General features: G+C 71.3%; 91 protein-coding genes, 1 tRNA gene and 2 pseudogenes (2 of these 94 only partly in view). 46 read left to right on the top strand and 48 right to left on the bottom strand.

The annotated features are described in order from the left end of the window. Both N4G63_RS08135 and N4G63_RS08130 read right to left on the bottom strand, forming a co-directional pair. On the bottom strand, window positions 1-442 hold the 5' portion of the coding sequence (locus N4G63_RS08135; protein WP_260787827.1) for a response regulator transcription factor. 194 nt of this gene lie to the left of the window's left edge; only the first 442 of its 636 coding nucleotides appear in the window; its start codon is at window positions 440-442; the stop codon falls past the left edge of the window. Then, on the bottom strand, window positions 439-3027 hold the full coding sequence (locus tag N4G63_RS08130; RefSeq protein ID WP_314599569.1) for a PAS domain-containing sensor histidine kinase: 2589 nt from the start codon (window positions 3025-3027) through the stop codon (window positions 439-441). Before N4G63_RS08130 ends, N4G63_RS08135 begins: the two co-directional genes overlap by 4 nt. A 199-nt stretch (window positions 3028-3226) precedes the next feature. Here N4G63_RS08130 and aceE point away from each other — a divergent pair, with 199 nt between their 5' ends. From aceE to N4G63_RS08105, 5 genes are all read left to right on the top strand, one after another. Continuing rightward, on the top strand, window positions 3227-5935 hold the full coding sequence (gene aceE, locus N4G63_RS08125; RefSeq protein ID WP_260787826.1) for a pyruvate dehydrogenase (acetyl-transferring), homodimeric type: 2709 nt from the start codon (window positions 3227-3229) through the stop codon (window positions 5933-5935). A gap of 31 nt (window positions 5936-5966) precedes the next feature. Next, window positions 5967-7682 carry a dihydrolipoyllysine-residue acetyltransferase gene (gene aceF, locus N4G63_RS08120; RefSeq protein ID WP_314599568.1) on the top strand — a complete coding sequence of 572 codons (1716 nt, stop codon included), beginning with the start codon at window positions 5967-5969 and terminating at the stop codon, window positions 7680-7682. Between the two features lie 12 nt (window positions 7683-7694). Then, window positions 7695-8267 (top strand): Ntn hydrolase family protein, encoded by a 573-nt coding sequence (locus tag N4G63_RS08115; protein WP_260787824.1) that lies wholly within the window; start codon window positions 7695-7697, stop codon window positions 8265-8267. A gap of 7 nt (window positions 8268-8274) precedes the next feature. Continuing rightward, window positions 8275-10083: a dihydrolipoyl dehydrogenase gene (gene lpdA, locus N4G63_RS08110; RefSeq protein WP_260787823.1), complete on the top strand. Its 1809-nt coding sequence runs from the start codon at window positions 8275-8277 to the stop codon at window positions 10081-10083. 160 nt (window positions 10084-10243) lie between these two features. Further along, window positions 10244-12271, top strand: a complete 2028-nt coding sequence (locus tag N4G63_RS08105) for an EAL domain-containing protein (RefSeq protein WP_314599567.1) — start codon at window positions 10244-10246, stop codon at window positions 12269-12271. Window positions 12272-12338: 67 nt separating this feature from the next. Here N4G63_RS08105 and N4G63_RS08100 read toward each other — a convergent pair whose 3' ends face one another. Next, entirely contained in the window at window positions 12339-12884 is a 546-nt protein-coding gene (locus N4G63_RS08100; protein WP_314599566.1) for an NUDIX hydrolase, read from the bottom strand. A 68-nt stretch (window positions 12885-12952) separates the two neighbouring features. Between N4G63_RS08100 and N4G63_RS08095 the strand changes: the two genes are divergently transcribed. The 3 genes from N4G63_RS08095 (at window position 12953) to pgeF (ending at window position 15200) form a co-directional block, all read left to right on the top strand. Beyond that, window positions 12953-13651, top strand: coding sequence for a fumarylacetoacetate hydrolase family protein (locus N4G63_RS08095; protein WP_314599565.1), 699 nt, complete (start codon window positions 12953-12955; stop codon window positions 13649-13651). Window positions 13652-13683: 32 nt separating this feature from the next. Next, complete coding sequence (gene maiA, locus N4G63_RS08090) at window positions 13684-14316, top strand: maleylacetoacetate isomerase (RefSeq protein WP_260788672.1); 633 nt, start codon at window positions 13684-13686, stop codon at window positions 14314-14316. A gap of 128 nt (window positions 14317-14444) precedes the next feature. Continuing rightward, complete coding sequence (pgeF, locus tag N4G63_RS08085) at window positions 14445-15200, top strand: peptidoglycan editing factor PgeF (protein WP_260788671.1); 756 nt, start codon at window positions 14445-14447, stop codon at window positions 15198-15200. Here pgeF and N4G63_RS08080 read toward each other — a convergent pair. Beyond that, on the bottom strand, window positions 15129-15455 hold the full coding sequence (locus N4G63_RS08080) for a hypothetical protein (protein ID WP_260787820.1): 327 nt from the start codon (window positions 15453-15455) through the stop codon (window positions 15129-15131). The two genes, pgeF and N4G63_RS08080, sit on opposite strands and share 72 nt — an antisense overlap. 223 nt (window positions 15456-15678) lie before the next feature. Here N4G63_RS08080 and phaC point away from each other — a divergent pair, with 223 nt between their 5' ends. From phaC to phbB, 3 genes are all read left to right on the top strand, one after another. Further along, window positions 15679-17379 (top strand): class I poly(R)-hydroxyalkanoic acid synthase, encoded by a 1701-nt coding sequence (gene phaC, locus N4G63_RS08075; RefSeq protein ID WP_260787819.1) that lies wholly within the window; start codon window positions 15679-15681, stop codon window positions 17377-17379. A 54-nt stretch (window positions 17380-17433) separates the two neighbouring features. After that, entirely contained in the window at window positions 17434-18615 is a 1182-nt protein-coding gene (locus tag N4G63_RS08070; RefSeq protein WP_314599564.1) for an acetyl-CoA C-acetyltransferase, read from the top strand. A gap of 221 nt (window positions 18616-18836) precedes the next feature. Next, a complete protein-coding gene (phbB, locus tag N4G63_RS08065) occupies window positions 18837-19574 on the top strand; it encodes an acetoacetyl-CoA reductase (RefSeq protein WP_260787817.1) in 738 nt (245 codons plus the stop codon). Between the two features lie 137 nt (window positions 19575-19711). On the opposite strand, the gene N4G63_RS08060 is transcribed toward phbB, so the two are convergent. From N4G63_RS08060 to map, 6 genes are all read right to left on the bottom strand, one after another. After that, window positions 19712-20344: a YitT family protein gene (locus tag N4G63_RS08060; RefSeq protein ID WP_260787816.1), complete on the bottom strand. Its 633-nt coding sequence runs from the start codon at window positions 20342-20344 to the stop codon at window positions 19712-19714. Then, window positions 20341-20559 carry a DUF2788 domain-containing protein gene (locus tag N4G63_RS08055; RefSeq protein WP_260787815.1) on the bottom strand — a complete coding sequence of 73 codons (219 nt, stop codon included), beginning with the start codon at window positions 20557-20559 and terminating at the stop codon, window positions 20341-20343. Before N4G63_RS08055 ends, N4G63_RS08060 begins: the two co-directional genes overlap by 4 nt. Before the next feature lie 55 nt (window positions 20560-20614). Beyond that, window positions 20615-21403, bottom strand: a complete 789-nt coding sequence (locus N4G63_RS08050) for a DUF2189 domain-containing protein (protein WP_314599563.1) — start codon at window positions 21401-21403, stop codon at window positions 20615-20617. 133 nt (window positions 21404-21536) lie between these two features. Next, window positions 21537-22592, bottom strand: coding sequence for a tRNA 2-selenouridine(34) synthase MnmH (gene mnmH, locus N4G63_RS08045; protein ID WP_314599562.1), 1056 nt, complete (start codon window positions 22590-22592; stop codon window positions 21537-21539). Between the two features lie 21 nt (window positions 22593-22613). Further along, window positions 22614-25262 (bottom strand): [protein-PII] uridylyltransferase, encoded by a 2649-nt coding sequence (locus N4G63_RS08040; RefSeq protein ID WP_314599561.1) that lies wholly within the window; start codon window positions 25260-25262, stop codon window positions 22614-22616. 11 nt (window positions 25263-25273) lie between these two features. Further along, window positions 25274-26083, bottom strand: coding sequence for a type I methionyl aminopeptidase (gene map, locus N4G63_RS08035; RefSeq protein WP_314599560.1), 810 nt, complete (start codon window positions 26081-26083; stop codon window positions 25274-25276). 108 nt (window positions 26084-26191) lie between these two features. On the opposite strand from map, the gene purL reads away from it, so the two are divergent. Beyond that, window positions 26192-30211 carry a phosphoribosylformylglycinamidine synthase gene (purL, locus tag N4G63_RS08030; RefSeq protein WP_314599559.1) on the top strand — a complete coding sequence of 1340 codons (4020 nt, stop codon included), beginning with the start codon at window positions 26192-26194 and terminating at the stop codon, window positions 30209-30211. Window positions 30212-30230: 19 nt separating this feature from the next. After that, window positions 30231-30440 (top strand): oxidoreductase-like domain-containing protein, encoded by a 210-nt coding sequence (locus tag N4G63_RS08025; protein ID WP_260787811.1) that lies wholly within the window; start codon window positions 30231-30233, stop codon window positions 30438-30440. Window positions 30441-30531: 91 nt separating this feature from the next. On the opposite strand, the gene N4G63_RS08020 is transcribed toward N4G63_RS08025, so the two are convergent. Beyond that, window positions 30532-31539 (bottom strand): LLM class flavin-dependent oxidoreductase, encoded by a 1008-nt coding sequence (locus N4G63_RS08020; RefSeq protein ID WP_260788670.1) that lies wholly within the window; start codon window positions 31537-31539, stop codon window positions 30532-30534. A gap of 238 nt (window positions 31540-31777) precedes the next feature. On the opposite strand from N4G63_RS08020, the gene N4G63_RS08015 reads away from it, so the two are divergent. The 7 genes from N4G63_RS08015 to ntrC all read left to right on the top strand — a co-directional run bounded on the left by N4G63_RS08015 (window position 31778) and on the right by ntrC (window position 39349). After that, the gene (locus tag N4G63_RS08015) at window positions 31778-32251 is read left to right on the top strand and encodes a hypothetical protein (RefSeq protein ID WP_260787810.1); all 474 of its coding nucleotides are present in this window, start codon (window positions 31778-31780) and stop codon (window positions 32249-32251) included. A gap of 233 nt (window positions 32252-32484) precedes the next feature. Continuing rightward, entirely contained in the window at window positions 32485-33453 is a 969-nt protein-coding gene (locus N4G63_RS08010; protein ID WP_314599558.1) for an EI24 domain-containing protein, read from the top strand. Window positions 33454-33484: 31 nt separating this feature from the next. Further along, window positions 33485-34285 (top strand): competence/damage-inducible protein A, encoded by an 801-nt coding sequence (locus tag N4G63_RS08005; RefSeq protein ID WP_260788669.1) that lies wholly within the window; start codon window positions 33485-33487, stop codon window positions 34283-34285. Window positions 34286-34522: 237 nt separating this feature from the next. After that, on the top strand, window positions 34523-35938 hold the full coding sequence (gene glnA / locus N4G63_RS08000; RefSeq protein ID WP_260787809.1) for a type I glutamate--ammonia ligase: 1416 nt from the start codon (window positions 34523-34525) through the stop codon (window positions 35936-35938). Window positions 35939-36155: 217 nt separating this feature from the next. Continuing rightward, a complete protein-coding gene (locus tag N4G63_RS07995; RefSeq protein WP_260787808.1) occupies window positions 36156-36683 on the top strand; it encodes a hypothetical protein in 528 nt (175 codons plus the stop codon). After that, window positions 36680-37777 carry a nitrogen regulation protein NR(II) gene (gene glnL, locus N4G63_RS07990; RefSeq protein WP_260787807.1) on the top strand — a complete coding sequence of 366 codons (1098 nt, stop codon included), beginning with the start codon at window positions 36680-36682 and terminating at the stop codon, window positions 37775-37777. The genes N4G63_RS07995 and glnL overlap by 4 nt, the downstream gene beginning before the upstream one ends. 33 nt (window positions 37778-37810) lie before the next feature. Beyond that, complete coding sequence (ntrC, locus tag N4G63_RS07985) at window positions 37811-39349, top strand: nitrogen regulation protein NR(I) (protein WP_314599557.1); 1539 nt, start codon at window positions 37811-37813, stop codon at window positions 39347-39349. Window positions 39350-39416: 67 nt separating this feature from the next. On the opposite strand, the gene N4G63_RS07980 is transcribed toward ntrC, so the two are convergent. The 4 genes from N4G63_RS07980 to N4G63_RS07965 form a co-directional block, all read right to left on the bottom strand. Beyond that, entirely contained in the window at window positions 39417-40016 is a 600-nt protein-coding gene (locus N4G63_RS07980) for a hypothetical protein (RefSeq protein WP_260787806.1), read from the bottom strand. A gap of 194 nt (window positions 40017-40210) precedes the next feature. Beyond that, window positions 40211-40978: an exodeoxyribonuclease III gene (gene xth, locus N4G63_RS07975; RefSeq protein WP_260787805.1), complete on the bottom strand. Its 768-nt coding sequence runs from the start codon at window positions 40976-40978 to the stop codon at window positions 40211-40213. Between the two features lie 176 nt (window positions 40979-41154). Further along, window positions 41155-41640 (bottom strand): hypothetical protein, encoded by a 486-nt coding sequence (locus tag N4G63_RS07970; RefSeq protein ID WP_314599556.1) that lies wholly within the window; start codon window positions 41638-41640, stop codon window positions 41155-41157. After that, entirely contained in the window at window positions 41633-42229 is a 597-nt protein-coding gene (locus tag N4G63_RS07965; protein ID WP_314599555.1) for a DUF6088 family protein, read from the bottom strand. Before N4G63_RS07965 ends, N4G63_RS07970 begins: the two co-directional genes overlap by 8 nt. Before the next feature lie 186 nt (window positions 42230-42415). Here N4G63_RS07965 and N4G63_RS07960 point away from each other — a divergent pair, with 186 nt between their 5' ends. The 3 genes and pseudogenes from N4G63_RS07960 to N4G63_RS07950 form a co-directional block, all read left to right on the top strand. Beyond that, the gene (locus N4G63_RS07960; protein ID WP_260787803.1) at window positions 42416-43066 is read left to right on the top strand and encodes an alpha/beta hydrolase; all 651 of its coding nucleotides are present in this window, start codon (window positions 42416-42418) and stop codon (window positions 43064-43066) included. Further along, window positions 43063-44271, top strand: a complete 1209-nt coding sequence (locus N4G63_RS07955; protein WP_260787802.1) for an XRE family transcriptional regulator — start codon at window positions 43063-43065, stop codon at window positions 44269-44271. Before N4G63_RS07960 ends, N4G63_RS07955 begins: the two co-directional genes overlap by 4 nt. A 490-nt stretch (window positions 44272-44761) precedes the next feature. Beyond that, a pseudogene (locus N4G63_RS07950) lies at window positions 44762-45073 on the top strand (JAB domain-containing protein); the annotation flags it as partial. Here N4G63_RS07950 and N4G63_RS07945 read toward each other — a convergent pair. Then, window positions 45065-46099, bottom strand: a pseudogene (locus N4G63_RS07945) (tyrosine-type recombinase/integrase); the annotation flags it as partial. The pseudogenes N4G63_RS07950 and N4G63_RS07945 sit on opposite strands and share 9 nt — an antisense overlap. Before the next feature lie 411 nt (window positions 46100-46510). Between N4G63_RS07945 and N4G63_RS07940 the strand changes: the two are divergent. After that, on the top strand, window positions 46511-48601 hold the full coding sequence (locus N4G63_RS07940; protein ID WP_260787801.1) for a sensor domain-containing diguanylate cyclase: 2091 nt from the start codon (window positions 46511-46513) through the stop codon (window positions 48599-48601). Window position 48602: 1 nt separating this feature from the next. On the opposite strand, the gene N4G63_RS07935 is transcribed toward N4G63_RS07940, so the two are convergent. The 6 genes from N4G63_RS07935 to N4G63_RS07910 all read right to left on the bottom strand — a co-directional run bounded on the left by N4G63_RS07935 (window position 48603) and on the right by N4G63_RS07910 (window position 55670). Beyond that, the gene (locus N4G63_RS07935) at window positions 48603-49178 is read right to left on the bottom strand and encodes a DUF4337 domain-containing protein (protein ID WP_260787800.1); all 576 of its coding nucleotides are present in this window, start codon (window positions 49176-49178) and stop codon (window positions 48603-48605) included. A gap of 37 nt (window positions 49179-49215) precedes the next feature. Further along, window positions 49216-49749 (bottom strand): dihydrofolate reductase, encoded by a 534-nt coding sequence (locus N4G63_RS07930; RefSeq protein ID WP_260787799.1) that lies wholly within the window; start codon window positions 49747-49749, stop codon window positions 49216-49218. Continuing rightward, on the bottom strand, window positions 49746-50588 hold the full coding sequence (locus tag N4G63_RS07925) for a thymidylate synthase (RefSeq protein WP_260787798.1): 843 nt from the start codon (window positions 50586-50588) through the stop codon (window positions 49746-49748). Before N4G63_RS07925 ends, N4G63_RS07930 begins: the two co-directional genes overlap by 4 nt. A 68-nt stretch (window positions 50589-50656) precedes the next feature. Further along, window positions 50657-52528 carry an ABC transporter transmembrane domain-containing protein gene (locus N4G63_RS07920; protein ID WP_314599554.1) on the bottom strand — a complete coding sequence of 624 codons (1872 nt, stop codon included), beginning with the start codon at window positions 52526-52528 and terminating at the stop codon, window positions 50657-50659. 176 nt (window positions 52529-52704) lie between these two features. Then, the gene (locus N4G63_RS07915) at window positions 52705-53346 is read right to left on the bottom strand and encodes a hypothetical protein (RefSeq protein ID WP_314599553.1); all 642 of its coding nucleotides are present in this window, start codon (window positions 53344-53346) and stop codon (window positions 52705-52707) included. 119 nt (window positions 53347-53465) lie between these two features. Then, on the bottom strand, window positions 53466-55670 hold the full coding sequence (locus tag N4G63_RS07910; RefSeq protein WP_314599552.1) for an acetyl-CoA hydrolase/transferase C-terminal domain-containing protein: 2205 nt from the start codon (window positions 55668-55670) through the stop codon (window positions 53466-53468). A 204-nt stretch (window positions 55671-55874) separates the two neighbouring features. Here N4G63_RS07910 and N4G63_RS07905 point away from each other — a divergent pair, with 204 nt between their 5' ends. Next, complete coding sequence (locus N4G63_RS07905) at window positions 55875-56792, top strand: GGDEF domain-containing protein (protein ID WP_260787794.1); 918 nt, start codon at window positions 55875-55877, stop codon at window positions 56790-56792. Between the two features lie 25 nt (window positions 56793-56817). Here N4G63_RS07905 and N4G63_RS07900 read toward each other — a convergent pair whose 3' ends face one another. The 5 genes from N4G63_RS07900 to N4G63_RS07880 form a co-directional block, all read right to left on the bottom strand. Beyond that, complete coding sequence (locus N4G63_RS07900) at window positions 56818-57978, bottom strand: lipocalin-like domain-containing protein (RefSeq protein WP_314599551.1); 1161 nt, start codon at window positions 57976-57978, stop codon at window positions 56818-56820. Then, window positions 57978-60581, bottom strand: coding sequence for an ABC transporter permease (locus N4G63_RS07895; protein WP_314599550.1), 2604 nt, complete (start codon window positions 60579-60581; stop codon window positions 57978-57980). The genes N4G63_RS07900 and N4G63_RS07895 overlap by 1 nt, the downstream gene beginning before the upstream one ends. A 101-nt stretch (window positions 60582-60682) precedes the next feature. Continuing rightward, entirely contained in the window at window positions 60683-61450 is a 768-nt protein-coding gene (locus tag N4G63_RS07890; RefSeq protein WP_314599549.1) for an oxygen-binding di-iron domain-containing protein, read from the bottom strand. 137 nt (window positions 61451-61587) lie between these two features. Further along, complete coding sequence (locus tag N4G63_RS07885) at window positions 61588-62016, bottom strand: hypothetical protein (protein WP_314599548.1); 429 nt, start codon at window positions 62014-62016, stop codon at window positions 61588-61590. 240 nt (window positions 62017-62256) lie between these two features. Then, a complete protein-coding gene (locus N4G63_RS07880; RefSeq protein ID WP_260787790.1) occupies window positions 62257-63150 on the bottom strand; it encodes an EamA family transporter in 894 nt (297 codons plus the stop codon). Window positions 63151-63254: 104 nt separating this feature from the next. Here N4G63_RS07880 and N4G63_RS07875 point away from each other — a divergent pair, with 104 nt between their 5' ends. The 4 genes from N4G63_RS07875 to N4G63_RS07860 all read left to right on the top strand — a co-directional run bounded on the left by N4G63_RS07875 (window position 63255) and on the right by N4G63_RS07860 (window position 64882). Beyond that, on the top strand, window positions 63255-63743 hold the full coding sequence (locus N4G63_RS07875) for an Lrp/AsnC family transcriptional regulator (RefSeq protein ID WP_260787789.1): 489 nt from the start codon (window positions 63255-63257) through the stop codon (window positions 63741-63743). Continuing rightward, window positions 63721-64215, top strand: coding sequence for a ribonuclease E activity regulator RraA (gene rraA, locus N4G63_RS07870; RefSeq protein WP_260787788.1), 495 nt, complete (start codon window positions 63721-63723; stop codon window positions 64213-64215). The genes N4G63_RS07875 and rraA overlap by 23 nt, the downstream gene beginning before the upstream one ends. 31 nt (window positions 64216-64246) lie before the next feature. Next, a complete protein-coding gene (locus N4G63_RS07865) occupies window positions 64247-64750 on the top strand; it encodes a hypothetical protein (protein WP_260787787.1) in 504 nt (167 codons plus the stop codon). Between the two features lie 55 nt (window positions 64751-64805). Next, a tRNA-Pro gene (locus N4G63_RS07860) sits at window positions 64806-64882 on the top strand. A 112-nt stretch (window positions 64883-64994) separates the two neighbouring features. On the opposite strand, the gene N4G63_RS07855 is transcribed toward N4G63_RS07860, so the two are convergent. The 3 genes from N4G63_RS07855 to N4G63_RS07845 all read right to left on the bottom strand — a co-directional run bounded on the left by N4G63_RS07855 (window position 64995) and on the right by N4G63_RS07845 (window position 68803). Next, window positions 64995-65489, bottom strand: coding sequence for a bacteriohemerythrin (locus tag N4G63_RS07855; protein WP_260787786.1), 495 nt, complete (start codon window positions 65487-65489; stop codon window positions 64995-64997). A 306-nt stretch (window positions 65490-65795) separates the two neighbouring features. After that, the gene (locus N4G63_RS07850) at window positions 65796-68075 is read right to left on the bottom strand and encodes an ATP-binding protein (protein ID WP_314599547.1); all 2280 of its coding nucleotides are present in this window, start codon (window positions 68073-68075) and stop codon (window positions 65796-65798) included. Next, entirely contained in the window at window positions 68072-68803 is a 732-nt protein-coding gene (locus N4G63_RS07845) for a biliverdin-producing heme oxygenase (RefSeq protein WP_314599546.1), read from the bottom strand. Before N4G63_RS07845 ends, N4G63_RS07850 begins: the two co-directional genes overlap by 4 nt. A 368-nt stretch (window positions 68804-69171) precedes the next feature. Here N4G63_RS07845 and acuR point away from each other — a divergent pair, with 368 nt between their 5' ends. From acuR to N4G63_RS07825, 4 genes are all read left to right on the top strand, one after another. After that, complete coding sequence (gene acuR, locus N4G63_RS07840) at window positions 69172-69843, top strand: acrylate utilization transcriptional regulator AcuR (RefSeq protein ID WP_314599545.1); 672 nt, start codon at window positions 69172-69174, stop codon at window positions 69841-69843. 77 nt (window positions 69844-69920) lie between these two features. Next, complete coding sequence (gene acuI / locus N4G63_RS07835; RefSeq protein ID WP_260787782.1) at window positions 69921-70910, top strand: acrylyl-CoA reductase (NADPH); 990 nt, start codon at window positions 69921-69923, stop codon at window positions 70908-70910. 42 nt (window positions 70911-70952) lie between these two features. Further along, complete coding sequence (locus N4G63_RS07830) at window positions 70953-71555, top strand: peroxidase-related enzyme (protein WP_260787781.1); 603 nt, start codon at window positions 70953-70955, stop codon at window positions 71553-71555. Between the two features lie 151 nt (window positions 71556-71706). Beyond that, a complete protein-coding gene (locus N4G63_RS07825) occupies window positions 71707-73809 on the top strand; it encodes a catalase (RefSeq protein WP_314599544.1) in 2103 nt (700 codons plus the stop codon). A gap of 20 nt (window positions 73810-73829) precedes the next feature. Here N4G63_RS07825 and N4G63_RS07820 read toward each other — a convergent pair whose 3' ends face one another. Both N4G63_RS07820 and N4G63_RS07815 read right to left on the bottom strand, forming a co-directional pair. Beyond that, entirely contained in the window at window positions 73830-75410 is a 1581-nt protein-coding gene (locus N4G63_RS07820) for a methyl-accepting chemotaxis protein (RefSeq protein WP_314599543.1), read from the bottom strand. Further along, complete coding sequence (locus N4G63_RS07815; protein WP_260787780.1) at window positions 75398-75652, bottom strand: hypothetical protein; 255 nt, start codon at window positions 75650-75652, stop codon at window positions 75398-75400. The genes N4G63_RS07820 and N4G63_RS07815 overlap by 13 nt, the downstream gene beginning before the upstream one ends. 68 nt (window positions 75653-75720) lie before the next feature. Between N4G63_RS07815 and N4G63_RS07810 the strand changes: the two genes are divergently transcribed. The 7 genes from N4G63_RS07810 to N4G63_RS07780 all read left to right on the top strand — a co-directional run bounded on the left by N4G63_RS07810 (window position 75721) and on the right by N4G63_RS07780 (window position 83496). Continuing rightward, window positions 75721-76290, top strand: a complete 570-nt coding sequence (locus N4G63_RS07810; protein ID WP_260787779.1) for a hypothetical protein — start codon at window positions 75721-75723, stop codon at window positions 76288-76290. 63 nt (window positions 76291-76353) lie between these two features. After that, a complete protein-coding gene (locus N4G63_RS07805) occupies window positions 76354-76863 on the top strand; it encodes a hypothetical protein (RefSeq protein WP_260787777.1) in 510 nt (169 codons plus the stop codon). A gap of 246 nt (window positions 76864-77109) precedes the next feature. Then, window positions 77110-79944: a hybrid sensor histidine kinase/response regulator gene (locus N4G63_RS07800; protein WP_260787776.1), complete on the top strand. Its 2835-nt coding sequence runs from the start codon at window positions 77110-77112 to the stop codon at window positions 79942-79944. Between the two features lie 137 nt (window positions 79945-80081). Then, entirely contained in the window at window positions 80082-80888 is an 807-nt protein-coding gene (locus N4G63_RS07795; RefSeq protein ID WP_260788667.1) for a CheR family methyltransferase, read from the top strand. Window positions 80889-81000: 112 nt separating this feature from the next. After that, a complete protein-coding gene (locus N4G63_RS07790) occupies window positions 81001-82107 on the top strand; it encodes a hybrid sensor histidine kinase/response regulator (protein WP_260787775.1) in 1107 nt (368 codons plus the stop codon). A 3-nt stretch (window positions 82108-82110) separates the two neighbouring features. Then, window positions 82111-82908, top strand: a complete 798-nt coding sequence (locus N4G63_RS07785) for a DUF1345 domain-containing protein (RefSeq protein WP_260787774.1) — start codon at window positions 82111-82113, stop codon at window positions 82906-82908. A gap of 246 nt (window positions 82909-83154) precedes the next feature. Continuing rightward, window positions 83155-83496, top strand: a complete 342-nt coding sequence (locus tag N4G63_RS07780) for a PRC-barrel domain-containing protein (protein ID WP_260787773.1) — start codon at window positions 83155-83157, stop codon at window positions 83494-83496. A gap of 142 nt (window positions 83497-83638) precedes the next feature. On the opposite strand, the gene N4G63_RS07775 is transcribed toward N4G63_RS07780, so the two are convergent. From N4G63_RS07775 to N4G63_RS07740, 8 genes are read right to left on the bottom strand one after another with little or no spacing between them, the layout of a single operon-like run. Then, window positions 83639-84541 (bottom strand): SDR family NAD(P)-dependent oxidoreductase, encoded by a 903-nt coding sequence (locus tag N4G63_RS07775; RefSeq protein WP_260787772.1) that lies wholly within the window; start codon window positions 84539-84541, stop codon window positions 83639-83641. Window positions 84542-84557: 16 nt separating this feature from the next. Continuing rightward, complete coding sequence (gene kce / locus N4G63_RS07770; RefSeq protein WP_260787771.1) at window positions 84558-85490, bottom strand: 3,5-dioxohexanoate:acetyl-CoA acetone transferase; 933 nt, start codon at window positions 85488-85490, stop codon at window positions 84558-84560. 11 nt (window positions 85491-85501) lie between these two features. Further along, window positions 85502-86212 carry an ABC transporter ATP-binding protein gene (locus tag N4G63_RS07765; RefSeq protein WP_260787770.1) on the bottom strand — a complete coding sequence of 237 codons (711 nt, stop codon included), beginning with the start codon at window positions 86210-86212 and terminating at the stop codon, window positions 85502-85504. Further along, on the bottom strand, window positions 86209-86964 hold the full coding sequence (locus tag N4G63_RS07760) for an ABC transporter ATP-binding protein (protein WP_314599542.1): 756 nt from the start codon (window positions 86962-86964) through the stop codon (window positions 86209-86211). The genes N4G63_RS07765 and N4G63_RS07760 overlap by 4 nt, the downstream gene beginning before the upstream one ends. Further along, on the bottom strand, window positions 86961-88187 hold the full coding sequence (locus N4G63_RS07755) for a branched-chain amino acid ABC transporter permease (RefSeq protein ID WP_260787769.1): 1227 nt from the start codon (window positions 88185-88187) through the stop codon (window positions 86961-86963). Before N4G63_RS07755 ends, N4G63_RS07760 begins: the two co-directional genes overlap by 4 nt. Window positions 88188-88208: 21 nt before the next feature. Continuing rightward, a complete protein-coding gene (locus N4G63_RS07750; protein WP_260787768.1) occupies window positions 88209-89150 on the bottom strand; it encodes a branched-chain amino acid ABC transporter permease in 942 nt (313 codons plus the stop codon). 4 nt (window positions 89151-89154) lie between these two features. After that, window positions 89155-90393 carry a branched-chain amino acid ABC transporter substrate-binding protein gene (locus tag N4G63_RS07745; RefSeq protein WP_260787767.1) on the bottom strand — a complete coding sequence of 413 codons (1239 nt, stop codon included), beginning with the start codon at window positions 90391-90393 and terminating at the stop codon, window positions 89155-89157. A gap of 30 nt (window positions 90394-90423) precedes the next feature. Continuing rightward, window positions 90424-91215, bottom strand: coding sequence for an SDR family oxidoreductase (locus N4G63_RS07740; protein ID WP_260787766.1), 792 nt, complete (start codon window positions 91213-91215; stop codon window positions 90424-90426). Between the two features lie 170 nt (window positions 91216-91385). Between N4G63_RS07740 and N4G63_RS07735 the strand changes: the two genes are divergently transcribed. The 6 genes from N4G63_RS07735 (at window position 91386) to N4G63_RS07710 (ending at window position 102357) form a co-directional block, all read left to right on the top strand. Then, on the top strand, window positions 91386-93323 hold the full coding sequence (locus N4G63_RS07735; protein WP_260787765.1) for a helix-turn-helix domain-containing protein: 1938 nt from the start codon (window positions 91386-91388) through the stop codon (window positions 93321-93323). A 212-nt stretch (window positions 93324-93535) separates the two neighbouring features. Beyond that, window positions 93536-95767 (top strand): TonB-dependent receptor, encoded by a 2232-nt coding sequence (locus tag N4G63_RS07730; protein WP_314599541.1) that lies wholly within the window; start codon window positions 93536-93538, stop codon window positions 95765-95767. 70 nt (window positions 95768-95837) lie between these two features. Then, window positions 95838-97541: a tannase/feruloyl esterase family alpha/beta hydrolase gene (locus N4G63_RS07725; RefSeq protein ID WP_260787763.1), complete on the top strand. Its 1704-nt coding sequence runs from the start codon at window positions 95838-95840 to the stop codon at window positions 97539-97541. A 6-nt stretch (window positions 97542-97547) separates the two neighbouring features. Then, a complete protein-coding gene (locus N4G63_RS07720) occupies window positions 97548-98495 on the top strand; it encodes a 3-hydroxyacyl-CoA dehydrogenase family protein (protein WP_260787762.1) in 948 nt (315 codons plus the stop codon). Between the two features lie 76 nt (window positions 98496-98571). Then, complete coding sequence (locus N4G63_RS07715; RefSeq protein ID WP_260787761.1) at window positions 98572-100548, top strand: helix-turn-helix domain-containing protein; 1977 nt, start codon at window positions 98572-98574, stop codon at window positions 100546-100548. 81 nt (window positions 100549-100629) lie between these two features. Continuing rightward, entirely contained in the window at window positions 100630-102357 is a 1728-nt protein-coding gene (locus N4G63_RS07710) for a tannase/feruloyl esterase family alpha/beta hydrolase (protein WP_314599540.1), read from the top strand. A gap of 45 nt (window positions 102358-102402) precedes the next feature. Here the strand turns inward: N4G63_RS07710 and N4G63_RS07705 are convergent, their stop codons facing one another. The 8 genes from N4G63_RS07705 to N4G63_RS07670 all read right to left on the bottom strand — a co-directional run. Continuing rightward, a complete protein-coding gene (locus N4G63_RS07705; RefSeq protein WP_314599539.1) occupies window positions 102403-111222 on the bottom strand; it encodes a GH36-type glycosyl hydrolase domain-containing protein in 8820 nt (2939 codons plus the stop codon). Between the two features lie 12 nt (window positions 111223-111234). Continuing rightward, the gene (locus N4G63_RS07700) at window positions 111235-111477 is read right to left on the bottom strand and encodes a hypothetical protein (protein ID WP_314599538.1); all 243 of its coding nucleotides are present in this window, start codon (window positions 111475-111477) and stop codon (window positions 111235-111237) included. Window positions 111478-111491: 14 nt separating this feature from the next. Beyond that, entirely contained in the window at window positions 111492-111647 is a 156-nt protein-coding gene (locus N4G63_RS07695; protein ID WP_260787753.1) for a hypothetical protein, read from the bottom strand. Window positions 111648-111756: 109 nt separating this feature from the next. Continuing rightward, complete coding sequence (locus N4G63_RS07690; RefSeq protein ID WP_314599537.1) at window positions 111757-112503, bottom strand: PqiC family protein; 747 nt, start codon at window positions 112501-112503, stop codon at window positions 111757-111759. 80 nt (window positions 112504-112583) lie between these two features. After that, window positions 112584-113630, bottom strand: coding sequence for an MlaD family protein (locus N4G63_RS07685; RefSeq protein WP_314599536.1), 1047 nt, complete (start codon window positions 113628-113630; stop codon window positions 112584-112586). Then, window positions 113627-114436, bottom strand: a complete 810-nt coding sequence (locus N4G63_RS07680) for an ABC transporter ATP-binding protein (protein WP_260787750.1) — start codon at window positions 114434-114436, stop codon at window positions 113627-113629. The genes N4G63_RS07685 and N4G63_RS07680 overlap by 4 nt, the downstream gene beginning before the upstream one ends. Then, the gene (locus N4G63_RS07675; protein WP_260787749.1) at window positions 114433-115245 is read right to left on the bottom strand and encodes an MlaE family ABC transporter permease; all 813 of its coding nucleotides are present in this window, start codon (window positions 115243-115245) and stop codon (window positions 114433-114435) included. Before N4G63_RS07675 ends, N4G63_RS07680 begins: the two co-directional genes overlap by 4 nt. Then, window positions 115245-115343 carry the 3' end of a BON domain-containing protein gene (locus N4G63_RS07670; RefSeq protein ID WP_260787748.1) on the bottom strand. Its footprint extends 384 nt past the window's final position, so the window shows 99 of its 483 coding nt (coding positions 385-483); its start codon lies off the right edge, out of view; the stop codon is at window positions 115245-115247. The genes N4G63_RS07675 and N4G63_RS07670 overlap by 1 nt, the downstream gene beginning before the upstream one ends.

Here is a 115343-nt window from a genome sequence, read left to right as displayed (position 1 = left end):
TGGTCAGGCGGCTGAGCAGGGCGTCGCGGCTGGCCTGCTCTTGGTGGTGGGTGAAGGCGCTGCGCGCCTGGTCGAGCATGCGCTCCACCAGGCCGAGCAGGTCGTCTTCCTTGAAGGGCTTTTCGATGAAGTCCATCGCGCCCTTCTTCATGGTGGTGACGGCCATCGGCACGTCGCCATGGCCGGTGATGAACACCACCGGCAGCGGGCTCTTGCGCTCGAGCAGTCGATCCTGCAGCTCGAGGCCGCTCATGCCGTCCATGCGGATGTCGGCGATCAGGCAGGCCACTTCACGCGGGTCGAAGCGCGAGAGGAAGCTCTCCGCCGAATCGAAGCACTTGACGCGGTAGTCCTTGCCCTCGAGCAACCATTGCAGCGAGTCGCGCACGGCCTCGTCATCATCGACGACATAGACGGTGCCCTTCTTGGGAATCAGGCTCATGAGGATGTCTTGGCAGCAGTGCTCGAACCGGCGTCGGGCGCCGTGCCATCGGAGGATGGCGCCAGCGGTGTCTCCTCGATCCGCGCGGTGGTTTCGACGGGCAGGGTGAAGGCGAACCGGCACCCCGAGACGTTCGGCCCATTGTAGAGGTTCTGTGCCTTGATCCGGCCGCGGTGCGACTCGATGATCGAGCGGCACAGGCTCAGGCCGATGCCCATGCCTTCGGCCTTGGTCGAGAAGAAGGCCTCGTACAGCCGGGCGATCACTTCCTCGGGCAGGCCGGGGCCCATGTCGGTGACGGCAAACTCGATCACGCCGCCCTCGTCGGGCGTATGGCGCGGCACCACGCGCAGCTCGATGTGGCGGCGCGCGGCAGGCAGGCTGGCGCTGTCGATGGCCTCGGCGGCGTTTTTCAGCAAGTTCAGCAGCACCTGCTCGATCAGGATCGGGTCGCACTTGAGCACCGGCAGGCGCTGCGCCACGTAGTGGTGGATCTGCACGTTGCGCCGGCGCATCTCGATCGAGGCCAGCTCGACCGCGTCCTCGACGATGTCCTTGGCATGGGCGGGCACGCGCTGCGGCTCGCTCTTTTTCACGAAGGCGCGGATGCGGTGGATGATCTGGCCGGCGCGCTCGGCCTGGCGCGCGGTCTTTTGCAGCGCGGCGATCAGGCCTTCGTTGTCGATCGAGCTGGACTTCACGCGCGAGACCATGCCGTTGCAGTAGTTGTTGATCGCGGTGAGCGGCTGGTTCAGCTCGTGGGCCACGCTGCTGGCCATCTCGCCCATGGTGATCAGGCGGCTCGACACCTGGGCCTTCTCGGCTTGCTGGGCGGCCAGCTCCTCGGCGCGGCGGCGCGCGGTGACGTCGGTGGCGATCAGCATCTGCGCCAGGCGGCCGTCGGTCCATTGCAGGTAACGGCTGCGCACATCGAACCACTTGTCCAGCGCCGGGGCGTAGATCTCGCGCGGGTCGGTGCCCAGGCCGGCCAGCTCTTGCGCGGGCAGGCCGCTGTAGCCGTCCACGTCCTCCAGCTCGGCCTGCGGCGGCTGGTTGGCCGAGCCGCTGGCCAGCAGGCCGTGGCCACGCGCATCGGCGCCAAACCACAGCCGGTAGCTGCGGTTGGCAAACAGCAGTTCGCCCTGCTGCACGCTGAGCACCGACACCGCCGCCTCCAGGCCTTCGAGCACCGTGGTGAAGCGTTCGTGGCTGGCCGAGAGCTGGTCGCGGATGCGCTTGGCTTCGGTGATGTTGGTCATGCTGGTCATCCAGCCGGTCTGGTGGCCACGGGCATCCACCAGCGGCGAGACGTACATGCGCGCGTCGAACAGCGAGCCGTTCTTGCGCGCCACCTTGACCTCGATGCCGCCGGCCGGGCTGCGGCCCTGCAATTGCTGCTGCAGCAGGCGGTGGTTCTCGTCCACGCGGTCGTGCGGCCAGTAGGGGTAGGGCGGCAGGCGGCCGATCAGCTCGGCCTCGGTGAAGCCGGTCATCGCGCAGAAGGCGGGGTTGACGTAGGTGACGCGGCCTTCGCGGTCGATGGCGCGCATGCCGGTGAGCATGGAGTTCTCCATCGCCCGGCGGAAGTTGGTTTCCTGCACCAGCGCGTCCTGGATCTGGCCGCGGCGGCGCATGTGGCGCCAGGTGCCCAGCAGCATCCACACGGTCAGGATGGACAGCGCCACCACCAGCCAGAACAGCGCGTTGCCGATCAGGCCCACCGAGGTGCGGTAGCCAGTGGCGCGCAGCAGCAGGCCGTTGGCGGCCGGCGCCAGCGGCACCTCGTGCACGATGGACGCGCGCTGCTGCGCGCGGCCGGGCATCGGTGTCACGGTGCTGGCCAGCACGGCGTGGTGCTCGTCGATCACCGCCACCGCGTGCCGGCGCGTCACCTCGCTGGGCACGAAGTGGCGCATCAGCACGTCGATGGAGTAGTCGGCCACCAGCGCGCCGGCAAAGTGGCCGCGCGCCAGCATCGGCACATGCACCTGGAACACCAGGGTGCCGTTGCGATCCTTGAAGGGGCGCGAGTACATCGGCTGGCGCAGGTCGCGCGCGGCGATGAAGGCCCAGTCGCTCTCGCTGCGCAGTGCCTCGCGCAGCTCGGCGCCGGGCGGGCGGGCGCCGGCGCGGGGCGCGCCGTCGTCGCGCTCGCCGGCGCTCTCGAAGCGTGCGCGCGGGCGCTGGTCGGCGCCCAGCCAGGACAGGCGGGTGATCTCGGGCCGGTCGCTGCTCAGGCTGCCGGCCTGCTGGCTGAACTCGGCCGGGTCGAGCTCGCGCGTGGCGAACTCGCGCGCCAGCCGCACCAGCTGCTCCTGGTCTTCGATCAGGCGCAGGCGGATCTGCTGCTGGGCGATCTCGGCATCGCGCTTGACGGTTTCGGTCTCGCGCTCGATTTCCTCGTTGCGCAGGTACCAGAAGGCCGAAATGATGGCCGCCAGGAACAGCAGCACCGAGGCCAGCGGCGCCAGCGTGGCCAGGCGGTCCTGCCGGGCCGGTGATTGGCGGCGCCACCAGCGGCCCAGCGGGCGGCGGGCCAGGGTGCCCAGACCATGGGCGCCGGAGTCTTGGGAAGGGGCGGACATGGCGGTGATTATCCCGGCGCCCGCCCGCGGCACCGGGCGTGCCGGGGCCGCCAGCGCCGGCGCACGGGCCTGGCAGGCCGTGCCGCTCTCCAGGTGAATTGCATAATACGAAACGCATTCACGCCATTTGGAAATCAACCGAAGTTGTGCCACACTGCGCGCCGTTCGCGCCGAACCACACGCAAATAGGAGACAAGCGATGTCCGCCCAGCCCGACAAGAACTCTGCCGCCGCCCTCGACACCGACGCTCAGGAAACCCGCGAGTGGCTGGACGCGCTGACCGCGGTGATCAATGCCGAAGGCCCTGACCGCGCCCACTACCTGCTGGAGCAGCTGCTTGAAGAAGCGCGCCAGCACGGCGCCGACATGCCGTTCTCGGCCAACACCGGCTACGTCAACACCATCGAGCCCGATCAGGAAGAGCGTTGCCCCGGCAACATCGAAATCGAGGAGCGCCTGCGCGCCTACATGCGCTGGAACGCCATGGCCATGGTGGTCAAGGCCAATCGCCACAACCCGCCCGATGGCGGCGACCTGGGCGGCCACATCGGCTCGTTTGCGTCGCTGGCGCACATGTTCGGTGCCGGCTTCAACCACTTCTGGCATGCCGAGAGCAAGGACCACGGCGGCGACTGCATCTACATCCAGGGCCATGTGGCGCCCGGCGTGTATGCCCGCGCCTACCTGGAAGGCCGGCTGACCGAGGAGCAGCTGCTGCACTTCCGGCAAGAGGTGGACGGCAAGGGCCTGTCGAGCTACCCGCATCCCAAGCTGATGCCCGAGTTCTGGCAGTTCCCCACGGTGAGCATGGGCCTGGGCCCGCTGATGGCCATCTACCAGGCGCGCTTTCTCAAGTACCTGCATGCGCGCGGCATTGCCGACACCGCCAACCGCAAGGTCTGGGTGTTCTGCGGCGACGGCGAGATGGACGAGGTGGAGAGCCTGGGTGCCATCGGCCTGGCGGCGCGCGAGAAGCTCGACAACCTGGTGTTCGTCATCAACTGCAACCTGCAGCGCCTGGACGGCCCGGTGCGCGGCAACGGCAAGATCATCCAGGAGCTGGAGAGCGAGTTCCGCGGCGCGGGCTGGAACGTGCTGAAGCTGATCTGGGGCAGCGACTGGGACCCGCTGCTGGCGCGCGACAAGGACGGTGCGCTGCGCAAGGTGATGATGGAGACGCTGGACGGCGACTACCAGGCCTTCAAGGCCAATGATGGCGCCTTCGTGCGCAAGCACTTCTTCGGCCGCGACCCCAAGACGCTGGAGATGGTGGCCAAGATGAGCGACGCCGACATCTGGGCGCTGCGCCGCGGCGGCCATGATCCGCAGAAGGTGTACGCCGCCTATGCGGCCGCGGTCAAGCACCAGGGCCAGCCCACGGTGCTGCTGATCAAGACCGTCAAGGGCTTCGGCATGGGCAAGGTGGGCGAGGGCAAGAACACCGTGCACCAGACCAAGAAGCTCACCGACGACGACATCCGCGCCTTCCGCGACCGCTTCAACATCCCCATTCCCGACAGCGAGCTGCCCAAGCTGCCGTTCTACAAGCCGGCCGACGACACGCCCGAGATGCGCTACCTGCACGAGCGCCGCCAGGCGCTCGGCGGTTACCTGCCGCACCGCCGCACCAAGGCCGAAGAGCACTTCACCGTGCCCTCGCTCGAAACCTTCAAGGCCGTGCTCGAGCCCACCGCCGAAGGCCGCGAGATCAGCACCACCCAGGCCTACGTGCGCTTTCTCACCCAGCTGCTGCGTGACCAGGCGCTGGGCCCGCGCGTGGTGCCCATCCTGGTGGACGAGGCGCGCACCTTCGGCATGGAAGGCCTGTTCCGCCAGGTCGGCATCTACAACCCCGCAGGTCAGCAGTACACCCCGGTCGACAAGGACCAGGTGATGTACTACCGCGAGGACAAGGCCGGCCAGATCCTGCAGGAAGGCATCAACGAAGCCGGCGGCATGGCCAGCTGGATTGCCGCAGCCACCAGCTACAGCACCAGCAACCGCATCATGGTGCCGTTCTACGTGTACTACTCGATGTTCGGCTTCCAGCGCATCGGCGACCTGGCCTGGGCGGCGGGCGACATGCAGGCGCGCGGCTTCCTGCTGGGCGGCACCAGCGGCCGCACCACGCTCAACGGCGAAGGCCTGCAGCATGAAGATGGCCACAGCCACATCCTGGCCGGCACCATTCCCAACTGCGTGAGCTACGACCCGACCTTCGCGCACGAGGTGGCGGTGATCATGCAGCACGGCCTCAAGCGCATGGTGGAGAAGCAGGAGAACGTCTTCTACTACCTCACGCTGCTCAACGAGAACTACCCGATGCCCGGCCTGGTGGCCGGCACCGAGGAGCAGATCATCAAGGGCATGTACCTGCTGCAGGACGCGCCCACCGTGGCCGGCCAGCCGGCGGTGAACCTGCTGGGCTCGGGCACCATCCTGCGCGAGAGCATGGCCGCCAAGCAGCTGCTGGCCACCGACTGGGGCGTGGCCGCCAAGGTGTGGAGCTGCCCCAGCTTCAACGAGCTGGCCCGCGACGGTGCCGATGCCGAGCGCCACAACCTGCTGCACCCCACCGACGCGCCGCGCCTGCCCTTCATCGCCCGCCAACTGGCCGGCCACGCCGGCCCGGTGGTGGCCAGCACCGACTACATGCGCAGCTATGCCGAGCAGGTGCGCGCCTACCTGCCCAAGGGCACGGGCTTCAAGGTGCTGGGCACCGACGGCTTCGGCCGCAGCGACTTCCGCAGCAAGCTGCGCGAGCACTTCGAGGTCAACCGCCACTACATCGTGGTGGCCGCGCTGAAGGCCCTGGCCGACGACGGCGTGCTGCCGCTGGCCAAGGTGGCCGAGGCGATCCAGAAGTACGGCATCAAGGCCGACAAGATCAACCCGCTGTACGCCTGATCACAGCCACCAGACCTCGGAGACAAGCACTATGGCAATCGTGGAAGTCAAGGTCCCGGACATCGGCGACTTCAAGGACGTGGCGGTGATCGAACTGCTGGTCAAGCCCGGTGACACCGTGGCGGTGGACCAGAGCCTGATCACCGTGGAGAGCGACAAGGCCTCGATGGAGATTCCGTCCAGCCATGCCGGCGTGGTGAAGGAGCTCAGGGTGGCCATCGGCGACACCGTGAACCAGGGCACGTTGCTGCTGATGCTGGAGGCGGCCGGCGGCGCCGCTGCGGCGCCCGCACCCGCACCGGCCCCGGCCCCGGCCGTGGCAGCCCCGGTGGCGGCGGTGGCCGCCGCTGCGGCGCCGGCGCCGGCCGCGGCCGCCCCCGCCGCATCGGGCGGCGTGGTCGAGGTGCTGGTGCCCGACATCGGCGACTTCGACGAAGTGGCGGTGATCGAGGTGATGGTCAAGCCGGGCGACACCATCAAGCTCGAGCAGAGCCTGATCACGGTCGAGTCCGACAAGGCCTCGATGGAGATCCCCAGCAGCCACGCCGGCGTGCTGAAGGCGCTGCGCGTGACGCTGGGCGACAAGGTTCGCAAGGGCTCGCTGGTGGCCCTGGTGGAAGTGGCCGGCGTTGCCGCCGCCCCCGCCGCCCCCGCCACCCCCGCCGCGGCGGCGCCGGTGGCTGCGGCCGCGGCCGCTCCGGCGGCCAGCCCGGCCGCCGCACCCCCGGCCAGCGTGGCAGCCCCGGCTGCGGCGGTGGCGGCTGTGCCGGCGCACCAGCCTGGCGGCGCCCCCACCGGCCAGCTGCCGCATGCCTCGCCGACGATCCGCCGGCTGGCACGTGAGCTGGGTGTGCCGCTGGCCGAGGTGGCCGGCAGCGGACCCAAGGGCCGCATCACGCAGGGCGACGTGCAGGGCTTCGTCAAGAACGTGATGGCCGGCGCGGTGATGACCGCGGCGCAAAAGGCCAAGGCCCCGGCGCCCGCCGCTGCGGCCGGCGGCGAGGGCGCGTTCCCGGGCCTGCTGCCCTGGCCCAAGGTCGACTTTGCCAAGTTCGGCCCGGTCGAGCGCAAGGACCTGTCGCGCATCAAGAAGATCAGCGGCGCCAACCTGCACCGCAACTGGGTGGTGATTCCGCATGTCACCAACCACGACGATGCCGACATCACCGATCTCGAAGCCTTCCGCGTTCAATTGAACAAGGAGAACGAGAAGAGCGGCGTCAAGGTCACGATGCTGGCCTTCATGATCAAGGCCGCCGTGGCCGCGCTGAAGAAGTTCCCCGAGTTCAATGCCAGCCTGGACGGCGACGGCAGCCTGGTGCTGAAGAACTACTTCCACATCGGCTTTGCCGCCGACACACCCAACGGCCTGGTGGTGCCGGTGATCAAGGATGCCGACAAGAAGGGCATCTTCCAGATCAGCACCGAGATGGGCGAGCTGGCCAAGAAGGCGCGCGACGGCAAGCTGGGCCCGGCCGACATGAGCGGCGGCTGCTTCAGCATCAGCAGCCTGGGCGGCATTGGCGGGCGCTACTTCACGCCCATCATCAATGCGCCCGAGGTGGCCATCATGGGCGTGTGCAAGAGCGCCATCGAGCCCAAGTGGGACGGCAAGCAGTTCGCGCCGCGCCTGATGCTGCCGCTGAGCCTGAGCTGGGACCACCGCGTGATCGACGGTGCCGCGGCAGCGCGCTTCAACGTCTACTTCGCCTCGCTGCTGGCCGACTTCCGCCGCATCGCGCTGTAAGGCCGGCGCGAGATGACCACCATCTGTGTGGCCCGCAAGGGCGGCCAGGTGGCCATCGCGGCCGACGCGCTGGTCACCTTTGGCGACACGCGCCTGGCCCATGGCTACGAGGCCAACGACAAGCTGTTTCGCATCGGCGACTCGTGGATCGGCATGGCCGGCACCACCGCGCACTTTCCCGTGCTGCGGCGGGCGCTGGGCACGCTGCCGGCCGACGAGCTCAAGCTGCACTCGCGCGACGAGGTGTTCGACACCTTCCTGAAGCTGCACCCCAAGCTGAAGGAGCACTTCTTCCTGAACACCAAGGAAGACGATGCCGACCCCTACGAGAGCAGCCAGTTCACGATCCTGATCGCCAATGCGCGCGGCATCTTCGGCGTCTACTCGTACCGCGAGGTGTTCGAGTTCGACCGCTTCTGGGCCATCGGCTCGGGCCGGGCGTTTGCGCTGGGGGCCATGCAGGCCAGCTTCGAACGGGTGCGCTCGGCGCGTGAACTGGTGGAGACCGGCGTGCGCGCCGGCTGTGAATTCGACAAGAACTCGGCGGGTCCGGTGCGGACCCACACGCTGAAACTGAAAGGCTGACAACACCATGGCCCTCATTGACGTGACCGTGCCGGACATCGGCGACTTCAAGGACGTGGCGGTGATCGAGATCCTGGTCAAGCCGGGCGACACCGTGCGCGCCGAGCAAAGCCTCGTCACCGTGGAAAGCGACAAGGCCTCGATGGAGATCCCCTGCAGCCACGCCGGCGTGGTGCAGGCGCTCAAGATCAAGATGGGCGACACGGTGAACCAGGGCTCGGTGCTGCTGAGCCTTGAGGTGGCCGAAGGCGCCGCTGCGGCGCCGGCCCCGGCTGCTGCACCTGCTGCTGTACCTGCACCCGCCCCGGCACCGGTGGCCGCTGCGCCGGCGCCGGCCGCCACGCCCGCGCCGCAGGCCGCCAGCTACACCGGCAGTGCCGATCTGGAGTGCGATCTGCTGGTGCTGGGCGCCGGCCCCGGCGGCTACTCGGCCGCCTTCCGCGCGGCCGACCTGGGCCTCAAGACCGTGCTGGTCGAGCGTTTTCCCACGCTGGGCGGCGTGTGCCTGAACGTGGGCTGCATCCCCAGCAAGGCGCTGCTGCACGTGGCCGCGGTGATGGACGAGGTCAGGCACTTCGCCGACCTGGGCGTCGAATTCGCCGATCCCAAGGTGGATCTCGGCAAGCTGCTGGCGCACAAGAACAAGGTGGTGGGCAAGCTCACCGGCGGCCTGGCGGCCATGGCCAAGATGCGCAAGGTGACGGTGGTGCAGGGCAACGGCACCTTCGCCGATCCGCACCACCTGAGTGTGCAGGTGGGCGAGGGCGCCGAGGCCAAGACCCAGACCATCCGCTTCAAGAGCGCCATCATCGCCGCCGGCTCCGAGGCCGTGAAGCTGCCCTTCCTGCCCGACGATCCGCGCATCGTCACCAGCACCGGCGCGCTGCAGCTGCGCCAGCAGCCCCAGCGCATGCTGGTCATCGGCGGCGGCATCATCGGCCTGGAGATGGGCACGGTGTACTCCACGCTGGGCGCCAGGCTGGATGTGGTGGAAATGCTCGACGGCCTGATGCAGGGCGCCGACCGTGATCTGGTCAAGGTGTGGCAGAAGATGAACGCCGACCGCTTCGACAAGATCATGCTGAAGACCAAGACCGTGGGCGCCAGCGCCGGGCCCGAGGGCATCACGGTGCAGTTCGAGGGCCTGGACGGCAGCAAGAGCGAGGCCACCTACGACCTGGTGCTGCAGGCCGTGGGCCGCACGCCCAACGGCAGGAAGCTGGGCGCCGAGAAGGCCGGCGTGGTGGTGGGCGAGCGCGGCTTCATCCCGGTGGATGCGCAGATGCGCACCAACGTGCCGCACATCTACGCCATTGGCGACATCGTCGGCCAGCCGATGCTGGCGCACAAGGCGGTGCACGAGGCGCATGTGGCCGCCGAAGTGGCCGCTGGTAACAGCAAGGCCCAGTTCGACGCCCGCGTGATTCCCAGCGTGGCCTACACCGACCCCGAGGTGGCCTGGGTGGGCCTGACCGAGGATGAAGCCAAGGCCAAGGGCATCAAGGTCAAGAAGGGCCTGTTCCCGTGGACGGCCTCGGGCCGCGCCATTGCCAACGGCCGCGACGAAGGCTTCACCAAGCTGCTGTTCGACGACTCGCCCGAGGCCCATGGCCACGGCCGCATCCTGGGCGGCGGCATCGTCGGCACGCATGCCGGCGACATGGTCGGCGAGATCGCGCTGGCCATCGAGATGGGCGCCGACGCGGTGGACATCGGCAAGACCATCCACCCGCACCCCACGCTGGGCGAAAGCATCGGCATGGCCGCCGAGGTGGCCCACGGCAGCTGCACCGACCTGCCGCCGCAGCGGCGCTGAGCCGCGGCAGCCGGCGCTCTGCCGGGCGCCGCGCCGAGCGGCGGCAAAGTCCCAGCGTTCAAGTTGGCGCCGGGCGGGACGAAAACCTGACAGAGCCTGTCCGGCCCCGGCACCCTTGCCCGGGCGGGCGGAGCATGGCCCCACTGTCGCCCGCCCTCGGATGCTGTCTGCCGATTCACCTCCACTGCCGCTGCTGCCCGCCTGGTCCGAAGCCCGGTCTGGCGGCCGCATGCCGGCCTGGGCCCAGCGCCATCGCCGGCTGCTGATGGCGCTGGCGGTGCCGCTGCTGGCCGCCCTGCTGCTGGCCGCCGCACTGGGTGGGCTGGTGCAGCGCGAGGTCACCCGCCAGCACGCTGCGGCCACCGCGGCACTCGCCGAGGCATTGGCGCGTGCGCCGGGCACGCTGCCGCACCGGCTGGAACAGATGCCTGCCTGGGCCCTGGCCGCCGGCTGGGCGCAGGCCGAGGTGCGCGACGGCGCGGGCCGCTTGCTTGGCCGCGGCCGGCACGATGCCGGCGCCCAGGCGCTGCCCGCCTGGTTCATGGCCGCGCTGCGCCTGCCGGCCGAACCGGCCCCGCGCGGCCTGCAGGTCGACGGCCGGGTTCTGCTGGTCCAGGCCTGGACCGATCCCTCGCACCTGCTGGGCCTGCTGTGGCAAACCCTGCAGGTGCTGCTGCTGGCCGTACCCGCGGCCATGCTGGCGGTGGCCACGCTGTTTGCCCGCCAGCGTGCGCGCCTGCGCAGCGCGGTGGCCGACACCCTGGCCCAGACCGAGCGCCTGGGCGATGCCGGCTACCGGCCGGTGCGGCACCCGGCGCTGCCCGAGCTGGCACCGCTGGCCGATGGCCTGGATCGCCTGCACGAACGCCTGGGCGCGCTGTTTGCGCTGCAGGCCACCCAGCTCGAGGCGTTGCGCCTGCAGGCCCATCACGATCTGCTGACCGGCCTGGCCAACCGCCGCCACTTCACCGCCGCGCTCGACGCCCTGCTGCACGGCGAAAACGCGCCGCCGCGGGTGACCCTGGTGCTGCTGCGCCTGGCCGATCTGGCCGGCATGAACCAGCGCCTGGGCCGGCGCTCGGCCGACCGCGTGCTGCAGGCCGTGGCCCAGGTGCTGCAGAACTACCCGCAGCGCGTGGCCCACTGCCTGATCGGCCGCCTGGACGGTGGCGACTTCGCGCTGCTGCTGCCCACCGGCGGCGTGGCCGGCGACACCCTGCAGGCCCTGCGCCGCGCGGTGTCGGCCGGCCTGGTGGTGGTGGACCCCGCCGCGCGCGTGGTGGCCACCGCGGTGGAGGTGCTGGCCAGCCACACCGCCGAGGCGGGCCTGGCCCAGGCCGAGGCCGCACTGCGCCGCGCCGAGGCCGAAGCCGCCTGCCCGCCAGTGGTGGACGCCGAGGCCGCGGCCGAGCTGGGCTCGGGCGCCGCCAGCGAGCTGCTGGCCGCCGACGACGAATCCACCGGCTGGCACCGCCGCCTGATGCGCGCGCTGTCGCAGGGGCGGGTGCGCCTGGGCGAGTTTGCGGTGTGCACACCCGACGGCCGCACGCTGATGCTCGACAGCCCGCTGCGGGTGCAGCTGGTGGCCGGCGGCGCCTACGAGCCGGCCGCGCGCTGGCTGGCCCAGGCGGTGCGCAGCCAGCTCAGCACCGCCATCGACGAACGCGCGCTGATGCTGGCCCTGGCCGCGATTGCCCGCGATGGCCAGGCCCGCTGCATCAACATGGCGGCCGCCTCGCTGGCCTCGGGCGTGTTTGTCGAGGCCGCCACGCGGCGTCTGGCGGCCGCCCCCGAGGCCGCCTGCCGGCTGTGGGTGGACTTGCCCGAATCACTGGCGCTGGACGCACCGCAGCGCCTGCGCGAGCTGTCGCGCCGCTGGCGCCCGCTGGGCGTGATGCTGGGCCTGGAGCATGCCGGTGCCGCCTTGTCGGCCGGGCAGGGCCTGCCCGATCTGGGCCTGGACTGCGTGCGCATCGACGCCCGCTATGTCAACGGCATTGCCGGCGCCGAGGCCGCCGATGCACGGCGCTACCTGCATGGCCTGGTGCAACTGGTGCAGGGCGTGGGCCTGAGCGTCACCGCCGAGGGCGTGCGTGCGGCCGAAGACCTGGACGTGCTGTGGTCGCTGGGTTTCGACGCCGCCACCGGGCCGGCGGTGACCCCGCTGCCCGCCGCGACCCTGGCCTGAGCCAGGCCGAGTGGCGGGTGGCCCTGCGTGCCCGCAGGGCCGGGCGCCCCAGTGTGGCCACTTGCCCTTAGATGCTGCCGATGTGCAGCGGATAGTCGCCGCCGGCGCGCCGGCAGGCGAAAAAGTGCTGCAGCGTGTCGCGCACCGTGCGGAAGGCGATCTCGTCCCAGGGTACCTCGTGCTCGTGGAACAGGCGCGCCTCCAGGGTCTCGGGGCCGGGGTCGAGCGCGGCGTCGAGCATGCGCGCGCGGTAGAACAGGTGCACCTGGCCCACGCGCACCACGCTCAGCATGCTCAGCAGGCCCTGCAGCTCGATGCGGGCGCCGGCTTCTTCAGTGGTTTCGCGGGTGGCGCCTTCGGCCACGGTCTCGCCAAGCTCCATGAAGCCGGCCGGCAGGGTCCAGAACCCGTAGCGCGGCTCGATGGCGCGCTTGCACAGCAGCACCTGCTCGCCCCATACCGGCACCGTGCCCACCACGTTGAGCGGGTTCTCGTAGTGGATGGTGCCGCAGCCGCCGCACACCGCGCGTTCGCGGTTGTCGTCGTCGGGCACGCGGTAGGCCACCGGGGTGCCGCACTGGCGGCAGTGCTTGATGCGACGCGTCTCGAGCATGGTGCGGCCGAGTTTAGCGGGGGTGCGTGGCATCATCGATGATCGTTGCCACCCACCCCGACGCCGACATGAGCGCCCAAGCCGTCTTCACGCCGCCCGCCCAGCCCACCGTGCCGGTGGCCGGCGGCGGGCTGTTTCCCGTGCACCGCATCTACTGCGTGGGCCGCAACTATGCCGAGCATGCCCAGGAGATGGGCTTCTCGGGCCGCGAGCCGCCGTTCTTCTTCATGAAGCCGGCCGACGCGGTGGTGCCGGTGGCCGAGGGCGAGACCGGCACCATCGCCTATCCGCCGCTGACCCAGAACCTGCACCACGAGATCGAGCTGGTGGTGGCCATCGGCACCGGCGGCCACCAGATCGCCGCGGCCGATGCCCTGAAGCACATCTACGGCTACGCGGTCGGTCTGGACATGACCCGCCGCGACCTGCAGAACGACATGAAGAAGCAGGGCCGCCCCTGGTGCATCGGCAAGGCCTTCGATGCCTCGGCGCCAATCGGCCCGATCGTGCCCATCGCCCAGACCGGCGCGCTGGCCAGCGGCGCCATCACGCTGGCGGTGAACGGCACGCCGCGCCAGAAGGGCGACCTGTCGGAGCTGATCTGGAACGTGGCCGAGACCATCGAGACGCTGAGCCAGGCCTGGACCCTGCAGCCCGGCGACCTGATCTTCACCGGCACCCCCGCCGGCGTGGGTGCGGTGGTGGCCGGTGACCTGATGGAAGGCGCCATCGCCGGCCTGGGCACGCTGCGCGTGGCCGTGCGCTGAACACTGCGGCCTTCCGGAGAACACCCATGTCGATGCAGCTGCACAGCTACTTCCGCTCCTCGGCCTCGTACCGCGTGCGCATCGCGCTGGCGCTCAAGGGCCTCGATTACGACTACCTGCCGGTGCACCTGGTCAAGGGCGAGCAGAGCGCGGCGCGCTTTGTCGCGGTGTCGGTCTCGCGCCTGGTGCCGCTGCTCGAGGACGGCGACGCGCGGCTGAGCCAGTCGATGGCCATCATCGAATACCTCGACGAGACCCATCCGCAACCGCCGCTGCTGCCGGCCGATGCGCTGGGCCGCGCCCGTGTGCGCGCCATCGCACAGGACATCGCCTGCGAGATCCATCCGCTGAACAACTTGCGTGTCCTGCGCTACCTCACGCACGACCTCAAGCTGTCCGAGGACGACAAGAACCGCTGGTACCGCCACTGGGTGGAAAGCGGCCTCGAGGCGGTGGAGCGCCAGCTGGCCACGCTGCCGGGCCGCTACTGCCATGGCGACACGCCCACGCTGGCCGATTGCTGCCTGGTGCCGCAGATCTTCAACGCCCAGCGCTTCGAGTGCCGGACCAGCCATGTGCCGCAGGTGATGCGCGTGTTCGAGGCCTGCATGGCGCTTGACGCCTTCGCCAAGACCCAGCCCTCGGCCTGCCCCGACGCGGCGTGAGCCGCCTGCCTGCACCCGGGCCGGCCGCCGCTGCCGCCGTGGCCGCTGGCCATGGTGGCGGCGATGCCGGCCTGGCCGCGCAACTGCTGCTGCCCGACTGGCCCGAGCCACCCGGCGTGGTGGCGGCCATGAGCACCCGGGCCGGCGGTGTCAGCCAGCCGCCCTTCGACAGCCTGAACCTGCGCCCCTGGCAATGGCCCGGCACCGACGTGGATGCGCCCGACGCCGTGCGTGAGAACCAGCGCCGGCTGGCCGCCGCGCTGGGGGCCACGCCGGTGTTTCTGCGCCAGGTGCATGGCACGGCCGTGCGGCGGCTCACCGCGGCCGATCTGGCGGTAGCGCCAGCGGCCGATGCTGCAGCCTGGCCCGCGGCCGACGCGGCCATCACCACCGAGGCCGACATCGCCTGCACCGCCCAGGTGGCCGATTGCCTGCCGGTCTTGCTGGCCAGCCGCTGCGGCCGCGTGGTCGGTGCGGCCCATGCCGGCTGGCGTGGCCTGGCCGCCGGGGTGCTGGAGCGCACGGTGGAGGCAATGGGCGCCGCCGCCGGCGTGGCGCCCGCTGACCTGCAGGCCTGGTTGGGGCCCAGCATCGGGCCGCTGGCCTTCGAGGTGGGGGCCGATGTGCTGCAGGCCTTCGGCGCCGATCCGCAGCAACTGCGCGGCGAGGCCCGGCTGCGCTTCGTGCCACGCCCGCGGCCCGACGGCAGCCCGCGCTGGCTGGCCGATCTGCCCGGCCTGGCACGCGACCGCCTGGCCGCGCTGGGCCTGCGCGCCGTTTATGGCGGGCGCTGGTGCACGGTCAGCGAGCCGTCACGCTTTTTCTCGTTCAGGCGCTCGCCCATCACCGGGCGCATGGCCGCCTGCATCGCGCGGCGGGCCTGAATGCGCCGTTGCCGGCCGGGCCGGTGCACCGGCGGCTTGCTCTGCCATGGCCGCTTCCGTCTCGGCCGCTTCGGCCTGGCGCCGCGCCGCCTTGCGTGCGGGCGTGCCCAGGATGTAGAGCACCAGGCCCAGCGGCAGCAGGCCGTACAGCACGAAGGTGATGAACGCGCCCAGCAGGGAGCCCTGGGTCGAGGTGGCCTCGGCCGCGGTCATCAGCACGACGACAAACATCCACGCAATGGCAACGATGTGCATTTCATACTGCGATAAGTAATGTCACTTATCGAAAAATTGAGTCATGATGCGGTAAGCTAGCCGCCGTACAAATCGCACTGTGGCACAGCAGGTGCAAGCGAGGAATGGCGAGATGCCCCAGCCGGTCCTTGACGGCCCTGGACGCACACTGGGATCCGCCCAAGCCCGCGGGCACACGGCAGCGAAAGCGCCGTTCCGAGACAAACGCATGGAGACGACGCGCATGGACCCGAAGACCCTGCCCAACGTTGCCGAGGTGGGCCAGGCCGCCCAGGCTTTCGGCACCGCGGTGAGCGACATGTGGAAGTCGATGTCCGGGCTGTCGTTGCCGATGGACGCCATGAGCCGCCTGCAGGCCGACTACGTGTCGCAGGCCGCGCAGATGTGGAACGACTCGCTGACCCGCTTCCAGAAGGACGGCAAGGCGGCGGCTCCGGTGGGCGACAAGCGCTTTGCCGGCCAGGCCTGGATCGACAACCCGGTGGCCGCCATGGCCGCGCAAAGCTACCTGCTCAACGCCCGCACGCTGATGCAGATGGCCGAGGCCGTGCAGGGCGATGCCAAGACCAAGGCGCGGGTGCGCTTCGCGGTGCAGCAGTGGATCGACGCGGCCAGCCCGGCCAACTGCCTGGCGCTGAACGCCGATGCCCTGGCCAAGGCGCTCGAGACCCGCGGCGAGAGCCTGGCCCAGGGCCTGCAGCAGCTGGTGAAGGACGTGCAGCAGGGCCATGTCTCGCAAACCGACGAGAGCGCCTTCGAAGTCGGCCGCAACGTGGCGGTGAGCGAAGGCGCGGTGGTCTACGAGAACGAGCTGTTCCAGCTGATCGAGTACAAGCCGCTCACCGCCAAGGTGTACGAGCGGCCGATGCTGTTCGTGCCGCCGTGCATCAACAAGTTCTACATCCTCGACCTGCAGCCCGAGAACTCGGTCATCCGCTACACGGTCGAGCAGGGCCACCGGGTGTTCGTGATCAGCTGGCGCAACCCCGACGCCAGCCTGGTGGGCAGGACCTGGGACGACTACATCGAACACGGCCCGATCGAGGCCATCGAGGTGGTCAAGGCGATTGCCGGCAGCGACGAGATCAACACGCTCGGCTTCTGCGTGGGCGGCACCCTGCTGACCACCGCGCTGGCGGTGCTGGCCGCGCGTGGCGAGAACCCCGCCAAGTCGATGACCCTGCTGACCACGCTGCTCGACTTCGAGGATACCGGCGTGCTCGACGTGTTTATTGACGAAGCCGCGGTGCAGCTGCGCGAGATGACCATCGGCGCCGACGCGCCCACCGGCCCGGGCATGCTCAAGGGCAAGGACCTGGCCACCACCTTCAGCTTTCTGCGTCCCAACGACCTGGTGTGGAACTACGTGGTCGGCAACTACCTCAAGGGCGAGGCGCCGCCGCCGTTCGACCTGCTGTACTGGAACGGCGACTCCACCAACCTGCCGGGCCCGATGTACTGCTGGTACCTGCGCCACACCTACCTGCAAAACGAGCTCAAGCAGCCCGGTAAGCTCAAGGTGTGCGGCGTGTCGCTGGATGTGACCAAGATCAAGAACCCGGTCTTCATCTACGCCTCGCGTGAGGATCACATCGTGCCCTGGAAGGCGGCCTACGCGTCCACCGGCGTGCTCAAGGGCGCCAAGGACCAGACCTTTGTGCTGGGCGCCTCGGGCCACATCGCCGGCGTGATCAACCCCGCCAGCAAGAACAAGCGCAGCCACTGGACCAATGCCAAGCGCCCGGCCGACGCCGACGCCTGGTTCGATACCGCCACCGAGCAGCCGGGCAGCTGGTGGCCGGTGTGGTCGGGCTGGCTGTCGGGCCATGGTGGCCGCCAGGTCGCGGCGCCCAAGGGCTATGGCAACCGGCAACATCCGGCCATCGAGCCGGCACCCGGCCGCTACGTGCGCCAGAAGGCCTGAGAGCCGGCGCCGCGCGCTGCCCCCGAACGATTTTTTTCCCAGGAGACTGCAAAGATGAGCCAGGACATCGTCATCGTCGCCGCCGCACGCACCGCGGTGGGCAAGTTCGGCGGCACGCTCGCCAAGACCGCCGCGCCCGAGCTGGGCGCCACCGTCATCCAGGCCCTGCTGCAGCGCAGCGGCCTGACGGGTGAGCAGATCGGCGAGGTCATCCTCGGCCAGGTGCTGGCCGCCGGCTCAGGCCAGAACCCGGCGCGCCAGTCGGTCATCAAGGCCGGGCTGCCCAACGGCGTGCCGGCGATGACCATCAACAAGGTCTGCGGCTCGGGCCTCAAGGCCGTGATGCTGGCCGCCCAGGCCATCCGTGACGGCGACAGCGAGATCGTGATCGCCGGCGGCCAGGAGAACATGAGCCTGGCCCCGCACGTGCTGCCGGCCAGCCGCGACGGCCAGCGCATGGGCGACTGGAAGCTGGTGGACAGCATGATCGTCGACGGCCTATGGGACGTGTACAACCAGTTCCACATGGGCATCACGGCCGAGAACGTGGCCAAGCAGTACGGCATCAGCCGCGAAGCCCAGGATGCGCTGGCTCTCGCCAGCCAGCAGAAGGCCGCCGCAGCGCAGGAGGCCGGTCGCTTCGTCGACGAGATCGTGCCGGTGAGCATTGCGCAGAAGAAGGGCGACCCGATCGTCTTTGCGCAAGACGAGTTCATCAACAAGAAGACCAGTGCCGAAGCCCTGGCCGGCCTGCGCCCGGCCTTCGACAAGGCCGGCTCGGTGACCGCGGGCAATGCCTCGGGCATCAACGACGGCGCCGCCGCCGTGATGGTGATGACCGCCGCCAAGGCCGCGGCCCTGGGCCTCAAGCCGCTGGGCCGCATTGCCAGCTATGCCAGCGCCGGCCTCGACCCCAAGATCATGGGCATGGGCCCGGTGCCTGCCGCCCGCAAGGCGCTCGAGCGTGCCGGCTGGAAGGCCACCGACCTGGACCTGCTCGAGATCAACGAGGCCTTCGCGGCCCAGGCCTGCGCCGTGCACCAGGAAATGGGCTGGGACACCAGCAAGGTCAACGTCAACGGCGGCGCCATCGCCATCGGGCATCCGATCGGTGCGTCGGGCTGCCGCATCCTGGTGACGCTGCTGCACGAGATGGTGCGCCGTGATGCGAAGAAGGGCATCGCCTCGCTGTGCATCGGCGGTGGCATGGGCGTTGCACTGACCATCGAGCGATGAGCTGAGGCGCCGGCCCGGCGGGTGCGCGGGGCCCAGCGCCGCGCCGACCGGCCGACCGGCTTCGGGCGACCCGGCGCTCGGCCGGCGCGGTGCGCCCCTCGCAGGCCTGAACGGCACATTGCGCGCGACAAGGCAGGGCGAACCCGGTTGACCGCCAGGCGGCGGCGCGCGAACCTGACAACAACGGAACCCGTGGGTTCCATCCACTAGGAGAGACGGATATGACGCAGAAGGTGGCTTACGTAACGGGCGGCATGGGCGGCATCGGCACCGCGATCTGCCAGCGCCTGGCCAAGGACGGTTTCAAGGTCATCGCGGGCTGCGGCCCCAGCCGTGACTTCGCCAAGTGGCTCGACGAGCAGAAGGCGCTGGGCTACTCGTTCTACGCCTCGGTGGGCAATGTGGCCGACTGGGACTCCACCGTCGAGGCCTTCAGCAAGGCCGTGGCCGAACATGGCTCGATCGACGTGCTGGTCAACAACGCCGGCATCACGCGCGACCGCATGTTCCTGAAGATGTCGGTCGACGACTGGAAGGCCGTGATCGACACCAACCTCAACAGCATGTTCAACGTCACCAAGCAGGTGGTGCCGGGCATGGTCGAGAAGGGCTGGGGCCGCATCATCCAGATCAGCTCGGTCAACGGCGAGAAGGGCCAGGCCGGCCAGACCAACTACTCGGCCGCCAAGGCCGGCATGCACGGCTTCACGATGGCCCTGGCGCAGGAAATGGCCGCCAAGGGCGTGACCGTGAACACCGTGAGCCCGGGCTACATCGGCACCGACATGGTCCGCGCCATCAAGCCCGAGGTGCTGGAGAAGATCGTCGCCACCATCCCGGTCAAGCGCCTGGGCATGCCCGAGGAGATCGGCTCGATCTGCGCCTGGCTGGCAGGCCCCGATTCGGGCTTCACCACCGGTGCCGACTTCAGCTGCAACGGCGGTTTGCACATGGGGTGAGCCTGGACGAAGGACAGTCCCTGCGGACTGTTCTTCGCCTGGCGAACGACCGCGCGCTTGCAAGCGCGCGGGCTGGGCGCGCAAAGCTCGGTGTTCCCACTCAAGGCCGGCGCAAGCCGGCTTTTTTCATGGGCACTTCAGAACGCGACGTAGCGCCCGGGGCGGTGGTTGACCGCCAGCGCGAAGTTCATGGCCACCGCGGCCAGCACCGACAGGCCCAGCCGCGTGGCATCCAGCCAGGGCAGGGCGGTGAGCACGATGGCGGCGTCGATGGCGGCCTGCACGTAGCCGGCGCGCCAGCCGAAGCGCTCCTGCAGCCACAGCACCAGCACGTTCAGGCCACCCAGGCTGGCGCGGTGGCGAAACAGGATGATGAAGCCGGCACCGATCAGCAGCCCGCCGCCCACCGCGGCAAAGGGCGGCGCCACCCAGGCCAGCTGCAGCCAGCCCGGCAGCGCCTCGGACAGCCAGGCCAGCAGCGTGACCGCGGCCACCGTCTTGACGACAAAACGCGGCCCCATGCGGCGCCAGGCCAGTGCATAGAAGGGCAGGTTGATCACGAACAGCAGCAGGCCGAAGCGCCAGCCGGTGGCGTGGTGCAGCAGCAGGGCGATGCCGGTGGTGCCGCCGGTCATCAGGCCGGCCTGGCGAAACAGCACCAGGCCCAGCGCCACGAACAGCGTGCCGGTCAGCAGGGCCTGCAGGTCGTCGAACAGGTTGTGCCGCGGCGGCTCGCCGGGGCCGCCGGGCGCGTGATCGGCCCCGCTCATTCGGTGACGCCGGCCAGGAAGTACTTGATCAGGCCCTTGGCGGCAAAACCCAGCAGGCCGAAACCCAGCGCCAGGAACAGCACGAAGGTGCCCATGCGCCCGGCCTTCGACTCGCGGGCCAGCTGGAAGATGATGAACACCATGTAGAGCATGAAGGCCGAGACGCCGAACGTCAGGCCGAACCAGGCCACTTGCTCTTCGGAGTATCCAAACATGGTGCGGGGTGCCGGGTGCAGGGAGCCGAGTGCAGGTTGCGAGGTGCGCTGGGGTTCAAAGGCCGTTGTCGGGGCTGACCATGTCGCGGTAGGCATGCCAGCTGGCATGCGCCAGCCACGGCGCCACCACCACCAGGCCCAGCAGGCCGCTCGCCATGCCCAGCACGGTGAGGCCCATCAGCAGGGCCGCCCACAGCGCCATCGGCAGCGGATGCGCCTGCACCACGCGCCAGCTGGTGAGCACGGCGGCCAGCACGCTGACCGGCCGGTCGAGCAGCATCGGAATGGCCACCACGCTGCTGGCGAACACCGGCGCGGCGAGAAACGCGCCCAGGCCCAGCCACACCTCGAACAGCATCGAGTGCTCGCTGAGCACCACCACGCGCAGAAAGTCCATCGGGTTGCGCACCGGCGCGCCGGCAAAGCCGGTGATCAGCGAGGCCGAGGTCATCACCCAGCCGGTGCCGGCAAAGGCCAGCAGCAGGCCGAAGATGATCAGCCGGCCGCCCGAGCGGCGGTCGGGTTTCCAGGCGCCCAGCGCCACGCCCAGGTCGGCGCGTTCGCCGCGCTCGAGCGCGCGGCTCACCGCGTACAGGCCGGTGGCCAGCACCGGTGCCACCAGCAGGAAGCCGGTGAACGCGCCCGACAGCAGCCAGAACTGCTGGCCGGCCAGCCAGATCAGCATGGCGCCGAACAGCGCCAGCGCCAGGCCGTGCAGCAGGCCGGGCAGCGGGCAGCGCATCAGGTCGCGCCAGCCACGCGCCAGCCAGCCCAGCGGGCGCAGCAGCGGGATCTGGCGCACGCCGAAGCGGCGTGACTCGATGAGGGCGGGACTGTCAGGCATGCGGGCCTCGGATGATGCGGCCGCGCCATGCGACCACACTTGATGATAAGCAAGCCCGCTGCCGAAGCCGCCCCAGCCCCGGGTGGCCTCGGGCGACCCCGGGCGGCCTTGGGCGGCATGCCGGCGGGCGGGGTCAGGCCAGCAGCTGGGCGGCTGCGGCGGCCAGTGCGGGGCCTGTGCCGTCGGCCAGCAGCACCGCGTCGGCCTGGCCGTAGGCGGCGTAGTGGCGGTCCATCGAACGCAGGTACAGCGGGTCGTAGTGCTCGCCCATCATCGCGTCGACCAGGCCTGGCCAGTCAGCGGCCCGCGCCAGCGCCTGCCAGCGCTGCACCGTCTCGCGGCCGCGCAGCTCGATCAGGCCGTCGAGCAGGCTGCACAGGCGCTCGGTCTCGGTGGTGATGGCCTGGTAGTCCTCGAGCAGCAGCGCGCGGCGTGCGGCGTCGGGCATCTCCACGCGCAGCACGCGGGCGGTGGCATGCATGTGCTCGATCAGCGCCACCGGCAGCTGCAGCGCGCCGATCTTGCGGCTTTCGCTTTCCACATACACCGGGCGCGTGGCATCGAGCGCCGCCAGCGCCTGCCACAGCTGGGTGTCAAAGCGCTTCTGGCTGGGCTGCGGCCGGCTGGGCCAGCCGCCCAGGATCGAGCCGCGGTGGCAGGCCAGGCCTTCCAGGTCGAGCGTCTGCGCGCCCTGTGCGGCCAGCGCATGCAGCAGCCGGGTCTTGCCGCTGCCGGTGCGGCCGGCCAGCACGCGAAAGTCGAACTGCCGCGGCCACTGGCCGAGGTCGTCGCGCACCTGCGCGCGAAAGCCCTTGTAGCCGCCGGCCAGCTTGGCGGTGCGAAAGCCGATCTGGTCGAGGATGGTGGACAGCGCACCCGAGCGCTGCCCGCCGCGCCAGCAGTACACCAGCGGCCGCCATTCGCGCGGCTTGTCGTCGATCCAGCGGTCGAGGTGGTTGGCGATGTTGCGCGCCACCAGCGCCGCACCCACCTTGCGCGCGGCCAGCGGCGAGTGCTGCACGTACAGCGTGCCCACGCGCACACGCTCGGCATCGTCGAGCACCGGCCAGTTCACGGCGCCGGGCAGGTGGTCTTCGGCAAACTCGGCCGGTGAGCGCGCGTCGATGATCGCGTCGTAGTCGGCCAGCTGGGCGAGGGCCTCGGCGGTGCCGGGCAGGGTCAGGGGCATGGGTGAAGGACTCTCAGGCGCTCACGCCTTGGGCGCGATGGCGTCGAGCAGTTCGGTCTCGATCTGCAGCTGGCGCCGGGTTTGCTGCAGCGCCGGGCCATCGACCAGGAAGGTGTCTTCCACGCGCTCGCCCAGCGTGGTGACCTTGGCCAGCTGCAGGTTCACCTGGTGCCGCGCCAGCACACTGGCGATGGCATACAGCAGGCCCGAGCGGTCGCTGGTGCTGATCGACAGCAGCCAGCGCTGTGCCCGCTCGTCGGGCTTGAGCGAGACCCAGGGCGTGACCGGGAACGAGCGCACCCGGCGCGACACGCGACCGCGCGAAGGCTCGGCCAGCGGCGCGGTGCTGGCCAGGGCCTGCACCATCTGGTGCTCGACCAGCGCGATCAGGTCGCGGTAGCCGGCGGGGTCGTCGATGTCGCACTGCGGGTGCACCACCTGGAAGGTGTCGAGCGCGTAGCCGTTGCGGCTGGTGTGCACCTTGGCGTCCTGGATGGAGTAGCCGGCGCGGTCGAAGAAGCCGCAGATGCGCACGAACAGGTCGGCGCGGTCGGGCGAGTACACCAGCACCTGCAGGCCGTCCACGCCGGGCGAGGGCCGGGCGCGCACCACCGGCTCGGTGGTCTGCAGGTAGCGCCACAGGGAGCGCGCATGCCAGGCGATCTCGCTGGCGTCGTGGCGCAGAAAGTAGCTCAGCTCGAGCGTCTTCCACAGCGGCTCTTCGGTGCCGGGCAGGGCGCTGTGCAGGGCCAGCAGCTGGCGCGCCTCCTGCCGGCGCGCCTCGACCTCGGCATCGAGGTTGGGCTGGGCGCCGCCCAGCGCGCGCAGCGTGCTGCGGTACAGGTCTTCCAGCAGCTTGCCCTTCCAGGCGTTCCATACCTTGGGGCTGGTGCCGCGGATGTCGGCCACGGTCAGCAGGTACAGGCCGGTGAGGTAGCGCACGCTGCCCACCTTGGCGGCGAAGGCGCGGATCACGTCGGCATCCGACAAGTCCTCCTTCTGCGCCACGGTGCTCATCGTGAGGTGGTGGCGCACCAGAAACTCGACCAGCGCCGCGTCGTCCTTGCCCAGGCCGTGGTCGCGGCAAAAGCGCCGCACCTCCACCGCGCCCAGCTCGCTGTGGTCGCCACCACGGCCCTTGGCCACATCGTGGAACAGCGCGGCGATGTACAGCAGCTCGGGCTGGTCCCACTGCGAGGCCAGCTGGGTGCAGAACGGGTACTCGTGCGCGTGCTCGGGGATGAAGAAGCGGCGCACATTGCGCAGCACCATCAGGATGTGCTGGTCCACCGTGTAGACGTGGAACAGGTCGTGCTGCATGCGCCCCACGATGCGACGGAACACCCACAGGTAGCGGCCCAGCACCGAGGTCTGGTTGAGCAGCCTGAACGCATGCGTGATGCCCTGCGGCTGGCGCAGGATGTCCATGAACAGCTCGCGGTTCACCGGGTCGCGGCGGAAGGCGCTGTTCATCACGTTGCGCGCGTTGTACAGCGCGCGCAGGGTGCGCGCCGACAGGCCCTTGATGCCCGGCGTCTGCGCAAACACCAGAAAGGTCTCGAGGATGGCGTGCGGGTTGTCGAGGTAGAGGTCGTCGCGCACCACCTCGAGCATGCCGGCGCGATCCAGGAAGATCGCATTGATCGGCCGCATCGGCGCGGTCTCGCTGCCTTCCAGGCGCTCGGCGATGTTGAGCAGCAGGATCTGGTTGAGCTGGGTCACCGCCTTGGCGGCCCAGTAGTAGCGGTGCATCAGCAGCTCGCTGGCGCGCTGCTCGCGGCTGTGCTGGTAGCCGAAGCTCTCGGCCACGGCGGTCTGCAGGTCGAACACCAGGCGGTCCTCGCGGCGGCCGGCCACGGCATGCAGGCGCGCGCGGATCAGGGTCAGCGCACCCTGGTGGCGCTGCAGCTGCTTGACCTCGAACGGGGTGATCAGGCCCTTGGCGGCCAGCTCGGCCCAGCTCTTGCCCAGGCCGGCCGCGCGCGCCACCCAGATCACCACCTGCAGGTCGCGCAGGCCGCCCGGGCTTTCCTTGCAATTGGGCTCCAGCGCGTAGGGCGTGTCCTCGTACTTCACATGGCGCTGGCGCATCTCGAGCACCTTGGCGCGCAAAAAGGCCACCGGGTCCATCGCCGCGGCGGTGGCCTTCTGGAACTGCAGGCACAGCTTCTTGCTGCCAGCCAGCCAGCGCGATTCGAGCAGCGCGGTCTGCACCGTCACGTCGCGCCGGGCCTCGGCCACGCATTCGGCCACGCTGCGCACCGACGAGCCGATTTCCAGGCCGATGTCCCAGCAGGCGGTGATGAAGGCCTCGAGCGCCTGCTTGGCGCGGGTGCTGTCGCCGGTGTCGCAGCCGCTGGGCAGCAGCAGCAGCACGTCCACATCGCTGTAGGGCAGCAGGTCGCCGCGGCCGTAGCCGCCCACGGCCACCAGGGCGGCGTCGGGCAGGGCATCGGCCACGCCGGCATCGCGCCACAGCGTGGCCAGCGTGGCATCCACATGCCGGGCCAGGCTGCGGATCAGGTGGGTGGCGGCCGGCGCGGTGGCACGCGACTGCATGAAATGCGCAATCAGCGCCTTCTTGCCGTCGCGAAACTGCGTGCGCAGCGTCGCCAGGTCGAGCGGCACCGCCGCCTCCGGCTGGCCCGGTGCCGAGTCAGGACTGCGCACGGGGGGCCCGCTCAGGCGCCGCCGCCCATGAAGGCCGGCAGCGCCGGGCTGCCCGCCGACACGGTGAGCACCTCGTAGCCGGTGTCGGTGACCACCACGGTGTGCTCCCACTGCGCCGACAGCGAGCGGTCCTTGGTGACGATGGTCCAGCCGTCGCCCAGCTCGCGGATCTCGCGCCGGCCGGCATTGATCATCGGCTCGATGGTGAAGATCATGCCCGGCACCAGCTCTTCGAGCGTGCCGGGGCGGCCGTAGTGCAGCACCTGCGGTTCTTCGTGGAACTTGCTGCCGATGCCGTGGCCGCAGAACTCGCGCACGATGGAGAAGCCCTGGCCCTCGGCAAAGGTCTGGATGGCATGGCCGATGTCGCCCAGGCGGGCGCCGGGCCGCACCTTGGCAATGCCCTTCCACATGGCCTCGTAGGTGATGGCGCACAGGCGCTTGGCCGCGATGCTGCCTTCGCCCACCACGAACATGCGGCTGGTGTCGCCGTGCCAGCCGTCCTTGATGACGGTGACGTCGATGTTGACGATGTCACCGTTTTTCAGCGGCTTGTCGTTCGGGATGCCGTGACAGACCTGGTGGTTGACCGAGGTGCAGATCGACTTGGGGTAGGGCACGTAGCCGGGCGGCTGGTAGTTCAGCGGCGCCGGGATGCCGGCCTGCACGTTCACGATGTGGTCGTGCGCCAGCTTGTCGAGCTGCTCGGTGGTGACGCCGGGCTTGACGTGGGGCGTCAGCATGTCCAGCACTTCAGAGGCCAGGCGGCCGGCGATGCGCATGCCTTCGATGTCGGCAGCGGTCTTGAGGGTGATCGGCATAACCGGCAATTATCCCACCTCAAAGTAGAATCGAGGGTTTTCATGGGCATGGCCGTTTCCTCGGCCCGCGCTCCATGGAAGCCACTCGTCGACGCCACCCGGGTAGCCATGCCGCAGACCACCACGCCCTTCAGTCCCACCGTGTTCTTCGTCGAGGGCGGCAACGCGCTGTCGGCCTTTCGCGCCCAGGCCCTGCTGCCGCGGCTGCAGGCGGTGAGCGAGCGCATCACCGGCGTGGCGGCGCGCCATGTGCACTGGGTGTGGAGCGATGCCGCGCTGGACGCGGGCGCGCAAGACCGCCTGGCTGGCCTGCTGACCTATGGCGACCCCTACCAGCCGGGCAAGGACGAGGCCCATGCCGCGCTGGTGGTGGTGCTGCCGCGCCTGGGCACGGTGTCGCCCTGGGCCAGCAAGGCCACCGACATCGCCCACAACTGCGGTCTGGCCATCCACCGGGTGGAGCGCGTCACCGAGTTCCGCCTGCAGCTCAAGAGCCCGCTGATCGGCTCGGCCAAGCCGCTGAGCGAGGCCGAGCTTCAGGCCTGCGCGCTGCTGCTGCACGACCGCATGACCGAGAGCGTGGCCTACGCCCGCGAGGCCGGCCAGCACCTGTTTGACGCCCGCCAGCCCGAGCCGCTGGCCCATGTGGATGTGCTGGGCGCCGGCAAGGCGGCGCTCGGGCAGGCCAACGCCGACTGGGGCCTGGCGCTGTCGGCCGACGAGATCGACTACCTGGCCGACGCCTTCACCAAGCTGGGCCGCAACCCCAGCGACGTGGAGCTGATGATGTTCGCCCAGGCCAACAGCGAGCACTGCCGCCACAAGATCTTCAATGCCGAGTTCAGCATCGATGGCCAGCGCCAGCCGCTGTCGATGTTCGGCATGATCCGCAACACCGAGAAGCTGAGCCCGCAGCACAGCATCGTGGCCTACAGCGACAACGCCGCGGTGATGGAGGGCGGACCGGTCGAGCGCTGGCTGCCGCAGGGCTTCACCAACGCGCCGGTGTACGGCCCGCGCCATGAGGTGGCGCATGTGCTGATGAAGGTGGAGACGCACAACCACCCCACCGCCATCAGCCCGTTCCCGGGCGCCAGCACCGGTGCCGGTGGCGAGATCCGTGACGAAGGCGCCACCGGCCGCGGCGCGCGGCCCAAGGCCGGCCTCACCGGCTTCAGTGTCAGCAACCTGCACCTGCCGGGCCTGGCCGAGCCCTGGGAGCGCGATGCGGTGGGCAAGCCCGAGCACATCGCCAGCGCGCTGCAGATCATGATCGACGGCCCGCTGGGCGGCGCGGCCTTCAACAACGAGTTCGGCCGGCCCAACCTGGGCGGCTACTTCCGCGTGTATGAGCAGGATGTGGCCGGCGTGCGCCGCGGCTACCACAAGCCGATCATGATTGCCGGCGGCTTGGGGCAGATCAGCGCCGGCCAGACCCACAAGCTGCCCTTTGGCGCCGGCACGCTGCTGGTGCAGCTGGGCGGCCCGGGCATGCGCATCGGCATGGGCGGCGGCGCCGCCAGCTCGATGGCCGCCGGCACCAACACCGCCGCGCTCGATTTCGACAGCGTGCAGCGCGGCAACCCCGAGATCCAGCGCCGCGCGCAGGAGGTCATCAACCACTGCTGGGCGCTGGGCGAGCGCAACCCCATCGTGGCCATTCACGACGTCGGCGCGGGCGGCATCAGCAATGCCTTTCCCGAGCTGGTGGACGGTGCCGGCAAGGGCGCCACGTTTGACCTGCGCCAGGTGCCGCTGGAAGAAACCGGCCTGGCGCCCAAGGAAATCTGGTGCAACGAAAGCCAGGAGCGCTACACCCTGGCCATCGACCCGGCGCTGATGCCGCTGTTCGAGCAGATGGCCGCGCGCGAGCGCTGCCCGTTTGCCGTGGTGGGCGTGGCCACCGACGAACGCGCGCTGATCCTCGAAGACGGCCCCGGCGGTGAGCGGCCCATCGACATGCCGATGGACGTGCTGCTGGGCAAGCCGCCCAAGATGCACCGCGACGTGGCCCGCGTGGCCCGCCGCGAGGCGCCGCTCAAGCTCACCGGCGTGGTGCTCGCCGATGTGGCCCTGGCCGTGCTGCGCCACCCCACGGTGGCCAGCAAGCGCTTTCTGATCACCATCGGCGACCGCACTGTGGGCGGCATGAGCCACCGCGACCCGATGGTCGGCCCCTGGCAGGTGCCGGTGGCCGACTGCGCCGTGACCCTGGCCGACTACGCCGGCCTGCGCGGCGAGGCCATGAGCATGGGCGAGCGCACGCCGCTGGCCGCGCTGGATGCGCCGGCCTCGGGCCGCATGGCGGTGGGCGAGGCCATCACCAACCTGCTGGCGGCGCCCATCGAGCTGAGCCGCGTGAAGCTCAGCGCCAACTGGATGGCCGCCTGCGGCGAGCCGGGCGAAGACGCCGCGCTGTACGACACCGTCAAGGCCGTGGGCATGGACCTGTGCCCGCAGCTCGGCATCGGCATTCCGGTGGGCAAGGACAGCCTGTCGATGCGCACCAAGTGGGCCGACGCGGCTGGCCCCAGGCAGGTGACCGCGCCGGTGAGCCTGATCGTCACGGCCTTTGCCTCGCTCGACAGCGTGCAGGGCACGCTGACGCCGCAGCTGCAGCCGGTGGAGTCGAGCCTGATCCTGGTCGACCTGGGTCAGGGCAAGAACCGCATGGCCGGCTCGATGCTGGCCCAGGTGATTGGCCAGTTCGGCTGTCATGTCGAGGATGGCGTGCCCGATCTCGACGACGCCGCCCAGCTCAAGGCCCTGGTGACCGCGGTGAACCAGCTGCGTGCCCAGGGTCTGCTGCTGGCCTACCACGACCGCGCCGACGGCGGCCTGTGGGCCGCGGTGTGCGAGATGGCCTTTGCCGGCCAGACCGGCGTGAGCCTGAACGTCGACCTGCTGGTGACCGAGGGCGACGGCATCAGCGACAGCCGCGCCGAATACGGCGACTCGAAGAACTGGGCCAGCCAGGTCGGCGAGCGCCGCAACGAGCTCACGCTCAAGGCCTTGTTCAACGAGGAGCTGGGCGTGGTGTTGCAGGTGGCGCGCGCCCAGCGCGATGCCGCCATGGCCGTGCTGCGCCAGCATGGGCTGTCCAGGCACAGCCATGTGGTCGGCAGCACCAACAGCACGCGCACCGTGGAGGTGTGGCGCGACACCAAGGCCCAGTTCAGCGCGCCGATCCGCACGCTGCAGCAGGCCTGGGACGAGGTCAGCGCACGCATTGCCGGGCTGCGCGACAACCCGGCCTGCGCCGAGGCCGAGCATGCGGCAGTGGGCGCCGAGGGCGACCCCGGCCTGCATGTGCACCTGGGCTTCGACGCCGCCGAGAACGTGGCCGCGCCGTACCTGAACCTCAGCCGGCCCAAGCTGGCCATCCTGCGCGAGCAGGGCGTCAACTCGCATGTCGAGATGAGCTACGCCATGGCCCAGGCCGGCTTCGAGGCGCACGACGTGCACATGACCGATCTGCAGACCGGTCGCGCCCGACTCGACCAGTTCCGCGGCCTGGTGGCCTGTGGCGGCTTCAGCTATGGCGACACGCTGGGCGCCGGCGAGGGCTGGGCGCGCTCGATCCTGTTCAACCCGGCCCTGGCGGAAGCCTTCGCGGCCTTCTTCCAGCGGCCCGACAGCTTCACGCTGGGCGTGTGCAACGGCTGCCAGATGCTGGCCGCGCTGTCGCCCATCATCCCCGGCGCGCAGCACTGGCCCAAGTTCACCCGCAACAAGAGCGAGCAGTTCGAGGCCCGCCTGAGCCTGGTGGAGGTGCTGGACAGCCCCTCGATCTTCTTTGCCGGCATGGCCGGCAGCCGCCTGCCCATTGCCGTGGCGCACGGCGAGGGTTATGCCGACTTCAGCCAGCGCGGCAACGAGGCCCAGGTGGCCAAGGCCATGCGCTTTGTCGACCACCATGGCGCGGCCACCGAGCAGTACCCGTTCAACCCCAACGGCAGCCCGGGCGGCCTGACCGCGGTGACCACCGCCGACGGCCGCTTCACCGCGCTGATGCCGCACCCCGAGCGCGTGTTCCGCCAAGCCCAGATGAGCTGGACCCCGGGCAACATCGCCGCCGCCAGCCCCTGGCAGCGCATGTTCGGCAACGCCCGCCGCTGGGTGGGCTGATCCGGCCGCCGGGCGGGCCATGGACTTTGCCATCGAAGACCGGGCCACCGGCCTGGCCGTGATCCAGCACCTGCAGGGCCGCGCGGCCAGCGCCGGCGTGGCGCTGCGCGAGCCGCCGCCCGAGCCGGTGGGCTGCTGCGGCCGCGGCTGCAACGGCTGCGTGTGGGAGGGCTGGTTCTCGGCCGTGGCCTACTGGCGCGACGAGTCGCTGTTCGCCCTCGAGCCTTGAAGGCGAGCCCGGGGGGTGAGCCTTGAAGGCGAGCGCGGAGCTTGAGCCTTGAGCGCGCGCGCGGCGGCCGTGCCTCGGGGCCGCGCGCCGTTCAGGCGCCTGCCGTGGCGCCGGCCAGCTCGGCCACCAGCGCGCACGACTTCAGCCGCGCCGCATCGTCGTGGATGGCGCCGGCCATGATCAGCTCGTCGGCCTGCGTGCGCTCGACGATCTTGCGCAGTTGCGCGCGCAGCGTGTCGGGCGCACCCACCGCGCTGCAGGCATACATGCGCGCGGCGCCGGCATGCTCTTGCGGCGTGCCCATGCGGGCAAAAGCGGCCGGGTCCACCGGCCGCGGCAGCGGGCCACGCTCGCCGCGCTGCATGGCCAGAAAACGCTGCTGCAGCGAGGTGGCCAGGGTGGCGGCTTCGTCGTCACTGTCGGCGGCCACGGCGTTCACGGCCACCATCGCATGCGGCCGGGGCCAGCGTGCCGAGGGGCGGAAGCTGCGGCGGTAGATGTCCAGCGCCTGGTCCAGCAGATCGGGCGCGAAGTGCGAGGCAAAGGCATAGGGCAGGCCCAGATAGGCCGCCAGCTGCGCGCCATACAGGCTGGAGCCCAGGAGCCACACCGGCACCCGCGTGCCCTGGCCGGGAATGGCGCGCACCTTCTGGCCGGGCTGGGCCGGCTCGAGGTAGTGCATCAGCTCCTGCACCTCCTGCGCAAAATCGTCCTCGCCGGCGCCGTCCATGTGGCGGCGCAGCGCGCGGGCGGTGGCCATGTCGGTGCCTGGGGCGCGGCCCAGGCCGAGATCGATGCGCTCGGGGTACAGCGTGGCCAGCGTGCCGAAGGCCTCGGCCACGGTCAGCGGGGCGTGGTTGGGCAGCATCACGCCGCCCGAGCCCACCCGGATGCGGCGCGTGCCACCGGCCACATGGCCCACCAGCACCGCAGTGGCCGAGCAGGCCACACCGTCCATGTTGTGGTGCTCGGCCAGCCAGAAGCGGCGGTAGCCGCAGGCCTCGGCCTGGCGTGCCAGCGCGAGCGAGCGGGCCAGGGCGGCAGCGGCATCGGCGCCCTCGGGAATCGGGGCCAGATCAAGGACGGACAACGGCGGCAGGGTCACGGGGATACCTTCAGGCTGCGCCTGCCGGTTCTGGCCCTGGGGGCGGCCCGGCAGGCTGGTGCCACCATGATGCCGCGAAGCCTTTCGGCCCGTTGCCGCGCGGGGTTCTTTGCCGGCCCGCAACAGCACGGGCGCTGCGCTGGGGCAAGATCACAGCCTTGTTGCCCTTGGCCGGGGGCGCGGCCGGTGCGGCAGCCGGCAGCAGCTCCGGCCGCCTGATCGCCTGATCGCCATGCCCGCCAAGATCCTCTCGATCGCCATGCCCTTGCACCGCTCACGCTCACGCTTCGCCTGCGCCCTGGCTGGCGCCACCGGCCTGCTGCTGATGGCCGCCTGCCAGGCCCAGATGCCGGCTCCGGCCGCCGTGGCCACCCCGCCGCAGGCGACGCCCGAGTCGGCCCTGATGGCGCGCATCCGCGGCGAGATCGGCGAGGCCCGCTGCGACAGCGACGCGCAGTGCCGCACGCTGGCGGTGGGCGAGAAGGCCTGCGGCGGGCCGGGGCAGTACCTGGCCTGGTCGGGCCCGGCGGCGCGGGCGCGCAAGCTCGAAGCCTGGTCGGCCGAACTGGCCACGCTGCAACGCCAGCGCGCAGCCGCCAGCGGCATGATGTCCAACTGCCAGTACCTGCCCGATCCTGGCGCGGCCTGCGTGCAGCAGCGCTGCGTCCTGCGCGCGCCGGGCGCCGGCGGACCGCTGGCCAACTGACAAGGTGTGAATGAACCTGCTGCGCCGGCCCATGGCGGCCCTGCGCGACTCGCCGTACGGCAGTACGGCTGCGTTGCTCGAACCACCCTGAGCCCGCTGGCGACGGTTCAATCACACGCTTTTGAGCGCGTGGCGCCGTCCGGTCGGCCCGGGTGGCGCTCGGTCAACGGCCTGGCACCCTGCGTCGCAAGGCGGCCGGTGCCAGTTCGCCCGGCGTGTATGCTGCCGCGGCCATGAAACTCCTGCTTGATTCGTTCTGGCGCGCCGCCGCCTACTGCCTGCACCCCAAGATCATCGGCCTGTCGCTGCTGCCGCTGGGCATCGGCGTGGCCCTGGCGCTGGGCCTGGGCTGGATGTACTGGGAGACCGCCGTGGCCGGCGTGCGGGCCACGCTGGAAAGCTGGCTGCTGGTGGATGCCGCGCTGAAGTGGGTGGAATCCATCGCCGGCGCCTCGTTCCGCTCGGTGCTGGCGCCACTGATCGTGGTGCTGCTGGTGGCGCCGATGATCGTCGTGCTGTCGGTGCTGCTGGTGGCCATGCTGATGGGGCCGTCCATCGTCAACCTGGTGGCCGAGCGGCGCTTTGCCGCGATGGAGCGCAAGCGTGGCGGTGGCTGGCTCGGCAGCCTGGCCTGGTCGGTGGGCTGCACGCTGCTGGCCCTGCTGCTGATGGGCCTGAGCCTGCCACTGTGGTTCATCCCGCCGCTGGTGCTGGTGCTGCCGCCCCTGATCTGGGGCTGGCTCACCTACCGCGTGATGAGCTTCGATGCGCTGGCCGAACACGCCAGCCGCGACGAGCGCCGGCAGATCCTGCGCGAGCACCGCATGCCGCTGATGGGCATCGGCGTGATCACCGGCTACCTGGGCGCCGCGCCATCGCTGCTGTGGGCGGCCGGGGCGATGACGCTGATCTTCGCGCCCCTGTTCATCGCGTTGTCGGTGTGGCTGTACACGCTGGTGTTCGCGTTCTCGGCGCTGTGGTTCACGCACTATGTGCTGGCGGCGCTGGCCGCGCTGCGCCATGTGCGCGACGCCGAGCCCGCGCCCCGGGCCGCCGTGCAGCCCCTGCATGCCGCCGACGACCCGATGGTGATCGACGCCGAGGCGCCGGCCGCTGCGCCGTCGTCGTCGACCCGCCCGCCGGCGCCGCCCTCGGCCCCCGGGCCGTCGGCGCCCCCCTTCCTGCCGCCGCCAGTGTCCTGATCTGTCCGCACCCCCGCACCCGCACCCGCACATGCCCAGCTTCGGTCTCATCATCGTCGGCGACGAAATCCTCTCCGGCAAGCGCCAGGACAAGCACCTGCCCAAGGTGATCGAGCTGCTGGCCGAGCGCGGCCTGCAGCTCGCCTGGGCGCGCTACGTGGGCGACGACCGCGAGCGCATCACCGCCACCTTGCGCGAGGCCTTTGCCTCGGGCGACATCGTGTTCAGCTGCGGCGGCATTGGCGCCACGCCCGACGACCACACCCGCCAGGCCGCCGCGGCGGCGCTCGAGCGGCCGCTGGAATTGCAGCCCGAGGCCGCCGAGCTGATCCGCGAACGCATGCGCGACGTGGCGCGCGAGCAGGGCCTGCCTTATGAGCCCGAGCGCGCCGACAACCAGCACCGGCTGAACATGGGCATGTTTCCGGCCGGAGCCGAGATCATCCCGAACCCTTACAACAAGATCGCCGGCTTTTCGGTAGGCGATGTGCACTTCGTGCCCGGCTTTCCGGTGATGGCCCATCCGATGGTGGCCTGGGTGCTCGACCAGCGCTACGCCGGGCTGCACGGCGGCATGCGCCAGCGCGAGCGCTCGCTGATCGTGATGGGCGCCATGGAGGCGGCGCTGACGCCGCTGATGGAGGCCGTGGAGGCCGCGCACCCCGGCATCAAGGTGTTCAGCCTGCCCAGCGTCGACCATCCGCAGTGGGGACGCCACATCGAGCTGGGCGTCAAGGGCGCGGCCGAGGCCGTGCCGGCGGCGTTCGAGCAGCTGCGCAGCGGGCTGGTGGCGGTCGACGCCCAGCTCGGCCCCGAAATGGTGCGAGACTAACGCCCTAAAACGGGGCGACACATGTCGCCATCTTGGTGCATCAGCGGGATGGGCCTGGCCAGGGCGCATGCCATGCATTGGTGCGCCGTGCCGCGGTGGCGTGCGCCGGTGGGCGGTCGCAGGCATGCTTTCTGCTACATTGCCGTGCGCCTCCGCGCCCTGGGTTTTCCCGGCTGCGAGAGGCCACACACCACACCCATTCCATCGTTTGCACTGCGCCCCGCTAGGAGATTCTTGATGGCCAAGACCGTCGCCGACGTGATGTCGATGGTGAAGGAAAACGAAGTCAAGTTCGTCGACTTCCGTTTCACCGACACCCGCGGCAAGGAACAGCACGTTTCTGTGCCCGTGTCCCACTTCGATGAAGACAAGTTCACGTCAGGCCACGCCTTCGACGGCTCGTCGATCGCCGGCTGGAAGGGCATCGAAGCGTCGGACATGCAGCTGATGCCTGACCCGAACACGGCCAACATCGACCCGTTCTTCGAAGAACCCACGCTGATCCTGACCTGCGACGTGGTTGATCCCGCCGACGGCAAGCCCTACGAGCGCGATCCGCGCTCGCTGGCCAAGCGCGCCGAGGCCTACATGAAGAGCACCGGCCTGGGCGACGCCGCCTACTTCGGCCCCGAACCCGAGTTCTTCGTGTTCGACAGCATCCGCTGGGGCAACGACATGTCGGGTTGCTTCTACAAGATCGACGCGGAAGAAGCGGCCTGGAACAGCGGCAAGGAATACGAGCACGGCAACAACGGCTTCCGTCCGGCGGTCAAGGGTGGCTACTTCCCCGTGCCCCCGGTCGACAGCGGCCAGGACATGCGCTCGGAGATGTGCCTGATCCTTGAATCGGTGGGCATCCCGGTGGAGGTGCACCACCACGAGGTGGCCAACGCCGGCCAGATGGAAATCGGCACCAAGTTCAGCACGCTGATCCAGCGCGCCGACTGGGTGCAGCTGCAGAAGTACATCATCCACAACGTGGCCGCTGCCTACGGCAAGACCGCCACGTTCATGCCCAAGCCCATCGTCGGCGACAACGGCAGCGGCATGCATGTGCACCAGTCGGTCTGGAAGGACGGCAAGAACCTGTTCGCTGGCGACGGCTATGCCGGCCTGAGCGAGTTCGCGCTGTACTACATCGGCGGCATCATCAAGCACGCCCGTGCACTGAACGCCATCACCAACCCCGGCACCAACAGCTACAAGCGCCTGGTGCCCGGCTTCGAAGCTCCGGTGAAGCTGGCCTATTCGGCCAAGAACCGCTCGGCCTCGATCCGCATCCCCTACGTGGCCAACCCCAAGGGCCGTCGCGTGGAAGCCCGCTTCCCCGATCCCCTGATGAACCCCTACCTGGGTTTCGCGGCGCTGCTGATGGCCGGTCTGGACGGCGTGGAAAACAAGATCCACCCGGGCGAAGCCGCCACCAAGGACCTGTACCACCTGCCGCCGGACGAAGACGCGAAGATCCCGACCGTGTGCTCGAGCCTCGAGCAGGCGCTGGAGTACCTGGACAAGGGCCGCAGCTTCCTGACCAAGGGTGGCGTGTTCACCGACAGCTACATCGACGCCTACATCGACCTGAAGATGCAGGAAGTGACCCGCTTCCGCATGGCCACCCACCCGGTCGAGTTCGACATGTACTACACGCTCTGATGGCCAGGCGGCGGCCCTTGCCGGGTTGCCGCGGCCGCAGGACGAGGGCGGCGCAAGCCGCCTTTTTTTTGGCCTGCCAGCCGCGCCTGCGGCCACCCGCGTGCCGGGGTCTGCGGGCTGCCGGAGCGCGGCCCACCGTGGGCCACAATGCGCCGGCGGGCCGCCGGTGGGGCCCTGATCGGGCCGATTGACGATGCGCAGCACCTTCCTCGTTTTCATGTCACGGGCCACCCTGGCGGCGTGCTGCCTGGCGGCCGGCCCGGTGGCGGCGCAGGGCGGCGCCGTGTACCGCTGCCCGGGCAAGACCGGCGGCGCCGACGAATTCACCAACATGCTCAGCGCCGAGGAGGCGCGCGCGCGCGGCTGCCGCACGATCGACGGCGCGCCGATCACCATCGTGCAGGGCGGCCGGCCGCGCGGTGCGGCAACGGCCGGCAACGGTGCCAGTGCCGGGGCGGGTGCGGCCAGCAGCGCGCCGCGCGCCTCGGACGCCAAGGTCGACCCCGCCGCCCAGCGCCAGCGCGACACCGATGCGCGCCGCATCCTCGAGGCCGAGCTGCGCCGCGAGGAAGAACGCCTGGCCCAGCTGCGGCGCGACTACAACAACGGCGAGCCTGAGCGGCGCGGCGACGAGCGCAACTACCAGAAGTACCTCGACCGCACGGCCGAGCTCAAGGCGGCCGTCACCCGCAGCGAGAGCGACGTGGCCGCCATCAAGCGCGAACTGGCCAAGATCGCCCCATGAGCCCGCCCAACAGTTCGGCCGGCAACGGCGGCTCGCGCTTCGACGCGCTGGATCTGCTGGCCACCATGGTGGCCGTGGTGCGGCCCGATGGCCGCATGCTGTTCGTCAACGCCATGCTCGAGGACGTGGCCGGCCTGTCGCGCCGCTCGTTGATGCGCGGCAACCTGTTCGACTGGTTCGTCGACCCGCGCCAGCTGCGCGAGACGGTGGATTCGGTGTCGCGCAACGAGATCAGCACCGGCCGTTTTGACGGCACCTTGCGCCGTGCGCCGGTGGCCGCGCACGAGCTGCTGCCGGTGCATGTGATCGTCACCCAGATCGACCACCACGGCGGCGAGCGCGTGCTGGTGGAGATGCTCGAGATCGAGCAGCAGACCAAGCAAGACCGCGAGGAGCGCGCGCTCGGCCAGGTGCAGGCCAACAAGGAGCTGATCCGCAACCTGGCGCACGAGATCAAGAACCCGCTGGGCGGCATCCGCGGCGCGGCGCAGCTGCTGGCCATGGACATCGAGAGCAAGGAGCTCACCGAGTACACCCAGGTCATCATCCACGAGGCCGACCGGCTGCAGGCGCTGGTCGATCGACTGCTGGCGCCGCACCGCCGGCCGCATGTGGTGAGCGACGTCAACATCCACGAGGTCTGCGAACGGGTGCGCTCGCTGATCCTGGCGGAGTTTCCGCGCGGCCTGGCGGTCAAGCGCAGCTACGACACCTCGATCCCCGAGTTTCGTGGCGACCGCGAGCAGCTGATCCAGGCGGTGCTCAACATCGCCCACAACGCCGCCCAGGCGCTGGCCGAGCGCATGGCCGCGGGCGACGCGCAGATCGTGCTGCGCACGCGGGTGGCCCGCCAGGTCACCATCGGCAAGCAGCGTTTTCGATTGGCACTGGAATTGCATATCGAGGACAACGGACCGGGCGTGCCCGAGGACATCCGCGATCGCATCTTCTTCCCGCTGGTTTCGGGGCGTGATGGCGGATCGGGCCTCGGGTTGACTCTGGCGCAGACGTTCGTGCAGCAGCACCAGGGCATGATCGAATGCGACAGCGAGCCCGGCCAGACCGTGTTCCGTATCGTGATCCCGTTGCCATGAGCAAGGTGCGGGGTCCGGCAACCAGGCTGCCGCATGAAACCCATCTGGATCGTTGACGACGACCAATCCATCCGCTTCGTGCTCGAGAAGGCGTTGGCCCGTGAGCAGTTCGCCACGCGCAGCTTCTCGAACCCCCGCGACGTTCTTGCCGCACTCGACGACGACGCGCCGCAGGTGCTGGTGAGCGACATCCGCATGCCCGGAGGCTCGGGCATCGACCTGCTGGCCAAGGTCAAGGAGCGCCTGCCCGGCCTGCCGGTGATCATCATGACCGCCTACTCCGACCTGGACAGCGCGGTCAGCGCCTTCCAGGGCGGGGCCTTCGAGTACCTGCCCAAGCCCTTCGACCTGCCCAAGGCGGTGGAGCTGATCCGCCGCGCGGTCGACGAGAGCGTGCGCGAGCAGGTGCGCGACACCGCCCAGGCGCAGATGCCCGAGATGCTGGGCCAGGCGCCGGCGATGCAGGACGTGTTCCGCGCCATCGGCCGGCTCAGCCAGAGCAATGTCACGGTGCTGATCACCGGCGAATCGGGCTCGGGCAAGGAGCTGGTGGCGCGTGCGCTGCACAAGCACAGCCCGCGCGCGGCCGGCCCGTTCATCGCCATCAACACCGCGGCCATCCCGAAGGATCTGCTCGAAAGCGAGCTGTTCGGCCACGAGCGCGGCGCCTTCACCGGCGCGCAGACCACGCGGCGCGGGCGCTTCGAGCAGGCCGACGAGGGCACGCTGTTTCTCGACGAAATCGGCGACATGCCCTTCGATCTGCAGACCCGCCTGCTGCGTGTGCTGAGCGACGGGCAGTTCTACCGCGTGGGCGGCCACCAGCCGCTGAAGGCCAATGTGCGGGTGATCGCCGCCACGCACCAGAACCTGGAGCAGCGGGTGCGTGAAGGCGGCTTCCGCGAGGACTTGTTCCACCGCCTCAATGTGATCCGCCTGCGCCTGCCGCCGCTGCGCGAGCGCCGCGAGGACATCGCCGGCCTGACCCGCTTTTTCCTGGCCAAGAGCGCCAAGGAGCTGGGCGTCGAGGCCAAGCGCATCACCGAGGCCGCGCTCGAGCGGCTGATGGCCTTCGACTTTCCGGGCAATGTGCGGCAGCTCGAGAACGTGTGCCACTGGCTCACGGTGATGGCCCCGGCCCAGGTGATCGAGCCCAAGGACCTGCCGCCCGAGCTGCTGAGCGAGGCGCCGCTGCTGGCGGCTGGCGCGCCGGCCTTGTCGTCGGGCGGCGGCCAGCCGGTGGCGATGGGCGAAGCGCCGGCCTCGGCGCCGGCCTGGGTCAGCCTGGGCTCGCCGGCGCCCGGCATGGCACCTGAGGTGCCGACGGCCGCCATGGCGCCGGCCGTTCAGGCCCCGGCCGGCTGGCTGAACGACCTGCAGCGCGAGGCGCGCCGCCTGCTCGAATCGGGCGACCCGCAGGTCTGGGACACGCTGACCCGGCAGTTCGAGGGACAGCTGATCCACACCGCGCTCGAGATCACCCGCGGCCGCCGCATCGAGGCGGCGCACAAGCTGGGCATCGGCCGCAACACCATCACGCGCAAGATCCAGGAACTGGGCCTGGACGATTGAGCCGGGCTGCCCGGCGGGCCGGCTGCCCGCCGGCTCAGTGCCGGCTGCCCGCCGGCTCAGTGCCGGCTCAGTGCCGGCGCGACAGGCCCAGCGTGCGCTCGGCCTCGTCGAAGGCGTCGGCCGACACCTCCGACACCTCCATGCCCTGCGGCAGGGTGCTGGCGCCAAGGTGGCTGGACGGCGCAAAACCCCGCGGCGCCGAGGGCAGGGCGCGGCGCACCGGGCGCTCGGCACGGTCGGCTTCGGCGTCGCTGCCGGCCACCGGCGCGCTGCGCAGCGCGATGGCCTCGATCAGGCGCAGGCGCAGCACCCGCAGGCTGGCGGCATCGAGCGGGGCGTCGTCATCGCTTTGCAGCAGCGTGAGCTGGGTCAGGCCGCGGTGCAGCACCGGCACCGGCAGCTTGTGCAGCGCGCGCGAGCCGTGGCGGCCCAGCGCCCGCTCGATGGCGGCCAGATGCGGCAGCACCTGGCGCATGGCCGGCCGGCTGTCCATGCGCTGGCGCAGCGTGCGGTAGGCCTCGCGCAAGGCCTGGCCACGGCTGGGTGGGGGCTGGGTGGTGAGTTCGCCGCTGGCGCGCGGCGAGCCGTCGTCGGACGGCTCGGCGGCTGCTGGCCGGCTTGGCGTATGCCGCCATTCCTGCAACTGCTGCCACAGGCGACTGCCCATGGTGACTGGCGACTTGCCCGCCTGCCGCGGGAATCTCGACTGTGCCACCTTACTGCCCTCGCTCGCCTGTCTGGGGTGCTTTCAAGTTGATCCGGCTGCTTTGGCAGCCGCGCATCTGCTGGCACTGGACGCCTTGTCGCTCAGTTCAGCCGCAAGAGCGATGGTGCCACAGTCGCGGCCGGCCGGCCAAGGCTTCACATGGCCAACTCGACGATCACCGGTGCATGGTCGCTGGGCCGCTCGTTGCGCCGCGGCTGCTTGTCGATGCTGCACTGCCGCACCTGCGCCCGCAGCGCCTCGCTGACCAGGATGTGGTCGATGCGCAGGCCCTGGTTCTTGCGGAAGGCGAGGTTGCGGTAATCCCACCAGCTCCAGCTCTTGGGCGGCTGCTCGAACAGGCGAAACGCGTCGTGCAGGCCCAGCTCCAGCAGGGCGCGGAAATGCGCGCGTTCTTCGTCGGTGCAATGGATCTGGCCGGCCCAGGCCACCGGGTCGAACACGTCGCGGTCGTCGGGGGCGATGTTGTAGTCGCCCAGCAACAGCAGCCGCGGGTGGGCGGCCAGCTCGCTGCGCAGCCAGGCGGTCAGTGCGTCGAGCCAGCCCATCTTGTAAGCAAACTTCTCGCTGCCGGGCGCCTGGCCGTTGGGGAAATAGGCCCCCACCACTCGCACGCCGGCCACCGTGCCGGCAATCACCCGCGCCTGCTCGTCGGCAAAGCCGGGGATGTTGCGCACCACGTCCAGTGGCGCCTCGCGCGCCAGCAGGGCCACGCCGTTGTAGGTTTTCTGGCCATGCCAGGCGCTGTGCCAGCCCGCCTCGGCCAGGGCCTGGTGCGGAAACTTGTCGTCGGTGAGCTTGGTTTCCTGCAGCACCAGCGCATCGGGCTGCTGCGCGGCCAGCCAGTCCAGCAGCTGGGGCAGGCGCACGGCCAGCGAATTGACGTTCCAGGTGGCGAGTTTCAAAGCAGTCCTAAGTTACTGTTTTTATTGAACTTTATTTATTGAAGTATGGTCGGTACCCCCACGCATACCCCCAGTTTTTTCCGCTGCGAACCCAGGCGATGGCGCTGGGCGGCAATCTGTTGTCACCATCCTACAAGCGGTCGTCGGCACGCGTTCTTGGATGCGCGGGCAGAGCGTCATGCGGCCCCCAGCGCCGCCGCGTTCACCTTGAGCGCAAGCGCCTGGCAACGCTTCAGCAGGACGTCGAAGGGTTCGGCGTCGTCCAAGAGCAGGCCGTCCTCGACCATGCGCTGGTAGTCCTCGGCCAGCGTCTTCCGCGCTTCGCCGCTCGGTGCCAGATCCAGTGCACCGGTGACCGCTGCGCGGTAGTCGATGGGCGCACCGTCTGGCATCGATTCGGCGAAGAAGATGCTCTTGTGCTTTGCGACGGCGAGCGCCAATGCGCGGTCCTTCGCGGCGCTGTCGGCGAAGCCGGCAGCGTCGAGCGATGTGCCGCCCTTGAAGACCAGGTGTTGCGCGTGCGGTCCGGTGAACAGGTGGCGCAGGGCCCAGACGACCCACACGTCCTTCTCGAGCAAGTGCAGGGGACGGCCCGAACGCTCTGCCGCGACGAGCAGCGCTTCGCGCTGATCCTCGCGCGGCAGGGCGAAGTATTCAGGCACGGGTCACCAGGCTGCTGACCTGGCTCGCAAGCCACGTCGGCAGGCGCGCGCGTGCGTTGGCGACGGCCAGCAGTTCCGACGCCGGCAGCCTTTGCCTGAGCTGACCGAGCGCCGCTTGGGATCCCGACGGCCCTACCCAGGCCAGCGAGCGGATGGCTTCGCCCGCGGCCTGCCCTGGATAGAGCAGTTGCCACGGCGGGGCATGCTTCAACTCGACCGTCTGCGCGCCGAGCTTGAGCTTGCGGCTGCGGCCCGAGGTCAGGAAGACCTGGCGCACCGGCACCTGGGTCGTCAGACCCAGCGCATTCGCTGCAGCCGCGCCGTTACCGACGACCGTTTCGCCGCGCTGGCTGGCCCATTCTTGGACCACCTTGGCGACTTCCGGTGCCCGTGCGCCGAACTTGCCCTTCACCGGCAGGACGTAGACGCCCCGCCCGGCGCGCAGCAGTTCGCCGCTGCGCGCCAGGCGCGACAGCGCCTGATCCACCGCAGCCCGGCTGCCCAGGTGCAGCAGGGCCTTGGCGGACAGGCTGGCGCCTTCCGGCATCGAGGCGGCGTGCGCGAGGACTTGCTGGGCGAGGTTGGACACGTTCATTCCTTGGCTGTCAGAAGTATGAAACGAATTCTGACGAAATTCAAGTGGATCGGTTCCTGGAGGCTTCAGGTGCGCTCCTCGATGAGGGGCCTGTGCGCACCCACGATCCAAACTGGTTAAGCGAAATAAAATAAGTATAGAATCCGCCTAAGCGAAATCGATGACGAGGTGACCCAGAGCATGAATCCGCCCACCAAGGACACGATCCCAGGCCTGCTCCTGCGCAGCATCCCGCGCGAGCTTGTGCTCGGCGTCGAAGACGCACTCAATGCAGGTGCTGCGCGAGCGTACGCCGCAGCCAAGGGGATGGATGAAGGCCACCTCCCGCATGTCGTCGGCCAGCTGAGGCACTTCAACATGAACGAAGCCTTCTACCGCGCGCTTGCGGCGGCTGAGGCGACGCCTACGGCCATCCAGGGCAACGGCTTGGTCACCGGCCGCACTGGCGTCTTCACCCTCGCCAGGTTCAACATTCCCGAAGGGTTCTGGATCAACGGACGCCGCAGCCAGACACGCCGCCAGATGGCGTTCGCAAACAAGGCCATCGAGCCACTTGTGCAGCCGGAGTTGTTCGATCAGTACCAGCCGCCGGCTGAAGCCGTGGCGTTCTTCGTGGCTTGCTTCTCGGGGTCTCTGCAGATCCAGCCTGAATCGCCCACCTCGATCCAGATCGCAGTACCCGACCGGTACATGCGCGGCTGGCTGTTCCGCGAGCCGCTGGAGGTCTTCGCCAAGCGCTATGACGTCCAAGAGCCCAGCCAAATCGACTTGGCCGTGCCGAAGCTCAAGAAGAACATCGGCAAGAAGGACGTGGACGGCACCTCGTCATGAGCCGCGGTGGCGTTCAGGGGTTTCAGAGCGATCGCCTAAGCCAGATGCTGGCCGCGCGCCGCCTGACCCAAGCGCAGCTCGCTTCGCTCGTGGGGGTGTCGCCAGCGACGGTGAGCAAGTGGCGCGCTGGAGCCCAAGCTCCAGAGCGAGAAGCGCTCGATCGATTGGCCGGCGTTGTCAATGTGACGCCCGAATGGTTTACCAGGCCTCCTGCGGAGAAGGTTTCATTGCCGCTCTTCCGGAGCAACGCCTCCGCGCATGTGGCTGCGCGAGCCATGCTGGAAGCTCGGATGGAGTGGGCTCAAGACATCGCGTTGGCCTTGACTGAGTTCGTAGACTTCCCGGCGTTGAACCTCCCGAGCCGAAACTTCACCGACCCTGAGCAGATCACAAGCGAAGAGATCGAACTGGCGGCGTCGGAGTGTCGCGATCTCTGGCGGCTCGGTCGATCGGCCATCCAGGATCTAGCGCTGGCTGTTGAAGGCGCTGGAGTCGTACTTATCCGCGAAGAAACGGGGATCGCTCAGATCGAGGGGCTGTCCGCGTGGAGTGCGGCACTCGGTCGGCCGCTGGTGCTCCTCTCCGCGGACAAAGACAACGGGTACCGAAGTCGCTTTGATCTTGCGCATGAAATCGGCCACCTCGTCCTGCACAGGCACGTCGCTCGACCCACAGATCGCGAGCGCCACAAGCAGCTTGAGCAGCAAGCGCATAACTTCGCCGGCGCGTTTCTGCTCCCTGCGGAGACCTTCGCGTCCGAGGTGCGTATGCCGGTCACCTTGGACGATCTGTTGCTGCTCAAACGACGCTGGGGTGTTTCCGTTGGCGCGATCGTGATGCGGTTGCGTGCTCTGAAGATGCTGGACGCTGACGGTGCTCAAGCGCTGTTCAAGCGCCGATCAGCTCGATGGGGTGCCAAGTCCGAGCCGGGCGATGGCGACAGGCCGCCTGAGCGTCCGCGCCTGCTACGTCGCACGATCGACCTACTCGTCGAAGAGAACGTCATGCCGCTGGAAGCGATCCCTCGTCATCTTGGGCTCGCTGCCCATGACATTGAAATGCTTGCTGGGTTGCCGGAGGGCTACTTTCAAGGCCGTGGCAATGTGGTTCAACTCGCGCGCATTCGGCAGCCTTCGGAAGTGCCCGCGAGCTCGTCGCATGTACCCAGTACGGTGGTGCCCTTTCGCAGTCCACGCAAGAACTGATATCTGACGGAGGTTGAATGAGTAAGAACGTCAAACAGACCTCGACCCGCGTAGCGAAGCTCGCGGCCGAAACGCTTCAGGATCCGCGAGCATCACAGGTAGCCCGAAGTCTGGCCGCCTCAGCCCTTGCTCAGCGCGGTACCGGCAGACAGTCGGGGGCCGTCATGGAGGATGTTGCGGCGCGCGTCCTCGCCAGTAGTCGCTACGCTGACGAGACCAAGGAACTGGCGGCTTCAGTGCTCGCCCAGGCAAACAAAGCGCGATAGCTCCGCGCGCGAAGGAAGCCAGGGCCCTGGTACGGGCCTCACTCATGGAAAGGTCGTGTGGGCTTGCCGTGTCGACCCACGCTACCACGCCGTTCTCGCCGTCAAGGTCTGCGCGCTCGCGGGGCGAGCGCTTGCGGCCTGCGGCCGTCTTCGAACCCTGACGGCTGCGCTGCGCCGTGGTGCTCCGGTCTCGGGCAATCCCGCCCGACACACCGGAGTCCGCCATGTCGTCTTCTTCGATCCCTTCTTCTGCTGCCGTTGCGAGCGATGCGCTGCTGGTGCGCGATGTCGACGGCCAGTACCGACCGGCACTTGCCGACGAGGTGCTGAGCCACGCGCGGCGCGTGCTGGCCCACCGCGTGCGGCGTGGTGCCACGATGTCGTCGCCGCAAGCGGTGAAGGACCATCTGCGGTTGGAGATCGGGGTGCTGGAGCACGAGGTGTTCTGCGTGCTGTTCCTCGATGCGCAGCACCGGATCATCGCGCTGAAGCAGATGTTTCGCGGCACGGTGACGCAGACCTCGGTGTACCCGCGCGAGGTGGTGAAGGAAGCGCTGTCGCTGAACGCTGCGGCGGTGATCCTGGCGCACAGCCATCGGCCGATCGGGATCGAGTCGATTGGGGAACAAGTAGACGCTGCCCTCGGGAACGAGCGCCCGCAGCTCCTGCAGCAGCTTCACGCACTGACGGGAGAGCGGCACCCAGTGGGCGCGGCCGGCCTTCATCCGGTCGGCGGGGATTTCCCACTCGGCTGCTTTCAGGTCGATCTCGCTCCACTTGCCGCCGGTGACTTCGGCCTTGCGACAGGCCGTCAACACGACGAGCAGCATCGCGATCCGCGTCTGCTCGTGGATCGTGTCGATGGCATCCAACTTGCGCAGGAACTCACCCAGCAAGTCGGGCGATAGGGCGGGGTGGTTCTCCTGGTTGCGCTTGCGCAGCACGCGAACCGGCGGCACGGGGTTGTCGGCGATCAGCCCGGAGTCGATGGCGTACTCGAAGATGCCCCACAGGTAGTTGCGCAGGTTTCGCGCGACCTCGGGTGCTCTTGCCTCAACCTCTTTCAGCGCAGTGGTCAGTTCGAGGCGCGTGATCTTCGAGATCGGCCGGTCCTTGAAGCGGGGCGTCAGGTCCTTCTCGATCTCCCGGTTGCGCTGCAGGACCGTCGCTGGCCGAAGGTCCGCACCCGTCGCGGCATTCCAGTCGGCACACACCGCGCCGAAGCTGCCCTTGACGCGGTGTAGTTCCGCCTGGGCGCGACTCTCTCGTTCATCGCGCCGAGCTTGGACGGGGTGAACGCCCTTGGCAACTAGCTTGCGCGACTCTGCGTGCGCGTGCCGCGCGTCGGCGAGCGTGACCTCGGGGAACGCCCCGAGCGCCTGCAGACCTTCGACGCCGTCCAGCCTGAACTTGTAGCGCCAGAGCTTCGAGCCGTTGGGCTGGACGAGGACGAACAGGCCACCCGTGTCGGCCAGCTTGTAGGCACGTTCGGCCGGCTTGGCCGACTTGATCTGAAGGGTCGTCAGCACTGGGGGTATCGGTCGATCCGTACCCCCAACCATACCCCCAGCCGATCGGGATCTCAAGAAATCGGCCGGAACGGCTTGAGACAAGGTGTGTCGCTAAGTCGTTGTCACATATAGGGTATTCAGGACAACCTGGGACATCCTGGAATCGCCCAGGACCCCCATGCACAGTTCAGGTGGCGAGTTTCATCGGTCGGCGTGGCGGCAAGGGCGGTGGCGCGGATTATCCGGCGCGCCCGGCGCGGCTGGCGGTGCATGCCGGGCCGGCCACGGGGCGCACCGGTTGGCAGCGCGCGGCGCGCACGGCAGAAGTGGCCGGCCAGTCAGGGCCTGTTCAGCCCATTGGCCTGGGCGTGGCGCCGCAGACTCGGAGGTTCATGGTCCGATCGCCCGGACCGGCCTCGTCGTGTGGCCGGCCGGCGCTCGGCGCAGTGCTGGAGTGTCTTGATGGATGCCGATCTGTTCCTGGGCGACGACGAGCCGCATGCATCGCCGCAGCTGCGGGCGCGGCGGGTCTGGCGCGAGCGCCTGGCCCGCTGGCATCCGCGCCAGTGGCAGGGCACGCTGCAGGCGCGCCTGGCGGCCGGCGGCCTGCTGGCGCTGCTGCTGGGCATGACCCTGTCGGTCGGCTGGACCACCCACCGCGCCGAGCAGGATGTGCTGGCCCAGGCCGCGCGCCGCGAGCAGGGCGAGGCCATGCGCAGCGCCATGGCCATTGGCCGCCGCATCGACGTGATGCGCCAGGCGCTCACGGCGCTGGCCCCGCAGATCGACAACGAGGCGGTGCAGGACCCCAGGCGCCTGGGCCAGCTGCTCGAGCGCCAGGCGGTGCTGCGCGGCATGTTCGCGAACCTGTTCGTGACCACGCCGCGGGGCCACATGCAGGTGTATGTGGATGCGCTGGGCATGCGCACGCCGGGCACCGAGCTGGGCGACCGCAACTACTTCCAGACCATGCTGCGCGAGCGGCGCGGCGTGATCTCCGAGCCGCTGGCCGGCCGCGTGGCGGGCGAGCCGGTGGTGGTGTTTCTGCAGCCGCTGCTCGATGCCCAGGGCCTGCGCGGCAGTGTGGGCGGCGCGCTGCGCCTGACCAGCCGCGACCTGCTGGCCGACCTGGCCCAGTCGCCCGAGGGCCCGCAGGACACCCAGGTGATCGTGACCGATCCGGCCGGCCACATCGTGGCCCATCCGCAGCGTTCGCGGGTGATGGCCAATGTGGCCGACGAGCCGGCGCTGGCCGCGGCTCATGCGCGTTGGGTGGCGGCCGGTCGGCCAGCCCATTGGGCCGACGATGCCCAGGCCCACGACGAGCCGCACATCGTGGCCACCGCCACCGATGCCGGCAGCGGCTGGCATGTGTGGCGCCTGCAGGACCGCAGCGCGCTGCTGGCGCCGCTGCACGAGGCGCGCCTGCGCTCGATGCAGGCCGCGGCCGGCCTGGCCGTGCTGCTGTCGGGGCTGCTGATCGTCTACCTCGGCTGGCAGCTGCAGCCGCTGAACGCGCTGGAGCGCCGCGCCGCGCGGCTGCTGGAAGGCGACGCCGAGGGCGACTGGCCCAAGGCCGACGGCGAGGTGGGGCGCCTGTCGCGCACCCTGCGCCATGTGTGGGCCGAGCGCCGCCAGATGGAAGACTTCAATGCCCAGGTGCTGCGCAAGCTGGGCTCGGTGATGAGCGCCGCGCCGGTGGGCATCGCCTTCACGCGCAACCAGCGCTTCGAGCTGGTCAGCGCCGAGTTCTGCAAGCTGCTGGGCTATGCCGAGCACACGCTGCTGGGTCAGCCCACGGTGAGCATCTTCGCCTCGCCCGACGACTACGCCGCGCTGGGCGAGCAGGTGGGAGCGGCTTTCTCCGAAGGCGATTCGTATGCCGGCGAATGGCAGTTGCGGCACATGGACGGGCGGGTGTTCTGGGGCGGCCTGCGCGCGCGGCCGGTTGACACCTTCGACCGCCAGGCCGGCACCATTTGGAGCGTCAACGATGTCAGCGACCAGGTGCACTCACGCCGCCAGCTCGAGCACGCGGCGATGCACGACGCACTGACCGGCGTGATGAACCGCAAGGGCTTCGAGCAGGCCCTGTCCTTCGAGTTTTCGGGCCAGCCGGCCAGCCGTCCGGCGGCGGTGGTGATGATCGACCTGGACCACTTCAAGCCGATCAACGACACCGCCGGCCATGCCGCCGGCGACGCCATGCTGGTGGCCGTGGCCCAGGCCATCAGCTCGCGGGTGCGCGGCAGCGACACCGTGGCACGCCTGGGTGGCGACGAGTTTGCGCTGCTGCTGCCGCATTGCGACCACGACCGCGCGCTGATGGTGGCCGAGAAGGTGCGCCTGGCCATCACCGAGGCCGGAGTGCCGTGGAACGGCAGCATGCTGCGCGTGGGCGCCAGCCTTGGCGTGGCCGAGCTGGGGCCGCAGCACGAGACGGTGGCGCAATGGCTGGAGCAGGCCGACGCCGCCTGCTACGAGGCCAAGCGCAGTGGCCGCGGCTCGGTGCGCTCGGCGCGTGGCAATCTGCGGGTGGTGTCGAGCAGCTGAATCAGAGGTGGAACCAGGCGGCGACGCCCACGGCCACCCCCAGGGCGCCCACGCCGATCGTGCCCCACTCCAGCCAGCGGCGCTTGGTCAGCAGGGCGATGGCGGCCATGGCGATCGAGATCTGCAGCGCCGTGGTGGCCTGGGCCCAGCGGTGGTGCTGGTGCATCTGCGCGTCGCTTTGCCGGTCCCACGCCAGCGCCTCGGCCTCGAGCTTCTCGGCGCCGGCCTTGATCTCGGCCTTTTCCTTCTTGTAGCGCTCGATTTCGTCCAGGTACCTGGCCCGGCGATCCTCGGGCACCAGGGCCACGGCCAGTTCGGCCAGGTTCTGCTTGCCGCTCTTGGCCTGGTAGTAGTTCCACTGGTTCGAGGCCTCGGTCTTCTTGATGGCCGCGTTGTTCTTGTACAGGCCGGCGTGGGCCTGGGTGGCGCCGCCCATGTACGAGAACAGCGCGCCCACCGTGGCCAGGATGGCGGTGATCACGGCCAGCTGGCCGGCCATGCCCTCGGGGTCGTGCTGGGCGGCGTGCTCCAGCTCATGGTCATGCGGGCCGTGGACGTGAAAACCGTGTCCGGACATGGGGGTGGGCTCCTGTGGGCGCGCGATGGCGCTGATCTCAGCGCTGGCGCTGGTAGGTCACGAAGGCAAAGGCCAGGGGCGCCTGGCCCTGGCTGGCAGCCGTGTGCTGTGGCAGGCGCTGCACCTCGGTGAAGGCCTGGCGCGGCCAGTCGGGAAAGTGCGTGTCGCCGGGCAGGTCGGCATCGATCTCGGTGAGCACCAGTTCGTCGGCCAGCGGCAGGGCCTCGGCAAACAGCTGGCCGCCGCCGATCACAAACACGCGGCGTGCGTCGGGCTGTTGCCGGCGGGCCAGCGCCAGCGCCTCGGTCAGGTCGCGCGCCACCTGGGCCCCCGCGGCCAGCCACCCGGCCTGGCGCGTGAGCACCACGTTCAGGCGCCCCGGCAGCGGCCGAAAGCGCTCGGGCAGGCTGTCCCAGGTCTTGCGGCCCATGATCACCGGGCAGCCCATCGTGACCTGGCGGAACCAGCGCTTGTCGGCCGGCTCGTCCCACACCAGCTCATTGCCGCGGCCGATGCTGCCTTGGCGATCGACCGAGGCGATCAGGGCCAGCGGAACCTCAAGCGCGCTCATACCGCCACCGGCGCCTTGATCGCCGGGTGGTGCTGGTACTCGGTGACCTCGAAGTCCTCGTACGCGTAGTCGAAGATCGAGGCCGGCCGGCGCCTGAGCGTCAGCAGCGGATACGGATAGGGCGTGCGCTCGAGCTGGGTGCGCACCTGCTCGACATGGTTGTCGTAGATGTGGCAGTCGCCGCCGGTCCAGATGAAGTCGCCCACGTCCAGCTCGCATTGCTGGGCCAGCATGTGGGTCAGCAGCGCGTAGCTGGCGATGTTGAAGGGCACGCCGAGAAAGATGTCGGCGCTGCGCTGGTACAGCTGGCAGCTCAGGCGGCCGCGCCCGCCCGGCGTGGTGGCCGGCGCCACGTAGAACTGGAAGAACGCGTGGCAGGGCATCAGGGCCATCTGGTCGAGCTCGGCCACGTTCCAGGCGCTGACGATGATGCGGCGGCTGTCGGGGTTGCTCTTGAGCTGCTGCACCACCTGGCTGATCTGGTCGATGTGGCCGACCGAACCATCGGGCAGCGGCGTGGGCCAGCTGCGCCACTGCACGCCGTACACCGGGCCCAGGCTGCCGTCCTCGCGTGCCCATTCGTCCCAGATGGTGCAGCCGCGCTCCTGCAGCCACTTGACGTTGCTGTCGCCGCGCAGAAACCACAGCAGCTCGACGATCACCGCCTTCAGGAACACCTTCTTGGTGGTCACCAGCGGAAAGCCTTCGTTCAGGTCGAAGCGCATCTGGTGGCCGAACACGCTGCGTGTGCCGGTGCCGGTGCGGTCGCCCTTGGCCACGCCCTGCTCGAACACATGGCGCATGAAATTTTCGTACTGGGAGCGGACGGGGCGGGTCATGGGCAGGGCGATCGGGAGAAGCGCCGGATTATCCCGAAGCCGGCGCCACCGGCCGGCGCCGCGCCCGATCAGCCGGCTTCCAGCCCGAACTGCATGGCCGCCAAGCGGGCGTAGAGCCCGCCGCGCGCCACCAGTTCGTCATGGCGGCCCTGCTCGACGATGCGCCCGCCGTCCATCACCACGATGCGGTCGGCCTTCTGCACCGTGGCCAGGCGGTGGGCGATGACCAGGGTGGTGCGGTCGGCCATGGCGGTCTCGAGCGCGGCCTGCACCATGCGCTCGCTTTCGGCGTCGAGTGCGCTGGTGGCCTCGTCGAGCAGCAGCAGCGGCGGGTTCTTGAGCATGGCGCGGGCAATGCTGATGCGCTGGCGCTGGCCGCCGGAAAGGCGCACGCCGCGCTCGCCCAGAAAGGTGGCGTAGCCCTCGGGCAGGGCGCTGATGAAGTCGTGCGCAAACGCCGCCTTGGCCGCGGCGATGACCTCGGCCTCGCTGGCCTCGGGGCGGCCGTAGCGGATGTTCTCGAGCGCACTGGTCGAGAAGATGGTCGAGTCTTGCGGCACGATGCCGATGCGCCCGCGCAGGTCGGCCAGCGCGGCCTGGCGCACGTCCACGCCGTCCACCGTCACACGGCCGGCCTGCACATCGTAAAAGCGCAGCAGCAGCTGCAGCATGGTGCTCTTGCCGGCGCCGCTGGGGCCCACCAGGGCCACGGTCTCGCCGGGGCGGATGTCGAGTGCCACCTCGCTGAGCGCCGGCGTGCCGGGCCGCGAGGGGTAGTGGAAGCCCACGCCCTCGAAGCGCACCGCCGAGCCGCCTTGCACCGCAGGCAGCGCCACCGGCCGCGCGGCCTGCGCCACCGGCGAGCGCGCCGAAAGCAGCTCCATCAGCCGCTCGGTGGCGCCGGCGGCGCGCAGCAGGTCGCCGTACACCTCGCTGAGCACGGCCACGCTGCTGACCAGGATGATCACGAACACCACCGTCTGCCCCAGGTGCCCGGCGCTGATGCGACCGGCCACCACCGCCTGCGTGCCCTGGTACAGGCCCCACAGCAGCGCGGCAAAGGTGGCGGTGATGATGAAGGCGACCAGCGCCGCGCGCACCAGGGTGCGCCGGCGCGCGGTGTCGAAGGCGCGCTCGGTGGCCTCGCCAAAGCGCTGCGCCTCGCGTGCTTCCTGCCGATGGCTTTGCACCACCGGAATGGCGCTCAGCACCTCGGCGGCAATGGCGCTCGAATCGGCCACGCGGTCCTGGCTGGCGCGGCTGAGCTTGCGCACCCGGCGGCCGAAGGCCAGGCTGGGCAGCACCACCAGCACCAGCATGCCCAGCACCGGCAGCATCACGGTCGGGTTGGTGAAGATCAGCATGCCCATCGCGCCCAGGCCCATCACCGTGTTGCGCAGGCCCATGCTGAGGCTGGAGCCGACCACCGTCTGCACCAGGGTGGTGTCGGTGGTCAGGCGGCTGAGCACCTCGCCCGAGGCGGTGGTCTCGAAGAACTCGGGGCTTTGGGTCACCACATGGGCGTAAACGGCCGAGCGCAGATCGGCTGTGACGCGTTCGCCCAGCCAGGTCACGGCGTAAAAGCGCAGCGCCGAGAACGCGCCCAGCGCCGCACCTACGGCAAACAGCGCCACGAAGTGCTCGCGCAACGCCATCACGCGGGCGCCGGGATCGGCGGCCACGATGCCCTGGTCGATCAGCGACTTCAGCGCGATCGGAAAGGCCAGCGTGCTGGCCGCCGCGCCCACCAGAAACAGCAGCGCCAGCGCGATGCGCCCGCGGTAGGGGCGCAAAAAGGGCAGCAGGCCCGACAGCGAGCGCACAGGTGGCTTGGCCGCGGCATCCGGGGCGGCGGGGCGGGGGGCGGCAGCGCTGCTGCTGGCGCCCGGCACGGCGGGCGCAGCGGCCTGCACGGTGGCGGAAACGGGGGGCGACGACATGCGCGGCAGTGTAGGGGCCCGGCCCTGCCCCACGCCGCTGCTGGGTGGGGGGCGGCGGCGGCCGCGCGCCGCGCGTGCGGGGGGCGCGTCCTCGGCGACTACGCGCGCGGCGCGTCCTCAGCGTTCACGCGCGCTGCGCGTCTTCAGCATTCACGCGCGCTGCGCGTCCTCAGCATTCACGCGCGCTGCGCGTGGGCCGCCTGCAGCGCGATGCGCTGGCGCTCAAGCGTCAGGCGCATCTGCGCCACCTGTTGCGACAGCAGCGCGATCAGCGGCACGGCCAGCAGCGCGAACATCAGCGCCGAGGCCTGCAGCGCCACCGGAAAGCGCGCCGGCCAGGCCAGGTGGCAGGCCAGCATGGTGAGCAGCAGGCCGGCCAGGCAGCCGGCCACCAGGCGCCACACCTGGCGCGGCGTCATCGTGAACGCGGCGTAGGCGATGTGGCTCACCATCACCAGCAGCGTGGCGCTGCCGGCCGGTCCGGCGGCGGCATAGCCCACGCACAGGCAGCCCAGGCCCACGGTGAGCTGGGTGCGGGCCAGGCCCGGATCGCTGCCGTGTGCCACCGCGGCGCTGCGCACCGCCACGTAGAACACCGCATTCAGCGCCAGCGAGCCGGCCAGCAGCGCCCAGGCCAGCGGCCAGGGCATCAGGCCCAGCGCGGCTTGCGCCAGGGTGATCGCGCCATACAGCAGGTACAGGCCGCTGGCCAGCAGCACGCCGCGCACCTGGCGGCGGATCAGCGGCTGGCGGCCCAGCAGCAGGGACCAGGGCTGTGGTGTGGCGCGCGGGGCAGGCGCCGGAGGGTGGGCTGGCATGGTCGGGTTTGGCAAGGAGGCAACAGGGCAGGGGGTACGGCAACCCGGCCACCGCACAACAGCGGTGGCCTGCCTGTTTATCGGCCGCCAGCCGCGGCGGATTCAGGCCCGGTCAGCCGCTACAGATTGCCGGCGAACAGCTTGCGGATGAACATGTCCTTGAAGCTGTGCGCGTCGGCCAGGCCCAGGCGCTCGAGGTAGGCCTGCGGCGCCTCCTTGCCCTCGATCAGGCTCTTCACGGCCAGCTGCACCAGTTCCACCGGGTGCTGGGCGGCATGGGCCAGCTTCTTCAGCGCGCCCACCATGCGCAGCTCGTCGGGCGTGAGATCGGTGCCGAACGGAAACGGCGGCAGCAGCCTGGCGTCGGCCCAGGGCTGCAGCCGGGCTTCCAGCGCCTCGGGCAGGTTCTCGCGGTAGCGCGCCGGCAGCTCGTAGCCGGCATCGAGCTTGCCGTGGGCCTTGGCCTCGCTGATCAGGCCGGGCTGGAAGCGCGAATCGGCGATGGCGATCAGGCGCTTGACCACCTCGCTGTCGGCCTGGCCGCGCAGATCGGCCACGCCGTACTCGGTGATGACGATGTCGCGCAGGTGGCGCGGGATGGTGGTGTGGCCGTAGTTCCAGAGAATGCTGCTCTTGACGCCATCCTTGTGGCTGTGCGTGGCGCGCAGCATCAGGATCGAGCGTGCATCGGGCAGCGCATGGGCCATGGCCACGAAGTTGTACTGCCCGCCCACGCCCGAGACCACCTGGCCGCTTTCCAGCCCGTCGGACGCGGCCGCGCCCAGCAGCGTGACCATCATCGTGGTGTTCATGAAACGCGCCTGGCTGCGCTGGGCGCGCTTCAACTCGCTGTCGCCCGGCGTGCGGCCGTAGAGCTGGTTGATGAAGTCGATGCGCGTCATGTCCACCTTGGCCAGCTCGTGCGGCGGCATGCTGCGCAGGCGCTCGTAGAAGTCGTTGGGCCCCAGAAAGAAGCCGCCGGTCATCACGATGCCGCCCGCCAGGCGCGTGCCCAGCAGGATCTTGCACACCGCGTCGAACTGCGCCTGGCCGCGCAGGTCATTGGGCAGCGGCAGGCCGTCGAGCATCAGGTAGTCGCCGTCGAGCGTGACGCCGGGCTTGAAGATGCCGAAGCGGGCCAGAAAGTCGACATCCGCCTGGCGCAGCGGGCTGTGGATGCGGCCGGCCTCCAGCAGCGCGCGCAGGGTCTGCGGCGTGACGGTTTCATCCGCGATGGCGCCGCTGTTGAGCAGCTGCTGCAGCGTGGTGTCGGCAAACACCTCGCGGCGGATGATGCCGGCCTCGATCAGCTTCAGAAAGCCGTTGACGAACATCTCCGAGCAGCCGTAAAGGCCCCGGTCGAACCGCCCCAGCTCGCGCCGGATCGCCGGCCCCGCTGGCGCCGACGCAACGCCCCCCGACGGCGACTCGGCGCTGCGGGGCGGTTGGTTGTCGCCGAGGCCATCAGGCGTCAGGCTCTCCAGGATGCGGCGGTACTCGGCGCCATGGCGGTCGCGCACGATCAGCGCCTGGGCGATGGCGTCGCCCAGCGAGCCGATGCCGATCTGCAGCGTGCCGCCATCGGCCACCAGGCTGCTGGCATGCAGGCCGATGGCGTAGTCGGCACTGCTCACGCGGCCGTTGGGCGGGCCGAACAGCTGGTGGGTGCCGGCGGCATCGGTGCACACGATGTCGAAGAAGTCGGGCGTCACCTGGGCGCCGTTGGGCATGAAGGGCATCTGGCGGTTGACCACGCCCACCTTCAGCAGCGGCAGGCCGGCGGCGGCGTACTTCTCGACCACCTCGAACACGATGTCGGGATTGCTGGCCACCGACAGGCGCCACTGGCCGGCCTCATGCTGCTCGCCCACCGCCTGGGCGATCACGTTCATGCCCTGCACCAGCATGTCGCGCGCCACGAAGGTGTAGTTGGTGGAAATGAAGTTCTGCTGCGCCGGGCTGTTGCCCAGGTAATCGCCGGTCTTCATGAAGAACTCGCGCACCTCGATGTGGGGCGGCAGGCCGGGGCCGCGCAGGTCCTTCACATACTCGAGGTCGGGATAGTCGGTGAACACGCGCTCGACCAGGGGCTCGAGAAAGTGCCGCTCCAGCTCGCTCTTGCCCACCGGCCGCTCCAGCGACAGCGCGGTGATGATGGTCAGCCGCCGGCTGGGGTTGGCCTTGATGCGCCGGTACAGCGCGTTCACCCACGGATTGGGCTTGCCGATGGCCAGCGGAATGCCCAGCACGATGTCACCCGGCACGGCGTCCAGCACGGCGTCCACCGTGGCGTCGATGGAATCGATCACGCGAGGCCTGTTCATGGCTTGTCTCCTGTGGTTTTGTGACAGCAGTGTGGCGCCCGCCGATGCGCTGCGGATTGATGTCAAGCAAGCCGCTCTGCGGCCGGCAGGCGGCATGGGCGCAACGCCAAATCTCACGTTTGGCGGGCGATCACCGGGGAGATCTCCAAGCACCCCGGCGGGTTTTTGTGCTGGAATCAGATGCACCTCATACTGCAGCGCAACATGTCCTCCGAATCCAGTGTCAACACGCCTTCCGCGGGCACCGATTCCGGCCGCCTGCTGCGCCATGCCGGGGTGGTGGCGGCGGCCGTCGGCGCGGGTGGATTGCTGGGCTACGGCCTGGCGCACAGCCTGCAGCAGGCCACCGGCGCCGGGCCGGCCCTGCTGGGCGCCCTGGTGGGTGCCGCGGTGACGGCCGTGACCGTGCCGCTGGCCTTGTGGGCCCGGGTGCCCAGCCTGCCGGCCATGCCACGCCTGCCGCGCATGGCGCGCCAGGCGGTGGCGGCCAGCCCGGCCACCGAAAGCGCCAAGGTGCTGCCTTTGCACGCCGAGCCGCCCACCGGCGGTTCCGCTGCGCAGCGCCCGGTGCGCGATGCGCTCACCGGGGCCTACACGCAGCAGCACTTCGTGGCGGCGGCCGACCGTGAATGGTCGCGTCTGCGCCGGCTGAACGAGGACGCGGCGCTGCTGATGGTCGATGTTGACCACTTCAAGGCCATCAACGAGCAATACGGCCAGGCCTGCGGCGACGCGGTGCTGGTCGAGATCACCCGCCAGGTCACGGTCACGCTGCGCCAGTACGACCTGCTGGCGCGGTTTGGCGGTGGCGTGCTGGTGGTCTACCTGCCGCACACCGACCCCATCGGCGCGCTCGATGTGGCCGAGCGCATCCGCGAGCGGGTGCTGGCCTTCCGCCTGAGCTGGAACACCCGCACCGTGAAAGCCTCGGTGAGCGTGGGCGTGGCCGGCATCGGCGCCAACCATGCCTCGCTGGACGAGGTGATTGCCGAAGCCGGCAATGCGCTGCGCGAGGCCAAGAGCGCCGGCCGCAACTGCGTGCGTGCGGCGCCCATCCCGCCGCGGCGCGGTGCCGCCAACGGCCAGCCGCTGGGCGCGCAACGCCCGGCCAGCCCGGGCTGAGCGGCCACCGGGCTGCGGCCCGGCTTCAGCCCAGCTTCAGCGGCGCGCTGCGCCCGGTCATCTCCAGATAGCCCAGGCCCACGCGGCGCTGGCGCTGGTCCAGCAGCTCGGCCAGGCCTTCCCAGTAGATGGCGCCGGTGCTGCCGCGGCTGTCGAGCTCCTGCGCGTCGAGCAGTGCGCGCAGCTCGTGCGTGCCCAGCGGCGTGTGCACGCGCCAGCGCACCGGGTAGCGCGCACCGGTCTGCGGGCTGGTCCACTCCTGCAGCGGCTCGAAGCGCAGCTCTTGGGGCGCAAAGCTGCGCACCGGCCCGCCACCGGCCGCACGGTGGCTGCCGCCGGCCCACAGCGCGCGCTGCGCCGAGTCGCGCAGCTGAAAGGCCGTGAGCGCGCCGCCGTCGAGCAGGTTGATGCCGATCCAGTCCCAGCCGGTGGCGCCGGGGGCCAGCAGCTCGTCGCTCCACTCGTGGTCGAGCCAGCCGGTGCCGGGCAGTGCCAGGCGCTGGCCATCCAGCTGCAGCTCGGCCTGCACCGCCAGCTGCGGCTGGCTGTAGTAGTGGCTGGCCTGGCTGGGCAGCGGGCCCTTGCGCGAGAAGCCGGCGTCGCCCTGCAGCAGCAGCGGTTGGGTGCTGCGCAGCTGCAGCGCCAGCGTGAAGCCGGCCTCGGGCGCGGCCAGGCGCGCCAGGTAGTGGCTGCCACCGTCGGGCAGGGGCTGACGCTGCAGGCGCCAGGGGCCCAGCACCAGCGCGGTGTCGGCGCGCCGGGCATGGGCCTCGGGCAGCGCCTCGTCGCCCGACCAGCGGCTCAGGCGCTGGGCATGGCGGTGGCGGCCGGCGGCCAGATCGGTGATCGCCGCATGGGCAAACAGCCACTGCCGCGGCGCGAAGCGGCCCTGCAGCCCGGCCGATGCCGCGTCGGCCGCGGCCGGCCGGCTGCGAAAGAAGGTGAGCTGGAAACCCAGCCGCGGCGCGGCCGCCGGGCCCAGCCAGCCGGTGGCGTACCACCACTCGGTGCGCGCCCCGGGGTGGGCGCCGTGGTCGCGCGCAAAGCGCAGCGGGCGGCCGGGCTGGATGCGGTCGTCATCGGGGCCGTCGGGTCCGGCCGTGGCCGGCCTCGGGGCCACGGCCCCCAGGCCACCCAGGCCCGCCCAGGCGCCCAGGCCCAGCCAGCGCCGCCGCGATGGGTGCATCACCAGTCCTCCTTGACGGCCAGCACTGCATCGCGGCCGGCGGCGCGGCGTGCGGCCAGCAAGGCGGTCAGGCCGCCGGCGGCCAGCACCGCGGTGGCCAGCGCGGCCAGGCGTGCGGCGGGCACCTGCAGCGGCATGGTCCAGTGAAAGCTCTGCGGGTTGACCACGTGCACCAGCACCGCGGCCATGGCCAGGCCCAGCACCAGACCCACCACCACGCCGGCCAGCAGCCAGGCGCCGGTTTCAGCAGCCACCAGGGCCAGCATCTGGCGCCGGGTGAGCCCCAGGTGGGTGAGCAGGCCGAACTCCTTGCGCCGCGCCAGCACTTGCGCCGACAGGCTGGCCGCCACGCCGATCAGGCCCACGCCGATGGCCGCGGCCTGCAGGTACACGGTGACCGCGAAGCTGCGGTCGAAGATGGCCAGCGACACGCGCCGCAGCTCCTGCGTGCCGATCATCTCCAATGGCAGCTCGGGCCCGGCGGCGGCCTGCAGTGCGGCCTGCACCGTGGCCGGTGCGGTGCCAGGGGCCAGCCACAGTGCCAGATCGCCGATGGCGCGGTCGCCGCTCAGGCGCTGGTAGTCGGCCAGGTCGATGGCAATGGCGCCGAACTGGCGCGCGTAGTCGCGCCAGATGCCCCGCACCTGCACTGTGGCCGGCCCGGCGGCCAGCGGCAGCACGATGCGCTGGCCCGGCTGCCAGCCGTGTAGCGCGGCCGCCGGCTCGCTGACCCACACCGCCAGCGCGCCGGGCGCGGCCGGCACGCTCTGGCCCACCAGCGGCAGGGCGCGTGCCGGGTCGTCGCCCAGCGGGCGCGCCACCAGCGCCACCGCAGGCTGGGCGGGCGAGATCAGCAGCGGCACCTGGCGGCCGGCCTGCACGCGCAGCACGCCCGGCACGCGCGCCGCGGCGGCCACCAGGGCGGGCGGCAGCACCGCGCGTTCGCCACCGGCCTGGGCGCGCAGGTACAGATCGGCCGGCAGCACGCTGTCGAGCCAATCGGTCACCGCGTCGCGAAAGCTGGCCACCATCACCGTGATGGCCACCGACAGCGCCAGGCTGGCCACCACGCCGGCCACGGTGGCGCCGGCCGTCTGGCGCGCAAAGTGCGCGCGGCGCCAGGCCAGCAAGGGCACCGCGCCCTGGCCGGTCAGCCAGCGCGGCGGCCGGGCCAGCAATTGCTGCACCACCCACGGCACGGCCACCACGCCGCCGGCCAGCAGCGCCGCCACCGCGGCGTAGGCGGCCAGCGGCAGGCCGCCGACCGGTGGCGCCAGCGCCAGTGCGCCGCCCAGGCCTAGCAGCAGCAGCGCCGGCGCGGCGCGCGCCGGGCGCGGCGCGCCGGCCCCCAGGCCCTTGAGCGCCACGGCCGGCGCCAACGCCTCGGCCTGGCGTGCCGGCCACCAGGCCCCGGCCAGGGCCGCGGCGATGCCCAGCGTGAAGCAGGCGCACAGCTCGGGCACCGGCCAGGCCAGGGCCGGCGTGACGCCTGGAAAGTAGCCACCGCCCAGATCGCCGCCCAGCAGGCGCAGCGCCAGCGCCGCCAGGCCGATGCCGGCGGCCAGGCCCAGCAGGCTGCCGGCCAGGCCGATGGCGGCGCTTTCGGCCAGCACCAGCGCGCGCCGGTCGCGCGCGGCCAGGCCCAGCACGCCCAGCAGCGCAAACTGCGGTGTGCGCTGGGCCACCGACAAGGACACCACCGAATACACCAGAAAGCCGCCCACCAGCAGCGCCACCAGCGCCAGCACGCCCAGGTTCACGCGGTAGGCGCGCGAGAGGTTCGAGACACGTTGCACCGCGTCGTCGGCCTGGGCCCAGGTGACACCGGCCGGCAAGGCCTGCGCCGCCGCCACGGCCTGCTGCCAGGGCCCGGGCGCCACGCCGGCCACCAGGCGCACATCGATGCGGCTGAGCCGGCCGGCACGGCCGAAGCGCGATTGCGCGGCGGCGATGTCCAGCACCGCCAGCGCCGCGCCGCCGGCCGTCACCCGCCCGGCAAAGCGAAAGGGCTGCCAGCCCTGGGCCGTGGCCAGCCACAGCGTGGCGCCCGGGGACACGCCCAGCGCCTGCGCGGCGGCGGGGTTGAGGTACAGCGCATCGGCGGCGGGGGTCAGGGCGCGCGCCTGGGCGGGTTCGTCGGCGTTGTCGTTGCCGGGGGCCTCGCCCGGCGCTGCGGCACGGGCGCTTTTCGACCCGTCGGCGCTGGTTTCGGCCGGTCGGGGCAGCAGCGCCGGCGCGATGCTGACCGCCTTCACCGGATCAAGCCCCAGCAGCCTGAGCGTGATCGGCGCGGCATCGGGCGTGCGCCGCGTCGCGGCATCGAGTTCGAGCACCGGGCTGGCCAGGGCCACCGATTCGTCGAGCGCCAGGCGGGCGTAGAGCGCGTCGTCAAAGCCCTCGCGAGTGCGCGCGGCCAGCACCGCATCGGGCTGACCGTTGGCGGCGCGCACCGCCTGCGAGAACTCGGCCAGCGCCGAGGCGTTGATCAGCTGCACCGAACTGGCCAGCGCCACGCCCAGCGCCACCGCCAGCAGCGCCACGGCATGGCGCCAGGGGTGGTGGCGCCACTCGGCGCGGATCAGGGCAAACAGGTGGCGCCACATCGCCCGTGCATGTTACGGGCGGCGCCGGGTGCCCCAGCGGGCCGCCAACCCGCCCGGCGGGTGGTGCCGCGTACTCGCGGCGCCGGGTGCCCCGGCATCTTTCAGGCCGGAACGCGGTAGTTCGCCGGGCCCATCAGGTCGATGCCGCAGGGCAAGTCGCGCACCCAGGCGATGAACTCGCCCACGGCGGCGCCGGCCAGCGGGGCGCCATGCTGCGGCACGATCATCTCGATGGGCAGGGTGGACACCATGTCGGCCCACAGCCGCAACACCTTGTTGCTGACCATGTAGCGCTGGTGAAAGCGCTCCATCGAGGGGTAGACCTTGGCCAGGCTGGTGACCGGCTGGCCGGCCAGCTTGCCGGGCAGCATCGACACGCCCAGGTCGCCCGAGAACAGAATCTTCGACACCGGGTCCCAGAACTGGAAGTTGCCCTCGGCGTGCAGAAAATGCGCCGGCAGCGCCAGCAGATCGCTGCGGCCGATGCGGATGCGCATGCCCGGGTCGGGGATGCCGATGATGCGGTCGAGCGTCTTGCCGGGCTTGCAGAAGTGGGGCACGAAGCGCTCCCACACGGTGGAGATGTAGATCGGCGCCTGGGTGGCGGTGGTCCAGCGGTCGAGCGAGGCGATGATGTCGGGGTCGGCGTGCGAGGCGATGATGGCCGACAGGGCCTGCGGCTGAAAGTGCCGCGTCATGCCCAGGTACAGGTCGTTGTAGGCCAGGTTGCCACCCGGGTCGATGATGGCGCCGGTGTCGCCGTCGATCACCAGAAACTGGTTGGCCTGCACCGCCTCACCGCCGCGGTCGCACAGGTCGGTGAACATCAGGCACTGGTGCCCGTCGTGGTCGTAGAGCGTGGTCGGCATGGGCCGGCGAGTATGCACTTGTGCACACCTTTTGCGCCCCGGTTCGGGGGCCCGGCAGGGCCTGGATGGCCTGGGCTTGATGCAGCGCAATCAGCGCGTCTGCGCGGCCTCGGGCACGCCGCTGCGGGTGGCCGCGATCAGGCGCCCTGCGACCGGGCCTGCACGGTTGCCGCGGGCCCGCGCGGGGCGCCCAGCGCCCGCACCAGCACATGGCCCACCAGGCCCAGGCCGAGCAGGCTGACCGTGCCCACGCCCCACAGCAGCCACAGCAGCGGCGCCAGCCAGTCGCTCAGCAGCGCCGGCCAGGCCGCGGCGGCGATGTCGAGCCAGGGGCCGATGCCCGACAGCCAGTCGGTGAGCCAGCTCTTGAGCGCGGTGATCGCGGCCATCGGCAGCCAGTCGGCCAGCCAGGCCGGGAACTGCCAGCGCTCGAGCGCCTGCAGCCAGTCGCTGGGCCGGCCGCTGGCGCTGCCCAGCAGGCGGGCCACCGCCTGCAGTGCCAGGCACAGGGCCGACCAGCAGGCGATGGCCAGGGTGGTGAGGGTCCAGTTCAGGGCAATCCACATGGTAGAACGGGCCGGCGGGGCCGACCGCCAAAAGGGGTCTCGAGGCCGCCGGGGGCAGACGCCACAGCGTCGGATCCTGGCGGTTGGGGCGATGGCCGGTCGATGCCGGCGCTGGCAGCAGCCCGCTTGGAGCGTCTGGCGCGCCACAGGTTCACACCGGGCGCCACAACGGCCATCAAGACGGCCGTTGCGCCGCCCGTCACGCCGTGCGCGGCGCCAGGCCCTGTGGCGCCTGGCCGGTCAGCGCCGCGCCCACAGCAGCATGGCCACGCCGCCCAGTATCACCCCCGCCGCGGCCCATTCGGCGCCGCTGACCTGCTCGCCGGCCAGGCCCACGCCCAGCAGCAGCGCAATGATCGGGTTGACGAAGGCATAGCTGGTGGCCAGGCCGGTGGGCACGCGCGCCAGCAGCAGCATGTAGGCATTGAAGGCCAGCAGCGAGCCGGCCACCACCAGGTACAGCCAGGCGCCCCAGGCCGCCGCCGACACCTGGCCCAGTTGCACCTGCTCGCCCACGCCCAGCGAGATCAGCATCAGCACCAGGCCGCCGCACAGCATCTCGCTGGCAAAGCCGGCGGCGCCGGGGGCCAGCGGCAGCTTGCGCTGGCTGAGCACGCTGCCCAGCACCCAGCCGGCGCAGGCGATGGTCTGGGCGGCCAGGCCGGCCGGCGAGGCCGCAAAGCCCGCCCCCTGCACCAGCAGCAGCACACCGGCCAGGCCCAGGCCGATGCCGGCCCATTCGGCCGCGCGCGGCCGCACACCGAAACCGAGGTTGAGCAGCGCCGCCATCAGCGGCGACACCGCGATGTAGGCCACCACCAGGCCCGAGGCCACGCTTTGCTCGGCCACCGCCGTGCCGCCCATGCCGGCGCCCAGCATCAGCGTGCCCACGATGGCGGCATGCGCCCACTCGCGCCGCGTGGGCCAGGGCGTGCCGCGCCAGCGCACCCAGGCCATCAGCAGCGCGCCGGCCACCAGAAAGCGGCTGCCCATCTGCCAGAACGGCGGCAGGCCGGTGAGCGCCACCTTGATGGCCAGGTAGGTCGAGCCCCAGACCAGCCAGGTGGCCGCCAGGCAGGCCAGCACCAGTGGCGTGAACAAGGGCGTGGGGCGGGGCAGGGCAGCGCTCGACATGCAGCAATGTTAAGAAGGCCGGGTGGTGATTTCCATCAGCAACTGATGGTCATGGGCCGCATTGGCCATGAAAATCAAGATTGTTTTGATTGCCGGCCTTGAACATGCCAGAAGCCCACAGCTTTGACACCTACGACCGCCGCATCCTGGCCGAACTGCAGACCGACGCGCGCCTGTCGATGGCCGAGCTGGGCCGCCGGGTTCACCTGTCGCAGCCGGCGGTCACCGAGCGGGTGCGCAAGCTCGAGTCGGCCGGCGTGATCAGCGGCTACCGGGCGCAGATCAACCTGGCGGCGCTGGGCTACGGCATTCGCGCCGTGGTGCGTGTGGGCCGCAGCGACTACGCCGCCATGCTGCGCCTGCTGCAGGCCACGCCCGAGGTGGTGCACGCCTACAACGTGACCGGCGAGCACAGCTGGGTGCTGGAGATTGCGGTGGTTGACGTGCCGCACCTCGACGCCGTGGTCTCGCGCTTTTGCGCGCTGAGCGACACCGCCACCGCGATCATCCTCAAGGCGCCGCTGGCCGCCCGGCCTATGATGCCCGCATCCCCTGCCGTGGAGCCTGACGATGTTGGTGGTGCCCACCTGTGACCTGTGCGATGCCCACAAGGGCGATACCAGCGGTGCCTTTCGCGTGCTGCCGCCGGTGTTTGCGGCCTATGGCGGGCGCAGCGCCTTTGCCGGCCCGGTGCGCACGGTGAAGTGTTTCGAGGACAACAGCTCGGTCAAGGCCCTGCTCGAAGGCCCCGGCCACGGCGCCGTGCTGGTGGTGGACGGCGGCGGCTCGCTGCGCCGGGCCCTGGTGGGCGGCAACATCGCCGCGGCTGCCGCGCGCAACGGCTGGGCCGGCGTGGTGGTGGACGGTTGCGTGCGCGACGTGGCCGAGCTGGCGGCCACGGATCTGGGCATCCGCGCGCTGGCGCTGATGCCCCTGCCCACCGAGCGCCGGCAGGCCGGCCAGGTGGATGTGCCGGTTCTTGTGCAGGGCGTTGCGGTGCGCCCCGGCGACTGGCTGGTGGCCGACGCCGACGGCATCGTGCTGCTCGACCGGGCGCCGGCCTGAACTTCCACCCGCGGCGCGGCTCCGACAGCGCATGAAGCCCGCCACCGATCCGTTTCCCGCCAGTTCCGACGCGCTGGCCCGCGTGGCGCGTCGCTGCCGCCAGCGCGTGCGCCAGCGGGCCTTGATGGCGGCCGGCGTGGCCATGGTGCCGCTGCCGGGCATCGACTGGGTCACCGATGTGGGCGTGCTGGTCAAGCTGCTGCCCGAGATCAGCGCCGCCTTCGGCCTCAGCCGCGAGCAGGTGGAGCGCCTGTCGCCGCAGCGCAAGCTGGTGGTCTACAAGGCCTTGTCCAGCGCCGGCGGCCTGGTGCTGGGCAAGGTGGTGACGCGCGAGGTGGTGCTGCTGCTGCTCAAGACCGTGGGCGTGCGCCTGACCACCCAGCAGGCGGCCAAGGTGGTGCCGGTGGCCGGGCAGCTGGTCTCGGCCGCGCTCACCTACTCGGCGCTGAACTATGTGTGCGAGCAGCACATCCGCCAGTGCGAGGCGGTGTCGCGGCAGCTGATGCTGCCGGCGCCGGAGGTGATCCAGCTCTGAGCCCCGCACGGGCAGGCCGGGTGGCCGCAGCCCGGCCGGCTAGAATGCGCAGCTTCGGGGTGTAGCGCAGTCTGGTAGCGCATCTGCTTTGGGAGCAGAGGGTCGTAGGTTCGAATCCTATCGCCCCGACCAAGTCATCATCGAACACGGGCCGCGTCAGCTGACGCGGCCCGTTTCGTTTGGGGCCTGGCGGCCGCGTGGTGCCTGCCGCTGCGCATGGATCGCGTGCGGCCCGGCACCGGCATCACCAGCGCGCGCGCAGGCGCCGCCAGAAGCCCGGTGCGCCGGCGGTATCTGCGGGCAGGGCCAGTTCGGGGTGGCAGGCGCGGGCCAGGTGGGCGAAATCCTTGTCGGCGCGTAGGATGTGCTCGGTGAGCCAGTTCTTCAGGTAGCTCAGCAGGTCGAAACCCAGCGCATGGCCCTGCATCACCGCGGTTTTTTCGCGTGACACCCGCTCGATGAACTCGGCGTGCTCGGCGGTGTGCGCGTCGATGTGCGGATAGCAGGTCACGCGCATGAAGGTCTCTTCGGCCGAAAAATGCGACAGCGCATAACGCTCCAGCGCCGTCAGCGTGGCCAGCACCTCGGTGCGGGCGCTGCGGCGCACCAGGTGGTGCCACAGGTCGTTGGTCAGGTCGAACAACAGGCGATGCTGGGCATCGAGTTCGTCCAGACCGAGCGCATGCTCATCGGTCCAGACCACCATGGCGTGGCGTGGGGCGCGCAAACTGGTCGTCACGGCGTTGCAACTCCTCGGGCGCTGTGGCGCACGACCGCCGACCCGTGATCGCCGGCCGCAAGGGCCGCGCTGCCAGACATTGGCGCCTGCGTTCCTTGCCGGCTCGATTGTCGGCATCCGGGCGCCGTGCGACCGTGTTGCCGCGGCGCCTGGTCTGGCCGCTGCGGCAATCCGTTAAATCGTCCGTTGTTTGGCGGATGCGGGCGCGCTGGGCGGGCGGGTCAACACGCGGCCAGGCGGCCCGGCCCGGCCCGGTGCAGGCGATCAAGTGCAGGCGATCAAGTGCCGGCGATCAAGTGCCGGCGATCAGTCGCAGGCCGGCAGGCGCAGCGTGAACACCACCTGCCCAGCCTCGTGGCTGTAGCCCAGCGTGGCGCCATGCTCGGTGGCGATGCGCGCGGCGATGAACAGGCCCAGGCCCAGGCCGTCGCGGTTGCGCGAGCTGCCGGCCGGCCCGCGGCGCAGCGGCTGGAACAGCGTGGCGGCGGTGGCGGCGTCGATGGGCTCGCCGTGGTTGCACACGCTGAGCTGCCATTGCCCGGGCTGCGGTTGCAGCGTCAGCCGCACCGGCGTGCCCGGCTGGCCATGGTGCCGGGCATTGGCCAGCAGATTGCCCAGCAGCTGGGCCAGGCGGCTGGCATCGCCCGTCACCAGGGCCGCCGCCGCCGGGCCGGGCGCCGGCAAGGCGCCGGTCGGGCCGGATGGGTTGGATGGCTTGGATGGGTTGGATGGGTTGGATGGGTTGGATGGGTTGGATGGGGCGGGGGTGGCGATTGTCTCGGCGCCGGGCAGTTGCAGCACCACCGGCACCTCGGGATGGCCCAGGCGCGACTCTTCCACCAGGTCGTCCAGCAGGCTGCGCAGGTCCACCGGTTCGAAGCTGCTGGCCAGCTGCAGGCCGGCCTCGGCGCGGCTGAAGTCGAGCACCTGCGAGATCAGGCGCTGCATGCGGCGGCTGGAAGCCTCGAGCCGGTGGGCCAGGCGCGGCACCTGGTCGTCCTGCTTGAGCAGGCCGGCCACCATGTGGATGGCCTGCAGCGGGTCGCGCAGGTCGTGGCCCAGCATGGCCAGCAGGTTCAGGCGCGCCACCTCGGTCTCGGCCTGCTGCGACAGGCTGGCGCGCTGCAGTTCGGTGAGCAGCTCGCGCGCGGTCTGCAGGCTGGTGGCGTCCCACGGCAGGCTGCGGCCGCGCACGGTTTGGCGCCACTCGTCGAACGAGCCGCGCGGCGTCAGCCGCGGCCCGCGCGGGCCGATCGTCACCGGCTTGTCGGGCACGCCGCCCCAGCGCACGGTGTGCACCTGCTCGCGGCGCAGCAGCAGCACGCGCGAGCGGGTATGGGCGTCGGCGGTGAGCAGCAGCAGGCCGGCCCAGCCCGGCAGCAGGGGCTGCAGCGCGGGCGGCCAGTCGGCGCGGTCGTCGAGCGCGAGCAGGCCGTTGTCGCGGGCGGGCAGGGCGTTCAGCGCGGCCTCGGCCAGTGCCGCCGGCAGTGTGCCCACCACGCGCAGGCGCCGGCCCTGGGCCAGCACCGCGGCGTCGGCCCCGAACACCTGCAGCAGATCGGGCGAATGGGCGGCCAGCGCGGCCACCAGGTCGTCGCTGTGGTTGGCCTCGAGCCCCAGCGCCGAAACCAGGGCCGCACCCTGCGACTGGCGCCGGGCCAGCTCGCGCGACTGAAAGGTCTGCACCGCCGACGACACCACCTGCGCCAGCACGTCGCAGGACATGCGCACCGAGTAGGGCACCTGGCGCGGTGTCATGTGGTGGCAGGCCAGCATGCCCCACAGCGCGCCCTGCACGACGATGGACACGCTCATCGACGCGCCCACGCCCATGTTCTGCAGGTACTCCACATGGATCGGCGACACGCTGCGCAGCACGGCGTGGGTGAGGTCGAGCGGCGCGTCGCCGGGCCGGCCCAGCAGCGGCACCGGCTGGTAGCCCACGTCACTGATCAGGCGCAGGCTGTTCAGGATGTACAGACGCCGCGCCTGCGCCGGGATGTCGCTGGCCGGATAGCGCCGCCCCAGGTAGGGCTGCAGGCCCGGCGCCAGGGCCTCGGCCACCACGTCGCCGCTCTGGTCGTGGCGGAAGCGGTAGCTCATCACGCGGTCGAAGCCGGTGAGCTGGCGCACCGCGTCGGCCGCGCGCTGCAGCAGTGCGTCGAGGCTGGGCGCCTTCTTCAGGCGCTCGATCGCGCGGTGGGCCATCAGCGCAAACGCGGCCACGTCGTCGTCGGCGCTCGCGCGCTGTTCAAACTCGAGCAGGGTGCGGCCCTCGTGGCGGTGCACCACCAGGTCGTGAACCCGGCCCTGCAACTGCACGGCGGCGGCGCTGGCCAGGCCGTCCTGCTGCAGCGCCTCGTCCATCAGCGTGCGGCAGGTCTGCAGCACGGCCGCGGGCAGGCCCAGCGCCGGCAGGGCCAGGCCGGCCTGGCAGCGGCAGCCCAGGCGCTCGGCGGCATTGGCACTCCAGGCCACCAGGTGCTCGCCGGCCAGCGCCAGCAGTGCGCCATGCGGCTGGATGGCGCCGGGCACATGGATCGGCTCGTCGGCGCAGTTGTCCAGGGTGACCGGCGGCGCGCTCACCGGCTGCCGCCCCACGGGCCTGCCGCGCCGGTAGACAGGCCGGGCCCGGCCTGCACCGTGGCCTGCTGGTCCTGCGCGGCCTGCAGCAGGGCCCAGAACGTGGCATCGGCCGCGCGCACCGCACGCGCCTGCGCGGCGGGCGTGGCGGCGAGCGCCGGGCCGGCGGTGGCCATCAGCTCGCCAAAGGCCTGCCAGCGTGCGCCGGTGAGCGTGCCGTGGCCGCTGAAGTAGCGGCAGGCGCGGCCCTGCAGCGCCGGCGCCTGGCGGCCCAGGCTGCGCACGATCACCTGGCCGCCGAGGGCCGAACCTTCCACCACGTACAGCGAGGCCAGGGCCTCGAGCGCGTCGACCAGGCCCAGCTCATAACGTGCATCGCCCGTGTGCGCGTCGGGCCAGTCCAGGCCCAGCGCGGCCAGGTCATCGGCCAGCCAGCGCTGGCGCGGCGCGTCGTCGAGCCAGCCGCGCCAGGCCGCGGGCAGGGCCGCGCGCACCTGCGGCTGCCAGTGGCCGTGAAACAGCGCCAGCGCCTGCAGCACCCGGCCGTAGCGGGCCACGGCGTGCGGATCGGTGCCCAGGCGGTCCAGCGCCAGCGCGGCCTCGATGCGTGCATGGCTGTGGCGCGTGCCCTGGCGCAGCGCGGCGTGCAGCGAGGGCGGCGCGGCTGGCGCCAGCGTGGCGGCGGCGTGGGCCTCGGCCTTGGCCGGGTGGCGAGGGCAGGCCGCGCTCACGCGCACCGGCCCGTCCGGGCGGTCTGGCCGACAGCCGCGACTGCATCGGCTGCAGCGCCTGCAGCGCGGCGCCTCGGGTTCATCGGCCATGCCGAGCGCAAAACCGTCATCGCAGCTCCCTCACGATTGGTTTGTGATCTGCCGCCGGCGGGCTCGCGCGGCTGGCCAGGCCATGCTGCCGGCCGCGGCCGGCCGGGGCGATCAGCCCGGGCGCTGGCGCGCTGTAGGACAAGGCCGCGTGCGCTGGCCAGCGCAGCGGGCACCTGCGGCAGGCAAGGGGATGGCCAGCGCGGCCAGGCTGGCGGAATGGATTTAATAGACGATCGGTCTAAATTCTGTGCACAATCGGCCGGCAGCACACCCGAGCCATGCCACAGCAGCCCCTCAAACCGACCCCTGCCGCCGAACCGGGCCTGCCCCGGCGGCGCGGTCGCCCGCCCCGCAACCCGGGCACCCCGGGCGGGCTGGACACCCGTGCGCAGCTGCTGCGCAGCGGCGTGGCGGTGCTGACCGAGAAGGGCTACTCGGCAGTGGGCATCGACGAGCTGCTGCGCGCGGCGCAGGTGCCCAAGGGGTCGTTCTATTACTACTTCAGCAGCAAGGAAGCCTTTGGCCAGGCGCTGATCGAGGCTTATGCCGCGTACTTTGCGCGCAAGCTTGACCGCTGCCTGCTCGATACGCGCGTCTCGCCGCTGGCCCGGCTGCGCCTGTTTGTCGACGATGCCAAGGCCGGCATGGCGCGCCACGGCTTTCGCCGCGGCTGCCTGGTGGGCAACCTGGGCCAGGAGATGGGCACGCTGCCCGAATCGTTTCGCGCCCAGCTTGAGCAGGTGTTCGTCGACTGGCAGCAGCGCACCGCCTGCCTGGCCGAGGCCCAGGCAGGCGGCGACATCGGGCCGCAGCACGATGCACCGGCACTGGCCCGCTTCTTCTGGATCGGCTGGGAAGGCGCCGTGCTGCGCGCCAAGCTGCAGCAGGCCGCCGACCCGCTGGACGACTACGCCGCCGGATTTTTTGCGCTGCTTGCCGCGCCGCGCTGAGCCGGCGGCCAACCGGGCCCAAGCCACCGTCAGGCACCCACTCACCCACCCACCCACTCACGCACAGGGAGAACCGCATGTTCCAAGGCCTGCTCATTGATCGCCACGAGGGCCAGCAGACGGCCGCCGTGACAGCGCTGGACGATGCCGCGCTGCCCGAAGGCGAGGTGACCGTGCGCGTCGCCTGGTCGACGCTGAACTACAAGGATGCGCTGGCCATCACCGGCCGCTCGCCGGTGGTGCGGCGCTTTCCGATGGTGCCGGGCATCGACTTTGCCGGCACGGTGGAAAGCTCGGCCGACCCTCGCTACGCAGTGGGCGACCGCGTGGTGCTCAACGGCTGGGGCGTGGGCGAGGTGCACTGGGGCGGCCTGGCCGAACGCGCCCGCGTGCCGGGGCGCTGGCTGATCCCGCTGCAGGCACCGTTCACGCTGCGCCAGGCCATGGGCATCGGCACGGCCGGCTACACCGCCGCCCTGTGCGTGCTGGCGCTCGAGCGCCACGGGCTCACGCCGGCGCAGGGCCCGGTGCTGGTGACCGGCGCCGCCGGCGGCGTGGGCAGCGTGGCCGTGGCCCTGCTGGCCCGGCGCGGTTACGAGGTGGCGGCGGTGACCGGGCGTGTGCAGGAGGCCGACTTTCTCACCCGGCTGGGGGCGCGCCAGATCATCGACCGCGCCGAGTTCGCCCAGCCCGGCAAGCCGCTCGAGAAAGAGCGCTGGGCCGGTGCGGTGGACGTGGCGGGCGGCCAGGTGCTGGCCAACGTCTGCGCGGCCATGCGCTACCGCGGCACCGTGGCGGCCTGCGGCCTGGCTGCGGGCATGGCCTGGCCGGCCAGCGTGGCGCCCTTCATCCTGCGCGGCGTCACGCTGGCCGGGGTTGACAGCGTGATGGTGCCCACCGCCGACCGCCTGCTGGCCTGGCAGCGCCTGGCCGACGACCTCGACCCCGCGCTGCTGGAAAGCCTGCTGCGCGAGATCTCGCTCGAGCAGGCCATCACCGTGGCGCCCGAACTGCTGGCCGGCCAGGTGCGCGGCCGCGTCGTGGTGCGCATCGGTGGTGAGCACTGAATTCGCGTTGCCATCGTTTTACCCACCGCTTCAGGAGATGCCATGAGCCATCCGCCCAGCAGCCAGGCGCCCGCAACCCAGGCCCTGCCGATCAGCCGTTTTCCAGTGCCCGAACTGAAGGATCTGCCCGAGGACATCCGCGCCCGCATCCTGGCGGTGCAGGAGAAGTCGGGCTTTGTGCCCAACGTGTTTCTGGTGCTGGCGCACCGGCCCGATGAGTTTCGCGCGTTCTTCGCGTACCACGATGCGCTGATGGACAAGAAGGGCGCGCTCAGCAAGGCCGAGCGCGAGATGATCGTGGTGGCCACCAGCAATGCCAACCAGTGCCAGTACTGCGTGGTGGCGCATGGCGCGATCCTGCGCATCCGCGCCAAGAACCCGCTGCTGGCCGACCAGGTGGCGGTCAACTACCGCAAGGCCGACATCACGCCGCGGCAAAAGGCCATGCTCGACTTCGCAATGAAGGTCTCGACCCAGGCCCATGCGGTGGGCGACGCCGATTTCGACAGCTTGCGCGGCCATGGCTTCGACATGGACGATGTGTGGGACATCGCCGGCATCGCGGCGTTTTTCGGCCTGTCGAACCGCATGGCCAACGTGACCAGCATGCGGCCCAACGACGAGTTCTACACCCTGGGCCGCTGAGCCCGGCCGGGGCCGGCAGCGCCCGCGGCGGCGTGTCGGCAAACGCTGACGCGGCAACGGCGGCCTGCCCGATGGGCGGCGTGGCGGGCGAGGGCTGCAATGGGCGGCGGGCTGCAGTGGCGGCCCGCCACACCCTTCAGGAGACCCGCCCATGCCCTCAGCCCGACCCGGCCAGCGCGCCGTTCCCAGCCCCGTCTCACGCACCGGTGCCGGTGGCGAGCTGCACCAGCAGGTGGCCGAGGGCGTGCCGGCGCTCACCAGCAACCAGGGCGTGGTGGTGGCCGACAACCAAAACTCGCTGCGCGGCGGCCAGCGCGGGCCCACGCTGCTGGAAGACTTTCTGCTGCGCGAGAAGATCACCCACTTCGACCACGAGCGCATCCCCGAGCGCGTGGTGCACGCGCGGGGCTCGGCCGCACACGGCTACTTCGAGTGCACGCACGACTGCTCGGCCTTCACGCGCGCCGCGTTTCTTGCCAAGCGCGGCAAGAAGACGCCGGTGTTCACCCGCTTCTCCACCGTGGCCGGCGGCGCCGGTTCGGCCGACACGCCGCGCGACGTGCGCGGCTTTGCCGTCAAGTTCTACACCGACGAGGGCAACTTCGACCTGGTGGGCAACAACGTGCCGGTGTTCTTCATCCAGGACGCGATCAAGTTTCCCGACCTGATCCACGCGGTGAAGATGGAGCCCGACCGCGGCTTTCCGCAGGCCGCCTCGGCGCACGACACCTTCTGGGACTTCATCTCGCTCACGCCCGAGAGCCTGCACATGGTGATGTGGGCCATGAGCGACCGCACGCTGCCGCGCTCGCTGCGCATGATCGACGGCTTTGGCGTGCACACCTTCCGGCTGGTCAATGCGGCCGGCGAGTGGCAGTTCGTCAAGTTCCACTGGCGCAGCACGCTGGGCGTGCAGAGCACCACCTGGGACGAGGCGGTGCAGCTGGCCGGCGCCGACAGCGACTACCACCGTCGCGACCTGTGGCAGGCCATCGACCGCGGCGACTTTCCGAGCTGGACCCTGGGCCTGCAGGTCTTCGACCAGGCCACCGCCGACAGCCTGCCCTTCGATGTGCTCGACCCCACCAAGCTGATCCCCGAGGAGCTGGTGCCGATCCAGACCGTGGGCCGCATGGTGCTCGACCGCAATCCGGCCAACTTCTTTGCCGAGACCGAGCAGGTGGCCTTCTGCCCCAGCCACCTGGTGCCGGGCATCGACTTCAGCAACGACCCGCTGCTGCAGGGCCGGCTGTTCTCGTACCTCGACACCCAGCTCAGCCGCCTGGGCGGGCCCAACTTCCACCAGCGGCCGATCAACCAGCCGCGCTGCCCCTTCCACAACCTGCAGCGCGACGGCCAGCACCAGATGCAGGTGCCCGGCGGCCGCGTGGCCTACGAGCCCAATTCGCTGGCGCCCGAGGGCCCGCGTGAATCGCCGCGCAGCGGCTTCAACAGCCTGGCGCTGGCCGAGGAGGGCCCGAAGGCGCGCCTGCGGCCCGAGTCGTTTGCCGACCATTACTCGCAGGCGCGGCTGTTCTACCGCTCGCTCACGCCGCCCGAGCAGGGCCACATCGCGGCCGCGCTGGCCTTCGAGCAGGGCAAGGTCGACACCGCGGCCGTGCGCGAGCGCGTGCTGGGCCACCTGGCCGTGATCGATGCCGGCCTGCTGGCCGATGTCTGCCAGCGCCTGGGCGTGGCCGCGGCCGATGTGGTGCCGGCACGCCCGGCCATGCCGCCGCAAGACCTGCCGCCCGCGCCGTCGCTCAGCCAGCTGGCCAGCCGGCAGGGCGAGCTGGCCGGGCGCGAGGTGGCGGTGTTGGTGGCCGATGGTGTGGACGCCGCGGTGCTCAACCGCCTGCGCCTGGGCGTGCAGCGCGCGGGCGCCAAGCTCACGGTGGTGGCACCGCTGCTGGCCGGCGTGCACGCGGCCGATGGCAGCCCGGTGGCGGCCGACCACGCGCTGGCTGGCGCGCCGTCATGCCTGTTCGATGCGGTAGCCGTGCTGGGCGGCGAGCCCGGCATCGCCGCACTGTGCGGCAAGCCGGCCGCGGCCGACTGGGTGCGCGCCGCCTGGCGCCACCTGAAGGCCATCGGCCACGACGACGGCGGCCATGCATTGCTGCAGGCCGCCGGCGTGGGCAGTGACGGGGCGGTGGTGGCCTTGTCGGGCAAGGCCTCGGTGGAGCAGTTCGTGGCGGCCGCCGCGGCCGGCAAGCACCTGGCGCGCGAGGGCGCGCCGGGCACCGATGCCTGAGCCGGCGAGGGCCGGGCGCGTCAGAGCGCGGCGTGGTTCAGCTTGAACACGCTCACCACCTGCACCAGCGCGCCGGCCTGACTGCGCAGGCTGGCCGCCGCGGCGGCGCTTTCTTCCACCAGCGAGGCGTTCTGCTGGGTGGCCTGGTCCATCTGGTTGACCGCCAGGCCCACCTGGGCCACGCCGGTGCTCTGCTCGGACGAGGCCGCGCTGATCTCGCCCATGATGTCGGTGACGCGGCGGATCGCGCCCACCACCTCGTCCATGGTCTGGCCGGCGCGGTCGACCAGGGCCGTGCCTTGCTCGACCCGCTCGACGCTGGCGCCGATCAGGCTCTTGATCTCCTTGGCCGCCTCGGCGCTGCGCTGGGCCAGGTTGCGCACCTCGCCAGCCACCACCGCGAAGCCGCGGCCCTGCTCGCCGGCGCGGGCGGCTTCCACCGCCGCGTTCAGCGCCAGGATGTTGGTCTGGAAGGCAATGCCGTCGATGGTGCCGATGATGTCGGCGATCTGGCGCGAGCTGTCGCTGATGCCCTTCATGGTCTCGACCACCTGGCCCACCACCGCGCCGCCCTGCACGGCCACGTCCGAGGCCTGCTGGGCCAGCTGGTTGGCGCGCAGCGCGTTGTCGGCGTTCTGGCGCACGGTGGTGCCCAGCTCCTCCATCGTGGCGGCGGTCTGCTCCAGCGCACTGGCCTGCTGCTCGGTGCGCTGGCTCAGGTCGGTATTGCCCTGGGCGATCTGCGCGCTGGCGGTGGCCACGCTCTCGGAGTTGTTGCGCACCTCGGCCACGATGCGCGACAGATTGCCCTGCATGGTGGACAGCGAATGCAGCATCTCGGCGGTCTCGTCGCGGCCGCTCACCTCGAACGTCAGGCTCAGGTCGCCGCGGGCCACGCGATCGGCGGCGGCGCGGGCCTGGTTCATCGGCTGCGTCACCGAGCGGGTGATCATCCAGCCCATGGCCGCCGCGGCGGCCACGCAGGCCAGCGCCACGCCGATCAGCAGCGCACGTGCCGTGCCGTAGGCCGAGACCGAGCTCGCGTACTGCTTGGCGTTGTTGTTCTCCTGCAGCTTGAGGTTCTCGTCGATCGCGGCCTGCCAGGCGGCGGTGGCCGGACCGGCCTGCTTGAGCAGCAGCGCCAGCAGCTCGGCGTCCTTGCCGCCGGCAATGGCCAGCTCGAGCACCCGGGTGTTCAGCGGCCGCGCCGTGTTGGCGGCTTCGTGGATGCGGGCGCGATTGGCCTTGCCGGTCTCGCTGGCCGGAAAGCGGTTCAGCTCGTCCCAGGCCTTGTCGTAGGCGGCACGCGCCTGCAGCACCTTCTGCCGCTCGTCGAGCTTGGCCTGCGGCTCGTCAAGCAGGGCGATCGTGCGCGTGACCCGCGAGACGATGTGCACCGACTCCGACATCTCGTTGCTGAGCCGCAGCTTGACATTGTTGTCGAGCACCACGTCCTCCAGGTTCGACTGGATGGCACGCAGCTCGACCAGCGCCAGCACGGCAATCACCAGGGACAGGCCCACCAGCAGGGCAAACGCGGCACCCAGGCGGGTACCGATCTTCAAATTGGACAGGAACTGCATCTCGATCAACCCCGACAACAGCCAAGATCCGCGGCCAGCCACAGCGGCAGCCCGAACTCGGCGGACAACAAAGTTGCAACTATCGCCAGCACCGGCCGCGCGGTGGTGGCGATAAGCGGCGCGTTCGGCCCGCATTTCGCCGCCATGGGCCGGGCCGGCCTGTCGGACGATGCCCACAGGCCGGCGCGCTGCGGGCCCACGACGCTGCCCGCCGGCGTCGCACGCGCGCCGCCAGGCCAGGCCCGCAGCATCCAGGGCATGGAGGGGCGGTGGCGTCAAAGCCCCGACCCTCCGCCCGATCAAGCCCTGTTGCGACCGGAGTGCTGCCATGCCGAGCCTTGCCCCCACCCGCCACCCTTGGCCCAGTGCCGCGCACCGGCCCCAGCCGCGGCCCGCGCCGGCACGCCGCCTGCTGGCGCCGGTGGAAGACGAGCTGTCGGTGCTGTGCCGTCGCCTTGGCGCATGGCAGTCGGGCACCCAGCCGCCCACCTCGGCCTGGCACGACATCCTGCCGCCGCTGAGCGTGCACCTGTTCCTCACCGCCAGCCAGCTGCTGCCGCTGTGGCGCGAGCTGTGCGCCGACACACGGTCGGTCGACCGCGCCGAGGTGCGGCTGGAGCTGCTGCGCGGCCTCACCGAGCAGGCCCTGGGCGCCGGTGAGCACGACCCCATGGCCGATGCCCGCTGCGCCGTGCTGGCCGAGGAGCTGCAGCGCCACCAGCTGCGCAACACCGTGCTGCTGCGTGCACTGGATGCCGCGGCCGATGCCGACCGCCTGCGTGCGCTGGTTGCCGTGTGGCTGCACGAGGGCGAGCGCCTGCGCCGTGCCCAGCGCCGGGGCCAGCCGGTGGTGATGGACAACGAAGACGCCGATCCCGTGGGCCACGCGCCGCGCTGAGGCCCGCCGGCCCCCGGGTTGCCGATCCACGCGCTCCGATCCACCCGCAGCCAGGCACCCGCCATGCCCAGCCCCTTGCGCGCCATCCGCCGCCCTGCCGCCTGGGCCCTGGCGGCCTGCAGTGCCTGCCTGGCCGCGCCGGCGCTCGCGCTGCATGAGACAGCGGCCGCGCCGCAGGCCGGCCAGGGCCTGATCCTCGACAGCCTGGTGCCGGCGCGCGGCGCGGCCGGCGTGCAGCAGCTGCATTGGCGGCATGCGCTGGTGCAGCTGGGCCCCGAGCGTGGCACGCTGGGCCTGGGCCTCACGGCGGCCTGGCCGCTGCCGGCCACCGCCGTGGCCGCCACGCGGCATGGCGGGCCGGGCCTGCAGCCGCTGGCCGACAGCCTGGCCGATGGCGCCGCCAGCCTGCCACCGCGCGGCGAGTTGCGCATGGGCCTGAGCTTCAGCCGCCGCGGCCCGCACGACGCGCTGCGCCGCAGCCTGGCCTGGCGCATGGAGCTCAGCGGCAGCACCACGCTCACCGTCAAGCCGCGTGCCGGGCGCGTGAACCTGCAGCTCAGCAGCCAGTGGTGAGCCCGCCGCGCGGGTGCGCGGCGCAGCGTCTGTCAGCCAATGCCGCCTGTGCAATGTAGGCGGCCGCCTACACGCGGCGGCGCGGCCGCTGGTGAGAATCAAGGGGCCATCCAGGGTGATGGGTTCGGCCATCGGCAACGCGGCCCACGCCCGCCGCCATGAGCCGCCAGGCCCCGGGCCGGGCGCCCGCATCGACACCTCCCGCACCCCGGCCGGCGCGCCTGGCCGCGCCCGCCACGCCACTGCATGACCCTGCCTTCGATCCACGCCCCCGATGCGCGCCGCGACAACCTGGTGCTGGCGCTGGCCGCCGTGCTGCAGCTGGCGGTGCTGGCCTGGGATGTGGCCACCCCGTTGGGCCGCACCGAGTGGGTGTTTCACCTGCTGCCGGTCACGCTGCTGCTGCTGCAACAGCGGCGCTGGCCACCGGCGCTGCTGGTGCTCACCGCCTGGCTGGCGCTGGCCCTGGGCTTTGTGCTGTCGCCCAACCTGGGCGTCAACGCCGGCATGGCCGCCGGCAACCGCGCCATCGGCGGCTTCAACCTGGCGGCCGTGGCCGCGGTATTGACCCTGGTGCTGAACCAGCGGCGCGAGATGCGCCGCATCCTGTGGGTGCAGCAGGGCAAGGTGACGCTCAGCCAGCAGGTGGCGGGCGAGGGCACGCCCGAGCAGGTGGGCCAGCGCATCGTGGCCGCCCTGTGCCAGGTGAGCGGCGCGCGCATCGGCGCGCTGTACCGGGTGGATGCCGGGCGCCTGCGCCTGTGCGCCGCGCTGGCCGCCCCGGCCGATGGGCTGCCGGCCGAGCTGCCGCTGCACGGCGGCCTGCCGGGCCAGGTGCTGCAAGATCAGCGCGTGCAGGCCATCAGCCCGGCACCGGCCGGCCACCTGCCGCTGCAGTCGGCCCTGGGCCACAGCCAGCCGGCGCACCTGGTGCTGATGCCGGTGCGGGCCGAAGGCGCGATCCTGGGCGTGGCCGAGCTGGGCTTCGTCGGCCCCGCCTTCGATGCGCCGCTGGTGATCGACCTGTGCGAGCGCTCGGCCGAGCTGCTGGGCCTGGCACTGCGCGCGGCCGTCTACCGCCGCGAGCGCCAGTACCTGCTCGAGGACAGCCAGCGCCAGGCCGAGGAGCTGCAGGTGCAGCAAGAGGAGCTGCGCCTGAACAACGAGGAGCTCGAGGCGCAGGGCCGGCTGCTGCGCGACTCGCAGGCCGCGCTGGAGGCCGAGCACGAGGCGCTGTCGCGCAGCAATGCCCGGCTCGAGGTGCAGGCGCAGTCGCTCGAGCTGCAGAAGGCTGCGCTGCAGCGCACCCAGGGCGATCTGCTGCAGCGCACCGAGGCGCTGGCCGCGGCCAGCCGCTACAAGTCGGAGTTTCTGGCCAACATGTCGCACGAGCTGCGCACGCCGCTCAACAGCGCGCTGATCCTCTCGCGTCTGCTGGTTGACAACCGCGAGGCCACGCTCAGCGCCGAGCAGGTGCGCTACGCCCAGGCCATCCACGACGCCAACCAGGACCTGCTGGCCTTGATCAACGACATCCTCGACCTGTCCAAGGTCGAGGCCGGCCATGCCGAGCTGCGGCCCGCCACGCTGCGCCTGAGCGATCTGCAGCAACGCCTGCGCAGCACCTTCGAGCCGCTGGCCCGCGACAAGCACCTGGCGCTGGCCTTCACCTGCGCTGCCGATGCGCCCGACACCTTGATCACCGACGGCCAGCGCCTGCAGCAGGTGCTGGGCAATCTGCTGGCCAATGCGCTGAAGTTCACGCGCCAGGGCAGCGTGGCGCTGCACATCGGCCGCGCCGACGGCGGGCGCGTGCGCTTCGAGGTCACCGACACCGGACTGGGCATCGCCGCCGACCAGCATCAGCTGATCTTCGAGGCCTTCCGCCAGGCCGATGGCAGCACCAGCCGGCAGTTCGGCGGCACCGGGCTGGGCCTGTCGATCTCGCGCGAGCTGGTGCAGCGCATGGGCGGCGAGATCGGGCTGTGCAGCGCGCCCGGCCAGGGCAGCACCTTCACGGTGCTGCTGCCGCTGGTGATGCCGGCGCAGCCTGAACCGGCTGAACCGGCTGCGCTGCCTGCACCGGCTGAACCGGCTGCGCTGCCTGCACAGACTGCACAGACTTCACAGACTGGCCTGGTGAACCCGGCGGCGCCGGCCGCCCGCCAAGCTGCCCACCCGGCCGCCCACCTGGCCGCCCACCAGGCCGGGGCCGTACAAAGTCATGGCGACAACCCCGCAGCCGCCCAGGGGCCGCCCGGGCCACCGCCGCTGCGCCAGCTGCTGGTGGTCGAGGGCGACGCGCCGCTGCGCGACAGCCTGCAAGCCGTGCTGGCCGCGCCGCAGCGGCAGATCCACACTGCCGGCACCGTGGCCGAGGCGCTGGCGCTGCTGGCGGCGCAGCGCTTCGACTGCATGGTCACCGACCTGAGCCTGCCCGACGGCCGTGGCGACGAGCTGCTCGAGCGGCTGGCCGGCGCGGGCGCGCCGCCCGCAACGCCGGTGATCGTGCACACCGGCCGCGCCCTCAGCGGCGACGAGGAGCTGCGGCTGCGCCGGCACGCGTGTGCGATCGTCGTCAAGAGCGCGCGCTCGCCCGAGCGCCTGCTCGACGAGGTGAACCTGCAGCTGCACGGCGCGGCGCCGTGGCCGCCGCCCGACGGCCCGCAGCGGCTGCCGGCGCGCACGCGCGAGCGCGACGCGGTGCTGGCCGGCCGCACCGTGCTGCTGGCCGAAGACGACGTGCGCAACCTGTTTGCGCTGACCAGCGTGTTCGAGGCCCAGGGCGTGCGCCTGGTGCTGGCTCGCCATGGCCGCGAGGCGCTCGACGCGCTGGCGCGGCAGCCCGGCATCGACCTGGTGCTGATGGACATCATGATGCCGGTGATGGACGGCCTGGAGGCCATTCGCCGCATCCGTGCCCAGCCCGAGTGGGCCGCGCTGCCGATCATTGCGCTGACCGCCAAGGCCATGGCCGACGACCGCCAGCAATGCCTGGCCGCCGGCGCCAGCGACTACCTGGCCAAGCCCATCGACGCGCAGCGCCTGCTGTCGCTGTGCCGGGTGTGGATGCCGCAATGAGCCTCGCCAGCGGCCGCGGCCGGCCCGATGCCCCTGCGCCGGCAAACCATGCGCTGGCCTGCACCAGGCCGGCCACACCCGCCACACCCGCCACGGTGCATCAGATCAAGGCCGGCTTCGAGGCGCGGCTCGAGAGCATGGAACTGCAGCTGCTGCTGCAGGCCGTGCACCTGCGCTACCAGCACGACTTTCGCCAGTACGCGCCGGCCTCCATGCGCCGCCGCATGCGCCAGGCCATGGACGGCCTGGGCTTTGCGCGCCTCAGCGATCTGCAGCATGCGGTACTGCGCGACGAGGCACTGTTCAACTGCCTGCTGCAGTACCTGACCGTGCAGGTGAGCGACATGTTCCGCGACCCCGGCTACTTTCTCGCGCTGCGCGAGCAGGTGCTGCCCGAGCTGGCCACCTACCCCTCGCTCAAGCTGTGGGTGGCCGGCTGCAGCCGCGGCGAAGAGGTGTGGTCGCTGGCCGTGCTGCTGCACGAGGCCGGCCTGCTGGAGCGCAGCATCATCTACGCCACCGACATCAACCCGCAGGCCCTGCAGCAGGCCGAGTCGGGCGTATTCGCGCTCGAGCGTGCGGCGCAGTTCGAGCGCAACCACCGCCTGGCCGGTGGCCACGGTGCGCTGTCGGCGCACTGGCATGCCGGGCGCGACACGCTGGTGTTCAAGCGCTCGCTGCGTCGCCAGATCGTGTTTGCCGACCACAGCCTGGCCACCGACGCGGTGTTTTCCGAGCTGCACCTGGTGTCGTGCCGCAATGTGCTGATCTACTTTGACGATGCGCTGCAGGCGCGTGCCGTGGGGCTGTTTCGCGAGGCCTTGGTGCGGCGCGGCTTTCTGGGCCTGGGCGGGCGCGAGACGCTGCAGTTCGGCCCGCATGCGCCGGCCTTTCGCGCGCTGCCCGGCCTGCCGGCCGAGGTGCGCTGGTACCAGCGCCTGTGATGGCAACCGATGTCCGCGCGGCCAGCGCCGGCCCCGCTGCGGGCGCCGATGGAATACTCGGCCTGGACGCGATGGCACGGCGCCTGCATGCGCGTGCGTTCTGGAGCAAGACATGACCCACCCCCCCGCCAAGATCCTGGTCGTCGACGACACCGCCTCCAACCTGATGGTGATGCAGGCGCTGCTGGCCCGCGACGATGTGCAGGTGCTCACCGCGCGCTCCGGCCCCGAGGCGCTGGAGCTGCTGCTGCTGCACGATGTGGCGCTGGCGCTGCTGGATGTGCAGATGCCCGAGATGGACGGCCCGGCGCTGGCCACGCTGATGCGCGGCACCGAGCGCACACGCCTGGTGCCGATCATCTTCGTCACCGCCATCGATCCCGATCCGCAGCGCCGCTACCGCGGCTACGAGGCCGGTGCGGTCGACTTCGTCTACAAGCCGGTCGAGCCGGTGGTGCTGCGCTCGAAGGTCGAGGTGTTTCTGTCGCTGCACCGCCAGCAGCGCGAGCTGGATGCGCGCATGCGCGAGCTCGAGCGCGCGGTGGCGCTCAACCAGATGGTCATCGGCTCGCTGTCGCACGACATCCGCACGCCGCTGGCGGCCCTGACGCTGAACGCCGAGCTGGTGATGCGCCGTGCCGAGAACCCGGCGGTGCAGGAGGCCGGCCAGCGCATCAAGGCCGCCATCGGCATGCTGGGCCGGCAGATCGACCACCTGGTCAACCTGGCCAGCCTGACCGACGGCATGCTCGAGCCGCGCATCGCCGATGGCGACCTGCCGACCCTGGTGCGCGAGCGCGCCCAGGCCTGCCTGCCCGGCCTGCTGGAGGCCGGCCAGCTGCAGCTGAACATCGATGGCGACGCCGCACTGGCCTTCGACCCCACCCTGGTGACCCAGGCCCTCGACCAGCTGATGATCCTGATGGCCGCGCACCGCGGCGAGCAGACGGTGCAGCTGCAGATCGACGGCCACGCACGCCGGCTGGTGCTGTTGCGCCTGCACACGCCGGCCGTGCTGCCCGAGGCGGTGCAGGCCCACCTGTTTGGCGGCGGCCCGCATCAGCCGGGGGTGGCCGGCGTGCGCGTGGGCCCCGGCCTGGCGCTGGTGGAGCGCATTGCGCGCAGCCATGGCGGCTCGCTGATCGGCCGTTCGCGCGCGCGCGACGGCACGCTGTTCGAGCTGATGCTGCCGCGCCAGCCGGGCGGCGGTGCGCCCTGAGCCATGGGCTCGCGCAAGCCGGCGCAGGGCAGCCCGCACAGCGGGCCGCGCAGCACTGTGCGCAGCAACGCACCCGGCCACCCGGCCGGCACCGCATCCGGCAGCCCGGCCGGCAACCCTGCCCGGCGGCCCCGACTGGCGACGCTGCTGCGCAGCCGGCCACGGCTGTGGTGGTCGGCCGGCAGCGGGCTGGCCGTGGGCCTGGCCGCGGCGGCCGGCCTCACCGGCCTGCCCGTGCAGGGCGCCTGGGCCACGCCCTTCTTGCTGGGCTGGAACAGCTTTGCGCTGATCTACCTGGCACTGGCCTGGCACCTGGTGCATGGCGCCTCGCACGAGGCCGTGCGCCAGCGCGCCGTCTCGCAGCACGACGGCCGCCACGCGGTGCTGGCGCTCGGCGTGGCGGCGGTGCTGGTGGCGCTGCTGGCCATTGCCTCGCAGCTGGGTGCGGTGCGCACGCTGCACGGCCTGGCGCGGCAGGCCCATCTGGCGCTGGCGGTGTTGACCGTGGCCACCGCCTGGCTGGTGACCCAGGCGCTGTTTGCGCTGCACTACGCGCATGACTTTTACGTGGCCCGGCTGCACGGCCTGCCCGATCCGCTGCAGTTTCCGCAGACGCCCGACCCCGACTACGGCGACTTCTTCTACTTCGCCTGCGTCATCGGCACCTCGGGCCAGACGGCCGATGTGGCCTTCAGCACCTCGCGCCTGCGCCGTGTGGGTGCGCTGCACTGCATGCAGGCCTGGGTGTTCAACGCCACCACGCTGGCGCTGGGCGTCAACATCGCGGCCGGCATGCTGTAGGCGCCCCGGTCGCGCGGGGCGGCCGACATGCCCAACGCGCATGATGAGCGCCTGCGCATGGGGCGGCCATCGCCTACACGCCGGCCGGCCATTGCCTACAGCCGGCCGGCCTTTGCCTACACCCAGGCCGGCCATCGCCTCACGCGGCCCACCGCCCGGGCCGCGCAGCATCGGGGTTCTCGCACCGGGGCAGCGCCCCGGCCCACCCCAAGGCGGCAGCTGCTGCCGCCGCTACCGGAGCAAGTGATGAACCCGACCCTGATTTCCTCTGACCGCGTGGAAGGCACCAGCGTCTACAACCTGGCCGGCGACAAGCTGGGCACGATCGACTGCGTGATGATCGACAAGCTGAGCGGCCACACTCGCTACGCCGTGCTGGAGTTCGGCGGCTTCCTGGGCATGGGCACCGACCTGTACCCGGTGCCCTGGAGCGTGCTGCGCTACGACACCTCTCTGGGCGGCTACGTGGTGCCGATCACCGCCGATCAGCTGGAAGCCGCACCCAAGTACGACAAGGACACGCTGCCCGACTACAGCGACAGCTATGGCCGCAGCGTCAGCGAGCACTACGGCGCGCTGCACCTTTGAGCCGCGGCGTCCCTGGGCCGCTGCGCGCCTGAGCCGCTGCGCCCCTGAGCCGCGGCGACTCTGCGCCACCGTGCTCCGTGCCTGCGTGCCCGCTTGCCGGTGCCGGTGATCCAGGCCAGCCGGCGCCCCAGCGTGCGCTGGCTCATGCCGCCGCCCGCGCGGCGTCGGCGGCCTTCTGCAGCTCGAGCTGGTATTGCGCCCAGCCCTCCTCGGGCACGAGTTCGCCGTCACGCTGCCGCACCTGGTCGAGCAGGCCGCACAGGCGTGCGCCGGTGTCGGCGCCATCGGGCAGCTGGATGCCCTGGGTCAGGGTGACGTGGGCGGCCTCGAAGCTGCCCGCGCCCGCCAGAAGAATCATGCGCGTGGGGGCATCCTCGGTACACAGCGCAATCAGGGCCGGGCTCACCCGCTCGGGTGTCAGGCGCTCCAGCGCCTCGGCCGGCAGGATGCCGTGGGTCATGCCGGTGGCGGCAGTGGGGGCCAGGCAGTTGACCCGGATGTTGCGCCGGGCGCCTTCCAGGGCCAGCGTCTGCATCAGGCCCACCAGGGCCATCTTGGCCGCGCCGTAGTTCGACTGGCCGAAGTTGCCGTACAGGCCCGACGACGAGGTCGTCATCACGATGCGGCCGTAGTGCTGCGCCTGCATCTGCGCCCACACCGCCTTGGTGGCGTGCACGGCACCCATCACATGCACGTCGAGCACGCGGCGAAAGTCGTCCAGGCCCATCTTGGCAAAGCTCTTGTCGCGCAGGATGCCGGCGTTGTTGACCAGGATGTCGATGCGGCCCCAGGCCGTGTGCGCCTGCTGCGCCATCTGTTGCATGTCGTCGCTGCGGGTCACGTCGCCCAGGTGCAGCTGGGCGTCGCCGCCCTGGGCGCGGATCTCGGCCACCACGCTGCGTGCGGCGGCACCGAAGTCGGCGCCGGCAATGTCGTTGACGATCACCCGTGCGCCGTGGCGCGCGAGCTCGAGTGCGTGGGCGCGGCCCAGGCCGCCACCGGCGCCGGTGACCAGGGCCACGCGGTCTTGCAGAAGTTTTTCCATGGGTTGGGGGTCGGGTTCAGAAGTTGACGGCATCGGCGCCCTTGAGCGCCAGCATCGCGCGCGCCTCGGCGGGCGTGGCCACCTCGAGCGACAGCTCGTCGAGGATGCGGCGGATCTTGCGCACCTGCTCGGCGCAGCTGCGGGCCAGCTGGCCGCGGCCCAGGTAGAGGCTGTCCTCCAGCCCCACCCGCACATGGCCGCCCATCACCGCCGCCATGGTCAGCAGGGGCATCTGGTGGCGGCCGGCGCCCAGCACCGAGAAGCGGTAGCCGCCGCGGCCGAACAGGCGGTCGGCCGTGGTGCGCATGGTGGCCAGGTTCTCGGGATCGGGGCCCAGGCCGCCGAGGATGCCGAAGATGCACTGCAGGAAGATCGGCCCGCTGATCAGCCCTTCGTCGCGAAAGTGGGCCAGCGTGTAGAGGTGGCCCACGTCGTAGCACTCGAACTCGAAGCGGGTGCCGCGCTCGTGGCCCAGCACCTGCAGGATGTGGCGGATGTCGCGGAAGGTGTTGCGGAAGATCAGGTCCTCCATGCCCTCGATGTAGGGCTTCTCCCAGTCGTGCTGCCAGTGCGTGTACTTGCGTGCCGCCGGGTGGATGCTGAAGTTCATCGAGCCCATGTTCAGCGAGCACATCTCGGGGGCGGCCTGCAGCGGGTAGGCCAGGCGCTCGTCGAGCGTCATGCGGGTGCTGCCGCCGGTGGTGATGTTGATCACCGCGTCGGTGGCCGCCCGGATGCGGGGCACGAACTGGGCAAACACCGCCGGGTCGGGCGTGGGGCGGCCGTCCACCGGGTCGCGCGCGTGCAGGTGCAGGATGGCGGCGCCGGCCTCGGCGGCCTCGATGGCCTGCTGGGCGATCTGCTCGGGTGTCAGCGGCAGATGCGGTGACATCGTGGGCGTGTGCACCGAGCCGGTGATGGCGCAGGAGATGATGACTTTGTCGGACATGGATTGGCTCCTCAAACCGCCAGCCACTGCGCCAGCAGGGCGGGGTCGGACTGCAGTTGACCGGGCGTGCCGTCGAACACGATGCGCCCATGGCCCATCACGCACACCCGGTCCGAGACCTTCAGCGCGATGGCCAGCTTTTGTTCCACCAGCACCACCGAGACGCCCTTGGCGCGCATGTCCTTGATGCACTCACCCACCTGCGCCACGATCATCGGCGCCAGGCCTTCGGTGGGTTCGTCGATCAGGATCACGCGCGGGTTGCCCAGCAGCGAGCGGCAGATGGTCAGCATCTGCTGCTCGCCGCCCGACAGGCTGCCGGCGCGGGTGTGCCGGCGCTCCTTCAGGCGCGGGAAGTACTCGAACATCTGCTGCGTCGTCCAGCGCGGTGCGTCCGGCGCGGCGGGCTGCTCGCCCATGCGCAGGTTCTCGTCCACGCTCAGGTTGGCGAAGACCTCGCGTTCCTCGGGCACATAGGCCAGGCCGGCGCGGCAGATGCGGTTGGGTGGGTTGCCCGCCAGTTCGCGCGTGGCCAGGCGCACGCTGCCAGCGCTGGGCGGCACCAGGCCCATCAGGGCCTTGAGGGTGGTGGAGCGCCCCGAGCCGTTGCGGCCCAGCAGGCTGAGCACCTGGGCCTCGCCGACGCTGAAGTTCACGCCTTGCAGGATGTGGCTCTTGCCGTAGTGGGCGTGCAGGTTCTCGACCGTCAGCAAGGCGCTCATGCCGCCGTCTCCTCGCCCAGGTAGGCTTCGCGCACACCCTGGTGCTGGCGGATCTGCTCGGGCGTGCCGGTGGCGATGAGCTCGCCATACACCAGCACGCTGATCTGGTCGGCCAGCTTGAAGACCACGTCCATGTCGTGCTCGACGATCAGCAGCGCGCGGCCTTCGGTCAGCTCGCGGATCAGTTCCATCGTGTAGTCGGTCTCCTCGCCCGACATGCCGGCCATGGGTTCGTCCAGCAGGATCAGCTGCGGGTCCGAGGCCAGGGTCATGGCGATCTCCAGCGAGCGCTGCTCCGAGTAGCTCAGCTCGCCGGCCAGCCCCTGGGCACGGCCCTGCAGGCGCACCCGCTCCAGCAGGGCCTCGGTGGCCTCGCGCAGGCCGGGCAGGCGGTCGATGCGGCGCCAGAACGCGGTGGGCTGCGGCTGCAGGCGCAACACGGCCAGGCGGATGTTCTCGAAGACGCTGAGCCGGGGAAAGATGTTGGTGATCTGGAACGAGCGCGCCAGCCCCTGGCGGTTGATGCGCTGGGGCGCCAGGCCGGTGATGTCGCGCCCCTGGAAGCGGATGGTGCCGGCACTCGGCGCCAGATTGCCCGAGATCAGGTGGAACAGCGTTGACTTGCCGGCGCCGTTGGGGCCGATCAGCGCGCGGCGTTCGCCGGCGGCGAGGTCGAGCTCGACACCGCGGATGATGTCGGTCTCGCCGAACGACTTGCGCAGGCCGCTCAGCTGCAGGATGGGGGGGCTCATGCCGGGGTCTCCTTGGCTTGCAGTCGACGTTGCGCCCAGGCCAGCAGCGCGCCGCCGCCGGCCAGCATCAGCGCCGGCCAGGCCCAGGTGGCCGCCGCCGCCGGGGCCCAGGCGCGCCCGAACAGGCTCACCGGCGGCCAGGCGCCGGCCGCGCGGGCCAGGGCGCGGTAGTCCTGCGCGCACAGCCGCTGCAGCAGTTCCACCAGAAACACGGTGCCGGCCGCCAGCAGCAGCACGGCCAACAGCCAGGCCAGCAGCCAGGGCAGGGCGCGCGCCACGCCCATCTGGCGCAGCCGGCGCATGGCGGCCCCGCCCAGCACCACCAGGCCCTCGGGCATGAACATCATCACCAGCACGAACAGCAGCCCCTGGTACAGCAGCCAGGCCTGGGTGGCGTCGGACACCGCATAGCCGAAAAAGCTCATCAGCGCGGCGCCCAGGGCCGGGCCGAGAAACACGCCGACGCCGCCGATGTAGCTGTTGAGCACCACGCTGGCCGAGACATGGGCGTCGAACACCACGTAGTTCACCGCCTCGTTGGCCAGCACCTGCAGCGCACCGGCCACGCCCGAGAACAGGCCCGAGATGGCAAAGGCCGAGACACCCAGCCAGTGCACGTCGTGGCCCAGAAAGCGCAGGCGGTGGCTGTTCTCGCGCAGGCCCAGGGTCAGGCGGCCGGCCGGCGTGCGGGTGTGGAAGTGCAGCAGCGCCAGCGAGAGCAGCACCCAGGCCAGGGTCAGGTAATAGACCTGGGTGGTGGAGCCGAAGTCCAGGCCCCAGGCCGCACTGCGCATGGCCGAGATGCCCGACTCGCCACCGAACAGCGACTTGAGCTGCGGCGCCAGCGCGTGCAGCAGCTCGGCGATGGCCAGCGTGATCATGGCGAACGCGGTGCCGCTGCGCTGGGTGGCAAACCATCCGGCCACGATGCCGAACACCAGCCCGGCGCCGGCACCGGCCAGCGGCATCAAGGGCGTGGGCAGCAGGCCGGCGCCGTTGAACGCGTTCATCGCATGCACCGTGGCGTACGCGCCCACACCGAAGTAGGCCGCATGGCCGAACGAGAGCATGCCGGCGCGGCCGGCGAGCAGGCCGTAGGCACTGGCAAACAGCGCTGCGATCAGCATCTGCACCGCGGCGTTGAGCAGGCCCGCGCTGAGCAGGGCCGGCAAGGCGGCGAGCAGGGCCACGCCGCCCAGCAACAGGGAAGTGGAGTTGCGCATGGAAGGGGGAATGGGGAGAGATCAGGTCTTGTCGCCGAGCAGCCCTTGCGGACGCAGCAGCAGGACCAACAACATCAGGGCGAACGGCAGCGTGGCCGCCAGGCTGGACAGCTTGAGCGTCAGCAGCCCGCCCACGCCCTGGGCCCAGGTGCCGGCGCCCACCAGCGTCAGGGCGTCGGCCAGACTGTGGTCGATGCCCACGGCCAGCGAGGTCATCAGGCCGATCAGCAGCGAGGCCAGCATGGCGCCGCCCAGCGATCCGAGGCCACCGACCACCACCACCACGAACACCATCACGCCCACCTCGAGCGCCATGTTCGGGCTGGTGGTGTAGAAGGCGCCGGCAATGGCCCCGGCCAGGCCGGCCAGGGCCGCACCCACGCCGAACACGCCCATGAACACCTGCTGCACGTTGTGGCCCAGCGCCTCGACCATGCGCGGCCGGTAGATGGCCGAGCGCACGATGATGCCCACGCGGGTGCGCGTCAGCAGCAGGTAGAGCAGGCCGAACATCGCCAGCGCCACGCCGCCCATCAGCAGCCGGTAGCGCGGGTACTGCTGGCCGCCCAGCATGAAGGCCGGGCCGTCGAGCGCCGCGGGCACGTGGTAGTCGACCGGGAAGTTGCCGAACAGCAGCTTGATGGCCTCGGCCACGATGAACGACAGGCCGAAGGTCAGCAGCAGCTCGTGCGCGTGGCCATGGTGGTGAACCCGGCGCAGGAAGAAGCGCTCGACCAGCGCTCCCACACCGCCGGCCAGCACGGTGGCCACCACCACCGCCGCGCCAAAGCCCAGCAGGCCCTGCAGGGTGTACGCGAAGTACGCCCCCAGCATGTAGAACGAAGCGTGGGCGAAGTTCAGCACGCCCATCATGCCGAAGATCAGCGTCAGGCCGGCCGACACCATGAACAGCAGCAGCCCGTAGATGAGCCCGTTGAGCAGGCCGAACAGCAGGGTGTCCATGGCGTCAGGACGGGCGCTGCATGGTGCACGCGGCCTGCACCGGCATGGCCGACTCTTCGGCGCTGTAGACCCGCACCGGCTTGAAGCCCAGGTCGGTGCCATCGACCTTGTAGCGCGCCTCTCTGGAGACCGTGGACACCACCAGCGGCAGCAGCACCTGGTGGTCGGCGGCGCGCATGCTCATCTCGCCCATGGGCGTGCGGATCTTGGCCGTCTCCATCGCGCGGGCGAAGGCGTTGACGCTGAGCGCGCCGCCCACCGGCTTGGTGCGGCGCAGCGCGTCGGCCACCATCTCGAGCGCAAACACCGACTGGGCCTCGACAAAGACCGGTGCGTGGCCGGTCTTGGCGGTGTACTCGCTGACGAACTTGGCGCCCTCGGCGCCGCCGGCCTCGCCATTGAACACATGCGCGATGAAGTGGCCGATCGCGGTATCGCCGGCATTGCTGATGTTGCCCGGCTGGTCGAGGAAGACGGTGCCGAAGTCGGCCTTCAGGCCGGCCGCCTTGGCCGCCTTCATCATCAGCAGCAGGTCGTTGGACCAGTTGCCGGTGATCACCGTTTCGGCGCCCGAGGCGGTGATCTTGGCGATGTAGGGCGCGAAGTCCTGGATCTTGTTGACATCGTGCAGCGTCTTCTCGACCACCTTGTAGCCACCGGCCGCGGCGTTGTCGCCAATGGCGCGCTCCATGTCCTGGCCCCAGGAGTAGTTCTGGTTGATCGAGTAGACCTTGGTTCCCAGCGCCTTGGCCTGCTTCATGCCCTGCACCAGCACCTTGGTGCGCACCTGGGCGTTGCCGGTCAGGCGGAAGTGGTGGAAGTTGCACTTCTCGCCGGTGAGCTCCAGCGCCTCGGCGCCGATGTTGATGAAGGCCAGCTCCTTGCCGGGGTTGCGCAGGTTGTGCTTGCGCACGTCTTCGGTGATCTGGCCGGCAATCGCCGACGAGGCCCCCTGCACGACGATCTGCACGCCATCGGCGATGGCCGCCTTGAGCTTGTCGGAGGCGCCGGCCGGGCCGCCCTGGTTGTCGTACTCCACCAGCTGCACCGGCTCGCCGTTCCAGCCGCCGGCGGCGTTGATGCGGTCGATGGCAAAGCGCACGCCGGCGCGGAAGGTCTGGCCGGTCGAGGCCTGCGGTCCCGAGAGGGTTTCGAGCAGGCCGATCTTGACCGGCGCGGCCTGGCTGGCCGTGGCCATCAGCAAGGCGGCGGGCAGGGCGGCGAGGCGGGGAGTGGGGTTCATGCTGGTTTGTCTCCGTTTGTTGAAGTGGGATCAGAGGTACTCGACGTTGCCGTCCACGCTGATGACCTGGCCGGTCAGGTTGCGGGCGGCGGGCGAGCAGAGAAACAGCGCCGTGGCAGCCACGTCGTCGGCCGTGACCATGCGGCGCAGGGAAATCTTGTCGAGGTACTGCTGGCGCATGCGGGCCACGTCGATGCCGAGCGCGGCCGCGCGTGCGGCAATCACGCCGTCCATGCGGTCGCCCTCGACCACGCCCGGCAGGATGGCGTTGACGCGCACGCCCTGCGGGCCCAGCTCGATGGCCAGCGACTGCGTCAGTCCCACCACCGCCCACTTGGTGGCGGCATAGGGCGTGCGAAAGGCATAGCCCAGGCGGCCGGCCACCGAGCCCATCGCGATCAGGCAGGGGTCGCGGTCGGAGGCCTTGAGCAGGGGCACGGCGCGGCGCGCAAAGTAGAACTGGCTGTTCAGGTTGACCGAGACCGTGCGCTCCCAGCCGCTGACGTCGAGATCCTCGATGGGCCCGGTGGGGCCGGCGATGCCGACGTTGTTGATCAGCACATCCAGGCCGCCCAGATGGCTGAGCACATCGTCGAAGACGTTGTCGGCGTCGGCCGCCACCGAGGCATCGGCCATGCTGCCGGTGATGCCGGGCGTGCTGCACACCAGGCGATCGATGGCACTGCGGTCGATGTCGCAGACATGCACGCGGGCACCGGCGGCATGGAAGGCGCGGGCAATGGCCGCACCGATGCCGTTGGCGCCGGCGGTGACCAGCACCCGCAGATCGGGCCGGGGACAAAGGGTGTCGTGAAGAGGCATGGCGCTGGCTGTTGAAACGTGCCGCCAGTCTGCGCAATCGGCCCCGCCAGCCCTATGTGGCCGGCGCACACAAAGCCCCGGCTGGCGTTGTGATCGAAGGACGATGGGCTGCGGCGGCCGGGCCAATCGGCTCTGGTAGCCTTCGACACCCCGCGAAAGGAGGCCCCCACTTGGACACCGCTGAGCCGCTCGCACGGGCATTGATCGGCATGCTGCACAAGAGCGCGCCGCCCGAGGACTTCACGCTGCGGCTGAGCGAGGCCGAAGCCTTGCCGGGTGACGCCCCCGACCGCGACAGCCGGGTCGAGGCCGTGCGCATGGCGATGGCCGTGCGCAACCGGCTGGAGCTGCTGCAACAGCGCGAGCAGGGCATGCAGGCGGTGATGGAGTCGGCCCAGGATCTGTCGGGCCGGCTCGATCTGCCCAATCTGCTCGCGGCCCTGGTCTCGCGCACGCGCAACCTGCTGGGGGCCGACATGGCCTGGATCTCCGAGCTGGACGAGTCGCGTGGCGTGTTCCAGTCGCTGGCCATCGAAGGCGCGCTGACGCAGGGCTCGCTGGGCATGTGCATCCGCAGCGACCGCGGCACGGCCAGCGTGGTGATGGCCACGCGCACCCCGTTCACCACGCCGGACTACCTGCACGACACGCGCTTCCAGCACGAACCCGAGTTCGACGACATCTTTCGCGCCGAAGGCATCTGTGCCGTGGTGGGCGTGCCGCTGATCTGGCAGGACAAGGTCATCGGCCTGCTGTTCGCCGCCAACCGCTACCACCGCGTGCACACGGCCCACAGCCTGGCCATCCTGCGCACGCTGGCCACGCATTGCGCGGTGGCCTTGAAGAATGCGCGCGACTTCGACCGGCTGCACACCGCACTCGGGCGGGCCGATGCCGCGCGGGCCGAGCTCGAGCGCCACGTGCGGGGCGTGCAGACGGCGGCCGACGCGCATGCGCGCATCACCGCGCTGCTGGCGCGCGGCGCCTCACTGGCCAGCCTGTGCCAGACCGTGGCCAGCCTGCTGGGCGGCTGCCTGCTGGTGCTGGACGAGGCGGCCCAGGTCATCAGCCGGGGTGCGGCCGAGGGCCATGCCGGCAGCGCCGCCGACGGGTATGCGCCACACGGCCCCCACAGCGCAGACCTGAGCAATGCGCTGCGCCTGGCGCGGCAGACCGGTCGCTCGGTCGAGGCCTACGAGGTCGACGGTGAGACCTGCCGTGTGGTGCCGGTCATTGGCGGCGACGATGTGCTCGGTGCCCTGGCCTTGTTCCATCGCGGCAAGCTGGAGGAGGTGGCCGAACGCACCTTCGAGCGCAGCTCCAGCGTCATCGGCATCGTGCTGCTGTCACAGGAGCGGCAGCAGGCCAGCAAGGGCCGCGACATGGCTTCGCTGCTGCGCGCGCTGGTGTCGCCGCGGCAGGACGAAGCGGCCACGCTGGTCAACCGGGCCGAGCGCTTCGGCCTGGACCTGATGCAGCCGCTGACCCTGGTGCTGGCCGAGATCGACAAGCCCGGTGCGTCTTACGCCGCGCGGCGCCTGCTGCAGCTGGGCAGCCTGGAGCGCTGCCTGGTCGACGAGATCGACGGCAACCTGGTGGTGCTGTGCAATGCCACGCGCTCGCTGGAGCTGCGTCAGAGCCTGGGGGCCTGGGGGCGGCGCGAGGCCGGCGACGCGCACCGCGGCGTGCTGTCACGCCCCACCGCCTCGCTGGCCGAGCTGCCGGCGCTCTACACCACGCTGCGCCGTGCGCTGGGTGTGCTGGGGCGGCTGGGAGTGCAGGGCCGGCTGGTGGGGCAAAACGAGCTGGCGCTGTACTCCACGCTGTTCGAGACGCATGACCCGCACAGCCTGGGCGAGTTTCTGCAGGCCTGCATCGGCCCGCTGCTGGAGCACGACCGCAAGCGTGGCACCGACCTGGCGTCCACCCTGCTGTGCTACTTCGAGAGCAGCCAGAACGCCAAGACCGCGGCGCAGCGCCTGGACATCCACGTCAACACCGTGCGCTACCGGCTGGCCACCGCCGAGGAACTGCTGGGCCACTGGGGCCAGGCGGCACGCGCGCTCGAGCTGCACATGGCGCTGCGGCTGTGGAGCCTGCGGGGCTGATCGCCCCCTGGCAAACCCTGGGCAGCAGCCCGCCTTGGCGCGGCTGCACAAGACTCGACCCGACTTCTTGTCGGCGGCCGACATGGGCCGGCCCGCGGCCGCCCGACAGACTCTCCTTGCATGCGGTGCCCGGCGGCAGGCCACACACGGCAGCTGTCGGCGGGCCCGTGGATGCCACGCACGCCAGCCCATCACAAGAAGGCAAGGAGACCATGAACACCCCCACTCGACACCGCGACGCCGGCCGCCGGCGCCTGACCCTGCTGGCCCTGGCCGGTTGCACCCTGGCGCAGGCCCAGGGCCAGGCCAATCCGCCGCCAGCCGACAAGGTGGCCGAAAAGCCTGCCGACAAGCTGGCGGACAAGCTGGCCGACAGGGGCCGGGCCGCTGACACCCCCGCCGTGGAAACGCTCACCATCACCGCATCGCGCCGCGCCGAGCCGCTGAAGACCGCGCCGGTCTCGGCCACGGTGCTGAGCGGCGACGACCTGGCCCGCGCCGGCGTGGCCGTGCTCGAGCAGCTTCAGTTCGCCACGCCCTCGGTGGCGGCCAACAACTACGGCCAGGGTCTGAACGTGACCATCCGTGGCATCGGCAAGGCCGAGACCAACACCCAGACCACCACCGGCGTGATCACCTACCGCGACGGCGTGGCCACCTCTCCGGGCTACTTCAGCTCGGAGCCCTACTACGACATCGCCTCGGTGCAGATCCTGCGCGGCCCGCAGGGCACCTTTGGCGGACAGAACGCCACCGGCGGCGCCGTCCTGGTTGATTCCAACGACCCGGTCATCCAGGGCGGCGTGCACGGCTATGTGCTGGGCCAGCTTGGCAACTACCGTGACCTGGCCGCCCAGGGCGCGGTCAACCTGCCGCTGGGCAGCGAGCTGGCGGCGCGAGTGGCCTTCAACAGCCAGCGCCGCGACAGCTTCTGGACCGTCACCGGCCCGCATGCGAGCCATCCGGGGCGCCTGCGCTCCAGCAGCGCGCGCCTGGGCCTGCTGTGGAAGCCGTCGCCGGCCCTGTCGGCGCTGCTCAAGACGGACATCCACCACATCGACATGGGCGGGTATCCGGCCGACCCGGTGAGCGCCACCCAGGACCCGTTCACCATCGGCGCCAATGCCGAGCAGATGGCGCGCGACCGTTTTGCGCGCACCGTGCTGAAGCTCGAGTACCGCTTCGACGACGGCAGCCGCCTGCGCGCAGTGACCGGCTACCAGACCGGCAACACGGCCTACGCCGGTGACCTGGACGGCACCGCGTTCGCGAACAACCGCTTCTTCGACTCAACCGACGAACGCAGCCACTCGCAGGAGCTCAACCTGATCTCGGCCGATGGCGGTGACCGCACCTGGGTGCTGGGGGCCTATGTCAATCGGCAGTCGTTCAAGGTGGCGCCAGGCAACCTGGTGATCGGCACGCCGGCGGGCAACCCGGCCACCGAGTACAGCTTTCATGGCGACACGCCGCGCCGCACGCAGGCGGTGTTTGGCCAACTGGGCCAGCAGCTGAGCCCGGAGCTCAAGCTGGTGGTCGAGGGGCGCTACTCGGTGACGCACCATGCGCTGAACCTCGACATCCTGCAGTACGGCCTGCCACTGTCGCAGCGCCAGACGGTCGACTTCAAAGGCTTCCCGGGCAAGGCGGCGCTGAACTGGACGATCAACGATCAGCACTTCGTGTACGGCTTCGTTGCCAGCGCGAACCGGCCCGGCGGCCTGAACGTGCCGGTGGGCCTGGGGCAGGCCAGCCCGTTCGAGGCCGAGAAGGTGCTGTCGGCCGAGCTGGGCTGGAAGGCCAGCTGGCTGGGCGGGCGACTGAACGCGCAGACCTCGGTGTTCTACAACCACTACAAGAACTTCCAGGTCACCATCGGCAACCCGACACTGCCGGTGTTCGGGGTCGAGGTCAACACGCCGCGGCCCACCCGCATCCACGGCCTCGAGCAGCAGATCCAGGCACGCCTGGGCCAGGGCTGGTCGGCGCGCATGAACCTCGGCTGGCTGCGCAGCGCGCTGGGCCAGTTCTATGCCACCGATCCGCGCGCGCCGGCCGTCAGCCGGTGTGATCCGCTGCAGGGCCCGGCCAGCACCAGTTGCATCCACCTCGCCGGTCGGCAGCAGACCTATGCGCCCGAGTTCACCTTCAACCTGGGGCTCGAGCGCCGGATGCAGGTTGGCGACACGGTGCTCACGCCGAGGCTGCTGTGGGCCCACGTCGGCCCGCAGTGGGCCACCTTGTTTGCCGACGCGGCGCGGGGCGACCGCTTGGGCAGCCGCAGCTTGCTCGGCGCGCAGATCGACCTCGAGCAGGGTGAGTGGATGGCCAGCCTCTACGGCAGCAACCTGACCGACGAGCGCTATGTGGCGGCCATCAGCTCCGGCCTGCGTTTCGCCGGGGCGCCCCGCCAGTACGGCTTGCGCGTGACCCGCTTCTTCTGATCACCGCCGCAGCCGCCCGCACGTTGCCAACCCTTCCATGCCCGCAGCCACCCAGCCCGAGACCGCCACCATGACCGTCAGACCCATCCACGCCTTGCTGACCCTCTGCCTGCCGGCCGCCATGCTGCTGGCCACCACGGGGTGCGCCAGCCTCCACGTGCCGACGCCACCCCAGCCACCACGCGGCTGTGCCGAGATGGCCTCGCACAGCGTCGACGCCGACCGCATCGGCCTGCCCACCCGCGGCGCGCGGGTCACCACCGCCACCGCGGTGGCAGCCTCAGGCAGCGGCGCCGCGCTGCGGCCAGCGCACTGCCTGGTGGCCGGTGAGATCGGGCCGGTCGATCCGGCGGCGCCACCCATCCGGTTTCAGTTGGCCCTGCCCGACGCGTGGAACGGCAAAGCGCTGATGTTCGGCGGCGGCGGACTCAATGGCACCGTTCCCAATGTGCTGGGCAATGTGTCGGCCGGCCCGGTGGACAAGCCCTTGCCGATGGCGCGCGGCTACGCCACCTTCGGCAGCGACTCGGGCCACCAGGCCAATGCGCTGGGCAGCCTGGATGCGTCGTTCGGCCTGAACGACGAGGCGCTGGCCAACTATGCCGGCGACGCACTGAAGAAGACCCGCGACGTGGCCATTGCCCTGATCGCCCATCGTTACGGGCGGCCACCGGTGCGGGCCTATTTCAGCGGCGGTTCGACGGGCGGGCGCGAAGCCATCCAGGCCGTGCAGCGCTGGCCGGCCGACTGGGATGGCGCGATCGCCTGGTACCCGGCCAGCGCCGGCATGGTGAGCATCCTCGGTGGCCACCGCATGAACCGCGCGCTGGCCCAGCCCGGTGCCTACCCCAATGCAGCCAAGCGCGACGCGCTGCTGCGGGCCGCGTTGCAGGCCTGTGACGGCCTGGACGGCGCGCTCGACGGCCTGATCAGCCACCAGGACCGCTGCAATGCGGTGTTCGATCCCGCCACGGCCCGGCTGGGCGATCAGGCGCTGCGTTGTGCGGACGGTGCCGACACGGGCGACCACTGCCTGTCCGACGTCCAGATCACGGCCATGAAGGTGATCAACACGCCCACCCGTCTGGACTACCTTGCCAGCGGCGAGCACCAGCACCCCGGCTACAACATCTGGGGCGCCGACACCGGCATCCACACCCGCACCCACGCGGTGCAGCCCATCGTCAATTTCCTGGCGTTCAACAAGTCGGCGCCCGGCCGGCCCATGCCGGCCGACGCGCCCTACATCAGCATCTACCTGGACCAGTGGGTCCGCTTTCACGTCACCCGCGACCCCAGCTACGACGCGCTGTCGCTCGACCCCGAGAACCCGGGCGCCTGGGCCGCGCGCATCGGCCTGCTGAGCGCCAGTCTGGACAACCGCCGCGACCTGTCGGCCTTTGCCGCCAAGGGCGGCAAGCTGCTGCTGGCCCACGGCCTGAACGATGTGCTGGTGAGCAGCCGTTCTACACGCGCGCTCTACAACGTCTGGCTGGCACAGATGGGGGCCGGGCCGCTGCGCAGCTTTGTGCGCTACTACGAGGTGCCGGGCTACAACCATGCCGTCAGCAGTGTGTTCAACGCCACCTGGGACTCGCTCAGTGCACTCGAGCAATGGGTTGAGCAGGGACATGCACCCGAGCGGCAGGTGACCACCGACACCGTGGGCGTGCCCGGCCGAACCCGCCCGCTGTGCGACTACCCGCTGTGGCCCAGGTACCGCGGCAGCGGCGATCTGAACGCTGCCGAGTCGTTCACCTGCAGCAGCCATTGAGCGAAGATGAAGTCCGTCACTGTCATCGGCGCCGGCCTGATGGGGCATGGCATCGCCCAGGTGTTTGCCACGGCCGGCCATGCCGTGGTGCTGAGCGATCCCGACCTGGGCGCGCGCGCTGCCGCCCTGGCGCGCGTGGCGGCCAACCTGCGCGACGAAGGGCGCGAGCCCGGCCCGGTGATGGCGCGCATCTCGCTCGAGGCCGGGCTCGAGGAGGCAGTGGCGCACGCCGACCTGGTCATCGAGGCCGTGCCCGAGCGGCTTGCGCTGAAGCAGCAGCTGTTCACCCGCATGGCCGAGGCCGCGCCGGGCCACGCCATCCTGGCCAGCAACACCTCGGTGATCCCGATCACGCGCATCGGCGAAGGCCTGGCCGGCAGCGCACGCGCCCGCCTGCTGGGCATGCATTGGTGGAACCCGCCGCACCTGATTCCGCTGGTGGAACTGGTGCGCACGCCGCACACCGATGCGGCAGTGTTCGAGGCGGCCTTTGAATGGCTGGCCGCCATTGGCAAGCTGCCGGTCAAGGTGCATCACGATGTGCCCGGCTTCATCGGCAACCGGCTGCAGCACGCACTGTGGCGCGAGGCCATCGGCCTGGTCGAGGACGGCGTCTGCGATGCCGAGGCCATCGACCTGGTGGTCAAGAACAGCTTTGGCTTGCGCCTCCCGGTGCTGGGCCCGATGGAGAACGCCGATCTGGTGGGCCTGGACCTGACCCGTGCGGTGCATCGCTATCTGTTTCCGTCGCTGCGGGCCACGCCGCAGGCCTCGCCGCTGCTGGACCGGCTGATCGACGATGGCCACCTCGGCATGCAGACGGGGCAGGGCCTGCGGCTCTGGCGTGATGGCGAAGCCGAAGCCCTGCGGCGCCGGCTCGCGGCCCATCTTCAAGCCCCGCTCGCCGCAGCCCCCCGTGATCCGCACACATGGGAAGGGGGTTGCCAGTGTTGATGGATCACATCGCTGGCGGCCCGGCGGCGGGGCCTGCTCTGCTAACCTCGGCGGCCTTCTGAATGCATCGCCGCCCATGGAGTCCGCCGAACAGATTGCCGCCGACCTGGTGGATCTCTTGCACCAGGGGGCCCTGGCGGACGAGTTCGGCGCCCGCCTGCTGGCTGCCGAGGCCCTGCCCGGATCGAACAGCAAGACGGCGCTGATCGAGCGTGTGCGCATGGCCATGGCCGTGCGCAACCGGCTGGAGCTGCTGCAGCAGCGCGAGCAGGGGCTGCTGGCCATCGTCGAGTCGGCGCAAGACCTGTCCAGCCGGCTCGACCTGGACGAACTGCTGCGCACCATCGTGCGCCGTGCGCGGGCCCTGCTGGGTGGCGACATGGCCTGGCTGTCGATCCTGGACGGCGCGCAGGGCGTGTTCCGCGTGGTGGTGGCCGAAGGTTCGCTGGCGCCCGGCACGGCAGCCATGGTGGTGGGCCGCGAGCGCGGGGTGGTCAGCGTGGTGATGTCCACGCGCCAGGCCTTCACCACGCCCGACTACCTGCACGACCGCCGCTTCACCCACGATGTCGGGCTCGACAGCGTGTTTCGCGACGAGGGCATCGTGGCCCTGGCCGGCGTGCCGCTGATCTGGGCCGACGAGGTCATCGGCCTGCTGTTCGTGGCCGACCGCTACCCGCGCGTGCACACGGCCCACAACCTGGCCATCCTGAGCACCCTGGCCACGCACGCCGCGGTGGCGCTGAAGAACGCGCGCGACTTCGGCCGTGTGCAGGCCGCGCTGTGCCAGGCCGACGCCGCACGCGCCGCGCTGGAGCAGCATGCGCGCGACGTGCAGGCCGCAGCCGATGCCCACGAGGAAATGACCTCGCTGCTGGCGCGCGGCGCCTCGCTGGCCACGCTGTGCCAGTCGGTGGCCCAGCGCCTGGGCGGCAGCGTGCTGGTGCTCGACGAGGCCGCCCAGGTGCTGAGCCGCGGCACGGCCGAGGGCTATGGCGGCAGCGGCGCCGCGCGCTACGCGCCGCACGACCAGCGCAGCGCGGCCATGGCCGAGGCCCTGCGCCAGGCGCGCCGCATCGGCCGCTCGGTGCCGGCCTATCAGGACGATGGCGAGCATTGCCGCGTGATGCCCGTCATCGGCGGCGACGGCATGCTGGGCGCGCTGGCGCTGTTTCATGCCGGTGCGCTGTCGGAGCTGGCGGTGCGCACGCTCGAGCGCAGCTCCAGCGTGGTGGGCATCGTGCTGCTGTCGCAGGAGCGGCGCGAGGCCGCGCAAAGCCGCGACACCGCGGCGCTGCTGCGCGCCCTGTTGTCACCGCGCCAGGACGACCTGGCGGCCATGGCCGACCGTGCCGCGCACCTGGGCCTCGACCTGGGCCAGCCGCTGTCGCTGCTGCTGCTCGAGCTGGACGCGCCGGGCAGTGCCTATGCGGCGCGCCGCCTGCGGCCCATGGGCGCGCTCGAGCGCTGCCTGGTCGAAGACATCGACGGCCTGCTGGTCGTGCTGTGCGGCGCACCGCGGGCCGACGGCGTGCGCCAGGCGGTGGCCGGCTGGGCTCGCCGCGAGGCCGGTGCCGGGCACCGCGGGGTGTTCTCGCGCCCGATGAGCAACCCGGCCGCGCTGCCGGGCGTGTTTGCCACGCTGCGGCGGTCCCTGGGGGTGCTGCAGCGGCTGGGGGTGCAGGGCCAGGTGGTGGGCCAGAACGAGCTGGCGCTGTACTCCACGCTGTTCGAGACCCAGGACCCGTCCAGCCTGGACCAGTTTCTGCACGCCACCATCGGCCCGCTGCTCGAGCACGACCGCAAGCGCCGCTCCGGCCTGGCCGACACCCTGCTGTGTTATTTCGACTGCAACCAGAACGCCAAGACCACGGCGCAACGGCTGAACATCCACGCCAACACCGTGCGCCAGCGGCTGGCCACCGTGGAAGACCTGTTGGGCCATTGGGGCCAGGCGATGCGCGCGCTCGAGATCCACATCGCGCTGCGCCTGTGGAGCCTGCGCACCGAGCCGGTGGCACCCGGACACACCGGCCACACCAGCCCGGTGTGAGCCGGGCACATGGCGGCGCAGCCGCGATGTGCCAACACTGCGGCTCCAGGCGCCACCTCACAAGGCGCTCCTGGAGACGCCATGTACCCCCTTGCCCCGATGCGCCAACGCGCACTGGTTCTTGCCACCGCGCTGCCCTTGATGGCCTGCGGTGGCGCCGACGGTGAATCGGCCGCCGCGCCCGCGGCCGGGCCGGCCGCCGCCCGGCCGCTGGGCTGCGAGCAGCTGGTCGGCCTGGGCATCCCGGCCAGCGTGATCGGGCTGCCCACCTCGGGGGGCAGCGTGCTCTCGGCCGTGGTGGTGCCGGCCGCCGGTGCCGGCGCCAACCTGGTGCCCGAGCATTGCCTGGTGACGGCCAGCATCGCGCCGCTGGACAAGAGCGCGCCCGACATCAGCCTGCGCATTGCGCTGCCGGCGCAATGGAACAACAAGCTGATGATGCTGGGCGGTGGCGGCTTCAACGGCAGCATTCCCAATGTCACGGGCAATGTGCCGGCCGGCCCGGTTGACCAGCCCCGGCCGATTGCGCGCGGGTATGCCGTGCTGGCCAGCAATGGCGGCCACGCTGCCGGCGCGCTGGGTTCGCTCGACGGCAGCTTTTTGCTCAACGAGGAGTCGCTGCGCAACTGGGCCGGCGAGGCACTGAAGAAGACCCGCGACGCGGCCCTGCATGTGATCAAGGCACGCTACGCGGCCGACAGCGTGGCGCAGGCCTACTTTGCCGGCGGCTCGACCGGCGGCCGCGAGGCCCTGGAAGTGGCCACGCGCTGGCCGGCCGACTGGGACGGCATCATTGCCTGGTACCCGGCCTGGAAGCAGCTGTCGGCCATGCTGGCCGGCCACCGCGCCAGCCGCGCGCTGTCGCAACCCGGCGCCTACCCGAACCAGGCCAAGCGCCTGCTGCTGCTCAACGTCGCGCTGGCCGCCTGCGACGCGCTCGATGGCCTGAGCGATGGCGTGGTCAGCGACCAGAGCCGCTGCAACGACCGCTTCGACCCCGCCACCGCCAGCCTCAACGGCACGCCGCTGCGCTGCGCCGGCGGCGTGGACAGCGGCGACTTCTGCCTGTCTGACCTCCAGATCAGCACCCTCAAGGCCATGAACAGCGCCACGCGCTTCAACTTCCCGCTGGCCAGCGGCGAAACCTCGTACCCGGGCTACAACCTGTGGGGCTCCGATCTGGGCATCGCCGGCAGCAATGCCATGCAGCCGGTCATCACCTTCCTCAACCTCGGCACCGAGCCGCCGGCCCACCCGATGCCCACCGGTGCGCCCTATGTGGCGCGGCAGACCGATGCGCTGATCCGCTACGCCATCACGCGCGACCTGCAGTACAACCCGCTGTCGCTGGACCCCGAGAACCCCGGCGCCTGGGGCTCGCGGATCAGCGAGCTGTCCACGCTGCTCGATGTGCCGGTGAACCTGGACGCCTTTGCCGCCCGCGGCGGCAAGCTGCTGCTGGCGCACGGCGTGGCCGATGTGCTGGTCAGTGCGCGTGGCAGCGCCGAGTACTACCAGCGCCTGCAGGCGCGCATGACGCCGGGCGAGGTGCACCGCTTTGCCCGCTACTACGAGGCGCCCGGCTACGGCCATGCGCTGAGCAGCCAGTTCAACGTGGCCTGGGACTCGCTGACCACGCTGGAGAACTGGGTGGAGAAGAAGACCGCGCCACCGCCCCAGACCATGGCCGACACCGCCACCGGCACGGCCACCCGCACCCGGCCGCTGTGCGAGTACCCGCGCTGGCCGCGCTACGGCGGCAGCGGCGATGTCAACCTGGCCACCTCGTTCAGCTGCGTGACGCACTGACCCGGCCTGCGGCAGCGGGCCACGCCGGGTGCTGGCCGGGCGCGCTCAGGGTGCAGGTTCCGGCGCAGTTTCCGGCGCGGTCTGCGGGGTCATCGCTGCGCCCGGGGCCGCCGTGCCCGGGCGCACCAGCACATCGCTCACCCCGGCCAGCGCGGCCCAGGGCAGCAGCTCGCCCGGGGCCGCGGTGGCGGCCTGCGCAAAGGCGGCCACGGCCGATTGCCAGGTGGCGGCGTTGCCGCACAGGTGCACGGTGAGGCGGTGGCCCTGGTGCAGCAGCCGCACCGTGGCCAGTGGCCAGTGCGGCGGCAGGCAGGGCTGCAGCAGCAGGCCGTCGTGGCGGGCAGTGACGCCCAGCAGCGACTCCTGCGCCGCGCGCATCAGCCAGCCCGCCGAGCCGGTGTACCAGCTCCAGCCGCCGCGGCCCTGGTAGGGCGGCTGGGTGTAGATGTCGCCCGCCATCACATAGGGCTCGAGCGCATAGGCCTCGGCCTGCCGCGGCTGCTGCCAGCGGTGCGCCGGGCTCATCAGCCGAAAGGCGGCCCAGGCCGCGCCGGCCTGGCCCAGCTGGGCCCAGGCCATCAGGGCCCACACGGCGGCATGGTTGTACTGGCCGCCGTTCTCGCGCACGCCGGGTGGATAGGCCTGGATGTAGCCGGCGCTCGGCCGCGCATGCTGCAGCGGCGGGTCGAGCAGGCGCAGCACGCCGGCACGCTCGTCCAGCAGCAGGGCCTCGGCGCTGGCCATGGCCTGGCGCGCGCGCTCGGGCTGGCCGGCACCCGACAGCACGGCCCAGGCCTGGGCGATCAGGTCGATGCGGCACTCGGCATTGGCGGCGCTGCCCAGCGGCGAGCCGTCGTCGAAGAAGCCGCGGCAGTACCAGCGCCCGTCCCAGGCCTGGGCTTCGAGCGCCCGCACCCAGCCGGCGCGGGCGGCACGCCAGGTGCCGGCACGGGCCTGGTCGCCGCGGGCCTCGGCCAGCGGCAGCATGGCATCGACCACGCGGCACAGAAACCAGGCCAGCCACACCGATTCACCGCGCCCGCCATGGCCCACGCGGTTCATGCCGTCGTTCCAGTCGCCGGTGCCCATCAGCGGCAGGCCGTGCGCGCCGATGCGCAGGCTGTGGTCGATGGCGCGCGCGGCATGCTCGTAGACCGACGCCGTGGCCAGGCTGGCGCGCGGGGTCTCGTACAAATCTTCCTGGCCGGCGGGCACCGGCGCGCCGTCCAGGAAGGGCAGGGCCTCGTCCAGCAGCGCGTGATCGCCGCTGCGCTCGACGTACAGCGCGCAGGCCAGCGGCAGCCACAGCAGGTCGTCGCTGAAATGGGTGCGCACGCCGGCACCGCCGGGCTGGTGCCACCAGTGCTGCACGTCGCCCTCGGCAAACTGGCGCGTGGCATGCAGGCGGATCTGCGCGGCCAGCAGCGCCGGCTCACGCGAGACCAGCGACATCGCGTCCTGCAGCTGGTCGCGAAAGCCGAAGGCGCCGCCGGCCTGGTAGAAGCCGGCGCGGGCCCACAGGCGCGACACCAGGGTCTGGTAGGGCAGCCAGTGGTTGACCAGCGCGTCGAAGGCCGGGTCGGGCGTGGCCACCTGCACCGCGCCCAGGCGCGCCGGCCATTGCGCGCGCTGTGCCGCCAGGCGCTCGGTGGGGGCAACGGCCCAGGCGCTGGCGGCCAGCGCGCGGGCCGCGTCGGCGGTGCCGGCATGGCCCAGCAGCACGCACACGGCGCGCTCGCTGCCGGGGCTCAGGGCCAGCACCACGCCCAGCGCGGCGCAGGGGTCGAGCCCCAGGCCCTGGCGCCGGCCCAGGCGGCGCGGCAGCATGGCGCGGCCGGCGCCGTTGCTGAACTCGCGGCGGTCGCAGGTCCAGTCGTCGGCGTCGGCGTCCTGGGGTGCATGGCCCGGGGCGTCGCAGCGCAGGGCCAGAAAGGCGGTGCTGCCGCCGGCCTGGCCAGCGTCGCTGCCGCTGCCCAGGGGGTCGAGCTGGGTGGCCAGCAGCGCGCTCACCTCGCGTGGGCGCGGCAGGCCCTCGCCGCCCGCCTGGCTGGCAAAGCGGTGCCGTTGCGTGGCCACCGACAGGCGGTCTGCCCGCTGCGCGCCCAGCTGCCACTCGGCCGTGGCCACCAGGCGCACGCGGCGTGGCGCGGCGCCGGCCGGCAGGCGCAGCACGGCCAGCCACTGCTTGACAGCGGCCTGCACGTCGACACACCAGCTCAGCGCCACCTCGATGCCGGCCACGCGCTGCTGCATGGCGCAAAAGCCCAGGCCATGGCGCACGCGGCGCGGGCCCTCGTCGGCCGCGCCCAGGCCCTGGCCCAGGGGCCAGACCTGGCCGCTGTCCAGATCGTGCAGCAGCAGCTGCTCGGACGGCGGATCGCACAGCGCATCGTTCGACCAGCCGGTGAGCTGCTGCATGCGGCTGTTGCCGGCCCAGGTGAAGCCGGCGCCCATCTCCGAGACCAGGCAGCCGAAGCCCTCGTTGGCCAGCACATTGACCCACGGCCGGGCCGGATGCCGCTGCAGCGAGACCTCGAAGCCGGCATCGCTCAGCGGCCCCTGGAACTGCAGCTCGGGCGCGGGCACCGGGGTGCGCGGCGCGGCGGCCTGCAGCGGCCAGGCGGCGGCCACCGGCAGCGCCTGGCCGGCCAGGCGGTCGAGCCGGGCGATGCGGTGCTCGTCGAGCTCGCGTTCCAGCTGCTGGGCCAGCGAGCGGCCATCGGCCAGCAGGCGCACCCGCGCCAGCACCTGCAGGGTGTGGCGCTCATCGGGCCCCAGCAGGGCCAGCGGCAGCACATGCATCTCGCCGCGCGCCGCGCCGGCGCCGGCGGCCGGATGCTGCTGCTGCTGCTGCAGGCGCTCGCGCAGCATCTGCAGCTGGTGCTGCACCGGCGACAGGTACGAGGCCGGCTCGGCGTTCAGCACCACCAGGTCGACGCCCAGGCCGGCGGCGTTCCACAGCCACAGCGCCTTCTTGAGCGTCTGCACCAGGGCCAGGCCCAGCTCGGCGGTGATGGTCACCAGCACGATCGGCCGCTCGCCCGACAGGCCGTGGCGCCACAGCAGGCGGCGCTCGCAGCGCAGCGTGCTGCCGCTGCGCGATGGCGGCGGCGGATCGCGCGTGACCAGGGCCGTGACCAGGGTGTTCAGCCGCAGCAGTGCGGCCCAGCTGTCGGCGTCGAACTGCAGCTCGCGCAGGCGGATGCCGGCCATGGTGTGCGACATGCCCGAGCTGCGCTCGGCCTGGCCGCTCTGGCGGTAGCGGTCGACCAGGGTCTCCAGCGGCTCGAGCTCGCGTGCCGCGGCGGTGCAGAAGGTGATGCGCTGCTCCTGGCCCGGCTGCACCTGCAGCACCACGCGCAGCGAGGCCACCGGGTCGAGCCCGGTGTCCAGCGGCCGGCCGGGCAGGCGCAGGGCCGGGGCGCTGCCGACGGCGGCTTCGCCGGCATCGGCTTGGCCGGCATCTGCTTGACCGGCATCTGCTTCAGCCGCGTCGGCCGGCTCGTCGAGCCAGCTCACGCCGCCATCGCCCAGCCACTGGCCGCTGCGGCCATGGCGGCCGAGCACGCGGCGGCGGTCGGCCAGCGGCTGCACCGGCAGCGTGGCGGCCGCGCCCCAGGCCAGAAAGTGGGCGGCCAGCACCGGCTGCTCGTCGGGCAGGCGCGGCTGGCGGGCCAGGTACAGGGCCTGGTTGTCGGCGTCCCAGCTGGCGCGCACAAACAGGTTGGCAAAGGCCGGGTGGGCCTCGTCGGCGCGCTGCGGTGCCAGCACCAGCTCGGCATGGCTGGCCAGGGTCAGTGCCACCGGCGTGTCGCCACGGGCGATCAGCGTCACCTCGCGCAGCTCGCAATCGTCTTCGGGGCTCACCCACACCGTGGTGCGGGCCAGCAGGTCGGGCCATTCGGCCTCGAACACGCTGCGGTCGGCCAGGTGGCGGCAGCGGTACAGCGCGGCCGCATCGGGCGCCGGATGGGCGCTCAGCGACACCCAGGGCTGCGGCGGCTGGCCGGCCGCAGCGTCGCGCCGGATCATCATGAACTGGCCCAGCGCATCACCGGGCAGATCGTCGCGCCAGCGGCTCAGCGCCAGGCCCTGCCACAGCGACTGGCCGGCGCCATGGCTGCGCAGCACCACGGCATGGCGGCCATTGGTCAGCAACTGGGTGCTGGGCAGCGGCTCGGCCAGCGGCATCACCTCGGCCACCAGGCGGGTGCCGCGCTGGCGCCGCGGCGCAGGCGCGGGCACCGGGGCGCGCAGCGCCGGCACCTCGCGTGGCGCGCGTTCGTGCAGCAGCGAGCGGGTGGCGCGCAGCACCGGATCGTCGGCCGCCCAGCGCCGCGGCAGGCCGTCGAGCAGCTGATCGGCAATGGCCACCAGCGCCATGCCCTGGTGGTGGGCCATGAAGGTGTGCACCGGCACGAAGGGGCTGCCGTCCACCTGCCGCTGCGGCGTGTAGTCCAGCGCCTCGATGAAGCCGTAGGCGCCGCGCGCCCCCAGCGCCTGCAGCGCGCGCAGGTTGGCCACCGCGGCACGCGGCGCCACCAGCACCGCCATGGCCGAGGCATAGGGCGCCAGCACGCGCTCGTCGGCCGGGGCGCGGCGCAGCGCCAGTGCCGGCACGCCCTGCGGGCCGTACTGATAGGCCAGCGTGTGGTCCTGGCCGGCGATGGCCGATTCGGAGATGCCCCAGGGCGTGCCGTGCTCGCGCGCCTCGAGCTGCTGCGCCTGCACCGCGCTGCGCGTGGCCTGGTGCAGCACGCTGCCCGGCGGCTCGTCGAGCAGCAGCGAGGGCATCAGGTACTCGAACATCGAGCCCGACCACGACTTGAGGCCCACGCCGCGGCCCCAGGCAAAAAACGGCCGCCCCAGCGCCGCCCAGTGGGCCGGCGGTACATCGCCCTTGCCGATGGCCAGCAGGCTGGTCAGGCGCGCCTCGCTGGCCAGCAGGTCGTAGTGGCTGTCGTCGAGCTGCTGGGCCTCGACCCGGTAGCCGATGTGCAGCAGCTTGCGCTGCGGGTCGTACAGCGCGGCAAAGTCGGGTGCCAGGGCCAGCGCGCGGCAGCGCCGGCCCAGCGCGCGCCAGGCCTGCGCGTCGGCGCCCACATGGCGGCCATCGGGCACGGCGTCGCGCAGCAGCGAGGCCACCAGGGCCACATGGTCGTGCAGCTGGCGCAGCATCGATTCGTCGTGCGGGCCGGCCCGGCCCTGGCCTTGGCCTTGCCCCAGGGCATCGAGCTGCAGGCGGGCGCGCTGCACCAGCGCATGCAGCGTGCCCTGCGGGTCGGCGGCGTCGGCGGCGTCGGCCGGGTTCCAGCGCAGCGCCACCAGCTCGGCGACGTCGCGCAGCGTGGGCGCGCCGGCCAGCACCGGCTGCAGCGCACGCAGCCGGCGCTGTGATTGGGCCAGCAGCTGCGCGGCGCGGCCGGGGTCGGGCAGGGTGGCGGCCAGGCGCTCGCAGGCCGCGGCCACGGCCAGCAGGTGGCCGGCGCAGTTGCCGCTGTCCACGGTGGACACATAGGCCGGCGGCAGCACGGCCAGGCTGCGCGTGTCGTACCAGTTGTAGAAGTGGCCCTGCCAGCGCGGCAGGCGCTCCAGCGTGTCCAGCGTGGCAGCCAGGCGCTCGGCCAGGTCGGCCCGGCCGATGAAGCCCAGCGCCTGCGCGCAGGCCGCGCTGAGCAGGTACATGCCGATGTTGGTGGGCGAGGTGCGGTGGGCCACGATCTCGCGCGGCTGCTGCTGCACGTTGTCGGGCGGCAGAAAGTGGTCGTCGGTGCCCACGTGGTGGGCATAGAAGCGCCAGGTGTCGCGGGCCACGCCGCGCAGCCAGTCGCGCTCGCGCAGGTCCAGGCGCTCGCGTCGCGGCAGCGGCCGCGGCACGCTGGCCCACCAGGTCCACACCGGGCTGGCGGCCCACAGCGCCACCAGCAGCGCGGTGGCCAGCGGCATGGCCAGGCGGCCGGCCGCGGCCAGGGCCAGCGCGCCGGCGCCCAGGGCCAGGGCCAGCACCACCGGCCGGCGGTGCTGGCGCAGCAGCGCTGGCAGCGTGCTGCGGGCGGCGGCCTGGGCCGCGGCGGCGGTGGTCCACTGCAGCAGGCCGCGGCGGCTGAAGGCCTGGCGCCACAGCGCACGCAGCACGGCATCGGCATGCAGCCAGGCCAGCGACACCAGCTGCGCCAGGTGCCAGGCCGCCAGCCCGGCCACGCGCAGCAGCTCGGCGCCGGCGCGGCGAAAGAACAATGGCAGCGCGATGTCGTCGCGGCTGGGCGCCAGCCCGGCCAGCGCCCCCAGCAGCGGCCCGGCGCAGAAGGCGGCGGCCACGCTGGCCAATGTCCAGCCCAGCGGCAGCACGCTGGTGGCCAGCACCAGCAGCAGCAGCGCCAGCGACATCGGCGCCACCAGCGAGCGGCGCAGGTTGTCGATGATCTTCCAGCGGCTGATCGCGGCCATCGGCCAGCGCCCCGGACGCAGCACAAAGGGCAGCAGCTGCCAGTCGCCGCGTGTCCAGCGGTGCAGGCGCGAGGCGGCCACGTCGGCATGGCCGGGCGCGTCTTCCACCACCGTGATGTCGCTCACCGCGGCGCAGCGCGCCAGCGCGCCTTCGAGCAGGTCGTGGCTCAGCACCTGGCCCTGGGGCAGGCGCTGGCCCAGCGTCCAGTGCAGGGCCATCACGTTGAGCAGGCCCTTGCCGCTGAAGCTGCCCTCGCCAAACAGGTCTTGATAGACCTCGGAGCTGGCGGCGCTGTAGGGGTCGATGCCGCACTCGCCCGAAAACAGCGCGTGGTACCAGGTCGAGGCCTCGGGCGGCGGCAGCGGCGTGACCACGCGCGGCTGCAGGATGCCGTAGCCGCTGACCACGCGGCGCTGGCGCATGTCGACCCGCGGGCGGTTCAGCGGGTGCAGGGCCACGCCCATCAGCTCGAGCAGGCGGCCGGGCGGCAGGTCGGTGTCGGCGTCCAGGCTCAGCAGGTGGCGGGTGCCGGGATGCGGGCGCGAGATCGCCCCCAGGTCGACAAAGGGCGCGCCGGCATCGGCCGGTGCCGCCAGCAGCTGCACCAGCTGCTCGATCTTGCCGCGCTTGCGCTCCCAGCCGATCCAGCGCTGCTCGGTCTCGCTCCACTGGCGCGGCCGGTGCAGCAGCAAGAAGCGCGGCGGCTCGCCGGGCGGCGCCGGCTGGCGCGCATTGAGCTGCTGCACGGCCTGCGCGGCCTGGCCCAGCAGCGCGGCATCAGCCGGCTGCTCGGCCTGGTCGGCATCGGCCCAGTCGCTGAGCAGCGCGAACTGCACATGGCGCTGCGGATTGGCCACCGCATGCTGCAGCAGCTGCTGGCTCAGGCCGTCGATGCCATGGCCGCTGGTGAGCAGGCAGGGCATCACCACCAGCACCCGCTCGTCGGCGGGCAGGCCATCGGCCAGTGCCAGCCGTGGCAGGCGCATCGGCCGGGCCGACTCGCTGATCAGGCGGTTGACCACGGCCACCACCGCCTCGCCCACCGGCCCCAGCAGCAGCAGGGTGCACAGCACCAGCAGCCACAGCGGGGCCTCGGCGCTGGCCTGGTGGCGCATCAGCCAGGCGGTGGCCAGCGCGGCCAGCGCCGCCATGCCGCCCAGGTAGACCGTGGTGCGCAGGCGCATCGGCGCCGTGGGTGGCGTGGGCGCGGCATCGGCCGGGGCGGCGCCCAGGCCCAGTGCGCGCAGCAGCTCGGGCCGTCCGGGGCCGTGCCACCAGTAGCGCGGCGCGGCGGCCGGGGCGGTGCGGTCGGTGTGGCGCTCGGTCAGTGCCAGCAGCGCACGCGCCACCTCGGTCTCGCCATGGCCGCTGCGGCGGGCCAGCTTCTCGACGGCGTGCAGGGTGGCGTCCTGGGTGTCCTCGCGCTCGGCGCTGAACACCGGCGACTGCGCCAGCGTCTGCATCAGCGGGCTGGTGGCCAGCACGATGCGGCGCCAGTCGAGCCGGTCGAGCTGGCGCAGCGTGGTGATGGCGTTGCGGATGCTCTGGTGGTCTTCGGTGGCCAGGCTTTGCTGGGCGGCCAGTGCCGCAGCGGGGTCGGGCAGGCGCAGGCTCAGCCAGGCCGACAGCGCGCGGGCCTGGGCCTGCGGCAGCTCGTCCTCGCGCTGCTGCAGCTGCAGCAAGAAGGCACTGTCGACGCCACGCGCGGTCAGGCGCTCGGCCAGCGCGTCCAGCGGCGCCAGCTGGCGGGTGGCGTCGGGCTGGTCGATCCAGCGGTGCGCGGCGTCGCGCGCCAGCTCGAGCATGGCGGTGCGTTCGGCCAGGCGGCGCAGGTTCTCCAGCATCACCACGCGCAGCGTGGTGGGCAGGGCCCACAGCTCGGCCAGCGTGAGCGGCCGCACCGATTGATAAGCCGACAGATACGCGGACAGCAGGCCTTCGTCGAGGCCGCTGTCGGTGTGCGCCACCCAGGCCCAGGCCACGCCATAGACCCGCGGCAGGCCGGCCAGCGGCTCGTCGCGCAGGCGCGGCAGCCGGCGGTAGAAGCCGGGTGACAGGCCCTGGCGGATCAGGTGCAGCTGCTCGTCGACCAGGGCCGCGTTGTCAAGCAGCCAGTGCGCCGCCGGGCCCAGGTGCTGGCCCTCGAGCACATGGCGCTCGAGCACCGCCCGGGCCTGCTGCAGCAACGCGATGTTGGAGGCCAGGCGCGGAAAGAAGTCGCCCGCCTGGCGGCCGGCCACCACCTCGTGCGTGGCGGCCAGGCTGCGGCCATGCTGCTCGAAGCGGGCGCGGCCGAAGATCACCGCGCGCACCGGGTTTTCGCTGGGTGCCGGGGCCTTGCCCAGCAAGGTGGCGAGATCGGCGTCGAGCTGCGCGGCCAGCGGGCTGCCGAGCGGGGGGGTGGCAGGCGGCGCCATGCGCGCGCCCGCTCAGCTGCTGGCCAGCGCGATGAGCACCGCCGCCACGGCCAGCGTGGTGACGAAGCGCGGCGCCACCCAGCCATGCATGTCGGTGGCCAGGCGGTTCAGGCCGAACAGGCGGCCCTGGGCCTGGCGGCATTGCTGCAGGTGGCGGCCCAGGCTGCGCACATGGTCCTTGAGGGCCGGCGGCAGCTCGGTGAGGGGGCGCTCGGGGTAGCGCTCGGGGTAGGGCAGGGAGGCGGTGCGGAGCATGGCGTGGATTCCGGTCAGGGCTGCGAGGAGGCCAGGGTGGCGGGGCCGGCGGCCACGCTGTCGAGCAGGGCCGCGGCATGGGCCTCGGGCACCAGGCTGGGCTGCAGCGTGGCCAGCACCAGACTGGCCGCGCTGACGAGCAGGTAGATGGCGGTGTTGCAGCGTCTCATGGCGGCTCCCTGGGCTTGCGGCGGCCACCGTGGCCGCGTTGAAGCCACTGTAGAAAAACGCCGCGCCGCGGGCAGCAGGACGCCGGCAGATGCCGCTGTGGGGCTTGTCCTACGACTGCGGCGCGGCGCCCGCCTGCTGCAGCAGCTGCTCGGCCAGCGCGCGCAGCGCAGCCCGCTGGGCCTGCACCAGGCCGGCGGGCGTGGCCTGCGGCCAGGGCTGGCGGATCAGCACGGTGCCGCTGCTGATGCTGGTGACGCTGGGGACGCTGGGGACGTTCGGGAGGTTCGCCAGGCCGGGGGTGGCCGCGGTGGGTGCGATGGGCCCGATGGGCACGACTGGTGCGCCTGGTGCGCCTGGTGCGACCGGTGCGATCGGCCCGCTGGCGCCCGGTGCCAGCAGCGTCCAGCGTGCGCGCAGCTGCACCTGGGCCAGCGGCAGCGAGGCTTCCCAGTCGTCGATCTGCACACGCAGCGTGGGCACCGGCGGGGTGGGGCCGTCCCACACCGGCGCCTGGCGCAGCTCGGCCAGGTCGGCCGCCAGCACCCGCGGCAAGGCATCGCGCAGCGGCTCGCTCCAGCGCAGGCCCTGCCAGGCCACCCACTGGCCTGGCGCCACGGCCACCAGCACTGCCTCGCGCTCGAGCGCGGCGGGCAAGGTCACCGGCCGCTGCAGGCGCCATGGTGTGGCGGCGGCGGCCGGGGGCATGCCGGCGGTGGAGCCTGCGTTCTGCCCACCCGCGGCCAGCGTGGGCAGGTGCAGCCAGGGCGGCGCCGGCGGCGGGCTGGCGCAACCGGCCAGCGTGACCAGGGCCGCCAGCGCGCAGCCCATCAGCCACGGCGACCAAGCCTGGGGCACCGCAGCCGCAGCCGCGTTGGCGTTTGCGCCGGTTTTGGTGTTGGCGTGGCAAGCGGTGAGGGTGGGTGTCGGCGCGGGTGTCATGGGGTGCCTTGTTCGCGCGGGCGGCCGCGCAGCAGTGCGTCGGGGTGGCGCTCGAGCAGGTCGGCCAGCTCGCCCAGGCTGCGCGAGGCACGCGACACATCGTTGAGCGTGCGCGACAGGTCCTGGGCCAGCGGCGCATCCGGCTGGGTGTGGCTGCGCAGGCCGGCGGCGGCCAGGGCCAGCTCGTCGGCCGTGCGCTGCAGCGCCTGCAGCAGCGGGGCCTGCGGATCGGCCAGCGCCGCCACCCGGTCGGCGCCACTGCCCACACGCTGCGCGCTGTCGCCCACCCGGTCGGCGGCCTGGCCCAGGCGGGCCAGTGCGGCGCGGGTGTCGTGCAGCGTGGCCTGCAGCTCGCGGGCCGCGGGGTCGGTGCGGCGCGCCAGCGTGGCGCTCACCTGCCGCAGGTCGGCGCTGATGCGCTGCAGGTTGGCCACCGATTCGCGCAGCGCCGGGCCCGACACCAGATCGCGCACCGCGCGCGCGGTGCCGCTCACATCGTCGGCCAGGGCGCGCACGTCCAGGCTTTCAAGCTGGGCCTTGAGGTTCTGGATGGTGGTCGAGGTGGTTGGAATCTCGATCACCGGCGTGCTGCCGGGCGCGCGGTGGCGGATGCCCGGCTTGTCGGGGCGCAGGTCGAGGTCGACATACTGCTGGCCGGTGAGCAGGCTTTGCAGCGACAGCTGCGCCGACAGGCCGCGCGCCACCATGTCGGCCAGGGTCAGCGCGCGGCGCTCGCGCGTGCCGTTGGCATGCACGGTGGTGATGCCGTCGCGGTCGAGCTCCACCCGCACGGGGATGGTGAACTGGTCGGTGGGCGCCTCGTGCTGCAGGCCGATGGCGCTGACCGCGCCCAGGCGCACGCCGCGAAACATCACCGGCGCGCCCACCTGCAGGCCGTAGATCGAGCCCTGAAAGTACAGCACCGCCTGCTCCTTGCGCGCAAACAGCCGCCCGCCGGTGGCCACCAGCACGCCGGCCGCCACCAGCGCCAGGCCGACCACCACGAACAGGCCGATCAGCGTGGCATTGCCGCGCCGGTTCATGGCGCGGCTCCGCGGGCGGCATCCGGCGCGGCGGGCGCCGGTGACGGCCTGGCCCCGACACGCCCGCGCAGAAAGTCGCGCACCACGGCCGGGCCGTGGTCGCGCAGCGCCTGCGGTGCGTCGGGCGGCAGCATGGTCCGGGTTTGGGAATCGAGAAACAGCGCCCGGTCGGCCACCGCGAAGATGCTGTCGAGCTCGTGCGTCACCAGCACGATGCTGGTGCCCTGGCGCTCGCGCAGCGACAGCAGCAGCGCATCCAGCTGGGCCGAGGTGGGCGGGTCGAGGCCGGCCGAGGGTTCGTCGAGAAACAGCAGCGGCGGGTCGAGGGCCAGTGCGCGGGCGATGGCCGCGCGCTTGCGCATGCCGCCGCTCAGCGCCGCGGGGTCGAGCTCGAAGGCGTCGGCCAGGCCCACATCGGCCAGGTGCGATTGCGCGCGCTCGGCGCGCTGGCGGGGGCTCATGCTGGTGAACATCTCCATCGGCAGCATCACGTTCTCGCCCACGGTCATCGAGCTCCACAGCGCACCGGCCTGGAACATCACGCCAAAGCCGCGGCGCAGCTGCACCAGCGCGTCCGCGCTGGCGCGGTGCAGATCGACCCCGCGGTGGCAGATGCGGCCGGCCGCCGGCACCTGCAGGCCCACCAGGTGGCGCAGCAGCGTGCTCTTGCCGCAGCCGCTGCCGCCCATGATCACCAGCACCTCGGCGGGGTGGATGTCGAAGCTGAGCGCACGCTGCAGCACGCGCGTGCCAGCGCACAGCGTGAGGCCCCGCACCTGCACCAGCGGCCCGGGCGCGCCGCTCACCAGGACAGCCTTTGCAGCAGCACGGTGAGTACCGAGGCCGCGGCCACGATCCACACGATGCCGCGCACCACCGCCAGCGTGGTGGCCTGGCCCACCGCCTGCGCGCTGCGGCCCGAGGCCAGGCCCTGGTGGCAGCCGGCCAGGCCCACCAGCAGCGCATACACGCTGCCCTTGCCCAGGCCCACCAGCAGATGGCCCAGGCTCAGCGCCTGGGCGCTGCGGGCCAGGAAGTCGGCCGACAGGATGCCGAACACGCTGACCGCGATCAGCCAGCCGGCGGCCATGCCCACCACGGCGCCGATGGCGGTGAGCAGCGGAGCGATCAGGGTCAGCGCCAGCACGCGCGGCAAGACCAGGTGGTCGATCGGGTCGATGCCCATCACGCGCAGCGCGTCGATCTCGTCATTGGCCTGCATGGCGCCCAGCTGGGCGGCAAAGGCCGCGCCAACGCGGCCCGACAGGATCACGCCGGTCATCAGCGCGGCGATCTCGCGCACCACGCCCACGCTCACCAGATCGGCGATGAAGGACTGGGCGCCAAAGCGCTGCAGCTGCGCCGCGCCCATGTAGGCCAGGATCAGCCCGACCAGGCCGCACACCAGGGCCACGATGGGCACGCTGCGCGGGCCGGTCTGGTCAAGCTGCAGCAGCAGGTCGGCGCGGCGCATCTGGGCGCGGCCGCGCAGCAACCGGCCCAGCGCCTGCAGCACGCTGCCCAGAAAGTGCAGCGTGCCGGCCATGCGCCGGCCACTGCGCAGCACGCGCTCGCCGGTGGCATGCAGGCCGGCGTGCGCCGCACCGGGCATCATCAGCCGCGCACCTCGAGGCGGTTTTCGACGCTGCTGACGCCCTTCACGCTGGCCGCCAGGCTGGTGGCGCGCTCGCGCGCCGTGGTGCTGGGCGCGGT

It is taken from the genome of Aquabacterium sp. OR-4 (assembly GCF_025290835.2).
GTDB lineage: Bacteria > Pseudomonadota > Gammaproteobacteria > Burkholderiales > Burkholderiaceae_C > Pseudaquabacterium.
Note: the sequence above shows the minus strand (reverse complement) of the source record. Positions and strands in the feature narration are given on the sequence as shown.

What these genes read in the sequence shown, in the direction of transcription:
- N4G63_RS08130 (WP_314599569.1), bottom strand. Translation starts at nt 3,027, where the DNA reads ATGTCCGCCCCTTCCCAAGACTCCGGCGCCCATGGTCTGGGCACCCTG.
- aceE (WP_260787826.1), top strand. Translation starts at nt 3,227, where the DNA reads ATGTCCGCCCAGCCCGACAAGAACTCTGCCGCCGCCCTCGACACCGAC.
- aceF (WP_314599568.1), top strand. Translation starts at nt 5,967, where the DNA reads ATGGCAATCGTGGAAGTCAAGGTCCCGGACATCGGCGACTTCAAGGAC.
- N4G63_RS08115 (WP_260787824.1), top strand. Translation starts at nt 7,695, where the DNA reads ATGACCACCATCTGTGTGGCCCGCAAGGGCGGCCAGGTGGCCATCGCG.
- lpdA (WP_260787823.1), top strand. Translation starts at nt 8,275, where the DNA reads ATGGCCCTCATTGACGTGACCGTGCCGGACATCGGCGACTTCAAGGAC.
- N4G63_RS08105 (WP_314599567.1), top strand. Translation starts at nt 10,244, where the DNA reads ATGCTGTCTGCCGATTCACCTCCACTGCCGCTGCTGCCCGCCTGGTCC.
- N4G63_RS08100 (WP_314599566.1), bottom strand. Translation starts at nt 12,884, where the DNA reads ATGCTCGAGACGCGTCGCATCAAGCACTGCCGCCAGTGCGGCACCCCG.
- N4G63_RS08095 (WP_314599565.1), top strand. Translation starts at nt 12,953, where the DNA reads ATGAGCGCCCAAGCCGTCTTCACGCCGCCCGCCCAGCCCACCGTGCCG.
- maiA (WP_260788672.1), top strand. Translation starts at nt 13,684, where the DNA reads ATGCAGCTGCACAGCTACTTCCGCTCCTCGGCCTCGTACCGCGTGCGC.
- pgeF (WP_260788671.1), top strand. Translation starts at nt 14,445, where the DNA reads ATGAGCACCCGGGCCGGCGGTGTCAGCCAGCCGCCCTTCGACAGCCTG.
- N4G63_RS08080 (WP_260787820.1), bottom strand. Translation starts at nt 15,455, where the DNA reads ATGCACATCGTTGCCATTGCGTGGATGTTTGTCGTCGTGCTGATGACC.
- phaC (WP_260787819.1), top strand. Translation starts at nt 15,679, where the DNA reads ATGGACCCGAAGACCCTGCCCAACGTTGCCGAGGTGGGCCAGGCCGCC.
- N4G63_RS08070 (WP_314599564.1), top strand. Translation starts at nt 17,434, where the DNA reads ATGAGCCAGGACATCGTCATCGTCGCCGCCGCACGCACCGCGGTGGGC.
- phbB (WP_260787817.1), top strand. Translation starts at nt 18,837, where the DNA reads ATGACGCAGAAGGTGGCTTACGTAACGGGCGGCATGGGCGGCATCGGC.
- N4G63_RS08060 (WP_260787816.1), bottom strand. Translation starts at nt 20,344, where the DNA reads ATGAGCGGGGCCGATCACGCGCCCGGCGGCCCCGGCGAGCCGCCGCGG.
- N4G63_RS08055 (WP_260787815.1), bottom strand. Translation starts at nt 20,559, where the DNA reads ATGTTTGGATACTCCGAAGAGCAAGTGGCCTGGTTCGGCCTGACGTTC.
- N4G63_RS08050 (WP_314599563.1), bottom strand. Translation starts at nt 21,403, where the DNA reads ATGCCTGACAGTCCCGCCCTCATCGAGTCACGCCGCTTCGGCGTGCGC.
- mnmH (WP_314599562.1), bottom strand. Translation starts at nt 22,592, where the DNA reads ATGCCCCTGACCCTGCCCGGCACCGCCGAGGCCCTCGCCCAGCTGGCC.
- map (WP_314599560.1), bottom strand. Translation starts at nt 26,083, where the DNA reads ATGCCGATCACCCTCAAGACCGCTGCCGACATCGAAGGCATGCGCATC.
- purL (WP_314599559.1), top strand. Translation starts at nt 26,192, where the DNA reads ATGCCGCAGACCACCACGCCCTTCAGTCCCACCGTGTTCTTCGTCGAG.
- N4G63_RS08025 (WP_260787811.1), top strand. Translation starts at nt 30,231, where the DNA reads ATGGACTTTGCCATCGAAGACCGGGCCACCGGCCTGGCCGTGATCCAG.
- N4G63_RS08015 (WP_260787810.1), top strand. Translation starts at nt 31,778, where the DNA reads ATGCCCGCCAAGATCCTCTCGATCGCCATGCCCTTGCACCGCTCACGC.
- N4G63_RS08010 (WP_314599558.1), top strand. Translation starts at nt 32,485, where the DNA reads ATGAAACTCCTGCTTGATTCGTTCTGGCGCGCCGCCGCCTACTGCCTG.
- N4G63_RS08005 (WP_260788669.1), top strand. Translation starts at nt 33,485, where the DNA reads ATGCCCAGCTTCGGTCTCATCATCGTCGGCGACGAAATCCTCTCCGGC.
- glnA (WP_260787809.1), top strand. Translation starts at nt 34,523, where the DNA reads ATGGCCAAGACCGTCGCCGACGTGATGTCGATGGTGAAGGAAAACGAA.
- N4G63_RS07995 (WP_260787808.1), top strand. Translation starts at nt 36,156, where the DNA reads ATGTCACGGGCCACCCTGGCGGCGTGCTGCCTGGCGGCCGGCCCGGTG.
- glnL (WP_260787807.1), top strand. Translation starts at nt 36,680, where the DNA reads ATGAGCCCGCCCAACAGTTCGGCCGGCAACGGCGGCTCGCGCTTCGAC.
- ntrC (WP_314599557.1), top strand. Translation starts at nt 37,811, where the DNA reads ATGAAACCCATCTGGATCGTTGACGACGACCAATCCATCCGCTTCGTG.
- N4G63_RS07980 (WP_260787806.1), bottom strand. Translation starts at nt 40,016, where the DNA reads ATGGGCAGTCGCCTGTGGCAGCAGTTGCAGGAATGGCGGCATACGCCA.
- N4G63_RS07960 (WP_260787803.1), top strand. Translation starts at nt 42,416, where the DNA reads ATGAATCCGCCCACCAAGGACACGATCCCAGGCCTGCTCCTGCGCAGC.
- N4G63_RS07955 (WP_260787802.1), top strand. Translation starts at nt 43,063, where the DNA reads ATGAGCCGCGGTGGCGTTCAGGGGTTTCAGAGCGATCGCCTAAGCCAG.
- N4G63_RS07940 (WP_260787801.1), top strand. Translation starts at nt 46,511, where the DNA reads ATGGATGCCGATCTGTTCCTGGGCGACGACGAGCCGCATGCATCGCCG.
- N4G63_RS07935 (WP_260787800.1), bottom strand. Translation starts at nt 49,178, where the DNA reads ATGTCCGGACACGGTTTTCACGTCCACGGCCCGCATGACCATGAGCTG.
- N4G63_RS07930 (WP_260787799.1), bottom strand. Translation starts at nt 49,749, where the DNA reads ATGAGCGCGCTTGAGGTTCCGCTGGCCCTGATCGCCTCGGTCGATCGC.
- N4G63_RS07925 (WP_260787798.1), bottom strand. Translation starts at nt 50,588, where the DNA reads ATGACCCGCCCCGTCCGCTCCCAGTACGAAAATTTCATGCGCCATGTG.
- N4G63_RS07920 (WP_314599554.1), bottom strand. Translation starts at nt 52,528, where the DNA reads ATGTCGTCGCCCCCCGTTTCCGCCACCGTGCAGGCCGCTGCGCCCGCC.
- N4G63_RS07915 (WP_314599553.1), bottom strand. Translation starts at nt 53,346, where the DNA reads ATGCCAGCCCACCCTCCGGCGCCTGCCCCGCGCGCCACACCACAGCCC.
- N4G63_RS07910 (WP_314599552.1), bottom strand. Translation starts at nt 55,670, where the DNA reads ATGAACAGGCCTCGCGTGATCGATTCCATCGACGCCACGGTGGACGCC.
- N4G63_RS07905 (WP_260787794.1), top strand. Translation starts at nt 55,875, where the DNA reads ATGTCCTCCGAATCCAGTGTCAACACGCCTTCCGCGGGCACCGATTCC.
- N4G63_RS07900 (WP_314599551.1), bottom strand. Translation starts at nt 57,978, where the DNA reads ATGCACCCATCGCGGCGGCGCTGGCTGGGCCTGGGCGCCTGGGCGGGC.
- N4G63_RS07895 (WP_314599550.1), bottom strand. Translation starts at nt 60,581, where the DNA reads ATGTGGCGCCACCTGTTTGCCCTGATCCGCGCCGAGTGGCGCCACCAC.
- N4G63_RS07890 (WP_314599549.1), bottom strand. Translation starts at nt 61,450, where the DNA reads ATGCCGACCACGCTCTACGACCACGACGGGCACCAGTGCCTGATGTTC.
- N4G63_RS07885 (WP_314599548.1), bottom strand. Translation starts at nt 62,016, where the DNA reads ATGTGGATTGCCCTGAACTGGACCCTCACCACCCTGGCCATCGCCTGC.
- N4G63_RS07880 (WP_260787790.1), bottom strand. Translation starts at nt 63,150, where the DNA reads ATGTCGAGCGCTGCCCTGCCCCGCCCCACGCCCTTGTTCACGCCACTG.
- N4G63_RS07875 (WP_260787789.1), top strand. Translation starts at nt 63,255, where the DNA reads ATGCCAGAAGCCCACAGCTTTGACACCTACGACCGCCGCATCCTGGCC.
- rraA (WP_260787788.1), top strand. Translation starts at nt 63,721, where the DNA reads ATGTTGGTGGTGCCCACCTGTGACCTGTGCGATGCCCACAAGGGCGAT.
- N4G63_RS07865 (WP_260787787.1), top strand. Translation starts at nt 64,247, where the DNA reads ATGAAGCCCGCCACCGATCCGTTTCCCGCCAGTTCCGACGCGCTGGCC.
- acuR (WP_314599545.1), top strand. Translation starts at nt 69,172, where the DNA reads ATGCCACAGCAGCCCCTCAAACCGACCCCTGCCGCCGAACCGGGCCTG.
- acuI (WP_260787782.1), top strand. Translation starts at nt 69,921, where the DNA reads ATGTTCCAAGGCCTGCTCATTGATCGCCACGAGGGCCAGCAGACGGCC.
- N4G63_RS07830 (WP_260787781.1), top strand. Translation starts at nt 70,953, where the DNA reads ATGAGCCATCCGCCCAGCAGCCAGGCGCCCGCAACCCAGGCCCTGCCG.
- N4G63_RS07825 (WP_314599544.1), top strand. Translation starts at nt 71,707, where the DNA reads ATGCCCTCAGCCCGACCCGGCCAGCGCGCCGTTCCCAGCCCCGTCTCA.
- N4G63_RS07815 (WP_260787780.1), bottom strand. Translation starts at nt 75,652, where the DNA reads ATGCCCTGGATGCTGCGGGCCTGGCCTGGCGGCGCGCGTGCGACGCCG.
- N4G63_RS07810 (WP_260787779.1), top strand. Translation starts at nt 75,721, where the DNA reads ATGCCGAGCCTTGCCCCCACCCGCCACCCTTGGCCCAGTGCCGCGCAC.
- N4G63_RS07805 (WP_260787777.1), top strand. Translation starts at nt 76,354, where the DNA reads ATGCCCAGCCCCTTGCGCGCCATCCGCCGCCCTGCCGCCTGGGCCCTG.
- N4G63_RS07800 (WP_260787776.1), top strand. Translation starts at nt 77,110, where the DNA reads ATGACCCTGCCTTCGATCCACGCCCCCGATGCGCGCCGCGACAACCTG.
- N4G63_RS07795 (WP_260788667.1), top strand. Translation starts at nt 80,082, where the DNA reads ATGGAACTGCAGCTGCTGCTGCAGGCCGTGCACCTGCGCTACCAGCAC.
- N4G63_RS07790 (WP_260787775.1), top strand. Translation starts at nt 81,001, where the DNA reads ATGACCCACCCCCCCGCCAAGATCCTGGTCGTCGACGACACCGCCTCC.
- N4G63_RS07785 (WP_260787774.1), top strand. Translation starts at nt 82,111, where the DNA reads ATGGGCTCGCGCAAGCCGGCGCAGGGCAGCCCGCACAGCGGGCCGCGC.
- N4G63_RS07780 (WP_260787773.1), top strand. Translation starts at nt 83,155, where the DNA reads ATGAACCCGACCCTGATTTCCTCTGACCGCGTGGAAGGCACCAGCGTC.
- N4G63_RS07775 (WP_260787772.1), bottom strand. Translation starts at nt 84,541, where the DNA reads ATGGAAAAACTTCTGCAAGACCGCGTGGCCCTGGTCACCGGCGCCGGT.
- kce (WP_260787771.1), bottom strand. Translation starts at nt 85,490, where the DNA reads ATGTCCGACAAAGTCATCATCTCCTGCGCCATCACCGGCTCGGTGCAC.
- N4G63_RS07765 (WP_260787770.1), bottom strand. Translation starts at nt 86,212, where the DNA reads ATGAGCGCCTTGCTGACGGTCGAGAACCTGCACGCCCACTACGGCAAG.
- N4G63_RS07760 (WP_314599542.1), bottom strand. Translation starts at nt 86,964, where the DNA reads ATGAGCCCCCCCATCCTGCAGCTGAGCGGCCTGCGCAAGTCGTTCGGC.
- N4G63_RS07755 (WP_260787769.1), bottom strand. Translation starts at nt 88,187, where the DNA reads ATGCGCAACTCCACTTCCCTGTTGCTGGGCGGCGTGGCCCTGCTCGCC.
- N4G63_RS07750 (WP_260787768.1), bottom strand. Translation starts at nt 89,150, where the DNA reads ATGGACACCCTGCTGTTCGGCCTGCTCAACGGGCTCATCTACGGGCTG.
- N4G63_RS07745 (WP_260787767.1), bottom strand. Translation starts at nt 90,393, where the DNA reads ATGAACCCCACTCCCCGCCTCGCCGCCCTGCCCGCCGCCTTGCTGATG.
- N4G63_RS07740 (WP_260787766.1), bottom strand. Translation starts at nt 91,215, where the DNA reads ATGCCTCTTCACGACACCCTTTGTCCCCGGCCCGATCTGCGGGTGCTG.
- N4G63_RS07730 (WP_314599541.1), top strand. Translation starts at nt 93,536, where the DNA reads ATGAACACCCCCACTCGACACCGCGACGCCGGCCGCCGGCGCCTGACC.
- N4G63_RS07725 (WP_260787763.1), top strand. Translation starts at nt 95,838, where the DNA reads ATGACCGTCAGACCCATCCACGCCTTGCTGACCCTCTGCCTGCCGGCC.
- N4G63_RS07720 (WP_260787762.1), top strand. Translation starts at nt 97,548, where the DNA reads ATGAAGTCCGTCACTGTCATCGGCGCCGGCCTGATGGGGCATGGCATC.
- N4G63_RS07715 (WP_260787761.1), top strand. Translation starts at nt 98,572, where the DNA reads ATGGAGTCCGCCGAACAGATTGCCGCCGACCTGGTGGATCTCTTGCAC.
- N4G63_RS07710 (WP_314599540.1), top strand. Translation starts at nt 100,630, where the DNA reads ATGTACCCCCTTGCCCCGATGCGCCAACGCGCACTGGTTCTTGCCACC.
- N4G63_RS07705 (WP_314599539.1), bottom strand. Translation starts at nt 111,222, where the DNA reads ATGGCGCCGCCTGCCACCCCCCCGCTCGGCAGCCCGCTGGCCGCGCAG.
- N4G63_RS07700 (WP_314599538.1), bottom strand. Translation starts at nt 111,477, where the DNA reads ATGCTCCGCACCGCCTCCCTGCCCTACCCCGAGCGCTACCCCGAGCGC.
- N4G63_RS07695 (WP_260787753.1), bottom strand. Translation starts at nt 111,647, where the DNA reads ATGAGACGCTGCAACACCGCCATCTACCTGCTCGTCAGCGCGGCCAGT.
- N4G63_RS07685 (WP_314599536.1), bottom strand. Translation starts at nt 113,630, where the DNA reads ATGAACCGGCGCGGCAATGCCACGCTGATCGGCCTGTTCGTGGTGGTC.
- N4G63_RS07675 (WP_260787749.1), bottom strand. Translation starts at nt 115,245, where the DNA reads ATGATGCCCGGTGCGGCGCACGCCGGCCTGCATGCCACCGGCGAGCGC.